Here is a 115,343-nt window from a genome sequence, read left to right as displayed (position 1 = left end):
TCCAGCGTCGGTACGTTCAACTCCGCGAGAACCGACCCCAGCACCTTCTCGCGAATATCCGGCGTCAGCAGATTGTCGAGATCGATGTCGGCGGCATGCTGACTGGAGATCACCACGGTGTCGAGACGGACAGCATCGTCGCCCTCGTACTCGATGGTGACCTGAGTCTTGCCGTCCGGGCGCAGGTACGGCAGTACGCCGTCCTTGCGAACCTCGGTCAGCCGACGAGCGAGCCGATGCGCCAACGCGATCGGCAACGGCATCAGTTCGGGTGTGTCGGTGTTGGCATAGCCGAACATCAACCCCTGGTCGCCCGCGCCCTGGCGGTCGATCTCGTCCTCCGACAGTCCCTCGACGCGCGATTCGTGCGAATTGTCAACGCCCTGAGCAATTTCCGGGGACTGTGCACCGATAGCGACGTTCACTCCGCACGAGTTTCCGTCGAAGCCCTTGGCCGACGAGTCGTAGCCGATCTCGAGTACCTTCTCGCGCACGATTCTCGGGATGTCCGCGTACGCGGTGGTGTTGACCTCACCCGCGACATGCACCTGACCGGTGGTGACCAACGTCTCCACGGCGACCCGGGCTCGCGGATCCTCCGCCAGCAGAGCGTCGAGAATCGAATCGCTGATGGCGTCGCAGATCTTGTCGGGATGACCTTCTGTAACGGACTCACTGGTGAAAAGCCGACTTCCGGACGTGCTCACGGACTTCCTCTCGACGCATGTTCCTGCCTACCCGACGCAGCGCGTCGGCCGAGCACTCAACTGAATTGGACATTCCCTCGGTGTACATCGCCCAGGACCGAACCTGGCAAACCTACCGGCGACATCGCTCGAACACCCGCAACGTCATCGCGGACCCGACGTTGCTCGCGGACTCCGGGCATCAAGCATCTGAGCCACGGAATCGAGCACGCGGCTTGCCAGGAGAGCCTTCGAACCCTCACCCAACGCGGACTCGGAACCGTCGGCCCCGAGCAACCACCCGTCGTTGTGATCGACCTCGAACGCTCGCCCGTCCCCCACCGCGTTGACCACGAGCAGGTCGCAGCCTTTTCGCTCGAGCTTGGCCCGCGCGTACGTCAGTACATCACCGTCCGCATCGCCTGTCTCGGCGGCGAATCCGACGATGACCGTCGAGGGCGAAAGTTCGCCGTCGTGACGAGCAGAAACGAGCCCTGCCAGGATGTCGTCGTTGCGGGTCAACGGAATCGACGACGGTTCGTTCGAACCCTTCTTGATCTTGTTGACCGCGATCGACTCCGGACGGAAGTCCGCGACGGCGGCCGCCATGACCACGGCATCGGCACCGACCGAGTGCTTACGAACGGCGTCCCGCATGTCCGATGCGGTCTTCACCGGCACCACATCGACCGAGGCCGGGGCTTCGAGGTCGCTGGTGTAGCCCGCGACCAGAGTCACGCGGGCCCCGCGCTGGGCGGCTACCCGCGCGAGCGCGTAGCCCTGTTTGCCGGAACTGCGATTGCCGAGAAAACGCACCGGGTCGAGTGGCTCGCGAGTTCCTCCTGCGGATACGAGCACGTGCCGACCTTCGAAATCGCGCGGTAGTGCGTCCGCACGTTCGGTCAGCAGCATCGACAGCGCGAAGATCTCGGCAGGCTCCGGCAACCGTCCCGAACCGGTGTCGCGTCCGGTCAGCCGCCCGGAGGCCGGTTCGAGCACGTGCGTGCCGCGCGCTCGAAGGGTGGCGACATTGGAGACCGTGGCGGGATGCTCCCACATCTCGGTGTGCATCGCCGGTGCGAGGATCACCGGGCACCGCGCGGTCAGCAGAGTTGCCGTGAGCAGGTCGTCAGCGCGACCGCCCGCGATCCGAGCCATCAGATCGGCAGTGGCCGGTGCCACTACCACCAGGTCCGCCTCTTGGCCGAGACGGACATGCGGGACCTCTGGTACATCGGCGAAGACGCCGGTGTGGACCGACTGTCCGGACAGCGCCTCGAACGTGGCACGCCCGACGAATTCGAGGGCCGACGACGTCGGAACAACTCGAACCTGGTGCCCGCTCTCAGTGAAGCTACGGATGAGTGAACAACTCTTGTAGGCGGCGATACCTCCGCCGACTCCGACGACAACGCGCAAGTCAGGTGTCCTCTGTGGGGTTCTTATTCGCCTTCGGTGTGCTCGAGCAGATCAGCGTGGATCTCGCGAAGAGCGATCGACAGCGGCTTCTCCTGAAGACCCGGCTCGACGAGCGGTCCGACGTACTCGAGGATGCCGTCACCGAGCTGGTTGTAGTAGTCGTTGATCTGGCGCGCACGCTTGGCTGCGTAGATCACCAGGGCGTACTTGGACGACGTGCGGGCGAGCAACTCGTCGATGGGCGGATTGGTGATGCCGAGCGGCGTGTCGTAGGCCGGCAGAGCGCTGCGTCCGTCGAAGTCGGAAACGGCCGCTGAAGTGCTGCTCACTGATGATCTCCTGAAATTGCATCGTTGATACTACGAACTAGCTGGTCTAGGCCTCGTGCGCCGTGAGAATGGTCAGCTTGTGCCGACCGACGACCTACCGACCAACAAGGATACCAACTGTTCGCACGAATGGTCGACATCGGTATTGACAACCACCGTGTCGAACTCGTCCTGTGCGGCCAATTCGACACGCGCAGTTTCCAGCCGCCGCTCGGTGGCAGCGCTTTCCTCGGTCGCTCGCCCGACCAGTCGAGAGACGAGATCTTCCCACGTCGGCGGAGCCATGAACACCAGCAGCGCCTCGGGCTTGGACACACGCACCGCACGGGCCCCGGCCAGATCGAGTTCGAGCAACACCGGACTTCCCGCCTCGAGAGCGGCATCGACAGGCGCGGTCGGAGTCCCGGAACGCTGCAGGCCACCGTGAATGCTCGCCCATTCGAGCAGCTCACCGTCGGCGATCATCCGGTCGAACTCCTCCGCAGACACGAAGTGGTAGTCCTGACCGTCGATCTCGCCCGGGCGCGGCGAACGCGTCGTGACCGACACGCTGAAGACGAGATCGGGCAATGCCGCGCGAACGAGTCGAACGACACTGGACTTGCCGACGCCCGAGGGCCCGGACAGCACCACCAAACGACCCCGCGCCGTCGACGGAACAGGTGCGGCCGCGGTGTCACTGCTCACAGTCGTCAGGCCTCGAAATCGAACTTCGCCAACAGCGCTTTGCGCTGCCGATCTCCGAGACCACGAAGGCGACGGGTAGGCGCAATCTCCAATTCCGTCATCAGTTCGGCAGCTTTGACCTTGCCCACCTTCGGCAGCGCCTCCAGCAGGGCGGAGACCTTCATCTTGCCGAGAATCTCGTCCGTCTCGGCATCGGTGAGCACCTGCTTGAGGTCGGTGCCGCCGCGCTTGAGACGCTCTTTGAGCTCGGCACGAGCCTTGCGTGCGATAGCTGCCTTCTCGAGGGCAGCCGCGCGCTGCTCCGGGGTCAACTGGGGAAGGGCCACTGTCGGTTCCTCCGTCTTCTCGTTCGGGCGATCCGGCGTATCGGATCGATCTTCTGCACGCCGATCTGGTGTGTTCCACCGACGCGGCTCCGACCACCGGGTAGGCGGTGAGGGAGTCCACCGTGTTCGTCGGCAGCGTTAGCGACCGTACCGACGACCGGCGTCGACCGCTAACCCACCCCCGCGCTGCCGGACGCAGGCGAGGTCGACTAGGCGAGAGCTGCTTCGACCTCGTCGCGTAGCACTCGCGCCGCGTCGCGTAGTGCCGTCACCGATGGGCCGGCGGCAAGGACTCCACGCGAAGAGTTGGGTAGCAACAGGTCTCGACAATCGCGGAATATCTCCGCGAGATCGGTCACCGTCGCCCCCTGCGCCCCGAGCCCGGGTGCGAGCACAGGACCGGTGAATCCCGACAGATCGAGACCGTGATCTCGAGTGGCCCCGACGACCAGTCCCACGGTGTCCGCGTCGACGCGGTTGCACGCGGCGGCGGAGTCGACGATCGACTGAGCCACCGATACGCCGTGCGGCGTCGTGGCCTGCTGCAACCCTGTCCCCTCCCCGTTCGAGGTCCGGGCGAGAACGAACAGTCCGCGGTCATGGCGTACCGCTCGCTCGACGGTCTCCCCCAGCGAATCGAAGCCGAGGTACGGCGAGACCGTGACCGCGTCGGAGGACAGCGGCGACGACGGCTCCAGCCAGGCCCTGGCATAGGCATCCATCGTGGTGCCGATATCGCCGCGCTTGGCATCGGCGATCACCAACGTGCCCGCGTCCCGCAGCACACTGACCGTGCGCTCGAGCACCCCGTAGCCGGCAGCACCGAAGGCCTCGAAGAACGCCACCTGCGGCTTGACGATCGCAACCTCGCCGACGAACGCCTCGACGCACAATTCGGCGAATACCTCGAGACCGTCTGCCGAGGCGGGTAGCTCCCAGGCTTCGAGCAATGCGGGGTGGGGATCGATGCCGACGCACAGCCGTCCGCGCGCCCGCACCGCCGAACGCAACCGGTTCGACCAACTGTGATCACTCATACCGCTCCCAGCTCCTCGGACTCTCGGTCGACTCGGACAACCCGCCTCAGGCTCCCAACCCCTCCTTCAGGCCCGCGTGCAGGTCCTGCAGCGAACGCACTCCGATTCCGCCTGCGATCGCGGCCTCGATTCCCTGCACGGCAGCCGACGCGCCCTGCACCGTGGTGATGCACGGGATGTTCTGCGCCACCGCGGCACTACGAATCTCGTATCCGTCGACGCGGGGGCCCGAGTTGCCGTACGGAGTGTTGATCACCATGGCGACGTCACCGGCCAGGATGCGCTCGACGATGGTCCGCTCGCCGCTCGGCACGTCCTCGCCGGACTGCTTGTACACCTGTTCACACTTGATTCCGTTGCGCCGCAACACATCTGCAGTACCTTCGGTCGCCAGAACGGTAAAGCCCAGATCGGCGAGTCGTTTGACCGGGAAGATCAGCGACCGCTTGTCCTTGTTCGCGACCGAGACGAAGACCGCGCCGCCGGACGGCAGCGATCCGTACGCTGCGGTCTGGCTCTTGGCGAAAGCAGTACCGAAGTCGAAATCGATGCCCATCACCTCACCGGTGGACTTCATCTCCGGGCTGAGCAGCGTGTCGACCCCGGTTCCGTCCGCACGCCGGAATCGGTTGAACGGCAACACCGCTTCCTTGACGGCGATCGGTGCACCGGCAGGCACCGTGCCGCCGTCACCGGACTCCGGCAGGATGCCTGCGGTCCGCAGCTCGGCGATGCTCTCCCCCAGCATCACCCGTGCACAGGCCTTGGCAAGCTGAACCGCGGTGGCCTTGGAGACGAACGGTACCGTGCGGCTCGCACGCGGATTGGCCTCGAGGACGTACAGAATGTCGTCCTTGAGCGCGTACTGCACGTTCAGCAGACCCTGCACTCCGATTCCCTTCGCGAGGGCTTCGGTGGATCGCCGAACATTCTCGAGGTCGGTCTTGCCGAGGGTGATGGGAGGGAGTGCGCACGCGGAGTCACCGGAGTGGATACCGGCCTCCTCGATGTGTTCCATGATGCCGCCGATGTACACCTCGGTGCCGTCGCACAGTGCGTCGACGTCGATCTCGACCGCATCCTCGAGGAAGCGGTCGACCAACACCGGTCGGTCGTCCGATATCTCGGTCGCGTTGGAGATGTACGTCGCCAGGGACGCCTCGTCGTACACGATCTCCATGCCGCGCCCGCCGAGCACGTAGGACGGACGCACCAGCACCGGGTAGCCGATACCCGCGGCGATCTCACGCGCTCCGTCGAATGTCGTCGCGGTGCCGTACTTCGCTGCCGGTAGTCCGGCCGCGTCGAGCACCTTGCCGAATTCACCGCGATCCTCGGCGAGATCGATTGCTTCGGGCGAAGTTCCGACGATCGGTACGCCTGCCGCCTTCAGTCGCTTCGCCAGGCCGAGCGGGGTCTGCCCACCGAGCTGGACGATGACGCCCCGCACCGTGCCCGATGCCGCCTCGGCCCGGTACACCTCGTACACGTCCTCGAAAGTGAGCGGCTCGAAGTACAGGCGATCGGCGGTGTCGTAGTCGGTGGAGACGGTTTCGGGGTTGCAGTTGACCATCACCGTCTCGTAGCCGGCCTCGGACAGCGTCAGAGCCGCATGCACGCAGCTGTAGTCGAACTCGATGCCCTGTCCGATGCGATTGGGACCGGAGCCCAGGATCAGTACCTTCGGCCGGTCCGGTTGCGGGGCGACCTCGGATTCGGCTTCCGGGTCGAGCTCGTAGGTGCCGTAGTGGTACGGCGTCTTGGCCTCGAACTCGGCGGCGCAGGTGTCGACCGTCTTGTAGACGGGATGCACACCGAGTTCGTCGCGCAGCGCACGTACACCGTCCTCACCACCCAGTTCGGGACGCAGAGCCGCGATCTGGCGGTCGGACAGGCCGTGATACTTCGCCTGACGCAGCAGTTCTTCGTCGAACTCTGCGGCTTCGCGGACCTGCACGCCGAGTTCGTGGATCTGCTGGAACTGATCGAGGAACCACGGGTCGATCTTGGTCGCCTCGAACAGTTGCTCGAGGGTGGCACCGAGTGCGAACGCCTTCTCGATTCCGTACATCCGACCGTCCTGCGGAACCGACAGGTCTTTCAGCAGCGCTTCCAGGCTGTCCGCCTCCACGTCCGAACCCGTCCAGTAACCGGCACGCTTGGTTTCCAGCGAGCGCATCACCTTGCCGAAGGCCTCGGTGAAGTTGCGGCCGATGGACATCGCCTCGCCGACGGACTTCATCGTCGTGGTCAGCGTGCCGTCGGCACCGGGGAACTTCTCGAACGCGAACCGCGGTGCCTTGACGACCACGTAGTCCAGCGTCGGCTCGAAGCACGCCGGGGTCTCCCGGGTGATGTCGTTGACGATTTCGTCGAGGGTGTAGCCGATGGCCAGCTTGGCGGCCATCTTCGCGATGGGGTATCCGGTTGCCTTCGACGCCAGCGCCGACGACCGCGACACGCGCGGGTTCATTTCGATGACGACGAGTCGGCCGTCGGACGGGTCCATCGCGAACTGGATGTTGCAGCCGCCGGTATCGACGCCCACCTCGCGCAGGATGTCGATCGAGAGATCCCGCATCTTCTGGTATTCACGGTCGGTCAGTGTCATGGCCGGAGCGACGGTCACCGAGTCGCCCGTGTGGACGCCGACCGGATCGACGTTCTCGATGGAACACACGATCACCACGTTGTCGCGGCCATCGCGCATGAGCTCGAGTTCGTACTCCTTCCACCCGAGGATCGACTCCTCGATGAGGACGTTCGCCGAGGGCGAGGCGGCGAGTCCGCCGCCTGCGATCCGAGTCAGATCCTCGTCGTCGTAGGCCAGCCCCGACCCGAGACCGCCCATGGTGAACGACGGACGAACCACGACCGGGAACCCGAGCTCGGCGACGGTGCTGCGGACCTCGTCCATCGTGTAGCAGACGGCCGACTTGGCGGATTCTCCACCGACCTTGGCCACGATGTCCTTGAACTTCTGCCGGTCCTCGCCCCGCTGGATCGCGTCGAAATCGGCACCGATCAGCTCTACGCCGAACTTGGTGAGAATGCCCTGATCGTGCAGCGCGACAGCGGCGTTGAGTGCCGTCTGTCCACCCAGCGTGGCGAGCACAGCCTGGATCGGGTGGCCCTGTTCGGCCTCACGGACGAAGATCTTCTCGATGAACTCCGCCGTGATCGGCTCGACGTAGGTGGCGTCGGCGAACTCGGGATCGGTCATGATCGTTGCCGGGTTGGAATTGACGAGGCTGACGCGAAGTCCTTCCTCGCGCAACACTCGGCAGGCCTGGGTGCCGGAGTAGTCGAACTCGCAGGCCTGACCGATGACGATCGGGCCGGATCCGATGACCAGGACGTGGTTCAGGTCTGTACGGCGTGGCATTACTTGCTCTCCTGAAGGACGCTGGTGAAACGGTCGAAAAGGTAGGCGGCGTCGTGTGGGCCTGCCGCGGCCTCGGGGTGGTACTGCACGGAGAAGGCGCGACCGCTGATCAGTTCGACGCCCTCGACGGTGCCGTCGTTGGCGCACGTGTGCGAGATCCGGGCTCGACCGAAATCGGTGTCGAACTCCTCGCCCGCGTCGCCTTCCAGAGCGAACCCGTGGTTCTGTGCGGTGATGGCGATCCGGCCGGTGGTGTGCTCGATCACCGGAATGTTCATGCCTCGGTGGCCGAACTTCATCTTGTAGGTCCCCCGGCCCAGTGCCCGCCCGAATATCTGGTTGCCGAAGCAAATGCCGAAGAGCGGCAGCTCACGGTCGAGGATGTGCCTGGTCAGCGCGACGCTGCTGTCTGCCGTGGCCGGGTCGCCCGGGCCGTTCGACAGGAACACCCCGTCCGGGTTCAGCTCGAGTACCTGATCGATGCTGGTGTTCGCGGGAACCACGTGCACGCGGATGCCGCGCTCGGCGAACATCCGCGGCGTGTTGGTCTTGATCCCGAGGTCGACGGCGACGACGGTGAATCGAGCGTCCCCGGTCGGCTCGATGGTGTATCCGGCACCGGTGGTCACTTCACCGGCGAGATCTGCCCCGAGCATCGACGGCTGGCCGAGTACCTGCTCGAGCATCTCCTCGGAGGTCCCGAGCGCATCGCCCGAGAACACTCCTGCGCGCATCGAGCCGCGGGTACGCAGATGCCGCACCAGGGCGCGAGTGTCTATGCCCGCGATACCCACGACACTCTGTGCCTCGAGCTGGTCCTGGAGCGTTCCGGTCGAACGCCAGCTCGACGTGCGGCGAGCGGGATCGCGAACGACGTATCCGGCGACCCAGATCTTGTTCGGATCCTGGGCGCTGGCCGCCTCACCGTCTTCCTGGTTCCAGCCGGTGTTGCCGATCTGCGGCGCTGTCGCGACCACGATCTGCCGGTGATAGCTCGGGTCGGTGAGCGTTTCCTGGTAGCCGGTCATTCCGGTGCAGAACACGGCCTCACCGAGCGTGCGCCCCTGGGCTCCGAAAGTGGTGCCGCGAAACGTCCGGCCGTCCTCCAGAACAAGAACTGCGCTGCTCACGCGGTTTCCTCCTTGGTTTCTCCGGTGGCACTCGCTGTCCACACCGGGTAGATCTGCTTGTCGTCGGCCCGAAAGCCGCTGTCTATCTCGGTACCCGTCGGCAGCTCCCAGCGAATGACCAGCAGCCCGTCCTTCGTCATGACCTTGCCTGCGAGCCCGCGTTCGGTGCGGATCGCGCGGATCGATTCCGTCGGAATCCAGATGGGCGATTCGCCGTCTCGATCGAGGAGGATTCCCTTCTCGTGTCGGGACAGCTCGCCGGTGGCGCGATGACCGATATCACCGACGGCGATACGGTCCTGCCAGCTGGGCGCGATCGTGCTGCCGACGTAGAGGCCCGTGGCGGGCTCGATGTGGGTAGCACCGAGATCCTCGGGCACAGTCGGGAACTCGCCGATCAGCCCTTCCTGACGCTTCTGCCGTCCCCGCCAACCCCACAAGACGAGCGCGATCATCAGCGCCCAGAACAGAACGAAACCGATGACGATGAGAACTCGGTCCACGGCGCTACTCCCCTGCTCTGCTCGCCACGGCTCCGCCGCGGACGGTGATACGGCCGCGGAGCACGGTGGTGGTCACCTTCGCGGAGAAGCTCATGTCCTCGAACGGCGTGTTGTGCGCGACGCTGGCGAGGTTCTTGCCGGACACGGTCCAACTGGATTCCGGGTCCACCACTGTCAGATTGGCGATTTCACCGATCTCGATGGGCCGGCCCTGGTCCGATAATCCGACGATCTCGGCCGGGCGCTCGCTCATCACTCGCGCCACGCCGCGCCAATCGAGCAATCCAGGTCTCACCATGGTGTCGACCACGATGGACAGTGCAGTTTCGAGTCCCAGCATTCCGGGTCGGGCCACCGAGAATTCACAGCATTTGTCCTGCTCGGCATGTGGAGCATGATCGGTTGCCACACAGTCGATCACGCCGTCGGCCAAGCCCTTGCGCAGGGCCTCGACATCGGATTTCTCGCGCAGCGGAGGGTTCACCTTGTTGATCGCGTCGTAGGTTTCCAGGCGCGAGTCGTCCAGCAGGAGGTGATGCGGAGTGACCTCGGCGGTGATCGAAATGCCTTGCGCACGAGCCCATTTCATCAGCTCGACGGTGCCTGCGGTGGAGGCGTGACAGATGTGCACCCGCGCGCCTGCATCGCGGGCGAGCAACGCATCGCGCGCGACGATCGATTCCTCGGCCGCCCGCGGCCAGCCTGCCAGTCCGAGCCGCGCCGCGTTCGGACCCTCGTGGGCGACGGCACCGACGGTCAACCTCGGTTCCTCGGCATGCTGAGCGACGAGTACGCCGAGCGCACTGGAGTACTCCAATGCTCGGCGCATGATGAGCGGGTCGTCGACGCAGTGTCCGTCGTCGGAGAACATCTTCACTCGGCCGATTCCCGCGGCCATCGTGGCCATCTCGGCGAGTTGCTTGCCTTTCAAGCCGACGGTGATCGCGCCGACGGGGTGGACGTCGACGAGACCGACTTCCTGTCCGCGCCGCCAGACGTGATCGGTCACGACCACCGAATCGGCGACCGGGTCGGTGTTCGCCATCGCGAACACCGCGGTGTAGCCACCGAGAGCTGCTGCTGCCGAGCCTGATTCGATGGTTTCGGTGTCCTCACGCCCGGGCTCGCGCAGATGCGTGTGCATGTCGACGAATCCGGGGAGCAGAATCTGGCCGCGAGCATCGACGATCTCGGCTCCGTCCTCGTCGAGGTCCGAACCGATTCCAGCGATCTCTTCTCCGGTGATCAGGACATCGGTTTCGGGGCCCTCGCCGTACAGCAGCACGCCGCGGAGCAGGACGGAGTTCGTAGGCGCGTTCACGACGTACCCCCGTCCGAACCGACCAGCAATCGGAACAGCACCGCCATCCGCACGTGAACTCCATTCGTAACCTGTTGCAGAACTGCAGTTTTCGGAGAATCGGCCACCGAGGACGCAATCTCCATCCCGCGGAGCATCGGACCCGGGTGCAGTACGACGGCATGCTCGGGCAGCAGTTCGAGTCGGCGCTGCGAGAGCCCGTACGTGATCGAGTACTCACGCGCGGAGGGGAAGAAACCGCCGTTCATGCGCTCGGCCTGCACTCGGAGCATCAGCACCGCGTCGAGACCGGGCAGTTCTGCATCGATGTCGTGCGAGACCCGCACCGGCCAGCCGGCCACGCCGATGGGCAGCAGAGTCGGTGGTGCGATCAGCACGACCTCTGCACCGAGCTTGGCCAGCAGGATCGCGTTGGAGCGCGCCACCCGGCTGTGCAGGATGTCGCCGACGATCGCCACTCGACGGCCTGCGATGTCCCCCAGCCGTTGACGCAGCGTCAAGGCGTCGAGCAAGGCCTGGGTCGGGTGTTCGTGAGTGCCGTCACCGGCGTTGATCACCGCAGGTCCGCCGCCAGGAACGGCTTCCGCGGGACGACCGTCGACGCCGGTGCCCTGATTCGAGGTCCAGTGAGCGATCTGGTGTGCGGCACCGGAGGCGGGGTGCCTGACGATGAGCGCATCGGCACCGGCGGCGCGCAGCGTCATCGCGGTGTCGCGGAGTGACTCGCCCTTCGACACCGACGAGCTGCTGGCGCTGACGTTGATGACGTCGGCGCTCATCCACTTACCTGCGACCTCGAAGGACACTCGGGTTCGAGTCGAGTTCTCGAAGAACACCGTCATGATCGTGCGCCCACGCAGTGTCGGCAGCTTCTTGACCTCTCGGCCCAGCAACGCCTGCTCGAAGCGTTCCGCCTCGTCGAGGAGTTCGGTGGCCGATTCGACGGTGAGATCGGCGACCGAGAGCAGATGCTTCATCGGCCCCGTCCTCCCTCGGACAGGCTGACGCCATCGCGGCCGTCGTGCTCGGAGAGCAGTACCGATACGTCCTCGGTGCGCGCGGTCGGGACGTTCTTACCGACGTAGTCCGCACGTAGGGGCAGCTCACGGTGCCCCCGGTCGATCAACACCGCCAGTTGCACTGCGCGGGGACGACCGAGATCCCGAAGGGCATCGAGCGCGGAGCGGACCGTCCGGCCCGAGAACAACACGTCGTCGACCAGCACTACCAAGGCGTCGTCGACACCGCCGGTCGGCACCGAGGTGCGCTCGAGCGGACGGTGCGGCTTGTTACGCAGATCGTCGCGGTACAAGGTGATGTCCAGCGAACCGAGCGGGGGCCGCACTCCGGAGAACGCCTCGATGCGGTCTGCGAGACGCTCCGCAAGCGTGGTACCGCGGGTGGGAATGCCGAGCAGCACCACCCGCGGTGAGTCGGGACCGTCCAGCGCAGTCTTCTCGATGATCTGATGAGCCATGCGAGAGATGGTTCGTCCCACGTCGGCCGGGGACAGCAATTCGCGAACTGCGGGGTCCACGGAAGGGCGTTCGGGCGCAGGCAAACTACGACCTCCTTCTCCGCCTCTCTGGACGGATCGTTAAAGGATGTCTGACAGAACTGCGTAGAGCCTAGCAACGCTCTGCGAACCATGACCAGCAGGCTCGCAGAGCGTTCGGTCACACGAGCCTCGGCGTTCCGATCACTGCTCGGTATCGACCTGTGTTTCACCGGACGCATCGGACTGCGGACGGCTCGAGACCGCCGCGGCCGCGGCGCGTACCTGCGGCGCGACCAGGACGATCTGACCCAGCACGCCGTTGACGAACCCGGGCGAATCATCGGTGGACAGCTGTTTGGCCAGCTCGACGGCTTCGTCCACTGCGACCACCGGTGGCACATCGGTGGCGTGGAACAACTCCCACACCGCCACGCGAAGGATGGCCCTGTCGACCGCGGGCAGGCGGGTGAGAGTCCAGTCCTTGAGGTGATCGGCGATCACGCCGTCGAGTCGATCGAGATTCTCGGCGACACCCTCGACCAGGGTCGAGGTGTAATCACTGACGGGAGCGATCGTCTCGTCACGGCGTGCGAGTTCGATGCGCTCGGCGGTCAGGTTCACCGGGTCTACGTTGCGCGCCTCCGCCTCGAACAGAAAGTCCACCGCACGCTTGCGGGCCTTGTGGCGCGCGCCCAGCTTCTTCACGCCCGGGGCACCGTTCTGCGCGGCGGAGGAGGTCGACTTCTTCGATGACACGTTAGGAGTTCACACGCCCGAGGTAGTTTCCGTCACGCGAGTCGACCTTGAGCTTGTCACCGGTGTTGATGAACAGCGGCACCGAGATCTCGGCACCGGTCTCGAGGGTCGCCGGCTTGGTTCCTCCGGTGGAACGGTCGCCCTGCAGACCGGGATCGGTGTGCTTGACCTCCAGCTCGACGGTCACCGGCAGTTCGACGTACAGCGGGACGCCCTCGTGCATGGCGACCTGAACCCGCAGGTTCTCGAGCAGGAAGCGCGCGCCGTCACCGACGGTGGCCTCACCGATGGCGAGCTGGTCGTAGGTGTCGGCGTCCATGAACACGTAGTCGCTACCGTCGTGGTACAGGTACGTCATATCGCGGCGGTCGACAGTCGCGGTGTCGACCTTCACACCCGCGTTGAACGTCTTGTCGACGACCTTGCCCGAGAGCACATTCTTGAGCTTGGTCCGCACGAACGCGGGTCCCTTGCCGGGCTTGACGTGCTGAAATTCGATGATCGACCACAGCTGGTTCTCCAGGTTGAGAACCAGTCCGTTCTTGAAATCGCTGGTGGAAGCCACTTGCTTCGCGTCTCCTCAATCGGTTGTGCGCGTGACGCGCCGTCGGCCACGTGCTTGGATTCGCTCCCGCTCGTGCGCTAGACGGACGTGAGTTCCTTGCTTGTCAGGGTGAGCAGTTCCGGACCCTCGTCGCGAACGACGAGTGTGTCCTCGATCCGAACGCCGCCGCGGCCGGAGAAGTAGACACCTGGCTCGACGGTGACCGCTGCACCGCAGAGCAGTGTACCGGTGCTCGTCTTCGCGATTCCCGGCGCTTCGTGGATTTCCAGGCCGACACCGTGACCGAGGCCGTGGAGGAAGTACTCCCCGTAGCCCGCATTCTCGATCACCGAACGTGACGCCGCATCGACCGCAGCGGTACTCACACCAGGAGTCAGCGCCTCTCGTCCGGCAGTCTGCGACTGCTGCACGAGCTCGTAGAGATCACGCTGCCACTGTGCCGGAGTACCGATGACGAACGTCCGAGTCATGTCCGAGTGATATCCACCGACCAGCGCGCCGAAATCGAGCTTGACGAAATCGCCGTCCGCCAACACCGCGTCCGTGGGGCGATGATGCGGAACCGCCGAGTTGGCCCCGGCCGCCACGATGGTCTCGAAGGAGATCGCGTCCGCACCGTGATCGAGCATCGACGATTCCAGATCGCGCGCGACCTCCCGTTCGGTCCGGCCGGCCCGAATTCCGCCCCCTGCGATCAGCTGCGCCAGCGCCTCGTCCGCCGCCCGGCAGGCGTCCCTGAGCAACCCCACCTCGAACTCGTCCTTGACCATCCGCAACGACTCCACGACGCCCGGCGCGCGCACCAACTCGACACCACCATCGAGTTCGGACCATGCTCGATGGGCGTCGACGGTGACCACGTGACTCTCGAATCCCACTCGACCACCGACACCCGAGACGCCCGAACGCAGCAGATGTACCGCCGAGGCCCGGTCGATCTCGGCACGCAGATCCGGTACCTGTTCGGCCACCTGCGTGACGTATCGACCGTCGGTGCAGATCACTGTCGAGTCCTCGGCCCCGGCCGTATCGGCCGACGCGACGAGCAAAGCAGCGTTGGAGCCGGTGAAGCCCGTCAGATATCGGACATTGAGCAGATCGGTGATCAACATCGAATCGAGGCCATCGGCGGCCAACAGTTCTCGTAGGGCACCGCGACGGGCACCGAAATCGGCAGTCATGGCTCCGAGATTACTGCTCACAGTCAGTTGCTCGCGCCCGGCTGCACAGGACCGATGCCGTGTGGTCCCTGACACACAAATCGGCGAGTGCGGATATGCTGTGGCGCATGACAGGGTGGGTAGTGCGTGGCACAGGTATGGGTTTGACGAACTTCGTCGTTCGACTGCTGCTGGGGGCGGCAGTGTCGGCGTGGCCGCTGAGCGGATCTGCACTGCGATGGGTGGGTTACGCCCTCGTGCTGCTCGTGATCATCGTGTGGGCCGGCATCGACGGCGTACGCGATCGTCGCAAGCATCCGGACCCGGACGACGGTGAAGACCTGACGATGCTCTGGCTCAAAGCCGCAGTGGTCGGTGGACTTCTCAGCGGTCTCCTCAGCTGGATCGCCGATTTCGTCGTCGACTTCAGCCTCGGCCAGAACGGCCTGCTCTTCGAGCTCACCTCCGGAGCTGCGTTCACGATCCTCACCATTTTCATCGCCGCAAGCGTGGCCGTGTTCGTGGGTCGATTGATCGTCAACCGCGAAGCCAACAAGAAGCTGGCCGCGTCCGATTCCGAGCGCACACGCGAACGCCAACTGGTCAACGCGGGCAACAGTGGCCACGCCGAGTCCGGCGGCGACACCGGGACGAGCGACGCCGAACCCCAGTGGGCTGCCGAGCACAGCGATGCCGACACCGAAGTGTTCTCGGCCGTGGACGCCGACGGCAAGCCTCGCCTGGACAAGCGCGGCGAGCGTCGAGGCGGCACCGACGGGTCCTGACCGCCACCGCTGAAAGCTACGGGCGGTGACCGACGCGCACTGCGTCGGTCACCGCCCGTTTTCGTATCCGCGCGAGCCGGACAGCGGCAACTACAGCAGGATCGCCGAACCGCCCGCCGCGGGGGCCTCTCGCCCGACCGCGGAGAACGCAGCGACGAGCAGGGCCGGATCGGGACCTTCGAGCCGCCCGGGCTTGGCCAGACCGTCCAGGACCACGAACCGCAGCAGACCGGCACGGTTCTTCTTGTCCTTCTGCATCCCCGCGAGCAGGTCACCGAATGCGTGTTCGTCATAGGTCACCGGCAGGCCGACCGATTCGAGAATGGAGCGGTGCCGATCCGCGGTGGCGTCGTCCAGACGACCCGCCAGGCGTCCGAGCTCGGCCGCGAACACCAGACCGACCGATACCGCCGCGCCGTGACGCCAGCGGTACTGCTCGCGCCGCTCGATGGCGTGCGCGAGGGTGTGACCGTAGTTGAGAATCTCACGCAGGCTCGACTCGCGCAGATCCGCAGCCACGACCTTTGCCTTGACCTCCACCGAACGCCGAATCAGCTCCGGCAGTACGTCACCGGTCGGATCGAGGGCAGCGGCGGGATCGGCCTCGATGATGTCGAGAATTGTCGGATCGGCAATGAATCCGGTCTTGATCACCTCGGCCAGCCCGGAGACGATCTCGTTCTTCGGCACCGTTTCGAGCGTCGCCAGATCGATCATCACGGCAGCAGGCTCGTGGAAGGACCCGACGAGGTTCTTGCCCGCGTCGGTATTGATGCCCGTCTTGCCGCCGACAGCTGCGTCGACCATGGCGAGCAGGGTCGTCGGGACGTGCACGATTCGCACCCCGCGCATCCACGTGGCCGCCACGAATCCCGCCAGATCCGTTGCCGCTCCCCCGCCCAGACTGACGATCGCATCGCTGCGGGTGAGGCCGATTCGCCCCAGAACCTCCCAGCAGAACCCCGCGACGGCAAGGTCCTTGCCGTCCTCGGCATCCGGAATCTCTACGCGGTGAGCGTCGATTCCTTTCTCTGCCAACGTTGCTCGAACGGCTTCGGCAGTCTCGGCCAATGGCGGCTGATAGAAGATCGCCACCGTGGTGGTATCGGCAAGCTCGTCGACGAGGTCCGTCAACAGACCTCGGCCGATGATCACCGGGTACGGATTGGCCGTCTCGACCTGGACACGCACTGGCTCGGTCATCGAATCACCTTCATCTACTGGGGGTTTCGTCGTTCGGATCAGCGAGGGGAACAGGAGCGAGAGCGGCCAACTTCGCGACCAGTTGGCCCACCACACGGGCCGGACTGCGACTGTCCGTCCGCACCCGCACGGTAGCCACCGAGCGGTACAACGGCCGGCGATGCCGCATCAGCTCCTGATACTTCGCGCGGTGATCCGGCCCTGCGAGCAGCGGCCGAGCCGTGTTGGCTCCCGTTCGCCGAAGCCCCTCTGCCACACTGATTTCCAGATATACGACCGTATGCTCGGACAGCAGCGAACGAGTCGAGGCCGACAACACGGCCCCGCCGCCGAGGGACACGATGCCCTGATGCGAGGCCAACGCCTCCGCGACGACCCGCTCCTCGATCTGCCGAAACGCCGGCTCGCCGTCGCGGGAGAAGATGTCCGCTATCGTCCGACCCGTGTCTCGCTCGATGGCGACATCGGTGTCCAACAGTTCGAGATTCAACGCCTGCGCGAGCCTGCGACCGATGGTGGACTTGCCTGCTCCCGGCGGTCCGACGAGGACCGCGTAGGGGCTCATCGTGGAGGTCGGGCGGCGGCGCCCTTCACATAGTGGTCGACATTGCTCACCGTCTCCGCCAGCGAATCCCCACCGAACTTCTCCAACGCCGCCTGAGCGAGCACCAGAGCGACCATCGTTTCGGCCACGACACCGGCTGCAGGAACAGCGCAGACGTCCGAGCGCTGATGAATCGCCACCGCCTCGTCGCCGGTCGTCATATCGACCGTGGCCAGCGCGCGCGGCACAGTGGAGATAGGCTTCATCGCCGCCCGCACCCGCAGCGCTTCACCGTTGGTCATGCCGCCCTCGATGCCGCCTGCACGGTTGGTCGAACGCAGGACACCGTCGGGGCCCGGCTTCATCTCGTCGTGAGCGACACTGCCGCGTCGACGCGCGGTCTCGAAGCCGTCGCCGATCTCCACACCTTTGATCGCCTGAATACCCATCAACGCAGCGGCCAGCCTGGCGTCGAGTTTGCGCTCGCCGGAGACGAACGACCCGAGACCCACGGGCAGGCCGTGCACGACGACCTCGACGACTCCACCGAGAGTGTCGCCGTCCTTCTTCGCGGCCTCGATCTCGGCGATCATCGACTCTTCCGCGGCCGTGTCGAACGCTCTGACCGGCGAAGCATCGATCGCATCGAGATCGGCGCTTGCCGGCGGCGGCCCCACGTAGGGATCGGATGCACCGATGGAAATCACATGGGACACGATGTGGACGCCGAACGCCTGTGCCAGGAACTGACGAGCGACCGTCCCGATGGCGACCCTGGCCGCGGTCTCACGCGCGCTGGCCCGTTCGAGCACCGGCCGCGCATCGTCGAAGCCGTACTTGAGCATCCCGGAGAAGTCCGCGTGCCCGGGGCGTGGCCGGGTCAACGGCGAGTTTCGCGCCAGATCGGCGAGCACGGCCTCGTCGACCGGATCGGCCGACATGACCTGTTCCCACTTGGGCCATTCGGTATTGCCGACCTCGATCGCCACGGGCCCACCCATCGTGCGCCCATGCCGCACACCACCGGTGAGAGTGACCTTGTCCGCCTCGAACTTCATTCGGGCCCCTCGTCCGTAACCGAGGCGACGGCGAGCGAGTTGGGAGGCAATATCGTCCGAGGTCACCTCGACTCCCGCGACCATTCCTTCGAGAATGGCGACGAGAGCGGGACCGTGGGATTCTCCGGCAGTTATCCAGCGCAGCACTCGAACATCTTTTCACGTCAGGCAAGCTGCAGATGCCAGCAGGGTCGCCGCACACATGGAAGGACCGTGCGCGATCCGCGCGCGGCCGTGCCCGCCGACGGCGAGAACCGACCCGACCACGGCAGTCGCCAGCGGTGCCGTCACCGCCGCGATCGACCACCCCACCCCGCCGCCGAGCGCGGCAATCGACCCCACCGACCATGCGAGCTTCACATCACCCGCGCCGAACGCGGCCGGGGCGAGAAGGTGGACGAGGAGATAGATCGCGAACAGCAGCGCTCCCCCGAGCAAGGCGCTCGCAGACCCGATCGACACGAGCGTCACGGTGACCACCATCGCGCCCGGGATGGTCAGACCGTTCGGCAACCGGTGCCATCGCAGATCGACGGCGCTGAGCGCCGCGAACCACCAGACCATCGCACACAACGGAACCGCGTACTCGGAACCCCCGAACCGCCACCAGACCCACCCCGTCCCGATCGCAGACAGCAGCGGCAGATACCGAGGACTCGGCCACATCAGGCCGTACCGCATCGCTACCCCCGCCAGACCGCCGACCACGGCCGCCACCGCCACGCTCACCATGAACGAAGGGTCGCATCCCCCGCACAGGCGAATGCGTCGAAAGCCCAGGTCCGCAATTGCCCTGTGTACAACCGAAATCCCTGTGTAGAACCGAAACCCTGTGTACAACCGAATCCCTGTGTACAACAGAATCCCTGTGCAGAACCGACTGGCCGTCGACTATCGGATGCCGGTACTCACTCGAGCGTGTCCAGCGCCGCCTGCATTGCGGCCCGAGGTGCCGGCCTGCCGGTGAACTGTTCGACTTGCCCGTACGCCTGCTCGATCAGCATCGACAGGCCACCGACAACGGTCCCACCGGCTGCATCGACAGCAACGGCCAACGGCGTCGGCCACGGATCGTAGATGGCATCGAGCACCACCGGAGCTCGGGCGAGGGCAGGCGCGATGTCTGCGGCCCCGACGGCAGGCACGGTGCTGACCAACACGGCCGACGCACCTGCGATCGCGGCAAGACGAGAATCGGTCGTGTGCGCGAACTCCGCGCGTATTCCTGCCGCTTCGGCGCAGGCCAACGTGTCTGCCGCGCGGTCGACCGAACGCGCCACGACAGTCACTGCGGCAGCACCCAATCCGGCCAATGCGACCACCGCGGGACGCGAGGTACCGCCCGCACCGACGACCGTGACGTTGCGTCCGGACAGGTCCGTCACACCAACGCCGCGCAGAGCGCCGACGATTCCGTCGACGTCGGTGCAGTCGGCACGCCAGCCGGACGGGATGCGCACGAGAGTGTTCGCGGATCCGGCCAGCACCGCCCTGTCGGTGCGCTCGGTGGCATGGGCCAGAGCTGCGACTTTGCCCGGCATCGTGACCGACACCCCGACCCATTCGGGCCCGAAACCGTCGAGCATGCCCGGTAGCTGTTCTCCGGTGCACTCGATGCGGTCGTAGGTCCAATCGTCGAGCCCGAGGGCGCGGTACGCAGCGCGGTGCAACAGCGGGGATTTCGAGTGCCCGACGGGACTGCCCAGTACTGCGGCGCGCATATCAGCGTCCGCTGTCCAAGAAGCCCGGCTCGACCTTCGCGATGTTGGCCAGATGTTGTTCGTAGCTGCGGGTGAACAGCGTTTCACCCGCCTGGTTGATGGTCACGAAGTACAGCCAGTCACCCTCGGCCGGTGCCTCGACGGCCTGCACCGCTTCGATGCTCGGCGACGCGATCGGGGTGGCCGGCAGGCCCTCGCTCGCGTAGGTGTTCCACGGGGTCACTCGGGCTCGGTCGGCGTCGGTGGTGGCCACCTCGGTCGTGTCGAGCGAGTAGTTGACGGTCGAGTCGAATTCGAGCTTCTGCGGTACGGCGAGACGGTTGAGGATCACCCGAGCCACCTTGCTGAAATCCTGCGGTAGGGACTCGCGTTCGACGAGCGACGCCGCCACCAGAGTGTCGTACGGAGAGAGCCCCGAATTGGCTCCCGCGGTGAGGATTCCGGTGTCCTCGTAGCGGGTGGCGCTCTCGGACACCAACTGCCGCAGAATGTCACCGGGTGCGGCAGTGGGATCGAAATTCCAGGTTCCTGCGGCGATCAGGCCCTCGAGCTGGCGGTCACGGTCGGGGACTCCTTCGACCCGATCGGTCGCCCAGTCCGGCACGCCCAACGCCGCCGGGTCGTTCACCGCTCCTGCGGCGTTGAGGTCGTCGTAGCTGACACATACGGGTGTGCCGTTCCCACTTCGATCCACGCAGCTGGCCTCGGAAATCAGCGTGTAGATGCCCTTCTTGACAGCGCCGGTGTTCACATCGCGCGCGTCGTGCAGCTGACGTCCCTCGGAAATCACCACATTGCCCACTCTGGACGCGGGATCGACGAGTTCGCTCACTGCCTGCGAGGCAGGAATATTGGTGTTGATCAGATAGAAACCGGGTTGGACCGAGGTGATGGAATCGTTCGCAATGGCGGCTTCGAGGAATGCTCCCGAGCTGGCGACGACACCCTTGTCGGCTGCCTCGGTTCCGATCTGCTGTGCGGTGTCGTTGGGGTGAACCTGAATCACCACGCCGTCACCGGGCGAACCGGCGGCGAAGTCCGCGTTCGGGGTCGTGCGATCGGCGAATTTGTTCACGGCGACATATCCCCCACCTGCCACGGCGACGAGCAACAGCAGCCCGAGCACGGCGGCCACCAGCCGTCCGCGGCGCTTGCGGTTGGACGCAGCCCGATCCTGTCGACTTGCAGCACGGCTGCGGCCGACTTCTCTCGGTGCAACCGGACGTTCGGAATCCGAACCCGACTCACGGCGGGATTCCCGACCCGACGCCGGTACCGATGCCGGGTGCGGCTCTTGCCGCTGTGGTGGGCGCGGATGTGGGTGCATGCGGCGGTGGAAGTCGCTGTCCTCGTCCACGCGGTAGCCGATCGGATCGGTGTGTGCCTCGTCCGAGGGCGTCTGTCGCCGGTCCCGATCGGAGGGTCCATGGTTGCTCACTCGTCGACCTCCGTCGATCCTGGATCGGTCCGACCTCGGTCCGACACTGCACGGCGCTCGTCGAGCCACCCCTGCAGTATCGCAACCGCGGCAGCCTGATCGATCACCGATCGTTGATTCTTGACCCGTATTCCACTGTCTCGTAAGGCACGCGACGCACTCACCGTAGTCAGTCGCTCGTCGGCCATCCGAATCGGCACGCCGCCCACCCGTCTGTGCAGTGACCGGCCGAATTTCTCGGCTGCCTCGACTGCACTGCCGCGCTCGCCACGCAGGGTGCGCGGCAACCCGATCACGATCTCGACGGCCTCGTACTCGGCCACGATGTCCGCTACCCGCACCACGTCCGGTGCGTCCGGCCCCTTGACCTTCGATCGCGGCACGGTCTCGACGGGCGTCGCGAGCACGCCGTCGGGATCGCTCGACGCTATTCCGATGCGAACGCTGCCCACGTCTATGCCGATACGCCGCCCTCGGCCCGGATCGTCGACGCCGGGCCGATCGGGCCCGCGCCCCTGTGAAGTCACGATCGTCAGTGGGTGGTGAGTTCGGCGAGTCGAGCGCGGGCTGCAGCGATCCCGGCGTCGATTCCGGCGATATCGGAACCCGACCCCTGAGCGAGTTCGGGCTTGCCACCGCCCCGGCCTCCGATACTCGGACCGAATGCTGCCACCAGGTCGCCGGCAGCGATGCCCGCATCCTGAGCGGCCTTGTTCGTCGAGACGACGAACGGAACCTTGCCGCCGACCGTGCCGAAGAGCACAACCACGGCCGGATCGGTTCCCAGTCGTCCACGAATATCTGTCACCAAGGTGCGCAGGTCGTTCCCACCGACACCGTCGGGAGCCTGTGCGATGACCGCGCGCACCTCACCGAATCGCTCCGCTTTGCCGACGAACTCACCCGCCGATGCCAGCACCGCGGCCGCCTTGACTGCGTCGAGTTCCTTTTCGGCGACGCGAAGACGCTCGACCAGGTTCTCGATCCGCCCCGGCACCTCCTCGGAGGGCACCTTGAGCGACGATGCGATACCTGCCAGCAGAGCACGTTCCTTGGCCAGGTAGCGGTAGGAGTCGAGACCGACGAAGGCTTCGACGCGCCGCACACCGGAGCCGACCGAGGACTCACCGAGAATGGTGACCGGGCCGATCTGCGACGAGTGCTGCACGTGGGTACCGCCACAGAGTTCCATCGAGAAGGGTCCGCCGATCTCGACCACGCGAACCTCGTCGCCGTAGTTCTCACCGAACAGCGCCATCGCGCCCATCTTCTTGGCGCTGTCGAGGTCGGTGACCATGGTGTTGACCGCGAAGTCCGAGGCCACCGCGTCGTTGGCGACGTTCTCGATGTCATCGCGCTGCGACTCCGTCAGCGCGCCCTGCCACGAGAAGTCGAAGCGCAGGTAGCCGGGCTTGTTGAGCGATCCGGCCTGGGTCGCATTGGGCCCGAGGACCTGCCGCAATGCGGCATGCACCATGTGAGTACCCGAGTGGCCCTGCGTGGCACCCTTGCGCCAGGCATGGTCGACATCGACGTGGACGGTGTCGCCCTCGGTGATCTGCCCCGATTCGACCACCGACTTGTGCGTCCAGACCGTCTTGGCGATCTTCTGCACATCGTTGACCTTCACCTCGAGGCCAGGAGCGGTGATCGTGCCGATATCAGCGATCTGGCCACCCGACTCGGCGTAGAGCGGGCTGCGGTCGAGGATGATCTCGATGTTGTCTCCCGCAACCGCGGTCGGCACCCGAACACCGTTCGAAATCAAGGCCAATACCGTTGCCTCCGAACCGAGTTCGTCGAATCCGGTGAATTCGGTCGGCGAACCGTCGACGAAGTCCCGATAGACCGTCAGATCGGTGTGCGCATGCTTGCGCGCGCGGGCGTCGTCCTTGGCCCGGTTGCGCTGCTCGGCCATCAACGACCGGAAACCGTCCTCGTCGACGGACAGCCCCGCTTCGGCGGCCATTTCGAGCGTCAGATCGATCGGAAACCCATAGGTATCGTGCAGCGCGAACGCCTCGGCACCGCCGATCCGATTCGCGCCCGATGCCTTGACGGCGTCTGCCGCGCCCTCGAACAGTCGCGAACCCGAGGTCAGCGTCTTGAGGAACGCCGTCTCCTCCCCCACTGCGACGGTCAGAATGCGGTCGAAGTCGGTGACCAGGTTCGGGTAGGACTCCGCCATGGTGTCGCGGACGACCGTGACGAACTGCGCCATCGTTTCGTCCGGTGCTCCGAGCAGGCGCGCCGAGCGCACGATGCGGCGAAGCAGACGACGCAGGACGTATCCGCGGCCGTCGTTGCCGGGGTTGACCCCGTCCGAGATGAGCAGCGCCGCGGTACGCGCATGGTCGGCAATGACGCGGAAGCGCACGTCGTCCTCGTGCCGGGCACCGTATGCACGTCCGGAGAGTTCCTCGGCCTTGGCGATCACCGGTCGAACGAGATCTGTCTCGTATACGTTGTCCACGCCCTGCAGCAAGAAGGCGACGCGCTCGACGCCCATGCCGGTATCGATGTTCTGCTTCGGCAGTGGGCCCAGGATCTCGAAATCGTCCTTGCTGATTCCCTTGCCGCGCTCGTTCTGCATGAACACGAGATTCCAGATCTCGATGTACCGATCCTCGTCGGCCTCGGGGCCGCCGTCGACCCCGAACTCGGGTCCGCGGTCGTAGTAGATCTCCGAACACGGCCCGCACGGGCCCGGGATGCCCATGGACCAGTAGTTGTCGGCCATTCCGCGCCGTTGGATGCGCTCGTCCGGCAGCCCGGCGATCTCCTTCCAGAGCTCGATCGCCTCGTCGTCGTCGAGATACGCGGTGGCCCAGATCCGCTCGGGGTCGAAGCCGTATCCTCCGTCCTCGACGCTGCCGGTCAGCAGGGTCCAGGCGTACCGAATCGCGTCACGCTTGAAGTAGTCGCCGAACGAGAAGTTGCCGGCCATTTGAAAGAAAGTGTTGTGCCTGGTGGTGATGCCGACGTTCTCGATGTCGAGGGTGCGGACGCATTTCTGGACGCTGGTCGCGGTCGCGTACGGCGGCGTCTGCTGACCGAGGAAGAACGGCACGAAGGGAACCATGCCCGCATTGACGAACAGCAGGTTGGGGTCGTCGAGAATCAACGACGCACTGGGTACTTCGGTGTGTCCTGCCTTCACGAAATGGTCGAGGAAACGCCTGCGGATCTCATGGGTCTGCACTGGTACAGGTTAGCGTCCGAGACGCTGCACCGACTCGAGGGCCTATCGGCCCCGGACGATCCGACGCAGTTTCCCCACCCTGGTCGCAATTTCCCGCTCGGCACCGTGCTCGGTGGGCTCGTAGTAGTTCACGCCCACCAGTTCGTCCGGCGGATACTGCTGCCCGAGTACGCCACCCGCACTGCTGTGTGGATACCGATACCCGACGGCGTTTCCCAGTCCCTGAGCTCCCTTGTAGTGACCGTCGCGCAGATGCGGCGGCACCGATCCCGATTTGCCGGCCGCGACATCGGCCATGGCCGCTCCGAGGGCCGCGATCACCGCGCCCGATTTCGGCGCTGTCGCCAAGTGAATCGTCGCCTGCGCCAGGGCCAGACGAGCCTCGGGCATGCCGATCATCTGGACGGCGTTCGCCGCGGCGGTCGCGGTCTGCAGGGCCGTGGGATCGGCCATCCCGATGTCCTCGCTGGCGTGCACCACCAGGCGGCGAGCGATGAACCGAGCGTCCTCGCCTGCCGTGATCATGCGGGCCAGATAGTGCAGCGCCGCGTCCACATCGGATCCGCGGATCGACTTGATGAACGCACTGATCACGTCGTAGTGCTGATCGCCGTCACGGTCGTACCGCACTGCGGCCTTGTCGACACTGGCCTCCACGGTCGCCAGATCCAGCACTCCGTCGGTGGCCGCGCCCGCCGCGGCCTCGAGTGCCGTCAACGCTCTTCGCGCATCGCCCGCCGCGAGTCGAACGAGGTGCTCCATCGCGTCCTCGGCGATGGTGACCGCGCCGTCCAGGCCGCGTGGATCATTGGCCGCACGGGTCAGCAACCGTTCGATGTCCTCCGATGCCAGCGGCTGCAGCTGCAGTACCAGCGATCGCGACAGCAACGGCGACACCACCGAGAACGACGGATTTTCGGTGGTCGCCGCCACCAGGAGGACGATGCGGTTCTCGACGGCTGCGAGCAACGCGTCCTGCTGCGTCTTGGAAAATCGGTGCACCTCGTCGATGAACAACACCGTCTGCTCACCCGAGAGCAGGCGCCGTCGGGCGAGTTCGATGACGTTGCGTACTTCCTTGACCCCTGCCGACAACGCGGACAACGCCTCGAACTTTCGTCCGGTCGCCCCGGAGATCAACGAGGCGAGCGTCGTCTTTCCCGTGCCAGGAGGCCCGTAGAGCATCACCGAAGACGCGCCGGATCCCTCCACGAGCCGACGCAGTGGCGCGCCGGGGGCCAGCAGATGAGATTGCCCGACCACCTCGTCGAGGGTCGACGGACGCATACGGACCGCCAGCGGCGCGTCGGGCCTGACGTAGGTCGAGGTCGCCCGCGATTCGGCGATCTCGGTCTCCGGCGTTGCAGGTGGGTCGAAGAGTCCGTCGTCGGACTCGTCCGCACCCGAGAGGTCACTGTCGATTCCGCTGCTCACCGGTCGAACGCTACCGATCGACCGTCCCGGAATGCGAACGACGTCGTCGCTACCGCTGCCACTTCGCTCGCAGCGCAGTCACGACCGCCGCTGCGTACTCGGCGATGCCGCGCTCACCTGCCCGGTCCGCGCTGTCAGCCAGGGCCGACCAGCGCGATGTCAATGCCTGTGATCGTGGAACCGACAGGTGGTGCGCACGTGCCGCCGCGATACGGGTGTGGTCGTCGGGCAGGAACCAATAGGTGCTCAGCCACACCCAGATCAGACGAGCGTCGAGAATCTTGCCTGCCAAGGTGGTGTCATCGGACAGCGCAGGCCAGATGCCCACCACCTCGGCGCGCCAGGCGTCGATCATCTCTTGTTGACGGTCGTGCGAGAGCTCGAAACTGCACAGGCACCCGGGGAACGAGGCCAGGGCGTAGGTGATGTCGAGAGTGGCGTCGCGGAATCCACCCCACTCGTAGTCGAGGAAACGGACGCCCTCGTCGTTGACGATGATGTTGTCGGGGCACAGATCGGATGGGCTGAACGCACGGAAGGCACCGTGCGCGAACAGTCGTCCACTCCGGGACACCCGATCGAGGATGTCGTTCGGCGTCGCGTCGATGCCCAGAAATTCGGTGAGCAATCCGGGGACCTCGGCCAGGGCGTCGGGAATCTGTGCGGAGATCCCGTCGGTGGAATCCGGCTGTCCGACGCGGCGCAGCAGAGCTGCGAAATCGTCCTCACGGCCGACCGTTGCGGCGTGCATTCGACCGAGCGCCTGGGCCATGGCCATCAGCGAGTTGGTCACCGCAGCCTCGTCGGAATTGCGCAGCAGGGTGGTGATCGGACTGGCGTCACCCAGGTCGCTCAGGACCAGTAGCCGCGCGTCGAGATCGTAGGCGTGCAGCTCCGGTCCCGGCCTGCTGTCGGTGGCGAGAGCGTTGGCGAATTGGTAGGACGCGGCCTCGCGCAGGAATGCACTCGACCCGTTGGAATCGGCGAGGTCGCCGTGGCGTTCGGAATCGCCGGGAACGTCGCGAACCTGCTTGAGCACCAGCGTGCGGGGCAGCTGGAATGGGTTCTCGGAGACCCGCACTCGCAGTACGACCGCTTGACCGCTACCACCCAGATCGACGGGGTCGATCAACGTCACCGGAGCCCCGGTGCGTCGGGTGAGGAGTTTTTGAGCTGCGGCTACTACCTCTGATACAGGATCTGCCAGTGTTGCGGTCATCGATATCCAAGCTACCCGTTCGCTACGTTCTGCTGTGCTGAGTCGAGGACTACGAATGGGACACGATCGACCGTTTCACGGCTTCTCGCACGCCACATTCCCAGATTCGACCAGATGGTCTGATTACCCCCGAACCATCGAATTATGCAGGGTTCGCTATTGGGGTGCAACGTCGACCGAGACGGAGATCGTGCTCTCCTCCGCCTCGGTGTAGATGACCCCGCGCAGAGGAGGTACATCGGCATAGTCGCGTCCCCAGGCCACCGTCGCGTATCGCTCGTCGACCAACTGGTCGTTGGTCGGATCGAACGCGAGCCACCGATCGTTCGGCATCCACACCGCGGCCCAGGCGTGGGTGGCATCGACACCGATCATCCGTTCCTTGCCGGGTGGCGGTTCGGTTGCGAGGTACCCCGACACGTATCGCGCGGCGAGACCCTGCGACCGCAGACAGGCAATGGCAAGTCGCGCGAAGTCCTGACACACCCCCGAGCGCGCAGCGAGGACGTCGACCACGGTGGTCGAGACCGTCGTCGAACCGGACAGATACCGGAAGTCCGTGAAAATGCGATGTGTCAGATCGACGATCACATCGGCGAGGGGCCGCCCCGGCCAGAAGCTGGGTGCGGCGTATGCACGGACCTCGTCGGTGATCTCCGGAACGGGCAGATCGAGAGCGAACTCCACCGCGGTCGAGCGGGCCGGATCGGCAGGCACGCTCGCGTCGAACAGGGCCATTCGAGCGGACTCCCACGGTGCCGTCGCCGGCCACGACGCCGTCTCGTCCACGGGACGCGGATACACCTCCACCAGCGAATCCGCCGTGACAACCAGCTTCTCGTGATCGCTGGTCACGTGGAAGTAGACGTCCTCGTTTCCGTAGACATCGACGCCGAACGACTGATCGGTGGGCGCAGGCTCCACGGTGACCGACTTCTCGACGCAGTGCTGCCCGTCCATGTCTCTCGGCGCGAGGAATCCGCGTCCGTACGAGGACGTCACGCGATCGGAGTAGGTGTAGGTGGTGATGTGCTTGATTCGGTACCGACGACTCATCACCGCACCCCGCTTCGGGCGTTCGAGCTGCCCCACAGCGGCTGAGTACCGCCGGGCAGCGACATGTGCGTTGCCAGGACCACCCGAGACAGCTCTTCGAGCGAATCGTGGATACCGTCGACCAGGTCGATCAGCTCCGCCCGACGCCCGTCCGCATCGACCGACTCGAGATCGCCCGGATCGACGCGCCGCAACCGCACTCGCATCTGCTCGACGAGCTGCTCGGGTCGTGAGGTACCCGAGGCGTCCGGCAGTGAACCGAGATCGTCTCGGAGCCGATCGAGCTGATAGACCAACGCCCGTGGATTCCCTTCGTCGAACAGCAACAATTGCGCGACGGCGGCGAGCCGCGCCCTGCCTCTGTTGCGTCTGCGATAGATCACCGAGGACTCGGCAGCCGACAACACCGAGTCGATGACTGCTTGTTCGGTGGACGGCGTCAGTGCATGGCTCAGCGTTGCCGACAGCAGCGCTGTCAGTTGCAACCCGCGTTCGATCCTCTTGCCCGCATCCATCAGGTACCAACCGGAGTCTCGAACCATCGACTCCGATGCCAGACCCGACAGGGAGAGCAGGCCTCGGAGCACACTCGACTGCGAGGACGACAGTTGCGCGCCGTCGTTGACGGCCGCTTCCGCCAGTTCTTCGAGGGCGGTGTCGATTCGGTTGAGCACCACCCAGGTGTCGTTCGAGAGCTGGTCACGCACCGCACGCGCGGCCTGCTGCATTCGATCGACCGACTGCGCCAGCGAACCGAGACGGTCGGGCGAGAGCATCAGCGAACGCATTTCCGCGATCGCGTCGGCTCGGATCTTCGAGTCGAAGAACCCGGGGTGCGTGCCCGAGACCTTGGTGACCGCCTCGAGCAGGATCGGCAGGCTTTCGCTGCCCTCGAGCCACGGCATCGAGCGGTAATCCTGATCACGCTCACGGGCCGCGATGAGCACCCGAGTCATGTCCTCGGCGCGCTCGGTGTAGCGGCCGAACCAGAACAGATCGCCCAGCACACGAGGCGAGCTGACCACCTCGACGTTGGACGCGGCGTACTGCGGCAACTCCTCCACCGTGGCGGGCGGGGTGTGCGGGGCCGAATCGGCCGGAGTGACGCGCTCGACGGACTTGACCCACACGTCCTTCGAGGCCACGGTCATCAGTGGATCGGTGACCGGAGCCGTGATCACCACCTGTCCGAGGCCACCGCGCATCGGCGTGTAGCCGATCCGTTGTGCCACCGTGAACAGCCGCATCCCGACCTGCGCCGGCGCAACCGACCGCTCCGGTGCCGAACCACTCGACGAGGAGCCGACCGGTGCCAACGAGAACTCCGGAACCTCTTGGCCGGTCCACTTCCACGGCTCGGCCTCGATGCGTTCCCACAACTCACCGGCTGCGAGGTCGGTGAGATCCTGTCCGACGATGGTGTGTCGCGAGTTCGTCGACCGTAGAACCAGTGAGCGCAGACGCGTTCTCAGGTGCGAGAGCTCGCTCGCATCACCGCCCCAGTAGGTCTGTACCGACTCGACCATCAGATCCTCACCCAGCAACGCCCTGCTCAGCGCAGGCAGCAACGGAGCGAGCGCAGGGTTCTCGAGGACTCCGCTGCCGAGTGTGTTCACCACGCTCACTGCACCGCGGCGCAGCACCTCGACCAGGCCGACGATGCCCAAGCGCGAATCGGGGCGCAGGTCGAGTGGGTCGACGAACTCGGCGTCGACGCGACGCAACACCACGTCCACCCTGCGCAACTTACCGAGCGATCGCATCCACAGGTATCCGTCCCGCACCACGAGATCGGCATTCTCGACCAGCGGAAACCCGAGAACCGTTGCGAGATAGGCCTGATCGAACGCAGTCTCGGAATGCGAACCCGGGGTCAACACCACGACCACCGGATCCTCGGCCGACGCGGGCGCAACATCGCGAAGAGCCAGCCGAACGGCACGGGCGAAGGTGGACAACGGCCGGGGATTGCTCGCCTGGAACAACTCGGGGATCGCACGCGACATCACGCGCCGGTTCGCCAGCGCGTACCCCACTCCCGACGGTGCCTGGGTCCGGTCCGCTACGACACGGAATTGGCCGTCGGCACCACGCGCGACGTCAGCGGCATGCATGAACAATTGGTGCGGCCCGGGAATCGTGATGGCGTGAGCAGACCGCAGATAGCCCGGATTGCCGAAGATCAGCTCCGGCGGGATCAGTCCTCGCCTGATGGTTTCCTGCGCACCGTAGATGTCGGTCAGAATGGCATCGAGCAATGTCGAACGCTGTACCAGACCGGCTTCCAACCGATCCCACTCGTCGGCCGCGACCACCAACGGAACACTGTCCAGACCCCACCGCACCGCGCTCGGTATCGAGTCGCCCCCATGCGTGGGAATGGGGTTGTAGGTGATCCCGTGATCGTCGACGAGTCGGCTCACCCGAGACTGCAGGCTGCGCATTGCCCCCGGTCCTGCCTCACGCAGTCCCTCGACCAGCTCAGCCCATTGCGGGCGAACAGCGTCGTCGACGCCGAGCATCTCGTCGAAGAGATCTCTGCGTCCCGTCACGGCCTCACGCCGACCGTGATATTCGAGCCATGGTGACACGACATCGGTTCCACCGCCGTCGGCATCGCTTCGGCCGGCCTCATTCTGGGCAGTATCCACGGGCACCATCGAGCCGCTGTTCCTTCCGTCGGTCGATCCCACTCCGTCGCCGGGCGGTGACCTGGGCTCTCGTTGCAGCCCGTCGTCACCGACAACACCCGTTGCGCGTCGGACCGTGATCGATACCGGTCGACTCGTTCGTCTGTGCAGGCACACGTGTCAGGGCGTGTGAACCCCCGTCCGGCGCAGGTCCAGCATGCCGGGAGCGGTCACATCGATTGCCTGTCTAGCGTGCATCTCGAGCAATCTTGCTACGTCGACCTTCCCCGAGGTGAACCCACCCTCCTCGAAGCGGCCGTTGCGGCGCGCCTCGGCTTCGACCGAGTTCACCGGAGGACCGTCGTACGAGCGCCCGCCCGGATGTACGACGTGGTACGAGCAGCCACCCACCGCACGTCCGGTCTGCATCTCCACGAGGTCGAAACGCAGCGGACTCTGCACCTCGATCGTCGGGTGCAGAGCGCTCGGCGGCTGCCAGGCGCGGTAGCGCACTCCGGCGACCTGAACGTCCTGACGATCGGTGCGCAGCAGTGGTACCGGAACCCCGTTGCAGGTCAACAGGTATCGGCCCGCGTCGGCCCCGGCGACCTGAACCTGGATCCGCTCCACCGAGGAGTCGACGTAGCGCGCGGTCCCCGAGGAGGTCGATTCCTCTCCGAGGGTGTTCCACGGCTCGATCGCACCTCGAAGTTCGATCTCGGCGTCGCCGACGACGGTGGTACCGATCCTGGGGAACCGGAACTCGGTGAACGGGTCGAGCCAGCTGGTGTCGAAGTCGATCCCGTGTTGGCGCAGGTCCTCCACTACTCGGCCGATGTCGTTGATGACGAAGTGCGGCAGCATGTACCGGCCGTGCAGATTCGCCCCGTGCCGGATGAGTGGTGCCTCGAGCGGAGTGTCCCAGAACCGCGACACCATCGATCGCACGAGCAACGACTGCACCATTGCCATCTGGTGATGCGGCGGCATCTCGAATCCGCGCAGTTCGAGCAGTCCCAATCGGCCACGAGTCGAGTCGGGACTGTAGAGCTTGTCGATGCAGAACTCGGCGCGGTGGGTGTTGCCGGTGATGTCGGTGAGCAGGTGCCGCAGTGCCCGATCCACGACCCACGGCGACGCCGATCGATCGGCAGCCGTCAATCGCTTGATCTCGCTGAACGCGACCTCGAGCTCGTAGAGAGCTTCCTCCCGTCCCTCGTCTGCGCGGGGGGCCTGCGAGGTGGTTCCGATGAATCGGCCCGAGAACAGGTACGAGAGTGATGGATGACGCTGCCAATGCGTCAACAGAGACACCAGCAGGTCCGGTCGACGAAGCACCGGCGAATCGACCGGTGTGACGCCGCCGAGGGTGATGTGATTGCCACCTCCGGTTCCACGAGTGGTGCCGTCGTTGTCGAAACCCTCGGTGCTCAACCTGGATTTGCGCGCTTCCAGGTAGAGACGCTCCATCAGCTCGTTCTGCTCGGCCCAGGACGAGGTCGGCTGAACGTTGACCTCGATGACGCCGGGATCCGGAGTCACTGTGAGGGTTTGAATCCGCGGATCGGAGGGAGGTCCGTAGCCCTCGATGACGACCGGGGTGTCGATACTCGACGCCGCCTGCTCGACGCGAGAGACGAGATCGACGAAATCGTCCAACCGATCCATCGGCGGCATGAATACGTACAGGACCCCGTCGCGAACCTCCGCGACCATTGCGGTGACAGCGCTGCCACCGACCCGGGAAGTGTCGTTCACCAGTTTCGCGTATCGCGCCTCGGCCGGATCGACCGCACGCGGCGGCTGCTGGGTCAATTGCGGCGTGGGTAGATCCGGGGTGGGCGCAGTGGGATCGGCCGGATTCTCCACCGGCCCGCCCTCCCAGGAGACAGCACTGAGCGGCAGTCGTAGCCCGGCAGGTGAATCGCCCTCCAGCAACACTATTCGGCCGCGTCTGAGCTTCCAGTCCGCGCTCTCCCAACCGGAGCCGTCTTCGGTGCGAGAGATCGGCAACACGAACGCCGCCGGCTCGTCGGTGCTGGCATCGAGACGTTCGAGCAGGTGCCGTCTGGCGTCTGCGGAGTCGGCACCCGGTTCGAGATCGTCTTCATCGGCCGGAGGGTCACCGTACGGCTGGCGCACCAGGTCCAGCAGCCGGACCAGCGGGTCCTCATATGCTGGTCGTGCCTGCGACGCCGGCAGGCCCAAGCCCTCGACCAGTTGCTCGATCAGATACTGGGATGCGGAATTCTCGACCGGCTCCGGGCGGAGGTCTTCCGCCAACCACGGATCGGCGATCAGGTCGGAGTCGTGCCACAGGGCTTGGCCGTCGGTGCGCCAGAACAACCCCACCTGCCACCGCGGCAGTGGCTCGCCGGGGTACCACTTGCCTTGACTGCGCTGTACCAGACCATCAGGGGCGTAGATCGTCCGAAGCCGTTCGGCCAGTACGCTGGCCAGCTTTCGTTTGTGCGGGCCATCGGCCGTGGTGTTCCACTCCGGCGACTCCTGGTTCTCGATGGCCACGAATGTCGGCTCACCGCCCACGGTCAAGCGGATGTCCTGATCGAGCATCCGCTCATCGATCTTGACGGCAGTGGCCTTGATCGATCCCCACTGCTCGGCCGTGTACGGCAGCGTCGTACGCGGATCTTCGTGAACGCGAATCACGGTGTTGGAGAAATCGAGTTCGGCCTTGCACTTGCTCGTCGCACCGGAGATGGCAGCAGCAGTCGACGGGTGTGGCGTCGCCGACAGTGGGATGTGGCCTTCGCCCGCGAACAGCCCGGAGGTGGGGTCCATTCCGACCCAGCCTGCGCCGGGCAGATAGACCTCGGTCCACGCGTGCAGATCGGTGAAGTCCTCCACCGGCCCGGACGGGCCGTCCAAGGACTTGACGTCCGAGGACAACTGGACGAGGTAGCCGGAGACGAAGCGGGCGGCAAGACCCATCTGACGCAGCACCGAGACCAACAACCACGCGGAATCTCGGCAGGACCCGACGGCCGAGGTCAACGTCACGTCGGGTGTCTGCACCCCTGGTTCCATCCGCACGGAGTAGCCGACGTCACCCATGACGGCCTGGTTCGCCATCACGAGGAAGTCGATGGTGCGCAACGACTCTCCTCGTTCGACAACGGCGGCCTGGAGCTTCTCCACCCAGGCCGAGACCACCGGGCCGGGACCCGACCCGGCTTTGCCCTCGTCCACCGGACGCAGGTACGGCTCCAGGTCAGGCAGATCGTGTTCTTCGTAGGCGAATCCGTAGTGCTCCGCCCAGTCCTCGACGAAGAAATCCAGCGGGTTGATCGAGGCCATGTCCGCGACGAGTCCGACGGTGATCGACAGGTGATCGGTGCGCTCGGGAAACACCACTCGGGCCAGGAAGTTGCCGAACACGTCCTGCTGCCAGTTGACGAAGTGCTCTGCTGGTTCGATCTTCAGCGAATACGCCTCGACAGGCGTGCGCGAATGCGGCGCCGGCCGCAGCCGAATCTCGTGCGGAAAGATCTTGACAGTGCGGTCGAACTTGTAGCTGGTGCGGTGTTCGAGTGCAACTTTGATGCCCACGGCGAGCCCCTCGTGATAGTCCCGGTATGGGTAGAAAACCCAACCTTAGTAGGACCACGCCGGGTGCGCTCGGCAAGAAAAATCGATGCGGAAGAGCGCGATCGAACATTCGGGCCGGGCGCGACATCGAAATGTCGAACGCCTTGACACACAGAACTGTCTGCGGTTCGCTCAGCCTGAAAATAAGGACGAATCGTCGACGTACTTCGCCAGAGACCGAAGGGTACAACGTGAGTGAGAACCCGCCCAATGGGCCGCAATACGGTGGCGAACCCAATCCCGAGCAACCGGACCCGAACACGCCGCCCACTCCCGGGAGCGGCTATCCCCCACCGGGCGGCTACCCACCACCCGGCAACGAGGTGGGGGGTAGTTGCCGGGCAGCTATCCACCACCGCCCGGCAACTACCCCCCACCTCCCGGCAACTTCGGTAACTACGGCAACCAGGGCTTCGGGCAGGCACCGCTCGCACCCAATCCCGGTCGACTCGAAGTCGGTACGGCGCTGAGCTACGGCTTCGACAAGTTCAAGGCGAACGCCGGACCGTGGCTCGGCGTCACCGCCATAGTGTGGGCCGTCGGCATCTTCGTCTTCTTCGTGACGTTTGCATCGACGCTGACCGCTGCAATCGCGGCCGCCGATCGCGGCGACTCCGCCGTCGTCGCCACGACCTCCGGTGTGGCGATCGTCATCGGTGCCATCGCCACATTCGTGTCCTACCTCGTCAGTGCCGCGTTCGTGCGTGGTGCATTGGACGAGACGGGCGAGCAGCAAGCACCTGCCTTCGGGCGGTTCTTCCAGTTCACCAATGTTCCCCAGATTGCGATCCTGGCGCTGATCGGCGCGGTGGTGAGCCTTGTGCTCAGCTTCATTCCCTTCGTGGGAACCCTGCTCAGCGTCATCATCGGATTCCTGCTCACCTTTGCGCTGACATTCCTGGTCGACCGAAACCAGACAGCGATCGAGTCCATCAAGTCGAGTGTCGACCTGACCGTCAAGAACATCGGACCACTGATTCTGCTCCTGCTGCTTCTGGCAGTGATCAACATCGTCGGGGCGTTGCTGTGCGGCTTGGGTCTGCTGGTGACACTTCCGGTCTCGGTCATCACGATCAACTACGCCTACCGCGTGCTCACCGGTGCGCCGGTGTCACCCGCGCGCTGACCCGACTGCTTCCGAACGAACTGCCGCGAACAGACGAAGGTCCCCGTAGCACGAGCGAGCGCTACGGGGACCTTCGCTTTCGACTCTTCTCAGGCCTCGGCCGGTTCTTCCTTCTTCTCCGGCTTGAAGTCGACGCCCGATTCCTTACGCTGCTGCAGCGTGATCGGTGCCGGCGCGTCGGTCAACGGGTCGATGCCGCCGCCGGACTTCGGGAACGCAATGACCTCACGGATGGAATCCACACCTGCGAGCAGGGCGGTGATGCGATCCCAGCCGAACGCGATGCCGCCGTGCGGCGGTGCCCCGTAGCTGAAGGCATCGAGCAGAAAGCCGAACTTCTCCTGAGCTTCTTCCTTGCCGATACCCATCATCGCGAACACCCGTTCCTGAATGTCCTTGCGGTGGATACGAATACTGCCGCCGCCGATCTCGTTGCCGTTGCAGACGATGTCGTAGGCATACGCCAGGGCAGAACCGGGGTCGGTGTCGAAGGTGTCCATCGACTCCGGCTTCGGCGAGGTGAACGCATGGTGGACCGCGGTCCAAGCACCGGATCCGACGGCCACGTCACCACTGGCAGTGGCGTCCGACGTGGGCTCGAACAGCGGAGCGTCGACGACCCACACGAACGCCCAGGCCTTGGGGTCGATCAGGTCCAGCTTACGAGCGATCTCGCCGCGCACGGCACCGAGCAATCCGCGCGACGCCTTGACCGGACCCGCGGAGAAGAAGATCGCATCGCCGTTGTTCGCACCGACGTGCGCGGCCAGGCCGTCGCGCTCGGCATCGGTCAGGTTCTTGGCAACCGGGCCACCCAGAGTGCCGTCTTCACCGACGAGAACGTAGGCCAGGCCCTTGTGTCCACGTTGTTTGGCGAATTCCTGCCAGCGATCCAACTGCTTGCGCGGCTGCGACGCGCCGCCGGGCATGACGACCGCACCGACGTACGGAGCCTGGAACACACGGAACGTGGTCTCGGAGAAGAAGTCCGTGCACTCGACCAGTTCGATGTCGAATCGGAGATCGGGCTTGTCCGAACCGTAACGGCGCATGGCCTCGGCGTACGTGATCCGCGGGATCGGCGCGGTGAAGTGGTGCCCGACCAGTTTCCACAGCGCAGCCAGAATTTCCTCGGCCAGCAGCATGACGTCGTCTTGAGTGACGAAGCTCATCTCGACATCGAGCTGGGTGAACTCGGGTTGGCGGTCTGCGCGGAAATCCTCGTCGCGGTAGCAGCGAGCTATCTGGTAGTACCGCTCGATGCCGCCGACCATCAACAACTGCTTGAACAGCTGCGGACTCTGCGGCAGTGCGTAGAAGCTGCCGGGCTGCAACCTCGCCGGAACCAGGAAGTCGCGTGCACCCTCGGGAGTGGATCGAGTCAACGTCGGCGTCTCCACCTCGACGAACTCGTGATGGGCGAGCACCGAACGGGCTGCGGCGTTGACGTGCGAGCGCAGGCGGATCGCACGCCCCGGTCCCTCACGACGCAGATCGAGGTAGCGATACTTCAGACGCGCTTCCTCGCCCGGCTGATCGTCGAGCTGGAACGGCAGCGGCGCAGCCTCGGACAGCACCTCGATCTCGGTTGCTTCGACCTCGATCGCACCGGTGGGAATCTCGTAGTTCGCGTTGCCCTCCGGACGCCCCTCGACCTTGCCGGTCACCTTCACGACGTACTCGGAGCGAAGCCGGTGGGCCTGCTCGAGTGCCGCGCCCTCTCGGAAGACCACCTGGGAGACACCGGACGCGTCCCGTAGGTCGATGAAGATGACTCCGCCGTGATCGCGTCGACGGGCCACCCATCCCGTCAGCGTCACGGTTCGGTCGACGTGCTCGGGGCGTAATGAGCCGGCGAGGTGGGTGCGCAGCACGGGTGTCCTTTCGAGAAAAATCCGTTGATCGTGTTCTTCGCTGACCGATCCTACGGAGGACATGACCGTAGAAGGAAACGAGATCGTGCCCCGCATGCGAAGCTATGGCCGACAGTGGCGATTTCGGTCCCCACCACAGCGGGGCACGGGCGGAGAGGATCTCGGACATGACCTTCAGAGAAGGTTCGCGGATGGAACGGGGCCGAGTGTCCGTCGGCGGCCGCGGGGGCGGCGGACGGGGCGGCAAACTGGCCATCGGCGGCGGTGCGGGAGGCCTGGTCGTCATCGTTCTCGCGTTGCTGTTCGGTGGCGATCCGGGCTCGATTCTCAATCAGATCAGTGGCGGCGACAGCTCCGCCGGTCAGGTGGACACCGGAGCATCGGGGACGTTGGAGGGCTGTGACACTGAGGCAGACGCGAACCGCAAGATCGACTGCCGTATCGGGTTCACGGTATCGAGCCTGGACACCGTGTGGGAATCGCAGCTGCAGTCCCAGACCGGTGTCGCCTACGTCCAACCCCCGGTGCGACTGTTCTCGGGTTCGATCAACACCGGTTGCGGTAACGCCACCAGCGCCGTCGGGCCGTTCTACTGCCCGGCCGATTCGACGGCGTACTTCGACACGAGTTTCTTTCAGGTACTGGTGGACCAATTCGGCTCCAGCGGTGGCCCCCTGGCCCAGGAGTACGTCGTGGCGCACGAGATCGGCCACCACATCCAGAACCAGCTGGGCGATATCGGGCGAGCGCAGACCGATCCACAGGGGCCCGAGTCCGGCGGCGTCCGGGTGGAATTGCAGGCCGATTGCTATGCCGGCATCTGGGCGCACTACGCGTCGAACATCGTCGACCCGGACACCGGAGTGCCCTTTCTCGAGCCGCTGACCCGTACCGATATCGACGACGCCCTCTCGGCCGCGTCCTCGGTGGGCGACGACCGGATTCAGCAGGCGTCGACCGGTCGCGTCAACCCCGAGGGCTGGACGCACGGCTCGTCAGCTCAGCGTCAGGCCTGGTTCGCCACGGGATACCAGACCGGACAGGTGTCGGCATGTGACACGTTCTCGGCGCGCGATCTCGACAACCCCTGAACAGGCACCGATCAGAACAAGGTGAGAGCCGGACCCGAGGTCACCAACTCGCGCGATTCGGCAGGCTCGTTCGCAGGCAACGGGCGGGTCTGTTCGGCGGCGAACCCGTAGGTGTCGAGCAGCGGATCGATTCTCGCTGCGAGCCACCGCTTGTACTCCGGGGTCACGTACGCCCCGTGCCCGTACAGCTGGCGGTATCTGCGTACCAACGCAGGATGTTCTTTCACCAGCCAGTTCATGTACCAGTCCTTGGTGCTCGACCGTAGATGCATCGGAAGCGCCGTCACAGTCGTCGCTCCCGCCTCGGCCAGTGCCCCGATCAGGCCGTCGAGTTGCTTGGCACCGTCGGTCAGGAAGGGGATCACCGGTGCCACCAGAACACCGCACTCGAGACCTGCGTCTCGGACAGCGCGGATCAGGTCCAATCGTGCGCGGGGACTGGGTGTTCCGGGTTCGAGCTGCTTCTGCAGATCGGCGTCGTGGATGGCGAGGCTGATACTGACATGTACGTCCACCTGCTGGGCAGCCAAGGTCAGCAGAGGTAGATCGCGACGCAACAGTGTGCCCTTGGTGAGTATCGAGAACGGTGTCCCCGATTCGGTCAGCGCACGAATGATGCCCGGCATCAAGCGGTAACGCCCCTCCGCCCGCTGGTACGGGTCGGTATTGGTCCCGAGTGCGACCGGCTCGCGCTTCCACGATCTGCGGGAAAGTTCCTTGCGCAGCACCGCAGCCACGTTCGTCTTGACAACGATCTGAGAGTCGAAGTCGTTGCCGGAGTCCAGATCCAGATACTCGTGTGTGGGCCGGGCGAAGCAGTACCGACACGCGTGCGAGCACCCACGCATCGGGTTGACCGTCCACGAGAACGGTAACCTCGATTCGCCCGGGACTTCGTTCAGCGCGCTCTTGCACAGCACCTCGTGAAAGGTGATGCCCTCGAACTCCGGTGTCTGCACGCTACGGACCAGCCCCGATCGCTCGAGACCCGGTAGCGCGCCGTCATCGGCGGCATCGAGACTCTGACCGGCCCATCGCATACACATAGTCGAACATGTGTTCTATCCCGTGTCAAGGTCGGCACCGGGTCGCCTGTACCCGATCGGGCGTGGTCGCCGAAGGGCGATAGCGTAGGCCCTCAGTCGATTCTAGGAGTGCACCACCGTGACCGCCCCGAACACACCGACGCTCGAACCCATTCTGCGACTCGGATTGACCCTCGGCCCCGCACTCGACATCGGCTCGGTGCCCGAAGGCGAGCGACTGGTCACCACCGTGCTCGGCGGTGCCGCCCCCGGCCCGGACATCGAGGGGACCCTTGCTGCCGGGTCGACCGTCGTCAGTGTGACGCGGCCCGACGGGTGCACCGAGTTCAGCAGCGACCTCGTCCTCGAACTCGCTACCGGCGGCTACCTTTCACTGGACTATCGCGGAGTTCAATTCGGCCCGGCCGAGATCATCGAGGCACTCGGTGATCCCGATCGAGAAGTGGACCCCGCAACCTATTACTTCCGCGGCACGCTGCGGGTGGCAACGGCGGTTCCGAAATTCGCCTATCTCAACCGGGCGCTGGTCGTCACCTCCGGATCACGATCGGCCGGGGCCGTCGTGCTCGATGCATTCCTGGTGACCTGACCACAGCTCAGTCGAGCAGCCGAGCGACCTCCCGGTCGGTGAGCGTCGCCTGCGGAGTGCGGCCCTTGCTGCGCACCAGATCGATCGCGCGATAGAGCGGCCGCTCGTCGAGTCCGGCATCTCGTGCCTCGGCTCGCAACTGATCCACCAGTACCGAGGCGATGGCCGCGGCCGGTACCAGCTCGGTGGTCCACAGCGAGTCGGCGAGTGTCCGCAACGCCAGAATCGGCAGTTCGCGGCCGCCACCGTTGGTGTAAAGCGCCAACGGCACGACGATTCGGGTGCGTCCGTCGTAGAGCCGCAACGAGATCTGGTCGATTCGGGCCGTCCGCACGGTCAGCTCGGCCGTCACCACCTCGGGCATCTTCAGCCTGCGGGTTCGTATACCCCGGGAGCACAATCGGGATCCGTCGAGCCACACCCTGCGGCGTAGACCCAGCCAGCCCGACACCACGACCGGACCACCCACCGCAACGCCGACGACAACTGCCACCCACATCGGGAGGAACAGCGCCAAGACGACGGCGAGCACGATCGCTACCGCGAGCGCACCGAGCACGACCTTGCGCAGTTTCGGTGCCAAGAGGTCCGCAGAGACCAGATCCAGAGCTATCGGACCGGGCCCGGGCCGAGGTTCACCGGCCAAGGCGCGTCCCGAGAGCATCGACCACGTCGGCCAACGCAACGGTGTCCTGTTCGCCGTTCGTGAGGTCCTTCACCAGAACCGATTCCGCCGCCAACTCCTGCTCGCCCAACACCAGTGCATAGCGTGCTCCGGAGCGGTCGGCGGCTTTCATGGCACCCTTGATGCCGCGGTTTCCGTAGGCCATGTCGACGGCGATACCTCGCTCGCGCAACTGCGCCGCGATGTCGACGATCGTCAGCTTTGCATCGGCCCCCATCGGAACGCCGAAAACCTGGCACCGCGAGGTCGCTCCTGCGGTCTTGCCCTCCGCGGCGAGGGCGAGAACGGTTCGATCGACGCCGAGACCGAATCCGATACCCGACAGCGCCTGTCCCCCCAGCTGCTCCATCAGGCCGTCGTAGCGCCCGCCGCCGCCGATACCGGATTGCGCGCCCAAACCATCGTGCACGAACTCGAACGTCGTCTTGGTGTAGTAATCCAACCCGCGCACCATGCGCGGATTCACCAGGTACGGAACGTTCATCACGTCCAGGTAGGCCAGCACCTCGTCGAAGTGCTCTTTCGCCGACACCGAGAGGTGATCGAGCATCAGCGGTGCGTCGGCAGTCATCGCGCGCACCTCCGGCCGCTTGTCGTCGAGCACCCGCAGCGGATTGATCTCGGCGCGCCGACGGGTTTCCTCGTCCAAGTCGAGCGCGAAGAGGAACTGCTGCAACAGCTCTCGATACTGTGGTCGACACGTGTCATCGCCGAGGGAAGTGATCTCGAGCCGGAATCCGGTGAGCCCGAGGGCTCGGAAGCCTGCATCGGCCACGGCGATGACCTCGGCGTCCAGAGCCGGATCGTCGATGCCGATCGCCTCGACTCCCACCTGCTGAAGTTGCCGATACCGGCCGGCCTGCGGACGCTCGTAGCGAAAGAACGGCCCGGCGTAGGCCAGCTTGACCGGCAGAGCCCCCCGGTCCAGTCCGTGCTCGATCACCGCACGCATGACTCCGGCGGTCCCCTCGGGACGCAGCGTCACCGATCTGTCGCCACGGTCGGCGAAGGTGTACATCTCCTTGCTCACCACATCGGTCGACTCCCCGACTCCACGGGCGAACAGCCCGGTGTCCTCGAAGATCGGCAGTTCGATGTGGCCGTAGCCGGCGGTACGGGCGGCATCGAGCAGCCCTTCCCGTACCGCGACGAACTCGGCCGAGTGCGGCGGAAAGTAATCAGGGATGCCCTTGGGCGCAGAAAAGGCGGTCGGCTTGCTCACGGTCACACCTTCCCTTGATCGGGGTCGCCGAGTCCAACGAGGAAAGGATTGGACCCGCGCTCCTGACCGATCGAACTCTGGCCTCCATGGCCTGGAAGTACCACGGTGGCGTCGTCGAGCGGCAACAACCGGGACGCGATGGACCGCAAGAGCTGGTCGTGGTCGCCGCCCGGCAGATCGGTTCTTCCGATGGATCCGGCAAAGAGCGTGTCACCGGTCAGCGCCAACGGGACCGAGCCGTCCGGGCCGTCCGCCCGACTGAGGAACACAACCGAACCCTGGGTGTGCCCAGGGGTGTGAATCACCGTGAACTCGATTCCCGCGAGCTCGAGCTGTTGCCTGTCCACGAGCTCGATCACCTCGTCCGGTTCGCGAAACTCGGCATCGCCCAGCACGGCGGCCAACGCCGGACCCGTCCCCTTGACCGGATCCGACAGCATGTACCGATCCTCCGGTGCGATGTACGCCGCAATGCCGAATTTCTGGCAGATCGGTTCCACCGACCACGTGTGGTCGAGATGGCCATGCGTGAGCAATACCGCCGTGGGAGTCAGCGAGGACCGCGTCAGAAAGTCGATCAGCGGATCCGCGGCGTCCTGGCCGGGATCGACGATGACACACTCGGACGCGTCGTCCTGGGCGAGGATGTAACAGTTCGTCTGAAACATCCCTGCGGGGAATCCGGTGACGAGCAAACCAATCGCTCCTAAAGGCTGAGGCCGAAGTACCGACCAAGCTTAGTGGGACCGTTCCGATCGGGTCCCCCCAGCATGCTCTCAGGCAGCAATGGCAAACTCGCGTTGGCCGATTATCGGCCGGTACCACCTGATCGGTCCGTGCAGCGAGCGGGCGAGGTCGATCTTCGGACAAGTGGGAGGAACACGAATTGCCCAGCAACGAGCAACGGCGCGAGGCTGCCAAACGAAAGCTCGAACGCCAACTCGTACGCCGCGCAGAGCGCGCGCGGCGTCGTAAGCAATTGACGATCGCCGGTTCCATCCTCGGTGTCGTCGCGGTCGTGGCAGTGGTCTCGGTCGTGTACGTGGTGACCCGAGGAGACGACGATGCGAGCACCGCTTCGGCGTCGACCACCTCGGCCTCCGCCGACTCCCTCATCGCATCGGGACGCACCGAACCGCTGCCCGAGACGGTGAACTGCTCGTACCCGGCCGCGGCCGGGCCTGCGGCCAAGGAGAACACACCCCCGCGCACCGACAACGTGCCCACCAGTGACGAACCACTGAGCTACAGCATGGAGACCACGGCGGGCAACATCGGGTTGACACTGAACAACCCCGAGTCGCCGTGCACCGTGAACAGCTTCGTCTCGCTCGCCAATCAGGGATACTTCGACGGCACCACCTGCCACCGGCTGACCACTGGCCCCGGTCTGAAGGTTCTGCAGTGCGGCGATCCCACCGGCACCGGACAGGGTGGGCCGGGTTACCAGTTCGCCGACGAATTCCCCACCGATACCTTCGCGGAGGGCGACCCCGCGGCGCAAACTCCGATCACGTACCCGCGAGGGACGTTGGCGATGGCCAATGCGGGTCCCGGAACCAACGGCAGCCAGTTCTTCCTCGTCTACGGCGACTCGGAACTGCCGCCTGCCTACACCGCATTCGGCACCATCGACGAGACCGGACTTGCGACCCTCGACGCCATCGCGGCCAAGGGAGTGCAGGGCGGCGGATCGGACGGACCGCCCGCGGAGCCCGTCGACGTCACGAACATAGTGAGCGATTTGTGAACCGAACCTCCTCGCTCGTGGTCGCAGTTTCGGCCGCGGCGCTGATGTTGGCAGGTTGTTCTTCGTCGTCGGAGCCTTCTGCCGTACCGGCCGCAACGTCCTCATCGACGACGACCCCTCAGGCGACGACGCCTCGACAGTCGCAGGCCCCGGTTCTGGATTTGTCTCGATTCGGCGCACTGCCGGCCGTGCCGCAGCCGACGACCGACGTGGTGTCCTGTGCGTATCCGGAACAGCCGCCTGCCGCGAAGGAGGTCAACCCACCTCCGACGGACAATGTGGACGTGTTCGGAACCGTGGATGTGGCGCTGTCGACCTCTCGAGGTCCGATAGACATCACCATGGACCGGACGCAGGCCCCCTGCACGGTCAACAGCGTCCTGAGCCTGGTTCAGCAGGGGTACTTCGACGGCACGCCCTGTCATCGGTTGACGACGTCACCGGGTCTCGAGGTGCTGCAGTGCGGTGATCCCTCCGGATCCGGTCGGGGCGGTCCGGGATACAGCTTCGCCAACGAATACCCGACGACTGCGTACGCCGACGATCCCGGTCAGGCGCAGAATCCAGTGGTCTACCCGCGCGGGACGCTTGCAATGGCCAACGCCGGACCGGATACCAACGGCAGTCAGTTCTTCCTGGTGTACGCCGATTCGGTGTTGCCACCGCAGTACACCGTGTTCGGGACCATCTCCGAGAGTGGTCTGCAGACCCTCGACGCCATCGCGGCGGCAGGGGTGGCCGGAGGCTCCGAGGACGGTGCGCCTGCGGACCCGGTGATCATCGAATCAGCAACGGCGTAGCTCATATCGGGCGGTGCGAGAGGGTGAGCAGAAACATCGCTCACCCTCTCTCCCGTGTGGTGTGTTCTCAGGCTGCCGATGTGAGCCGATAGACGTCGTACACGCCCTCGACGTTGCGAACGACGTTCAACACGTGACCGAGATGCTTGGGATCTCCCATCTCGAAGGTGAACTTGCTGATCGCAACCCTGTCTCCCGAGGTAGCGACGGACGCCGAGAGGATGTTGACCCTCTCGTCGGCCAACGCTTTGGTGACATCGGAGAGCAGCCGGTGCCGGTCGAGTGCCTCGATCTGAATGGCGACCAGAAACACCGACGAGGCCGACGGCGCCCACTGCACCTCGATGAACCGCTCGGACTGCTCCTCGAGCGAACGGGCGTTGGTGCAGTCGGTACGGTGGACGCTCACCGACCCACCGCGGGTGACGAATCCGAGGATTTCGTCGCCCGGCACCGGGGTGCAGCACTTGGCGAGTTTGGCAACGATGCCCTCCGCCCCGGTGACCAGCACTCCGGCATCGCCGACCTGACGCGGCCGCGTCGGAATGGTGGACGGGGTCGAACGCTCCGCGAGTTCTTCCTCGACGTCGCCGACACCACCGAGATGGGCCACCAGGCGCTGCACCACGTGCTGCGCGGATACATGGTTCTCACCGACGGCGGTGTAGAGCGCAGAGACGTCGACATACCGTAGTTCGTGCGCGATCCCGGACATGGATTCGGCATTCATCAACCGCTGCAACGGAAGTCCGCCTCGGCGCACTTCCTTCGCGATGGCGTCCTTACCTGCCTCCAGCGCTTCCTCGCGGCGTTCCTTCGCGAACCACTGGCGAATCTTGGTCTTCGCCCGCGGCGACACCACGAATCCCTGCCAGTCGCGGCTGGGGCCGGCGGATGCGGCTTTGGAGGTGAAGACCTCGACCACTTCACCGTTGTCCAGAGTGCGCTCGAGCGCGACGAGTCGACCGTTGACCCGGGCACCGATACACCGATGGCCCACCTCGGTATGCACCGCATACGCGAAGTCGACCGGACACGAGCCTGCGGGCAGCGTGACGACGTCTCCCTTGGGTGTGAAGACGAAGATCTCCTTGACCGCGAGGTCGTATCGCAGCGACTCGAGGAACTCGCCGGGATCGGCGGCTTCCCGCTGCCAATCGAGCAACTGGCGCATCCACGCCATGTCGTCGACCTCGGTGTTGTCCTGGGAGTGTTTGCCCTTGGTCTCCTTGTACCGCCAATGCGCGGCGATTCCGAACTCCGCCGTCCGGTGCATGTCCCGGGTGCGGATCTGCACCTCCAGTGGCTTACCCTCCGGGCCGATCACCGTGGTGTGCAGCGACTGATACACCCCGTAGCGTGGCTGAGCGATGTAGTCCTTGAAGCGGCCGGCCATGGGCTGCCACAACGAATGCACGACGCCCACCGCGGCGTAGCAGTCGCGAATCTCGTCGCACAGAATCCGTACGCCCACGAGGTCGTGGATGTCGTCGAAGTCGCGACCTTTGACGATCATCTTCTGATAGATCGACCAGTAGTGCTTCGGCCTGCCCTCGACCACCGCGCTGATTCGCGACGCAGACAGGGTCGCGTTGATCTCGGCTCGTACCTTTTCGAGGTAGGTGTCGCGCGACGGTGCCCGGTCCGCGACGAGGCGCACGATCTCGTCGTACTTCTTGGGGTGCAGAATGGCAAAAGCCAGATCCTCCAGCTCCCATTTGACCGTCGCCATTCCGAGCCGATGAGCAAGCGGCGCAATGACTTCCAGCGTTTCCTTCGCTTTTCGCGCCTGCTTCTCCGGTGGCAGAAAACGCATGGTACGCATGTTGTGCAGTCGGTCCGCGACCTTGATGACCAGCACTCGGGGATCCCGCGCCATCGCGATGATCATCTTGCGGATGGTCTCGCCCTCGGCCGCGGTCCCCAGCACGACCTTGTCCAGTTTGGTCACGCCGTCGACCAGATGGGACACCTCGTCGCCGAATTCTTCGGTCAACGTGGCAAGCGAATAACCCGTGTCCTCGACGGTGTCGTGCAGCAGCGCCGCCACCAGGGTGGTGGTGTCCATTCCCAGCTCCGCCAAAATGTTCGCCACGGCAAGCGGATGGGTGATGTACGGATCGCCGGATTTACGCATCTGCGATGCATGCAGCTCGTCGGCGACGTCGTAAGCGCGCTGCAGCAGCGCGAGATCGGCTTTGGGGTACAGCTCACGATGCAGGCTGACCAGCGGCTCGAGCACCGGCTTGACCGCTGCGCTGCGGCCGGCGGTGATGCGACGCGCCAGACGTGCACGTACCCGTCGCGAGGCCGACGTCGGCACCGGCGGCGAACTACGCGTCCCGGAGGGAGCCTGGGCGTCGTTCGGCACCCGTGGGGCTGCGGCGGACGGGCGCGCATCCGCGGACCCCACTGCCGGCTCGCTGCCAGACGTGGTCACGGCCTCATCGGCTGCCGTTGCCACGTCCTCGGCCCGCTCGACGGTGTCCGGCCGCTCGGGGACGGCAGACCCATCAGGCAAGGGCTGATCGATGTAACGGGTCACTCTCATCACCTCCTGCCACACGTTCCACACTGTCGCCGGACGGATCCGGTGATCGCACTACATACAGACTTTAGTCCTCATACACGAACCAGGCAGTCGAGCGGGTAACCACTGCACCTGTCGCGACCGTTCAGGGCTCCGATCTCGAGCACGACGGACGCGCCGACTATCACCGCGCCTTGATCGGCCAACAGCCGTGCTGTCGCGTCGACGGTACCGCCGGTGGCCAGCACATCGTCCACCACCAGCACCCGGCGTCCGGCGACGTCGATCGCCGTCGGGATCTGCAACTCGGCGGTGCCGTATTCGAGATCGTAGGCCCGAGTGTGCACCGGAGGCGGCAATTTTCCGGCCTTGCGCACCGCGAGCACCCCGCAGCCGAGTTCGAGCGCCACGCCCGCACCCAACAGGAACCCACGTGCATCGATGCCCGCCACCAGATCGACATCGCCGAATCCCCGTGCCAGTTCCGACACCACCGTGCGCAGCGCAGGGCCATCGGCGAACACCGGCGTCAGATCACCGAAACGCACACCGGGAACGGGAAAGTCCTCCACCCACCGCGTCAGCCGAGCTACCGCAGCGGCTGCGCCCGATCCGTCTGCTGTTTCGTTCATCGAAGAAGAACCCACCGATCCATGTTCCATCCGGCACCTGCTGCCGTCGGGTTGGCCACCACGTCCTGCATTCCGTCACTGACGACGGTGGTCCGCGGCTCGTTGTACAGCGGTAGCGACGGCATGTCGTTCCACAGAATGTTCTCGCCCTCGGTGGCGAGGGCCAGTATCCGCTCCGGATCGTCGGTCACGGCCAATTGATCGACGATGGCGTCGATCCTGCCGTTGCTGTAACCACCGAAGTTCAGGCCTATCCCCGTCCGCAGCGAATATCGTGCGAGTACTCCGGAAGCCGAACCCGAGGGTCCCGGTAGCGAACCGGTGTTGCCGAGAACCGCGTCGACCGCGCCGTCGCGGAGGGCGGACGGGGTGAACTCGGTCGAGCTCGCGTCCTGGATCGTGATGCCCGCAGCCGCGCAGTCGGTGGCCATCCGGCTCACCTCCTGGGCGCGGCGCGCGTCCGGGGCCCGGTACCCGACCCGGACGGTCAGGGCACTCTCGCCTGCAGCGGCGAGTTCCTTGCTCGCCTGATCCAGATTCGAGCGCTGATAGCGATCACCGATCACCGTTGCCACCGATGGATACTGCAGCGTGTCGGGCTCGACGAGCCGGGCATCGACAACGCCCGAACCGAGACCGGCACTCGCTGCCTGCGAGCCGGGGTGTCCCAGGGTGTCGAACAGATCAGATCTCGGGATGCACGCGGCCACCGCCCGGCGCGCGCTCGCCTCGGCCAGCGCCCCCGTCGTGGCGAAGGTCAACTGTTCGACGCCTCGTGACGGCTGCGAGGTGGTGGCGAATCCCTCGGTCTCACCGACGGCGTCGAAGGCACCGGTGCCCTGATCGATCACGTCCAGGGACCCGTCCGCCACCTTCGCCGCGGTGTCGGTGCCCCGGGGCCAGACGACGACCTGCTCGGTCTCCGGCGGAATTCCCCACCAGGCATCGTTGGCGACGAGAACGAGACCGCCCTCCTCGGTGTACGACTCGACTCGATACGGCCCGGCCGAGGGCAGCAACGAGGTGTCGATCGAGCCCGGCGTCAGGGTCCACCCGGTGTTCCAGAAGTCGGCGATCCGACTCACGACATCCGTGTCGTCGGCCAGGATCGGATCCACGACGTTCGGCACTCCGGCAGCCCGAGCGGCGACGTGTGCGGGCAGTAGATCGGTGGCACCGAACAGCGCGCGCCAGTTCTGATAGTTGCGCCCCGGAGCGAACACGACCGTGGCTTCCTTGCCACCGGGGACGCAGTCGATCCGGTCGATGTCCGAGTAACCCGCCGTCGACGCCGCGTCGAACATGGGGCGATCGGTGGCGAATCGGCCGCTGTTCGCCGCCCAGGCAAGGACCAGGTCGTCGCAGGCCATCGGGGCACCGTCGGAGTAGGTCGCGGCCGGGGCAATGGAGTACTGCACGGTCAACGTGTCCCCGGGTACAACAGTCTCGGTGCCGATGTCGTTGTCCGAGAGCGCACCTCCCTCGGGACCGAGGTAGTTGAAGCCCACCTGCACTCGGGTGAACGCCTGTCTGGCCCCCGAGGACGCGCCGTCGACGGTTCGCGCGTTGTACGTATCGACGACATTGTCGAACGAATAGCCGATCGAGGGCACTTTGTCCCCGGCCGGCGAACACGCGGTGATGGACACTGCCGCAGCGCTGGCTGCCACCAGTGCTGCGCTCCACCTGCGTTTCACGTGCACGCTCCGTCCCAGTCGAGAATGGCTGTCTACCGTCGCTTCTTGTTTCGCTTTCCGGTAGGTCGGTTTCCCGGCTGCGGGGTCGACCCCTTGGTGGTCGACACTCCGACGGCCACCGGCTCCGGCGCGAGTCCGGCTGCGCGAGCAGCGGCCTCCGCTCGCTTGGAGTGCACCTTCCGAGTGTGCGCGGCGACCGGACCCCACTTCTCCTTGAGTGTCACCAGCAGCGGGGTGGCGAAGAAGATCGACGAATATGCACCGACGATCATGCCGACGAGCTGTACCAGCGCCAGGTCTTTCAGTGTGCCGACCCCGAGGAGCCACACGGCGATGACCATGAGCGCGAGCACCGGAAGCACACCGATCACCGTCGTGTTGATCGAGCGCATCAGAGTCTGGTTGACCGCGAGGTTGGCCTGCTCCGCGAACGTCTTTCGATGCAGATTCAGGATGCCGCGCGTGTTCTCCTCGACCTTGTCGAACACCACCACCGAGTCGTACAGCGAGAAGCCGAGAATCGTCAGCAAGCCGATGACCGTCGCCGGAGTCACCTCGAATCCGACGAGCGAGTAGACGCCCGCGGTGACGACCAAGTCGAAACCGAGAGCAGCCAGGGCAGCGAATGCCATGTCTCGCTCGTATCGGATCGCGATGTAGATGCTGACGATGACCAAGAACACCGCCAGGGCGATCAACGCCTTCTGGGTGATCTGGCTCCCCCAGGTCTCACTGACATCGGACACGCTGATGGCATTGGGCGTTGCGGTGCCGCTGCTGTCCTGTGGCTGAAAAGCCTGGAACAACGCCTGCCGCAAACTGTCCACTTCACTGGGGTCGAGAGCTTCGGAGCGAATCTGCACCGTCGCTGCCGCCCCCGAGCCGACGGTCTGTACCGACACCGGATCCGTCCCGAGCGTGTCGTTGAAGACGGTCTCGACCCGCTCGGTGGAGATGTTGTCGGCGGCGGGCAGCGCGATGCGAGTTCCGCCCTCGAAGTCGATACCGAGGGTGAAGCCGCGCACGAGGAAACTCAGCAGGCACACCAGCACGATGACACCGGTGAGGATGTAGTAGAACCGGCGACGACCGACGATGTCGAAGGCACCGGTACCGGTGTAGAGCCTGGACAACCAACTGTGCTTGGGCTGGGTCGACTGATCGACACCCGAATCGTCGAGGGGCGACGGGGTCGACGTGCTCGTATCCGACATGTCATGCCTCCTTCGACGGCGTGGTGCCGGTCTTGACGGCGAGCGCCTTGTTGGCGGCGCGCTTGCGTTCGAGCGCGATCTGCTGGACGGCACCGAGACCGTTCACCGACGGCTTGGACCAGAACTTCGACTTCGACGCCATGAACACCAGCGGCCACGTCACCAGGACCACGACGACGATGTCGAGGATCGTCGTCAGTCCGAGGGTGAAGGCGAAGCCGCGGACCTGCCCTACGGCCAGCACGTACAGCACGGCTGCGGCGATGAAGCTGACGGCGTTGCCCGACAGGATCGTCTTTCGCGCCCGCGCCCAACCACGGGGTACCGCGGACCGGAAGCTGCGACCCTCACGGATCTCGTCCTTGATGCGTTCGAAGAACACCACGAACGAGTCGGCGGTCATACCGATACCGATGATCAATCCGGCGATGCCGGCGAGGTCGAGGGTGAAACTGATCCATCTGCCCAGCAGGATGATGATCCCGTAGACGACCAGACCTGCCAGCATCAACGACAGAGCGGTCAGCAAGCCGAGGGCGCGGTAGTAGAGCAGGCAGTAGACCAACACGAGCAGCAGTCCGATGGCTCCGGCGATCAGACCCGCTTCGAGCGAGGCCAATCCCAGCGTCGCCGACACGGTCTCGGCTTCGGAGGACACGAACGACAACGGCAGCGAGCCGTATTTCAGTGTGTTGGCCAACTCCGAGGCGGTCTGGGCGTTGAAGTTTCCGGTGATGGAGGTGGCGCTACCGGCGGGGGTCACGCCCTGAATCACCGGCGCGCTGATCACCTTCGAGTCCAGCACGAATGCGGCCTGCTTCTGCAGATTCGCGGCGGTGAACTGTGCCCAGGTGTTCGAAGCTTCCGAGTCGAAGGTCAGGCTGACCTGGAACTGGGCTTGCTGGCTGTCGAAACCTGAGGTCGCATCGGCAATCTGCTGCCCGTCGATGATCGTGGGGCCGAGCAGGTAGACGGCCGTCCCGTCGGTCGAGCAGGCAACGAGAGGAAGCGCCGGATCATCGTTGCCGGCGAGTGGGTCGGCTGCATTGCAGTCGAGGGACTGCATGGCCAGCTGCTGGATCTGCGGGTCCTCGCTCTGTCGCAGTGCCTTAGCGTCGGCGATCTCCTGCGCTGCGCGATCCGCGTCGGACAACGACGCATCGTTGGCCGGATCGCTGGCGGGTGTACCGGTGGCGGGTGCACCGGTTGCGGGTGCCTCGGTGGCCGGTGCATCGGTCGAGGGCGTCGGATCGACCGTCGACGGATCCTGGGCGGGGAACACTCGATTCTGGGGAGCATCCGCGGGAGCTGTGGGTGCCGCCGGATCGGTGGACGCGGCCGGAGCGGGCGGATCGGTGGAAGGGGACGGATCGGTGGACGTCTGGCCCGGGTTCGTCTCTTGGCCTGCCGAGGGAGCGACCGATCCCAGTACCGGTCGGATGAACAGTCGCGCGGTCTGGCCGAGGGTGCGCGCCTGGGAGCTGTCGTCACCGGGCACCGTGATGACGAGGTTGTCACCGTCGATGACCACCTCGGAGCCGGAGACACCGAGACCGTTGACGCGGGTCTCGATGATCTGCTGGGCCTGCCTCAGGCTGTCCTGCGTCGGCGCATTGCCATCGGGGGTTCGCGCGGTGAGGGTCACGCGCGTGCCGCCCTGAAGGTCGATTCCCAACTTCGGCGAGGGTTCTTTGTCTCCGGTGAAGAAGACCAGGGCGTACACCGCTGCGATCAACACCGCGAAAACGGCGAGATAGCGGGCGGGACGCACCGGTCCGCTGGAAGGTGCCACGGTGTGTGATTCTCCTCTGGGCGGTGGAAAGTATCGGTTCCTACAGGGCTCGCGTCGACTCGGATTGTCAGCGGCAAGCGGTGCGATTGTGCACCATCTGTGTCACCGCAGACGAAACCGCTGCCGGATTCTGTCCGACAGCGGTTCGAATCAACGGATGCTCACTCTTTTTCGAGCCGCTTCGACGTCTGTTCGACGGTCTCGTCGGGCCCGCCGACATCAGTCTTGTTCAGCGACGGTCCCGAACTGGCGTTGCTCTCGAGGTTCGCGGTGTCCGTCTCGAAGTCGGTGTCGTCGAACTCCGAGCCGTCGGGCAGTACCTCGCGCACGACTGCCCGCGACCAGGTGGTGATGATGCCGTCGGCGATCTCCAGGTCGATGGTGTCGTCCTCGACCAGGACGATGCGGGCGTAGAGACCGGCCGTGGTGACGATCTCGTCGCCGACCTTCAGCGACTCCTGCATTTCGGTGGTCTTGGCCAGCACCTTTTTCTGTCGACGCGCATTGAGAAACAGCGGTACCAGAAGGGCCACGATCAGCAGCGGAAACAGCAAATCCATCGGAAGGTCAGTCCTCGAAGTTCGGGTCGAAAGTCGTCATTGTCTCGTGCGCGATGTCGCCGGTGCGAGCCTCGCAGCTACCCAGTGTGCCATCACCGGGAACCGGCCCGGTCCGTTCGTGTCCTCTTATGCCCGATTCACTCGAATAATCCCTGCTGAATCTCCGCAGATCGGACAGAAATTCCCCCTACTGCGAGGTCCGCAGGCGGGGTCAATCCCAGGTGTTGCCATGCTGCCGCGGTCGCAACGCGTCCTCGCGGTGTACGCGCGACCATTCCCGCTCGGACCAGGAAGGGCTCGCAGACCTCCTCGACCGTCGATGCTTCCTCACCGACGGCCACGGCCAGCGTCGACACTCCGACCGGTCCCCCGCCGAAGCTGCGGATGAGCGCGCTCAGCACGGCGCGGTCCAGGCGGTCGAGTCCGAGTTTGTCGACGTCGTAGACCACCAGTGCGGCCTTGGCGATGCTCTGGGTGACGCTGCCGTCGCCTCGCACGTCCGCATAGTCACGAACTCGCCGAAGCAATCGGTTTGCGATACGGGGTGTGCCGCGTGAGCGCCCGGCGATCTCCGCGCACCCGTCCCGATCGATCGGCACGCCGAGAATGCCTGCCGATCGCATGAGAATGCGTTCGAGTTCGCTCGGCTCGTAGAAGTCCATGTGCGCCACGAAGCCGAAGCGATCGCGCAGCGGTCCGGTCAGCGCACCCGATCTCGTAGTGGCACCGACGAGCGTGAACGGTGCGACCTCGAGCGGTATCGATGTCGCTCCTGGCCCTTTGCCGACGATGACGTCGACTCGAAAATCCTCCATCGCCAGGTAGAGCATTTCCTCGGCCGGTCGGGCGATGCGATGGATCTCGTCGATGAACAGCACGTCGCCTTCGACGAGGTTGCTCAGCATTGCGGCCAGGTCGCCCGCGCGCTCGAGCGCCGGACCGGACGTGAGCCGCAGCGAGGTTCCGAGTTCGGCTGCGATGATCATCGCCATGCTGGTCTTCCCGAGCCCCGGCGGCCCGGACATCAGGATGTGATCGGGAGTACCGCCGCGCATCTTGGCACCGGACAGTACGAGCTGAAGCTGCTCACGCACTCGGGGTTGCCCGATGAAGTCGGTGAGATTCTTCGGACGCAGACTCGTCTCGACATCCAGATCGTCGGACATCGCGTCCGCACCCACCTGCGAGTCGGCGAACTGGTCGTCCTCGGTCACGTCGACCTACCTGGACTTTCCGAGGTACGCGAGCGCCGATCTCAATGCCGTCGAGGTGGTGGCCTCGGGTTGCTGGGCCAACACCGCATCGGTGGCTTCCTCGGCCTGCTTGGCCGGGAATCCGAGCCCGATCAACGCCTCGACGATCTGATCACGCATGGAGTTACCGGCCCCGGAACCGGGCACGACCGAGCTGCCGGTGCGGCCGACGACTGCGTCGACCTTGTCGCGAAGTTCGACGACCATCCGCTCTGCGCCGCGCTTCCCGATACCGGGCACTCTGGTCAACGCCCCGATATCGCTGTCGGCCAGAGCCGTTCGCAGGGCATCGGGCTCGTGTACGGCGAGAGTGGCCATCGCGATTCGTGGACCGACGCCGGACACGGTCAGGAGCAGCTCGAACAGCTCGCGGGACTCCGTGTCCGGAAAGCCGTAGAGCGTCTGAGAGTCCTCGCGGACGATCATCGTGGTCAGCAGGGTCGATTCACTTCCCCGGTGCAGGGTGGCCAGTGTTGCGGGCGTGGCGCTGATTCGATACCCGACACCTGCAGCCTCGAGCACGGCGTGGTCGAGCGCGATGTCGATCACCGCGCCCCTGATCGATGCGATCATCGCGCGCCCGCCCCTTTCTTCGCCAACTTCTCGACCTTGCGTGTGACGGCCGCGCGGGCCTTGCGCTCCTCGGCCAGACGCGCGTCGTACTTCCGTTTCTGTTCTGCTGCCATCGCTTCCGCCTTCGCCATCCGCGCAATCATCGGAGCTCGCCAGCAATGACAGATTCCGAGGGCGAGAGCGTCGGCTGCATCCGCGGGGGTGGGAGCCGTCTGCAGACCGAGAATGCGCATGACCATGGCCGTGACCTGAGCCTTGTCGGCCGATCCGTTGCCGGTCACCGCAGCTTTGACCTCACTGGGGGTGTGAAAACAGACGTCGATGCCGCGCCGGGCTGCGGCCAACGCGATGACACCACCGGCCTGAGCGGTACCCATCGCCGTACGCACGTTGTGTTGCGCGAACACTCGCTCGATTGCCACCACCGACGGTGTGTGCGTATCGAGCCAGTACTCCGCGGCCTCGGAGATCCGCAGCAGCCGCTGCGCCAAATCCATATCCGCGGGAGTGCGCACCACGTCGACGTCGAGCGCAACCACCGTTCGGCCCACCCCGCCCTCGATCAAACTGAGCCCACACCTGGTGAGACCGGGGTCGACACCCATCACCCGCACGCCACCACACCTTCCGCTTACGAACTGTTGTTCGATAGCGTAGCGGAGCGTACCGACGGATCAGGGCTACGACACCCGTCCGATGGTGCCTCGATGACATCGGGGCCGGTCAGTCCTCTTCGTTCAACTCGGCCATGACCTCATCGGACAAGTCGACGTTGGACCACACGTTCTGCACATCGTCACTGTCCTCGAGCGCGTCGATGAGCTTGAAGACCTTGCGCGCACCCTCCGCGTCCACAGGAACGTTGACCGAGGCCTGGAAGCTCGCCTCGGCAGAGTCGTAGTCGATACCGGCTTCCTGCAACGCGGACCGCACCGCGACGAGGTCGGTCGGCTCACTGACGACCTCGAAGGTGTCACCGTTGTCGTTGACTTCCTCGGCACCGGCCTCGAGAACGGCCATCAGCACGTCGTCCTCGCTCTGACCGTTCTTTTCGAGGGTCACCACGCCCTTGCGCGAGAACAGGTACGACACCGAGCCGGGGTCGGCCATGTTTCCACCGTTGCGAGTCATCGCCACGCGCACCTCGCCTGCGGCACGGTTGCGGTTGTCGGTGAGGCACTCGATGAGGATGGCCACACCGTTGGGGCCGTAGCCCTCGTACATGATGGTCTGCCAGTCGGCACCGCCGGCTTCCTCGCCCGCTCCTCGCTTGCGCGCACGTTCGATGTTGTCGTTGGGAACCGACGTCTTCTTCGCCTTCTGAATGGCGTCGAAGAGAGTCGGGTTGCCCGTGGGGTCACCTCCACCCGTGCGAGCCGCCACCTCGATGTTCTTGATGAGTTTGGCGAAAGACTTGCCGCGCCGGGCGTCGATCACCGCCTTCTTGTGCTTGGTGGTGGCCCATTTTGAGTGGCCGCTCATGCGATAGCGCCCCTTCCTGCTCGAAATCAGTGTTGTCGACTTTACTCGCCCGGTAGGCGCTCGGGACCGACCTGGTCCGTCGGGTCCTAGCGGCGGCGCACCATGTCTACGAAGAGTCGGTGCACTCGATCGTCTCCGGTGACCTCGGGATGGAAGCTGGTGGCCAACACGTGGTTCTGCCGGACGGCCACCACCCGTCCGGCGGCCGGTCCGTGGGGCACGGCGGCCAGCACCTCGACGTGCTCGCCGACCCGCTCGACCCAGGGCGCCCGGATGAAGACTGCTCGCACCGGCCCACCCTCGATGTCGATGACGTCGAGATCGGTCTCGAACGAGTCGACCTGACGTCCGAAAGCATTGCGCCGCACAGTGATATCGAGGGAGTCGAGATGCCGCGCGTCGGGCCTGGTGTCGAGAATCTCGGACGCCAGCAGAATCATGCCCGCGCAGGATCCGTACGCGGGCATGCCCTCGACCAACCGGGCCCGCAACGGGTCGAGCAGGTCGAACACCCCGAGCAAGTTGCTCATGGTCGTGGATTCCCCACCGGGGATGATCAGCCCGTCGACCTGCGTGAGTTCGGCGGGACGCCGCACCGTGACGCCGTGCGCTCCGCTCGACTCGAGCGCCACCAGATGCTCGCGAACGTCGCCTTGCAGTGCCAGAACTCCGATGGTCGGAGCGCTCACTTCAGTCCGAAGGGATCGATGTTGGCGCTCTCGGGATTTCGCTCGAAACGCATGAGCCCCTCCTGCACCACCGCGGCAACCATACGGCCGGAGGTGTCGAAGATCCGCCCCTGTGTCAGGGCCCGCCCGAAATCGGCCGATGGCGACGTCTGGTCGTAGAGCAACCATTCGTCCGCCCGAAACGGCCGAAGGAACCACAGCGCGTGATCGAGCGAGGCGGTCTGTGTCACGGCCTCCGGGTGGGGAACCTTGGCCGATCCCAACAGCGTCATATCGCTCATGTACGCCAATGCACACACGTGGAATACCTGATCGTCGGGCAGCGTGTCTCGATAACGGAACCAAACACGTTGCTGCGCTGCGAAACTGGGATGCTTGACGGTCTGGTCGCCGGGGACGAGCCGGATGTCCCACTCGGACCACTCCTTGTAGTACGAGTGGTCGTACTCGGCGAGGGTGGTGGGATCGGGCAGACTCTCGGGTTGCACGACGTCGGGCATCACGTCCTGATGTGAAATACCGTCGTCGTCCCCGTGGAACGAGGCGGACATCGTGAATATTGCTTTGCCGTCCTGGATTCCGGTCACGCGGCGCGTGCAGAAGGACCGTCCGTCGCGGATCCGATCGACCATGAAGACGGCCGGTTCGTTGGGGTTGCCGGGCCGCAGGAAGTAGCCGTGCAGAGAATGCACGCGAAACTCGGGGGCCACCGTGCGCACCGCTGCAACGAGCGCCTGGCCCGCGACCTGGCCGCCGAACGTCCGGGGTAGACGACTCGGGAAGGTCCGTCCCCGATAGATGTCGTTCTCGATCCGCTCCAATTCGAGAATGTCCTCGATGCTGGCCATGGCTTGTGCCCACCTTTCCTGAGGGGCCCAGGCTAACAATGGACCGACCAGGCAAGATGGTCGGTGTGGGTCAACCGGTGCCGATCTTTCCCGATCTCCTCGTCGAGTCGATCGTCGACTCCTGCCCGGCCGGTGCCCGAACGATCGTCCTGGTCGATGGTGCCGATGCCGCACGGCCGGTCGAGTTCGCCACGCGCACAGCCGAACACGCTCGCTCGAACGGGCGTCCGGCGGCGGTGGTCGACCTGCACGACTACGTCCGGCCTGCGTCGATTCGATTCGAGTACTCACGCACCGACGAATTGAGCTATCGCACACTGTGGTTCGACTACGACGCCGTGGCCAGGGAGGTCATCGCTCCGATGCGACCCGGTGGCCGAGGTCACTTTCTCCCCCGTCTGTGGAACGAGTCGACCGATCGTTCCGCCCGCGCACGCAGCGTGGACGCCGCACCGAATCAGATCGTCCTGATCGCCGGACCGATGCTGCTCGGACGGGGCCTGGACGTCGACGTGTCGGTGCAGCTGCGCCTGTCCGAAGGCGCGTTGCGTCGACGAACAGACCCGGCCGACCAGTGGACCTGCGCCCCACTGGTCGAGTACTACGACAGCCTCGACCCCTCGGCCGGGCGGACGGACTTCGTGATCCGATGGGACCATCCGGACCGCCCGGCACTCGAACGCCGCTAGCGGGTTGGAGTCACCAGCCGCGCTCGGCGAGCCGGTGCCCGACGGGGAGGTCGTCGACGTTGATGCCGACCATTGCCTCGCCGAGGCCACGCGAGACCTTCGCCAGCACATCCGGGTCGTCGAAGAACGTGGTCGCCTTGACGATCGCCTCGGCGCGTTCCTTGGGGTTGCCGGACTTGAAGATTCCCGATCCGACGAAGACTCCCTCGGCACCGAGTTGCATCATCATCGCCGCGTCGGCCGGAGTGGCGATTCCACCGGCGGTGAACAGTGTGACGGGCAGCTTGCCTGCGCGGGCTATCTCGACGACGAGGTCGTACGGGGCCTGCAGTTCTTTCGCAGCCACGTACAGCTCGTCCTCGGGAAGCGAGGTGAGTCGGCGGATCTCGTCGCGAATCTTGCGCATGTGCGTCGTCGCGTTGGAGACGTCACCGGTTCCGGCCTCGCCTTTGGAGCGAATCATGGCTGCGCCCTCGGTGATTCGGCGAAGGGCCTCACCGAGGTTGGTGGCACCGCAGACGAAAGGAACGGTGAAGTTCCACTTGTCGATGTGATTGGCGTAGTCGGCCGGAGTGAGAACCTCGGACTCGTCGATGTAGTCGACGCCCAGGCTCTGCAGGATCTGCGCTTCGACGAAATGTCCGATGCGCGCCTTCGCCATCACCGGGATGCTGACCGAGGAGATGATGCTGTCGATCATGTCGGGATCGCTCATCCGCGACACTCCACCCTGGGCGCGAATGTCGGCGGGAACGCGCTCGAGGGCCATCACTGCCACCGCTCCGGCGTCCTCGGCGATCTTGGCCTGGTCTGCGGTGACCACATCCATGATGACGCCACCCTTGAGCATCTCGGCCATTCCTCGCTTGACCCGCGCGGTGCCGACTCCGTTCTCGCTCGCCCCGCCTTCGGCCGATGCGGCGGGCGTGGTGGATGCGTGTGGGGTACTCAAGCGAAACTCCTGTGTTCTTCGACGCTGTCGCAGCGCTCCGGGCTGATTGGCGCGAGTGCGCACCGCCGTTCCCACGAATGCTCGAGGGCTGCGGCGCGAAGTCGCGCCCAGAACACTAGGCTTCCGCTGCGCCGATTCCCATAACCACTTGACGATTGCTGGCCTGCTCGACGAGGTCCAGATTGTCAGCGGATCGCGCGCACGTCCGGATCTCCGCGGCGGGCGAGCGCCACGTTGACCTCGTCGAGCAACTCGGCGAGATCCTGCGGATAGACATTCTCGCCGACTGCACCGAAACCACGGATGTCCGATTCCATGCACCACCGGTGCCCCGTCACGATCCGACGCTCCAAGTCGGTGAATCCGGCGCTGTGCGGCTCGAACTCCTGAGTTCGGTACGCAAAGAACAATTCCTCCGATCTGATCAGAGTTCCGTTGAAAGGGAAGGTGGCGACCCGGCGCCACAGCGGACCTCGCAGATCGGCCGCAGCAACGTCCAGACCAGTTTCCTCGCGGACCTCTCGGACGGCGGCATCGCGCAGCGACTCGCCCTTCTCCACGGCTCCACCGATCGTGAACCAGAAGAACGTGTCGGGAGCCGTCGGGTCGTGCCCGCGCAACAGCAGCACCCGGCCCCGCTCGTCCAGCAGCACCACCCGCGCCGAGGTCCGCGGCGTTGCCCGATTCTCGGCACCGAAGGTCGCAGCGGCAGAACGCTCGGCAATCTCGAAGTACGACGGCAGGGCGGCCGTGCCGCCGAGATGCAGCCACCGAACCGGAAGTCGTTCACGGAGCGCCAGGGTGTCGCGAACGGCATCGTTGTGGAACCGTCGCGCGATCAGCACCCGAGCCTCGGCATCGGCCAGTTCGGCGACCAACTGCGGAGGCAGATCGTTCGGTTCCACGACGGCCAAGGACATCGACACGGCGTTCTCTGCATCCTCCCGCTGCGACCGATCGGCGCGCTCGGCTCGATCCGCCAATGCGGCGAGTTCCCTGCTCGACGGTGCCGAGTCTCGCGTGGCAGCGGACACGGCCCGGGCGACGACGGCACGGCGGGCGAGCGCAGCGTCCAGCGCCTGCCAGGCAAGATCGGTCCGTACGTGCAAGCGATCGAGCCGGTTGGCGGTTCCGTAGGCCCAGAGACCGACCACGAGTATCAGGACTGCGATCAGTCCGAGTACCAGGATGGTGAGAGCGGAAAGAGTCATCAGGTCGCCGCTCGAACTTTCTGGCCTCCGATGGTGACGGTGTCGTACACCCGGAGAATCTGCTCGGCGACCACCGGCCAGTCGTAGGCGGAGACAGCCGCCGACGCAGCGTCGATCAGTGGACCTCTGACAGCGTCGTCGGACAGAATCGAGCTCACTGCCGCCGCGAGGGCGGCGGCATCGTCGATCGGAACCAGCAGTCCGCAGGTGCCGTCGCGCAGGACTCGACGGAAAGCGTCCAGTTCGCTTGCCACCACCGGCGTTCCGGCGGCCATGGCTTCGACGAGCACGATACCGAAGCTCTCACCACCGAGGTTGGGCGCACAATAGACATCGACGCTGCGCATTGCCGAGGCTTTCGTGGCGTCGTCCACCTGACCGAGGAACCTCAGGTGTGACGCCAGCTCCCCCGCCTCTTTCCGGAGCTTGTCCTCGTCGCCGCGACCGACGATGAGAATCTCGATGTCGGGATGCGATCGGACCAGTGTGGGTAGGGCGGCGAGCAGGACGGCCATTCCCTTCCGCGGTTCATCGAATCGGCCGAGAAAAAGCACTGTACGACCGGGACGCGGGTAGCCTTCGAGCAGCGCGGCGTCGGCGAACGCCGGCACATCGACACCGTTGGGAATCTCGACCGCGTCGGAGCCGAGGGCCTCGACCTGCCAGCGTCGGGCGAGTTCCGAGACGGCGATCCGTCCGCTGATCTTCTCGTGGTAGGGCCTGAGAACGCCTTGAAAGGTGCTGAGCACCAATGACTTCGTGGTGGAGGTGTGGAAGGTCGCCACGATCGGACCGTCCGCCGCTTTGAGCGCAAGCATCGACAGACTCGGCGCGTTCGGTTCGTGAATGTGCAAGACGTCGAAATCGTTGTCCGAGATCCACTTTCGGATTCGGGAGTAGGTCACCGGCCCGAATCGCAGACGAGCGACCGATCCGTTGTACGGGATGGCGAGTGCCTCGCCTGCCGAGACCACGAACTCCGGCAGTTCGACGTCGTCCGATGCCGGTGCGAGGACGCTCACGCGGTGTCCACGTTCGATGAACACCTCGGCCAACTGCTGAACGTGGGCCTGTACGCCGCCGGGCACGTCGAACGAGTAGGGGCAGACCATGCCGATCTTCACGTGCCCTCGATTCGGGCTCGCCGTTCGGCCGACCAGTCGCTCATCCACAGCGGCTGAAGCATGTGCCAGTCCGCCGGGTGTGCCCGGATTCCGGCAGCGAAGTGATCGGCCAACGTCTGGGTGGCGGGCCCCACGCCTGCCGAGACATCCACTGCGGGCGAGATGTCGAAACCCCAGCCGTCGCCGTCGAAGTAGCCGTGCACCGGCAGCAACGTCGCGCCGGTGTCGATCGCAAGCTTCGCGGCACCGGCGGGCATCCGGGTCGGTTCACCGAAGAACGTGACGGGCACCCCGTGCTTGGCGAGGTCTCGCTCGCCGAGCAGGCAGACCACCTTGTTCTGGCGCAGTCTTTCCGACAGTGCGAGAAGGGGCGGTTGTTCACCACCGCTGAGCGGGAAGATCTCGAAGCCCAGGCTCTCCCGATAGGCGACGAATCGCTGGTACAGAGATTCGGGCTTCAGGCGCTCGGCAACGGTCGAGAGCCCACCGTGAGTGCGCACCAGCCACATTCCGGCCATGTCCCAGTTGCCGCTGTGCGGCAGCGCCAGCACCACCCCTTTGCCGGCCGCGAGTGCACTCTCCAGATGTTCCTTGCCGTTCACGCACCGATCGACGACTGCTGCCTGCGCGGCCAGATCCATCGACGGTAGCCGGAACGCCTCGCGCCAGTAGCGGGCGTACGAGCGGACACTGTCTCGAATCAACTCGTCGGGAACCTGACCGGGAGTCGTGGCGAGTACGCGAGCAAGATTGCGCCGCAACTGATCCGGGCCGCCATGTCGACCCGACGCGAAGTCGGCACCTCGGTCGAAGAGTTCGCGAGCCACACTCTCGGGCAGTGACCGCACCAGTCGCCACCCGGCTGCGTATCCGAGGTCGCTGGCCCTCTCGGAGAGGTTCACGACGGTGCCACATCTCCGTCGTCGGAGGCCGTGGCCGACGACGGCGCGATGATGTCGCGTGCGCCCGCGGATCCGCGGACTGCCAGTACCCGTTGGAAGACCGTCACGATGCTCAGCGCAGCGAGCACCCACATCGCGGGGTAGATGAGGCTGTCCAGCCACGGAATGCCGAAGTGTCGGCCCACGCCGGTGAATCCGGCTCCGACGAGCACGATGACGAGGCGGTCCGGGCGTTCGATCCAACCGCCATCGGCCGAGAGACCACTGGCCTCTGCGCGCGCCTTGGCGTAGGAGATCACCTGCGAGGTGACCAGGCAGATCAGGGTGGCGACCAGCAGCAGCTTGTTCTGCTCGGAATACACCGCCCACCAGGCCAGGCCACCGAAGATTGCGCCATCGGCCACGCGATCGCATGTCGCGTCGAGAACGGCACCGTACTTGGTGCCGCCACCCCGCGCCCGTGCCATCGCACCGTCGAGCATGTCGAAGAGCACGAACAGGGTGATGACGATCGAACCCCACCACAGGTAGCCGGCGGGGAACATCGTCACTGCCGCGGTGACGGTGACGACGGTGCCGATGATCGTCACCGAGTCCGGGGTCAGTCCGGTGCTGTTGAGAGCGCGGCCGAGCGGTGCCGTCACCTTCGAAACCGGCGCACGGCCGAAAATGCTCAGCACGGCGAGTGCTCCTCTCGCGGGTGTTTCATTCGTTCCAGGCCGACGCGAGCAGGGCCCGTGTGTCGCGAAGCAACTGTGGCATGACCTTCGCGCCACCGATCACGGTGATGAAGTTCGCGTCGCCGCCCCACCGCGGCACGATGTGCTGGTGTAGGTGCTCGGCCAACGAGCCGCCGGCTGCCGCACCGAGGTTGAGCCCCACGTTGAAGCCGTGCGGGCTGGACACCCGCTTGATGACCCGGATCATCTGCTGCGTGAACGCCATCAACTCGGCGCTCTCGGCAGGGGTGAGGTCTTCGAGTGCCGCTACCCGGCGGTACGGCACGATCATCGCGTGGCCGGGGTTGTACGGGTACAGGTTGAGCACCGCGTAGACCGATTCGCCCCGTGCGACGACCAGACCGTCCTCGTCGCTCATCTTGGGAATGTCGGAGAACGGCTCACTCGACTTCGTCGAGGTCTGCGGGGCCTCGGCGATGTAGGACATCCGGTGCGGTGTCCACAATCGTTGCAGCCGATCGGGCTCACCCGCACCGGTGGCGACGATCGATTCGTCATGATCGGGCATGTCAGCTCACTCCACTGGTCTGCACGAGGTCGGCGGTCGGTGACGCGTTGTTGCGCTGCGAGATCCAGTCGGTGATCGTGGCGACTGCCTGTGCAACCGGAACACCGTTGACCTGTGTGCCGTCCCGGAAGCGGAAGCTCACCGCTCCCGCTTCGACATCACGCTCACCGGCGAGAAGCATGAAGGGGATCTTCTGTGCGGTCTGATTGAAGATCTTCTTCTGCATCCGGTCGTCACTGGCGTCCACCTCTGCGCGCACGCCGCGCTTCTTCAATTCGTTCACCACCGCGAACAGGTGATCCTGGTGCACCTCGGCCACCGGAATACCGACGACCTGCACCGGCGCGAGCCACGCCGGGAACGCACCTGCGTAGTGCTCGGTGAGTACGCCGAAGAAGCGCTCGATGGACCCGAACAGTGCTCGGTGAATCATCACCGGGCGTTCCTTGGTGCCACCCGACGCGGTGTATTCGAGCTCGAACCGTTCGGGGAGGTTGAAATCGAGCTGAATGGTCGACATCTGCCAGGTGCGCCCGAGTGCATCTTTTGCCTGCACCGAGATCTTCGGTCCGTAGAACGCGGCACCGCCCGGATCGGGCACGAGATCGAGCCCCGAGGCAGCCGCAACCTCCGCCAGGGTGTTGGTCGCCTCTTCCCAGACCTCGTCGCTACCGACCGACTTCTCCGGGTTGCGAGTGGAGAGTTCGAGGTAGAAATCGTCCAGGCCGTAGTCCTTGAGCAGGCCGAGAACGAATTGCAGGGTGCTGGTGAGCTCGCCGCGCATCTGCTCGCGGGTGCAGAAGATGTGCGCGTCGTCCTGGGTCATGCCTCGCACCCTGGTCAGACCGTGGATGACACCGGACTTCTCGTAGCGGTAGACCGACCCGAACTCGAACAGTCGCAACGGCAGTTCACGGTACGAGCGGCCGCGGGAACGGAAGATCAGATTGTGCATCGGGCAGTTCATCGGCTTGAGGTAGTAGTCCTGGCCGGGCTTGCGTACCTCGCCGTTCTCGTCGAGTTCGGCGTCCAGGTGCATCGCCGGGAACATGCCGTCCCTGTACCAGTCGAGGTGACCCGATACCTCGTAGAGGTGCCCCTTGGTGATGTGCGGGGTGTTGACGAACTCGTACCCCTCCTCGATGTGCCGCTGGCGTGAGTAGTTCTCCAGCTCGTTGCGAATCACACCGCCCTTGGGGTGGAACACCGGCAGGCCGGATCCCAGTTCATCGGGGAAACTGAACAGGTCGAGCTCGGACCCGAGCTTGCGATGATCGCGACGCTCGGCCTCGGCCAGCAGTTCGAGATAGGCATCGAGTGCCTCGGCGGACTCCCACGCAGTTCCGTAGATGCGCTGCAGGCCCGCGTTGTCCTGATTACCGCGCCAGTACGCGGCCGAACTACGGGTGAGCTTGAACGCGGGCACGTACTTCGTGGTGGGGATGTGCGGACCACGGCACAGATCTCCCCAGATGCGCTCGCCGGTCCGGGGATTGAGGTTGTCGTATGCGGTCAGCTCTCCCCCACCGACCTCCATGATCTCCGGATCGTCGATGCCGGACTTGTCGTCGATCAGTTCGAGCTTGTACGGCTCGTTCGCAAGTTCCTCGCGTGCCTGCTCGACGGATTCGTAGACCCGGCGCGAAAAGCGCTGGCCGGCTTTGACGATCTGCTTCATTTTCTTCTCGAGGGCGGTCAGATCCTCGGGCGTGAACGGCTGCTCGACGTCGAAGTCGTAATAGAAGCCGTCCTTGATGAACGGTCCGATACCCAGCTTGGCGGCGGGAAAGAGCTCTTGGACGGCCTGCGCCAACACGTGTGCGGCCGAATGCCTGATGACGCTGCGCCCGTCCTCCGTGTTCGCCGGAACCGGCTCGACCTCGACGTCGACCTCCGGTGCCCACGAGAGATCACGGAGCCTGCCGTCGGCATCTCGCACGACGACGATGGCCTCCGGTCCCTTGTTGGGCAATCCGGTCTCGCGGAGCGCCGTACCTGCCGTCGTTCCTGCCGGCACCATGATGCGGGCGGGTGGAACGGTGACGACAGCGGGCATGCTCACAGCGATATACTCCTCGATCGGTTCTTCTGGCCAGGAAGGCCTCCGACAGCCTATCGGCAACAGCCCACTGATCGACCTTCAGCGCGGCGCGTCCGTCAGATCGGACTGGCGAGCCAACCCCAGTCGATGCCGAACCAGCCTCCGACCAGTGCGAACGTGCCGAGCAACCACAGCGTCAGGACCACGACCACGGTGGTGAACAGCACACCGATTCCTTTGATCACGAACGACTGCGTGGAGAACCAGTCCATGAACTCGTCGTACCGCTTGCGAACGAATCGCAGGGCGCTCTTGGCCCACGCGAATTCCGAGGCCAGAATTCCGAGGCCGGCGAACACGATCAGCCAGCCCGGCCCCGGGTAGGGAATGGCCACCACACCCAGCGCCAGCACCAGCGTTCCGACCACGCCGACCGTGATTCGGTAGCCGAGATCGAGGGACTTGTTCTCGGCAATGCGCGCTCGAAACCGACGGTGCTTCACCTTCGCCTTGTGCACCGGAGTCTGCTCGACGGTCTCGGGCTTCGATCGTTCGCTGCTCACCGACCAAGGTTACCGACCTCGAACACGAGAAGGCCCGCACCGACGGGCGGTGCGGGCCTTCTTTTCTGTGGTCCCGGCTGGGATCGAACCGAACACCCAACGTCGCCTGAAACGGCTCACTTCGGCGTGGGAGCAGGCGGAACGGGTCATCGCGAGCGAGCAGCCACCGGCACCTGAGCCCGTGCCGGGGGGGTGGTGTCGAACCCAACGAGACGGTCTCGAACACCGACCGCTGACCGATAGCGAAGTGGACGCTATCCGAACCGCCCGAGCCAGCGGTGAGAGCGTCCTGTCGATCGCCAAGCGGTTCAACGTGCACCGAGCGACGGTGAGGGATCGCACCAAAGACTTACTGGCCTGACCCAGCTTGGGCCGCCCACTGCTCAACTCAACGTCGCGACCGATTTTGTTCGGGTGGTGCGTCTCGCTCAGGTGCGTACACCCAGTGACGAGCGACATCGGAAACTCGACACCGCTAAGGTGCGACCCGCCGCTTACCGTCCGAGCCTACCCATAGCGCGCCTCAGACTGGCACCAAGCTCCGCGCGGTAGTCTTAGACAGATGGCGGATGTGCGCTCAGCACCGATCACGTGATGGGAGAAGACGGTGAATCGCGATAAGAATGAACTCTCCGCGCTCACTCGCATATTCTCAGCAACCGTTTTTCGGGAGTTTGGACGACGGGCACGATCCCCGCTCTTCTCGCGACTCATCGAGCAATCCAGCATCGCAACACGGGCCGCTCCGAAAGCGACTGTTGGAAACGTCTTCGATCAAGCGTTTGATGTTTTGAAAGAGTGCGGTGTTCGTGACGAGTACATCTACAGATCCGCTATCACCCAAAAGATCGTCCTCGGGCGCCACTCGCTAAACACTGCCACTATTCTCAGCGAGGCACGGGCTGGTCAGTGTAAGGCAGATGTCGTGGTTTTGAACGGAACGTCGACCGCTTACGAGATCAAGTCAGAGCGCGACTCACTGAACCGGCTGCGCAACCAACTCAACAACTACCGACAGGTATTTGCCGCAGTCAACGTTGTTGTCAGCCCTGTCCACCTCAAGGAAGTTCTATCCAGCACTCCCGCCGATATCGGCGTACTTGTTCTATCGCGACGTTTCACGTTGCAGACAGAGCGAGAAGCGCAGAATCGCCCTGATCAGACATCACCGCTGATGATCTTGGAGACTCTCCGTGCTTCTGAAGCTGTTTCGGTCCTGCGGTCGCTTGGGATTGAGGCACCAGCGGTGCCAAACACTCAACTGCGTGGCGAGCTGCGCAGGCTTTTCGTTGATCTAGATCCGACACTCTTGCATCGTCAGATGGTTACCACGCTGAAGCAAAGTCGCTCGCAATCCACGATGTCCGAGTTCGTCCGCTCGGTCCCCAAGTCTCTCAGGGCTGCCGCACTTTCAACAAACGTAACGGATGCAGATCGGCCTCGAATAAAAGAAGCAGTCGATACGCCTCTGGACGTAGCCCTCGCGTGGAAATGAGTGATGCATGTACTACCCCTACTTTCGTGGCAAGCAGTTTGAGTTAATTGCCATCCGCGAGTCGGCTTCACTTATCGCCTCTGCGAGCTTCGTTCCGATTATTGAACCAGTGCGTGAGTCGCTGGGCGGACTCGAACGGACGCTCCGGTCGCTCACCGACGCAGGAGCACAGGCAATAGTAGTCGTGAATCCGCGACATGGAGATCACAGAGGCAATGGCGACAGCATTTCGACCCTTCTGGAACGAGATTATCGAGGGATCGACGCGGTGTCGGCAGGAATTTTGCTTAGGAACGACACGAGTTCCGATGAGGCCGCCACGCTGCTTTCTGCGCACGCCGAACAGAACACCGCAGTTGTCCATGCCGGGTTCACCGAAGCGCGGACTGTAGCCGGGTCTCTTGACAGCAGGATGAGCAACGTCCGCAATGTATTCATTGAGGATCAAACAAACATGCTGTATCGAAGGCACTTCATTGGCAGCACGCGAATCCTCATCCGCGACGGATTCGAACGCAAGAGAAATGCCGACTACCATGAGGTCGATAACTTTTCTGACCTCCACATCACCTACCGCGACATGGGCATGGACGGCTATGGCGACTTCCTCACCGTCGGAGACAACTACAGCGAAGGTGGAGGACCTGCTTATGCGGTCGCAATCCACCTCACGTACATCGACCCAAATCACGACCAAGCGATGTTCATCTACCACTTCGTCTCAGATACGAACGACACCCCCACAGACCCAGCTGGGAAATTCGCGCAAGCCCTGGCAAAGCTAATCTGGCGGTTGGACAAGGGAGACTCGAAACTAGTTGAAACTAGTGCGATCAGGGAGTTCCGCGACCTACACACCAGGGGCCATTTCCCGGGCCTGGGCTACGTGAAAAAGCTGTCGATAAAGCACCACTTGGAAACACTTGCCAACTATCACAACCTCGAGGCCAATGCCTGAAAAGTACTGCTGCTCCGAGTGCTTTGGCGATCCGGGCCTGAGAAACAGCATCATTCCGAGCCTTTCCACCGGTATCGCGCCGGACGATGCGCGGGCGTGTGACTACTGCCGCACTACATCCGTGAAACTGGTCGAGCCCTCTCAACTACGCCAGTTTTTTGAAATGCTCATCGACGTCTACACGGTCGACAACGAAGGACGTCCACTGGTGGACTGGCTTCGCGACGATTGGCGGCTGTTCGGACACCCCGTGATGGACGACGCGCACGCAAAGGAACTTCTCGCGGACGTTCTTGACAACGGAGAAATTGTCCGCATGGCGTTCAGGCCTTCCGACCACTACGAGAACGAGAGTCTCAGACGCTGGGATGACCTCCGTGACGAGATGATGCATCGGAACCGCTGGTTCCTAGATGAACCCATCGATCTCGAACGCCTCAGGCAGCTACTTGATCTGCTTATCGCCCCGGCAGAAGATCTGCCCGAGACGTGGTTCCGCGCACGACTGCTCTCCGACGAAGAGCCGTACCCCATCGAGAAGATGGGCGCGCCCCCGCACCACCGCGCAGGGCATGGGCGCGCAAATCCAGCCGGAATCCGATATCTCTACCTGGGATCAGAACCCGAAACTGCGGTGGCGGAGATTCGACCCCACACCGGAGAACAGGCCTGCGTGGCAAAATTCGCCGTCCCCGCTATTCGTGCTGTCGACCTTCGCGATCCGCGAGCGCAAGTATCTCCATTCATCCTGTCTGATGCCGAAGAGATCAGCCAGCTTCGCGCTGACCTCCCTCTGCTGGAGCGCTTAGGAGAAGAGCTTACTAAACCAGTCCTTCCAAGCGGAGCAGCTTTTGAGTACATACCAAGCCAATATTTGTGCGAGTTTATCAAGAAGAGTGGGTTCGACGGCGTTCTTTATCGTAGTTCGGTTAGTGATGGGATGAACTTCGCACTTTTTAGACCTGATACCGCGGTCGGAGTAGACGTGTCGATTCTGAATGTAGACCGAGTTAGTGTTCACATCACGCAGTCAGGTGTCTCTAGCGCACCTTAGACATCGTAAAGCGGGCAACAGTGCGGCGAAGGCTATTTGCGCACAACGGCCTCAATCAGGTGAATCATACTCCCCGTGCATTTTTCGACTTAGCTTGATTACCGGCATGAACCCGACGTTCTCGCATTGCCGCGCCCAGGCTTCCACTTTCTGCTTTAGGATGATGGATCCGGAGTCAGCTAGCGAGTCCGGACGTCGCTTAGCACGGTAGCCGAACCACAAGCAATACCGCCTAAAAGGCGGTATCGGGTAGAGATTTGCGCCGTTGTGAATCAACTCAAGGACACTGCTCGCTTGATCAACAACATAATTGAGCTTCTGAGGCGTACCAAACTTGACCGCGTATACCGTCTCGTCCCGTTGCAGATCCCATGCCTCGGAAGGCGCCTTACCGGATGTCTTGAGAATATCGAAGTCTTTATCCGCAACCTCGTAGCCGTGGTGAGAGAGGGAGCCATTGAACTCGCCTTCAGTCAATTTGGTCTCTACCAGATCCGGCTCAGTCTCTTCCACTGCGATTCTGCGTATCGCGGCGTCTAGCGCTTCCAGGTAGTCCTCATTAAACTTGAGCCACTTGCCCCCGCGGAGAACGACTCGATCCTCATCGCAGATAAAATCTACGGCTTCTTTGATCGACTGAGTGAAGTCGGGATCGTTCTCGCGGCGATGAGTAACCTTCAGTGAAAGCACTCGGCTGCGGGGTATGTCTTTCTCCGCGATATACTCCTTGACTTCTTTCATCGTCAGTCGGTCAACGTCCCACGCCTTGAAGTGCCCGCATTTTATTGAGAACGAACCCGAACTGCTGAAAACAAAGTCAACCCCGAAAAGATCGAAGGTGTCCGTCGCAATGTCTGAAGTGCCTACGGGAGACATGAGTTCGTCGATGAGTTTCTCATCGTAACGCGTGATCTCTTCTTCGTCGGACAGAACTAATGTGCGTGGCAACTTGAATCTTGCTTTTACCTTGATTTCAGCTTCGATTGCGGAGAGTAGCGACCCGACTTCTTCCGGCGTAATGTCGGACTCAACTAAAGCAGATGTGCCAAATTTGGCCCTAGGACCAAACGTCTCGCTCTTCTCAGGGATGATCTTTCCTTGCAGAAATTCAACAGAGTTTCCTGGTGGCACGTTGAGGCGGGTTTGCTCAGCAAAGCTGCGGATATCTTTTCGCTGTTTTCCTTGGTACCGCCTTGCCGCGGTCTGACTGATATCCCGTTCATCCGCGATCCGTTTTCCCAGCTCGATACCGAAGTCGTAGTCGCAGTAAGGACGAACAAAGAAGTGACTCTTGCCGAACGTGATTGCATAACACGAATCTTCTTTTTCGAGCAACATTGCGCCGAAGTAGGATCGATTATAGTAGTTGCTGGCTCCGATGAAACTAGAGAAGTCTTGCACCCATGGGATATTTCCGGGCGGAGGGTGCGTGCAGAACAGGAAGTCGCCGCTCCATCCGTCTTGTTCTAATTCACTGGTTGACACAAGTTGCTTTTCGGCCAACTTTTTCTTGAGTGGACCCCATTGGTCGGAGGGAACTCTGAATATGTTGAGCTTCACCGTGTCCCCTTCTCCGACCTAGTCTTCGGTCATCGTAGACTGCGGTGATATCCGGTAGCAACGAGAAGTAGGGCGCTCTTGTTATCTCCCGAGGCCTCACGCGACGGCCCAGGTCGATGAGGTGGCCTCCATGTGAGGCCAGAGTCAGCGTTGGCAAGTTGCGATTGCCCCCGCTCCTGGGCGCGTTCGGCTGCCGCTCGGCGCACTTGAGCTTCTGCATGAAGTTGGCGAACGAAGTCAGCGGCTTCTTCGACCGGGCGTTTCTCGACGCGATTCAGGTCGCGACGCAGGTTGTCTACCCGATGCCGCCAGCGGTCCAGCTCGGCTTCGGCGCGTTCTTGCCCTGGGTAGTTGCCGATGGGGTCGCGAGTGAAGTAGCGACGCGAGACACCAGCGCGTTCAGCCCTCTGCCGATCACCGAGTTCACGCTTGGCGTGCGGGCGGCCTCGGCCTGTTGGTCAGCATCGATCACGAGCGATCGGCATTCGCATGCTGCCGAGCGACGGCACGTGCCCACGCTTCCACGTTCCCAGCGGTCTGCGCGAGACTGCCCCAGCGTTCCCACGTCGCCTGCTAGGCGGCTCGGTGATTCGTGGTCGCCTCGTTCAGGGTGCGGGCGGTGGTGCGCTTCTTGAGCCTGCCCGCTGCACGATGCGCGGTCTCGGCCTCCCGCAGCGTGGAGCGAGCGGTCAGGTAGTCGTCGCCGTCGGCGGTGGCCTGCTCGATCAGCGGCTGCGTGACCCCTGCAAGTGTCTGTTCGGCGTTCGTCTCGGCCGTGACCACGGAAGTCTCGTGCTCTTCTTGTTCAGCGCGGTGTGTTTCTCGATGTTCGGTGAACGCCTCGACTGCTTGCTGCCACTTGTCGACCTCCCTCTCGGCCTTGGTGATCGGCTTGCGCAGGTGCTCGCGTTCGGTGTTGAGAAGCTTGACCGGCCCGTCCTCGGTGAGGCCGGCGACGGCGGCATCGGCGGTTTGGGTGGCGGTGGCGAGGTCGCGGTCGGCGCGCTCGCGTTCCATCGCGGCGATGAACTGGCCGCGCGCCTGATCCGGGCTCTCGGCGACGATGTGGAGCCGGTTCTGACTCTGCCCGCGAATCATGCCGACGTAGACGGCAGCGCCGCTGAGTCCGGCGGAGAGCACGGCGTCTGCCTCTGTGACGGTGCACTCACCCCCCGCTCACGAGCATCCTCGCAAGCCTGCGGGACAACCCATCGGACTGCGATGACGTGATCCGATGCGATCAGGGTTTGCCGCGTGCGATCGAGAACCAGCTCGAAACCTGCTGGAACGCGATCACGAAGCTGGCGGGCGCGTTGTTCGTGGACGGACGTATGGATGATCGGACCGTCCGCGCCGCACTCGGGATGACCGGTGATCCGGCCTACGACCGGATGGTCGGCGCTGCGATTCGGTGCGGTGATGCACCGGGATCGTTTGCTGTGCACCTGCCCTACGCCTGATGCAAGTGTACCTACTGGCCGAGGTACTGCCGGGCTTTGCGCGGGTAGTAGCGCCACCATGGAAGTTCAGCCTCCGCGTTGGTCGCGTACGCAGACCCCTCGCGCTTCGCGATCTTTTTGAACTTCCGAATCGTCTTCCGGCTCGCGTCATCTTCGGGCTGTAGAGGATCATCTAGTCCATGCCGGGCGGTCAGACGGCGAGTCTCGCTCGACAGATAGTCCAGAGCTGAGACCAGCTGCTCGGAGTAGTAGTCGAATGGGTCTCCTGGGACCAGATCCTCGTCCAGCTGGTGGATTCCCTCATTAACGGCAAGCTTCCACGCTGCGCGATTCAGCTGATCGATGCGATGAAGGGCAGTGAGTATCTTGGCGCTCTGTGTGACCAAACGAACTCTCTCAGTGCCTCGGGAAACCTCCAGACGCGCCGCGTTGAACTCGGACAAGATCGGCGCATATGCGAGCTTGAATGCGGAACGACCTTCGGCGGTTCTGTAGTCCGACGCGTTGACCGTGTCAGCCAACCTGCTTGCGATCTGTGGCCACGTCCACCGACTGTTGAGCAGATCGACGACCGCCGCCCGTACGCGATCTTCTTGCCTCTCGTCGTACTCCTCACGGTGATTAGATCGTTGGACGCGCGCGGCGAACCCGGCACCGGACAGTGCCGCCGCTGCGCTCACCATTGCGGCGACTCCAGGCGTTCTCATCAACTCGACAAAAGTTTCGCCAGCGCCCACGGCACCCCCCTCCCTACACGGAAATACCCCCTCGATAGGAGGGGGTATTTGTACGTTATTTGCACGTCATGCGTTGCGTAGTCGGAGAAACTACCGCTGACCTGCGCCTATCTCTGTGGTCCCGGCTGGGATCGAACCAGCGACCTTCCGCGTGTGAAGCGGACGCTCTCCCACTGAGCCACGGGACCGAACGAGGCAAAACATTAACACGAGGTGTTGCGGCGAACCGAATCGCCTGCCCGTGCGCCGAGAACACAGCCGCCGAGCCTCGACAGTGTTCTCACGCCACTGATTTCACATCGTTCACAGGTGCCGATTGGGCTGATTCTGCAGCTGACCACGAGATTTGTGAGTTTCACTCCCGTTGGGTTAATGTTTTCCCCGCACCACGGAGACAGCAACTGCCCAGCAGTGATTGCTTCCGGGGTACGCGGATGTGGCGCAGTGGTAGCGCATCACCTTGCCAAGGTGAGGGTCGCGGGTTCGAATCCCGTCATCCGCTCGAGGGTCTCGACCCATGGTGGAGTGGCCGAGTGGTGAGGCAACGGCCTGCAAAGCCGTGCACACGGGTTCGATTCCCGTCTCCACCTCGCTAGTGCGTCGGTTGCAAGACCGGTGCGAGGACATGCGCGATTAGCTCAGCGGGAGAGCGCTTCCCTGACACGGAAGAGGTCACTGGTTCAATCCCAGTATCGCGCACCATAAGAAAGACCAGGTCAGGCCCCCTTTCGAGGGGGCCTGATTTTTTTGTTGACCCACCCGTGACCCAGAACGAGGCCACCGCGGGTCACAGCCGAAAGCTCCCGGCTCCCCAATCTCAGCCTTGGCGCGCCATGTCTTGACACATGAATGACATCGGTGTAACTCTTAAAGCGCATCACCAGTGAGCGCCCTGTGACCCCGGTGCAACGGGAACAGGGCGAACGGTGACGATAGTCCTGCGGCAACAGGACGTCATCGGAACAGCTCAGGGTGACAGCCCCAATGGCTGTCGAAATCGGAAGGCGCGATGTCGCCGCATGGCTCTCTACTGAGAGCGGCGGCGCACACTTTTCGACCCCTTGGAGCGCCACGATGCCCATCGCATCCGATCGTCGACAACGCCGGCTCACTCGAATCCCTGTTGCGGCCGAGTACCTCGACGTATCCGAACGAACCATCCAGCGATGGATCGCAGACGGGAAGATCACCGGTTACCGCGTAGGCGGCAAGCTCGTCCGTGTCGACTTAGACCAACTCGACCAACTGGTTCGCCCCATCCAGACCGGGCACATCGCATGACCAACGCGAACAAGCTCAAAGGCGACCGCGCCGAACGAGCCGTCCGCGACTACCTACGCGGCAATGGCTTCCCCGGCACCGAACGCACACGCGCCGGATACTTCCGAGACGCCGGCGACCTCCACGCCTGCCCCGGCATCACAGTCCAGGTGAAAGACCGGCACGCCTACGCCTGGCCCGAATGGTTCCGGGAGCTTGACGAGCAGAAAGACGAGGCCCGCGCAGATCACGCCGTACTTGTCGTGAAGCGCCGCGGGCTCGGGGACCCCTCCCAATGGCTGGCAGTGATGCCACTCGACGCGATGACTCAACTACTCCGCGAAGCCGGCTACGGCACCGCACCCGAGGCGGTCCGCGATGACACCTGAACATGACGAAGGGCTCCCCACCCACGGGAAGCCCTCCACAGATAGCAGTCGCCGCCAAGCCACCGAATCCGAACATGAGTCTAAGGCACTCAAGCCCGGACACGTCGCATTGCGCGAGCAGTACGCACGACGACGCTACGCAGCATGGCGACTACCCCCGCTCGAATGCGGCCGACGCGACCCCGCCCACAACAGGGCCGGTGACGGACGTGCCTGACATCGAAGCACTACTCGCAGACCTCAACCGACGGTTCCGATCAGTGACATACGTTGCAACACAACGTGATCGAGCCGACATCGAACTCATCAAAGCTGCCTCACTCCACCGCATCGCCGAAGCACTCGACACCATCGACGCCCGGCAACGACGCACCGAGGGCAGCGAAGGCAGGTGGCTATGAGCGTTGCAATCCCAGGCGCACCAACATTCGACGACGATTGGCAACCACCCGACGAACCCCCACCCCTCGACGACACGACCACGATCCCCCGCGTCCCACTCAAAGACCGACTGCTCTCCGTATCGGACCTCAAACAACTCGGCGACGTCGAACCCCTCATCTCAGGCGTGCTGTACCGCGACACCCTCGCCCAACTCGCCGGCGCACCAGGAACCTACAAATCATTCGCCACCTGCGGAATGGCCTGCGCACTCGCAGTCGGCATGAGCAACTGGGAAGGCCACCGCATCCCCAAACGCGCCAAAGTCGTCTACGTAGCAGCCGAAGGCGCAACCGGCCTACGAGCCCGCTTCATCGCATGGTGCGAACTATCCGGCGTCGACCCCACCGAACTCGACGGATGGCTGTACATCCTCCCCTGCCCCATCCAACTCGGAAGCATCGTCGACATCTCAGACGCAATCGACCTCGTACGAGATGTCGACGCAGACCTCCTCATCCTCGACACCCGCGCCCGATGCACAGTCGGCCTCGAAGAGAACTCAGCAACCGAACAAGGCAGAGCCATCCACGCCGCCGAAACTATCCAGGCCGCCGCCAACTGCACAGTCCTCGGAGTCCACCACAGCGCACGAACCGGTACAGCAGGACGCGGCAGCAACTCATGGGACGGGGCCGTCTGGTCCGACCTACGCCTCGAAGGCTCCGAACTCATCGCCAAGCTCCACGTCGAAAAACACAAAGACGTACCCGCAGGCATGGACTACCACTACCGACTCATCGAACACACCGTGAGCAGCACAAATATGCCTGACGCCACCGAATCACAACGCCACACACTCGTCTTCATCGCCAACGACAGTAATTCCGGAAACGGAGTCCGGAATAACGCCCTCGCAGTCGAGAAAAACGCCGCCCGACTCATGGACATACTCCGGACCAAAATGACCTCAGACGGCCTCTCATCCACAACGATCCGCACCCTCGCAGAAGAAGACGGCATGAAAAAATCCTCCTTCTACGAAGCCCTCAAACTGCTGGTCGAACACGGCTCCCTCCGAAACACAGGCACCGAACGACGCGCCCACTACATCAGGACAGCCGCACTCTGGACCGAAGGGGAAGAGAGCTGATGTCCACTAATTCCGGACTAATTCCGGACTATTTCCGAACCCCCACCGTAAGTCCGTCCGCACTCTCATCTCTAGAGAGTGCGGACGTACGGAATAACCAACCCCAACACACACCGGGGTTGGGGTGGGTCAAACCCCCGCGTGCACTAGGTCATGGTTGGGTCATGTCTGCTCAATAGCGGCTCTGACCTGCACGGGATACTGGTCGACAACCACTGACACAGGAGAATCTGATGACTGAACCTCACCCTGACGCCCTGACTGATGAGGCGTTGACCAGTGCGATGAGCCTGGCGTCGTTGGCGGCTGATGGCCGGTATGCCGACGTGAATGCGCTGATCGTGGCGTTGGACCCGAGTGAGTATGGGCGGCTGATCTTTGCGTTCGCTTCGCTCGCGGCTTCTTTCGCGGACATGTATCACCGCGCGGTTGGCGTTCCTGAATCTGAGACTGGGGCCGCGCTGCAACGTACGCGTATTGCGTACCTCCAAGACGTCGGCGGGCACTCTGACCCGTCTGACACCTAAAGATCGCTCACAGTGGCTCTCACAGGGCCGGAAAGTAGGACTGACATGACATCTTCACATCCCGTTCCGGGTAATCACGTTCCGTCGGCGCGAGAGGGGGCGGACCTGTTGGAGTTGGCGCGCGGTAATTTGGCGCGCCGGTTGCATGGGTTGCAGCGGCGGACGCGGACGTTCACCCCGCGGCAGTTGCATCACATGGATTCGTTGCTCGACGAGTTCGCCCGTAAGTCGAAGCAGTTGCTGACTCTCGAGGATTCCGAGGGTCGGTCATGAGTGCCCCGGTTCCTGGCACTCCCCCGCGTTCCGGTGAGACGGTGGCGTCGTTGCCGGGGTGGGCGCAGAAGTTGATCGGTGATTTGCGGTCTGAGTCGGCGGGTCATCGTCAGTCGGCCGCGGATTTGAAGGCGGAGCGTGATGCGTTGCGGACGGAGGCGAACGAGCGTGCGGCTAGTGCGGCGTTGGCGGGGTTGTCGGATGTGTTGACGGACCCGTCTGACCTGACTCGGTTCGTCGATTCGGCATCGTTGCTCGGTGATGACGGGAAGCCTGATCCGGGTAAGTATCTGGAGGCGGCGCAGACGTTGGTGTCGGAGCGGCCGCATCTGGGTCCGCGGGTGGCGTCGGCGGGTGGCGCTCCGCTTGGTGGAGTGGGTCCGTATCAGCCGGCGCGGTCGGATGGTGTGGAGGCCGATGTGGCGTCGGGTCGGTCGGCGTTCGTGGATTTGTTCCAGTCGTCTGAGTGATGGTGTTCGGCGGGATGCCCTCGGCTGTGTCAGCCGGGGGCATCTCGTGTTTGGGTGTATCGTCACTGTGACGGAACCGGCCTGGCGCTGAGTCTGTTGCTTGGTTTTACCGGGGTCTGGCACCTCATCTGATCCGCTTGAGCTTGATGCTCGCGGGTCGTGAATCCCTTTGGCGCAGTGCGCCTTTCCCGTGCCGGGCTCTGACTACTTCTCTGCCCGGCGACCCTCATTTCAGGAGTTCATCATGGCAGGTTCAACTACTACCGGCGCATCAGTTCTCAGTCCCGAGGACGTGCGCAACATCGTCACGGTGCCGTTGCAGAAGGCATCTGTGATTCTCAATTCGGGCGTGAAGATCATCGACAGTCACGGTCCTGTTCGTATCCCGACGTACACCGGTCACACGAGTCCGGTGTGGCATGGCGAGAACGAGCTGATCACGGAGACGGAGCCGACGTTCGGTGAGGTTCTGCTGTTGGACCCTCGCATCAAATCGGTGAAGAGCTTGCACCGGTTCTCGAACGAGTTGGCGCGGCAGTCGATCGTGGAGACCGTGACGGCCATTCAGGACCGGATGGTGGCCGACACTGCAGGGAAACTGGACGACACGTTTATCGCGGGCAATGGTGCGGTGGTCGGCGGCTTCCGTACGCAGCCGCTCGGCATTCTGTCGATGACCGGGGTGCAGTCGATGGCCGCGGTGGGTGTCCCGTCGATCGACACTCTCCACGACGCAGAGGGCCTGGCGTTGGGTGCCGAGGTCGATCCCACGAAGCTCGCATGGATCATGCATTCGCGTGATTTCGTGAAGATCCGCAAACTCAAAGACACGGGTGGCCGCTACCTGGTGCAGCCGGACGTGACGGAGGCCGGCGCGTACCGGTTGCTGGGGCATCCCGTGATCGTGACGAACCGCGTTCCGGCGAACACCGGCACCGGTAACAACGAGTCTGCGATCGTCCTGTTCGATCCGTCGAAGATCACCGTGGTTCGTGACCTGAATCCGACTGTGACGCTGTTGCGGGAGACGTTCGGTGACTACGACCAGCAGGCGTTGCGTGTGGTTGCTCGGTACGACCAGGCCCCGGTGAACCCGGAGGCCATCGTCGTCATGCGCGGCGTGAAGATCGCCTGATCGTGGCTGGCGCACCGGTTCGGCGCGCCCGCAAGGAAGCGCAGGAGGCCGGGACTTTCACTCCGGCCCCTGTGTCTTCCTGGCAGCGGCCGCCGTTCGAGAAGAACAACGAGATGGCAGTGACGCACGGTGCTCATTCGGAGCGGCGTATTGCCCCGTTGGCGGCTCGGTGGGTGGAGGTCGCGAAGGCTCAGTGCCCGTACTTGTCGGACCCGTCGTTCGAGCCTGCCCTGTTGGCGTGGGCTCGGTTCGAGGCGAAGGTCGATCTGTTGCACACCTGGATCGACGAGCACGGAATGTTCGACGAGACCGGGGCGATAGTGCCGGCCGCGAAGGTGTTGCCGTCGTTCGAGGGTAGGGCGTCGTCTTTGCGGGCGACGTTGGGAATGGACCCGGTGAGTCGGGCGAAGTTGCAGCGCGATTCGGCAGCGACTCAGGTGGACCTGGCGACGCTCATGGCTGAGGTGGACTCATGACATCTGCAATCGCCAAGACTTTAATTCGTAACGCCCGCAACGATATTGACGTGTTCGCCCGGAAGATCGTCGGGCGTCCACTGTGGCCGCATCAGTTGGAGGTGGCGAACTGCCCGGCCCGTATCCGAACGGTGGTGTCGGGTCGGCAGGCGGGCAAGTCGTCGACACTGGCGATGCTCGCGTTGCATCAGGCGTTCAGCGTGCCGGGTTCCAAGACTCTGATTCTGTCGGCGGGCGAAGAGGCCGCGAAGGTGTTGCTGGCGTCGATCGTCGACCTTCTCGATACCGAGCTGTTGCGTGGTGCGACGGTCGAAGAGAACAAGAGCCGCATCGTCTTGACCACCGGTTCGGAGATTGTCTGTGTGCCGGCGTCGACTCGTCAGGTTCGCGGTCGGTCGATCGATTTGCTCATCATCGACGAGGCGAACTTCATGGCGGAAGAATTGTGGACCGCGGCGCAGTTCACTGTCGTCGCGCGGCCCGGTTCGCGGATCGTGATGGCGTCGTCGCCGTGGACGCAGGATCACTTCTTCGCGAGGACGTGGCGTCAGGGCAAGCTGGAACCTGGTGAGATGTACGCGTCGTTCCACTGGCCGTCGACCATTTCGCCTCTGGTGGATGCTGCTCTGTTGGAGACGTTCAAGGCGTCGATGACTTCACGCGACTACGCCCGTGAGGTGCTGGCGGAGTATGTGGACGACACGGGTGCCTACTTCTCAGCGGCCGAACTTGATGGCGCTGTTGCCGGGTACGAGCTGACCCCGCCCGAGAAGGCTTTCGGTCAGCTTGCCGTGGCAGGTGTCGACTGGGGATTCCACGACTCGAACGCACTGGTTCTGCTCGGTGTGCTCGACGACCAGGAGTTGAACCGCGGAAAGCATGGCGACGAGATCGTCTACTTCATTCCGTGGTTGGAGGCACACGCGAGGATGCCTTACTCGACGTTCATCGACAGGATCGCGGCAGTAGCGCGAGGCTATGACCTGTATCGAATCGTTAGCGAGACGAACGGTGTTGGGGCCATGCCAACTTCCGTATTGCAGGAGACCATCTATCGACAATTAGGCCCGTACAGGCGGTCGACAATGGTGACCCCCGTCGTCACCGACAACCGCCGCAAGTCGTCGGGCTACGGGTCGGTGAAGCTGCTGCTACAACAGGGCAGGCTGGTACTCCCCCGGCACCCCGAGCTGTTGAAGCAGTTGCACGCCTTGCAGTACGAGCAGACGCCGAGCGGCGCACTGCGCATCGAAGTCCCCGAGGTGGCCGGTCACGATGACTTGGCGGACGCTCTGATGCAGGTGATGTCGACGGTGCAGGGCAACGTGGCAGCGTGGCGGCCGGATGATCCACGGCCGGCGAAGTCAGATGTGTTGACAACTGGCAACGGCACGAAGATTTTGGAGCGGCCTCGGTGCTGGGATTTGCCGTTGGCGATCGCGCGGGGTCGGGGCCGGGACCACAGCGACGGCTGGTGATATTCGGTCAGACGAATTTCAGGACGCGTTCGGTTACATCGAGCGCCTTCGCGATGTCAGCCGTAGGCACCATCGCGGCCCGGAGCTCGGTCAGCAACTCCGTGTCGATCAACCGGTTCGCCGCGATGGTGTCGACGATCCGTTCTTCCTCCCGCGTGTGCACCGAGTCCCTGGCCTCCAGCACGATGCCCCGCTCAAGGTGAACGATTTCGTGAGCGAGCGCGCATCGCCGTTCGACGCGGTCGAGTGTGCTCGACAGCCATATTCGGTCACCCTGGACCAGTCCGCGGACGCCCTGTTCCAGCTCATAGGCGGTACACAGGATGACGTGCGGGTACGTCTCCCCAAGATGCTTCCAGGGGTTGTACCGGCCCATCAGCTTGCAGTAGTCGACGTGACAACCAGCTGGGATAGTGCAGCTGCGATCGCGGCGTCACGATCCGCAGCCGCGTGTTGGTACCTCATCGCCGCCTGGGGCGTCGAATGTCCGAGACGGGCCATCAACTCAGCCAACGTCGCACCGGTCTGTGCAGCGAGCACAGCGCCTGTGTGGCGAAGATCGTGGAACCGCAGATCAGGACGGCCCGCCTTCTCCCGTGCCGGGTAGAACGCGCGATACAGCGACGACGGCACCAGGTGCTCGGTCGAATCATTCAGAGCGGAGAACAGGAGGGCGTCAGCGCCTGTGTCGGTGTGGGTTGCAAGGTGGTCACGGACCATCGGCACCAGGTGCGGGGGGATCGCCACGTCACGCTTACCTGACTCCGACTTCGGTGTTCCCACGACCTTCTTCCCGTCCGCGCGGGTCATGCCACGACGGATACGAATGACGCCGGTGTGCACAGCCGCGCCGGTCTTGATGTCAGTGGCTTCACGTAGCGTGATGTCCTTGCGGCGCAACTCCGCCAACTCTCCGAACCGCATCGCGCACCAGGCAGCGAGCAACACCATCAGGCGAAGACGATCGGGCATAGCGGCAGCCACTGTCTCAAGCTCCCCCAACGACGCCGGTTGAATCTTCACGGCACGTTTCGCCGAGCCCGCACCCTCGATGCGGCACGGATTCTTCTCCAACACGTCCATCGTCACCGCGGTCTCGCAGATAGTGCGGACCAGGGAATAGGCGTGCGCGCGAGCAGTGGGGCGTCCTATGAGCGTCTTGCCGTGCCAACGCAGGATCGCGGCCGGACTCAGTTCGTCCATCGCAATCTTCCCCAGGACCGGGACGATGTGGTCATCGAGCAACTGCTGGTAGTGCTGGCGGGTCGTCGGCTTCAGCTTGTCGCGCGACTCCATCCACGACTCTGCGTATTCACCGAATGTCAGGACGGTTGCCTTCTGCCTTTCAGGTGCTTTCCACGTCTCCGTGGCTAGTTGGCCCTGCTGGACCGTCAACCAGGTGCGAGCGGCCTTCTCAGCTTCACGACGCGACCGATCGGCGTTGCCCTTGGTGCCGGATCGGTCGACCTTGAACGTCTGCGAGTACCGCTTCCCGTTATTGGCGCGGAACCGTGCCCGAACGCTCCCTGATGCCAGCAGATCGATCGTTCCGAAGTCCCGATCGCGTGTGCGGTTCTCTGCCATGACTGCCTTTCGTGACCCATACATGACCCAACAGGAGTGTTTTTCTGTCGTTATGTGTCACCGTAGGTCATGCGTCAGTGTTTGGCAATTACACTGCTGAACAGGGGCAACGGGTGGTCGCGGCCAGTACCGTGGGTCACGGTGCACAGTGGTTCAATCCCAGTATCGCGCACCACAGTCAGTCAAAAAAGACCCCCTTTCGAGGGGGTCTTTTTTGTGCTTCACGAATCAGTTGTGGTGATTCACGCCATAGAAGTGCACAGTGGAGATGACGCACACACTTCGATGGAAGGACACGCACGTGTCGGACGATGCCCAGAGTGATCCCACGGTCGACGACGCCACCCTCGAGGATGCGAAGAAGTCCGTAGAGGGACTCGACGATCGCTATCGCCCCGGCTCGCGGCCCACTGTGTCGCTACCGGGAACCAACGGAACCGTCGCCGGGACCGCGTTCGCCGACATGGTCGGCGACGACGGTGAACTCGTCGATGGTGAATCGGACAGCACCGATACCAAAACCGCTGACACCGACGAGAAGGTAACGTCCCACAACGATGCCTGAACTCGACGGTTCCGATGCCCCCGCCCAGATCGATCTCGGCGGGGGCGTCGCTTTTCTGCACACACCGTCGATCCCGTCACGGGGTGGGCTCGCGCTGACCCACGGTGCCGGCGGCAACTGCGAGTCGGTGCTGCTCCAGCGCATCGCGGCGGTATGGGCCGGCGCGGGATTCACGGTGTTGCGGTTCGATCTACCGTTTCGAGTGCGTAAGCCCAAGGGGCCGCCCCACCCGTCGCACTCCGCCGAGGACCGACTGGGAATTGCCGCTGCCGTCGACCGTCTCCGCGCCGAGACGTCTGGCTTCATCGCGTTCGGTGGTCATTCCTACGGTGGCAGGCAGGGCTCGATGATGGCGGCCGAACACCCCGGCTGCGTCGACGGGCTCGTCTTGACGTCGTATCCCTTGCACCCGCCGGGCAAGCCGGAAAATGCTCGTATTCAACATCTTCCGGAACTTCGAATCCCGACGGTGGTGCTGCACGGTACGAAGGATCCGTTCGGCACCACCTCGGAACTGCGCTCGGCCCTAGCACTGGTCCCGGCTCCCACGTTGCTCGTGGACTTCGAGGGTGCCGGCCACGATCTCGCCGCTGCCAAGTACGACGCGGCAGCGCGAACACTCACCGCTGCCGTCGAATTGTTCGGTACGGAGCAGTCCGATACGTCAGCGGCCGGTCCAGTCTTCTGCCCGTCCCGCTGAAGTGGTCTACTAAAGCATGCCCACCTGGGGATGGTTCATCGTTGCGCTGGTCCTCATCGACGCTGCGGTGTTGGCGGCCTGGCTGCTGATCCGCAAGAAGCCCGACAGATCATCGGCGTCCTCACGCACGATCGCGGCGGACGGTCTCGACGATGCCGCCCGAGCAGACATCTACCAGCTGTTGGCGGCGAACAAGAAGATGCAGGCCATCAAGGTTTTTCGCGATCGAACAGGTGCCGGATCGGCCGATGCCGAGATCGCCGTCGAATCGATCGAACGCGGAGCACCATTGCCGTCCTCGTCGACCGTCATCGGTTCCTCTCGAGCGGTACCAGTGCCATGGGACGATCTCCTCCCCCGGCTGAAAGCGCTCAAATCGGAAGGCAGGACCATCACTGCGATCGAACTGCTGCGGGACCGCACCGGCCTGTCCGTGCGTGATGCGAAGAACGCGGTGGATCTGCTGTGAGCGTGCGAGTGGCGGAGGTCGCCGATGCCGACCGCATCGCGGAGGTGGCCGCGCAGACCTTTCCGCTCGCCTGCCCTCCGGGGACTCGCCCGCAGGACATCGAGCACTTCATCGCGAATGTCCTGTCGACCAGATGCTTCGAGAGCTACATCGCCGACGCGGCCAGGACCGTTCTGGTCGACGACTCGACCGATTCGGAGGTGGTGGGGTACGCGATGCTCGTGTCGGGGGCTCCTGCGGATCCGGAGATTCGCGCAGCCCTCTCGCACCACCCGACGCTGGAAATCAGCAAACTCTACGTCTCACCTTCCGAGCACGGCAGCGGTTCTGCGGCCCGGCTGATGACGTTCGCACTGAGCTACGCCCGCGAATCCGGTTGCGCCGGAGCGTGGCTCGGGGTCAATCAGCGCAACGTGCGGGCGCAGAAGTTCTACGCCAAGCATGGATTCGAGGTCGTCGGCACCAAGACGTTCGTGGTCGGAGTGCAGACCCACGACGACTACGTCATGCAGGCGCGGCTGTGACGCGGATTCAGCCGACTGCAGCGAATCGGGACAGGGCCAGCAATCGCGACGTGGCGCGAAGGTACTTCTTGCGGTAGCCGCCCGCCAGCATCTCCTCGGTGAATATCTCGTCGAGCTTTCCGCCCGAGGCGGTCACCGGGATACCCGCGTCGTAGAGCCGGTCTGCGAGGACCACCAGTCTCAGTGCGATGGCCTGGTCCGATGCCGGGTGGACGTTCTTCAAGAACACAGCCGGAACACCGTCGAGCAGTTTGCCGTAGCGCGAGGGGTGCAGGGTGCTCAGATGCGCCAGCAGTTCGTCGAAATCGTCCAATGTTGCGCCGTCGACGGTCTCGGCGCGTTCGATCAGCTCCGACTCGGGAGTGGGATCGGGGGCCGGGGGCAGATCGCGGTGGCGGTAGTCGGGGCCGTCGACGCGAATGGACTCGAAGATCGATCCGAGCTTCTTGATCTCGCGCAGGAAGTCCTCGGCGGCGAAGCGTCCCTCGCCGAGCTGGCCGGGCAGAGTGTTCGACGTCGCGACGATGGACACTCCGCGCTGCGACAGCTCCGAGAGCAGCCGCGAGACGAGCATCGTGTCGCCGGGATCGTCGAGCTCGAACTCGTCGATACACAGCACACTGTGGTTCGAGAGTTCTTCGAGCGCTTTGTTGAAGCCCAGGGCTCCGACGACGTGAGTGAGTTCGACGAAGGTGCCGAACGCCTTGGGCTCGGGAACGCTGTGGTAGATCGAGGCCAACAAGTGTGTCTTGCCCACGCCGAAGCCGCCGTCGAGGTACAGGCCGGCACCGGTGGCCTGGGTCTTCTTGCCGAACAGCCCGCGTTTGCCCTTGCCGCGGATCTTCTCGACCTTGTTCGCGAACGCCTCCGCCTTCGCAACCGCCTCGGCCTGCGTCGGCTCGTTGGGATCGGGAATGTACGAGGAGAAACTGACGTCGTCGAACATCGCCGGTGGGACCATCTGCGCGATCAGCTGATCGGAGGGAACCACGGGATTACGGTCGACAAGGCGTGCGGGCATTTGTCGAGCGTAGCGACGTGGTCTGATCTCTCTCATGCAGCTTCTCGATATTGGGACCTACTTCACATCCGAGCAGGCACGCGATACTGCACCGGCACTCGGCTCGGAACTAACCGACGACGCCGTTCGAGCCCTGTATGCCTACCCGACAGTTGTGGACCGCCCGTGGATCCGAACGAACTTCGTTGCCAGCATCGACGGATCGGTCACCGCCGACGGAGCCTCCGCAGGCCTGGGCACCCCCGCGGACGCACGCGTGTTCGGCGTTCTACGAGAGCTCTGTGACGCGGTCCTCGTCGGTGCCGGGACCGCTCGCGCCGAGAACTACGGCGGCGTTTCACTGTCCGAGGAGACAATCGCACGCCGGGTGGCGAACGGACTGGCACCGGTCCCCACGATGGTCGTGGTCACGGCCTCCGGTTCGATCGATCCGGATTCTCGATTGCTCACCGACACCGCGGTCGAGCCCGTCGTGGTGACGTCCTCGACCGCGGACCGATCGACGGTCACTGCGCTCCGGTCGGCGGGAGCAACTGTGATCGAGGTGTCCGGTCGATCGGTATGCACCCGCGACATCCTCGGCACGCTGACCGAGCTCGGCTTTCTCCGCATACTGTGCGAGGGCGGGCCTGGCCTGTTCGGTCAGCTCGTGGCCGACGGCGCGGCAGACGAGGTGTGTCTGACCGTCTCGCCCATGCTCGTTGCCGGGTCGGCCGGCCGCATCGCGCAGTTCACCGACGCAACCGAGACGCCGATGACGCGCGCGCACGTGATCGGCGACTCCGACGGCACACTGCTCACGCGCTGGGTACGACCATCGTGACGGCGCGTCGTGCGCTACCGGATTGCCCCCGTTCGCGACGGGCGCGCGCGGTGCCGAACCGAAAGTAGATAGCCTCGCACCGTGACGCAGAAACGTTCGCTGCTCGCCGCCGTCCTCGTCCTCGCCACGATGTGCGCGGCCTGCGGGGCAGGGCCGTCGATCCGTCCCGATGTCGCGGTGGAGCAGCAATCGCCCGGTCAGCCTGCAGAATCGTCTGCGGACGCGCCACCTGCACCGGCCGCGCTCGCCGTCCCGACGACAGACCTGGCCTGGGGCGACTGCACTGCTCCCACGCTCGGAATTTTCGGGCTCACAGCCAGCACCCCCGGTCTGATACTCGAGTGCGCAGAATACGAGGCCGACGTCGATGTCAGCGGGCAGATGTTCGGTACCTTCGCTGTCGGTGCTCTGCGCGCACGCCTCGATCGAACTCCCACCGATGCCGGCCCGCTGGTGTTCACCTCCGGCTCGGATCGATCCTCGATCGGCACGCTGGCCACCATGGCCGCAGGCCCGCTGTCGACACTTCTCGAAGCTCACCCGATCGTCGCGGTGGATCGGCGAGGCATCGGCCGATCCACTGCGGTCGACTGCATCGACCCCCCTGCCGGAGCGGCCGTCGATGCGCTGGGGCAGTTCACCAGATCCAATGCCGACGCAGTCGATCGTGCCGTCGACGCGGGCCGCGATGCCACCATCGAATGCACCGATACGCTGCAGCCGCAGGAACTCGCCTTCGGAACCACCTACGCCGCGGACGATCTCGACCGGCTCCGCCAGCTCTGGGGCGTGGACCGAATCGGGTTGATCGGCTCGGGCAACGGCGCGCTGACCGCATTGGCCTACGCGGCGAAGTACCCGAATCACATCTCGCGTGTGGTCCTCGATTCCCCGACCGGAGTCGGCACGGATCAGATCACGCTCGCCGAGCAGCGAACCCAGGGCAAGGAAGCTGCCTTCGCAGCCTTCGCGCAACGCTGCGTCGCGCTGAACTGCGCACTGGGCAGCGATCCGACAGGTGCCGTGGCGCAGCTGATCCGACGCGCCGCCGGCGGCGAGTTCGCGCCGCTGTCCACCCACGAAATCCTCGATGGCATCACCTTCGCGCTTGCATCGACAGCAGGCGACGCCTCGTCTCGGGCCACCGAGCTGTCCCAGACATTGTCCGAGGCCGCCCGGTCCGACACCGCAGCATTGTCCACCCTCGCCCAACGCGCTCGAAACGCGTACCGCACCGACGGTCAATTCGTATCTCGCTGCACGGACGGCCAGCAGTGGCCATCGCCGCAGGGGGTGCGTGACCTCTCGGCCCAGTGGACGGACCGGTATCCGATCTACGGCACCGACGCCGCCCTGACGGCATTGCTGTGCTCGTCCTGGCCGACGGCACCGTCCACCCCACTACCCAGCTCGCTGGACGTTCCGGTGCTGGTGCTGTCCAACGCAGGCGACCCCATCGTCGGCAACGGCGGACTGTCCTCGGTCACCGGATTGGTCGGAGCCACCGGGACTGCGGTGGCGTCGGCTGCGTGGCAGGGCAGCGGGCATCCCAGTCTCGGCGGATCCCAGTGTCTGCAGACCATCGCGGTCGACTACGCGCGGGACGCTGCGCTTCCTACGAACGGCACGGTCTGCCCCGCCTGAGTCGAGTACCGTCCGCGGCTCGGCACAGCCGACGAGGGCTGGGTTCGAGGGTGTCCTTCTCTGCTGCGACGACCGCCTCGGGTACCGTTCCCGGGTGTCACTTAGCTTTCTGGAGCCGCGATCAGGGCGGACGACCGCCGAGGTAATCAAGTACGCCCTGTGGCCGATCGCCATCATGACGGTGATCCAACGCGTGGTGATCAAGGCGGTCAACGGTGACATCACCAACGATTTCAACCCGGTGTACAACGCCGCTCTGGCCTTTCTCAACCGCCAGCCCGTGTACACGGCGAACTTCGACTCCGTCGATCCGCACTACCTCTATCAACCGAGCGCGACGATGCTGCTCTCGCCGATCGCCGTCATCGATCCCGAGCGCTCCCGCTGGCTGTTCATCCTCGCCAGCACCATCGCCATCCTCGTCGCGCTGTACATTCTGCTGCGGATCTTCGGATTCCGACTCGATTCGGTCGCCGCTCCCGCGCTGCTGCTTGCGGCGTTCGTCAGCGAAACCGTCACCAACACCCTGGTGTTCACCAATTTCAACGGTTTCGTTCTGCTGGGCGAAGTGGCGTTCATCGGATTTCTGCTTCAGCGCAAAGACCTGTCGGCAGGCGTCGCCATGGGACTGACTCTCGCGGTGAAGCCGATGCTCGCGCCGCTGCTTCTGCTGCCGCTGATGACCCGTCAGTGGAAGGTGTTCATCACCTCGATCGCGATTCCTGTGGTGCTCATGGTGATTGCCTGGCCCCTGTCGGTCGACCCGATGAACTTCGTCGATCGCACGCTGCCCTATCTGCTGCAGACCCGTGACTACTTCAACAGCGCCGTGGTCGGCAACGGCCGCTACTACGGCGTCCCCGAGTTCCTCACCCTGGGAATCCGCGCGGTACTCGGTCTGATGGTTCTGGTGTCGTTGTGGCTGCTCTACCGGTACTGCCGCGAGGATCGACTGTTCTTCTTCTCGACCGCCTCGGGCCTGATCCTCACGGCACACTGGCTACTGGGATCCCTGGGCCAGATGTACTACTCGATGATGCTGTTCCCTCTGCTCATGACCGTGGTGTTGAAGAACTCCGTGCTCCGTAACTGGCCCGCGTGGCTCGCGATCTACGGGTTCATGAACTACGACCGCTGGCTGTCCGGTCGCTGGATCGAGACCGGCCGCGCGCTGGACTATCTGCGTACGACGTTCGGCTGGGCACTGCTGATCGTCGTCATCTTCGGAGTGCTCGTCGGACGCTATTTCGCTGCCCGAAGCGAGGGACGATTGAGCGAGGGAATCGAACCCAGCTACCTGCTGCCGGGCACGCCACCAGCGAAAACGGCATAGTCCGACAAATCGTATTAGCGTGTGAGCATGAGTTCAGCAACCGACAACAATTCCGCTCCGGCCGTCCAGCTCACCGACGCCCAGTGGCGCGAGAAGCTGACCCCCGAAGAATATGCAGTGCTCCGCCAGGCGGGCACCGAGCGGCCCGGCGTCGGCGAATACACCGACACCACCACCGAAGGCATCTACGAGTGCCGCGCCTGCGGTGCCGAACTGTTCCGCAGCACCGAGAAATTCGAATCCCACTGCGGCTGGCCGTCCTTCTTCGATCCGGCCGACAGTGACGCCGTCATCCTGAAGGAAGACACCACGCTCGGAATGCGCCGCGTCGAGGTCATCTGCCGTAGCTGCCACAGCCACCTCGGCCACGTGTTCGAGGGTGAGGGCTACCCCACGCCGACCGACCAGCGCTACTGCATCAACTCGATCTCGTTGACGCTCAAGCCTGCATCCTGATCGGTGGCGTGTGCTCCATACTGTGAGCATGCGCACTTTCACATCAGCAGAGCAGATCAAGGCAGCCGTCGGCGAAGACCTCGGCACCAGCGACTGGCTACAGATCACCCAGGAGCGGGTCAACACCTTCGCCGACGCCACCGGTGATCACCAGTGGATCCACGTCGATGTCGAGCGGGCCGAGAAGGAAAGCCCGTTCGGCGCGCCGATCGCACACGGATTTCTGAGCCTGTCACTGGTGTCGATGCTCAACTGGCAGATCTACACCATCGAGAACACCAAGCTCGGAATCAACTACGGCTCCAACAAGGTACGTTTCATCAACCCGGTGAAGGTCGGAGCGCACGTGCGCCTGCAGAGCACCCTGACCTCGGTCGAGGATGCCTCCGGTGGAGCCTTGCAGATCGTGACGACCGGAACTCTCGAAATCGAGGGCGAGGACAAGCCTGCGCTCGTTGCCGAGATCATCTCTCGCGTGGTGTTCTGACCTTCGTCGACACCGGTGGATCGAACGCCGTGATCGGCGGCAGCGGCTCGTCGTAGCGTTCGATCTCCACCAACACATGCTGGCCCGTGCACCCCCGCGACAACGAGGACGCTCCCGTGTCGGCGGTCAGGACGTTCACGCTGCCATGCACACACATCGAACCGGGATCGGCCGGATCGAGCGGGTCGTACCATGCTCCTGTGGACAGCTGCACCACCGATTCCAGCATTGCGTCGTCGACGATCACGCCGGCCAAGCACGAACCGCGGTCGTTGAACACCCGCACGACGTCCCCGTCCGAGACTCCCCTCGCCGCGGCCGCGGACGGGTGCATGCGTAACGGCTCGCGGCCCTGGATCTTCGAGTTCCGGCTCACCGCGCCGTGGTCGAGCTGACTGTGCAGCCTGGTTCGGGGTTGATTGGCGATCAGATGCAACGGAAACTGCTCGGCGCGTGGCCCGCCGAGCCATTCCTGCGGCTCGAACCACATCGGGTGCCCGCGGCAGTCCTCGTAGTCGAACCCCGCCACGGTCGCCGAATGGATCTCGATCTTCCCGCTCGGCGTACGCAGCGCGTTGCCCGTCGGGTCCGCTCGGAAATCCTGTAAGAACGTCAGATCGTCCTCGGTCTGCATCCGAAACGAACCCGCACGCCGGAAGTCGTCGAACTCCGGGGTCTCGACGCCGGCGACGCGCAAATATCCGCGCCACTGCTGGTACAGATGCTCGAGCCACTGCTGCGAGCTACGCCCCTCGGTGAACTGCTCCCCCACACCCAGTTTCGTCGCCAGCTCGGCGAACGTGTCGTAGTCGTCGCGGGAATCGGCGAACCGCGCGGCGGCCGGGGCCATCGCGACGAGCAAGGGATCGTTGCGGGTGCAGCTCAGATCCGATCGCTCCAACGACGTGGTCGAGGGAACGACGATGTCGGCGTGCTTGGCCATCGGCGTCCAGTACGGGTCGTGCACCACGACGGTATCGGGCTTACCGAGAGCGCGACGTAGCCGTCCCAGATCCTGGTGGTGGTGAAAGGGATTTCCGCCGGCCCAGTAGACGATTCGGATGTCCGGATACGTCAATCGTTTACCGTCGTAGTCGAATTCACCGCCAGGATCGAGAAGCATGTCCGAGACCGCGGCAACCGGAATCAGATCCGGCACGGGATTGATCCCTTGCGGGAGAGTCGGCAACGGATACGGAACCGGGGCCAGCCCTGGCTCGTTCATCGAACCGTAGCCATGTCCGAACCCTGCACCAGGAACACCGATGCCGCCCAACATCGCCGCCAGCGTGATGCCCATCCATGGGGCCTGCTCGCCGTGCTCGGTCCGCTGCAACGACCAGGTGACGGTCACCATCGTGCGCTTCGAGGCCATCTCCTGTGCCAGATCCGCGATCACGGCGGCCTCGATGCCGCAGATCGCCGACGCCCACTGCGGGGTCTTGGGCGTGCCGTCCGTGATACCGAGGAGGTAGCGCTCGAACTCGGGGTATCCCTGGCAGTACTTCTCCAGAAAGGCTGTGTCGTGCAGCTTCTCGTCGACGAGAACGAAAGCCAGAGCCAGCATCATCGCGACATCGGTGCCGGGACGCGGTGCGATCCAGCGGGAGTCACCGGTCAGGTCGCTTCGGAGCGGGCTCACGGTGACGATCTGCCCACCGCGGGCGCGCATCGCGTCGAGCGACCCGAGCGTCGGATGATCCGACGTACCACCATGATTGATACCGGTGTTCTTCACCGGGACTCCGCCGAACGCCACCAACAGCTCGGTGTGCTCGGCGATCACGTTCCATGATGTGGAGCGCGAGAACATCTTCCAATGCGCTCCGAGAACATGCGGCATGATGACCCCGGTCGCACCGAGGGAGTAGCTGTGCACCGATCGGGTGTAACCGCCGATGCAGTTGAGGAATCGGTGCACCTGACTCTGCGCGTGATGGAAGCGTCCGGCACTCGCCCACCCGTACGACCCGCCGTAGATGGCACTGTTGCCGTATTCACCGACGACTCTGCGCAATTCACCCGACAGCAGATCGGTCAGCTCGTCCCACGAGACCTCGACGAACTCGTCGCTGCCACGCTTGTCGGTCGGCCCTGGCCCATGCTCGAGCCAACCTCTGCGCACCGCCGGTGCGGTGATCCGCGACCGGTGAGTCACCGAGCCGACGAGGTTACCCAGCACCGGGGAGGGATTGCGGTCGGACATCTCGGGGTGGACCGCGGTCACATCGCGTCCGTCCGACTCGGCTCGGAACATGCCCCAGTGGCCCATGTGCTGGACGCCTGCCACTGCGGTCGTCACCGAATCCCGAACGCGCTCAACGCTGCCAACAATGCATCGGGACGCTTCGCCGTCGGCACCGGATCCACGAGCGCGAAGCTGCAGCCGATCTCACGCGCCGCGCCGTCGGCCTCGGCACTGTCGCCCACCATCAGGGTCACGGACGGATCGACGCCAAGGGCCGCGACGGCGTGCCGAAAGATCTCGGGATTCGGTTTGACCTGACCGACTTCGAACGAGAGCACGAACTCGTCCACGTACTCGTGCAAGTTGCGATCGGTGAATGCCGGACGGATGTCGAACGCGATATTGCTCAGTATCCCGACGCGAATCGACTCCGCGGCAAGCAACTTCAGCACCGCTTCGGTATCGGGGTAGGGCGTCCAGCAATCGGCATCGATCACTCGCCCGTAGACCGATTCGGCCTGCGCCGGATCGGTGACGCCGGACTGCTCAAGCACGTGCAGGTAGGCCCGTCGATGCAGCGCAGGATCGAGATCGCGATGTCGCCAGGCGTGCCGGGTCTGCTCGTCGAACTCGACGGTCTCGCCCACCGGAGCAGTCATTCTGCGCATCAGCTCCGCTGCTGCGGCACCGTCGACGGGTGTTCCGTCGGCACCGCAGATTCCGTCGAACCACGACGGATGCTCCTCGAGTCGAAACAAGGTGCCGGAGAAATCGAACAGAACCGCCTCGATGTCTCGCGCGCCGGTCGCCGTCACGGCAATGATTCGACGAGCGCGTCCACCTCGACCCGAGGGCCGGTGAAGAACGGGGTTTCCTCGCGCACGTGTCGTCTGGCCTCGGTGGCCCGCAGGTCACGCATCAGGTCCACGATGCGGTCCAGTTCGGGGGCCTCGAACGCCAGGATCCACTCGTAGTCGCCCAGAGCGAAAGCAGGCACGGTGTTCGCGCGGACGTCCTTGTAGTCGCGCGCGGCCTTGCCGTGATCGGCGAGCATCGTCCGACGCTCGTCGTCGGGCAGCAGGTACCAATCGATCGAGCGGACGAAGGGGTACACGCAGATGTACGCTCCCGGATCCTCACCGGCGATGAAGGCCGGGACATGGCTCTTGTTGAACTCGGCCGGGCGGTGCAGCGCGGTGTTGCTCCAGACCGGAGTGCTCGCCTTGCCCAGCGCGGTGGTGCGACGGAAATCGGAGTACGTCGCCTGGAGGTCCTCGATACGTTCGGCGTGGGTCCACACCATGAAGTCCGCGTCGGCGCGCATTCCGGCGATGTCGTAGACCCCGCGCACCGCCACACCCTTGTCTTCACGACCTTCGAAGAACATCTTCGCTTCCTTGGCGGCCGCGGCCCGATCCTCGCCCAGAGCACCGGGCGTGACCTTGTAGACCGAGAACATCAGGTAGCGAAGAGTCGAGTTGAGCGCTGAGTAATCGAGGCGTGCCATGGCCCTATCGTGCCACTTCGATCAGACGCGCGGCAGCGGTGGTGGCGGACGCAATACACGCGGGCACCCCGACGCCTCGTTGCCAGGCCCCGGCGACCTCGAGGCCCGGTAGGTCGGCGACTGCCGCCTCGATGGCGGCGACGCGGTCGAGGTGCCCCGGTGCGTACTGCGGCAGGCCTCCCGGCCAGCGCTGCACGGTCGCGGCGACCGGTCGCGCGTCGATGTTCGCCACCGCAGCGAGGTCTGCGAGCGCCACCTCGATCGACTCCGCGTCGGATCGGTTCGAAGCCGTGCCGTCACCGAAGCGACCGAGCGAGGCCCGCAGCAGTACCGCGTCACGCTCCCCCAGGTGCGGCCACTTGCGGCTCGACAGGGTGAAGGCCTTGACATCCAATCCGGCATCGGTGGCCACCAGAATTCCCGAATTCTGCGGCAAGTGCGCACTCGGGGGAAACGCGAGCGCGACCACGACCGAGGATGCGAGTTCGATATTCTGCGCGGCCTGCGACGCCGCCGGTGCCACCTCGGCGACGAGACGACCGAGAACGGGCGCAGGGACCGCCAGCACCACGCCGTCGACGAGTCCGACGCCGTCCACCGACCAGCCGTGCGACTCTCGGCGGATGCCCTCGACGCCTGTTCCGACGACCGTCCGGGCAGCGGTCGCCGCGACGAGGGCGTCGAGCAACACCGCATAACCGTCGCGCAACCCACCGAACACCGGACCCGGCGACGGCGTGGGGAGCGCTGCCGATACGGCCTCGGTCAGGCTCGTCGCGCCACGATCCAATGCGGCCGCCAGCGTCGGTAGCGCAGCGCGCATGCCGATCGAGCTCGCCGAGCCGGAGTACACGCCGCCGAGCAACGGATCGACCGACCGGCTGACGACCTGGGAGCCGAACCTGGTGCCCACGAGATCGGCCACACTGACATCCGAGCCCGCCGTCCATGCGAACGGTCGCGTGGACTCGGTCTCGATTGTGCGCAGGTCGTCCGCATCCACCAGATCCCGCACCGACTCGGCCGAGGACGGTATCCCCATCAGCGTGCCTGCCGGCAGCGGATGCGTCCGGCCGCCGGAGAACACGAGTGGACGCAGCGGCGACGGATGCACCAGCTGATCCGACAGACCGAGCTCGGCGAGCAGCGCCGGCACCTCCGGACGCCGACCGATGAAGGCCTCGGCTCCGACGTCGAGCGAGTCCGTGCCGACTGCCGCCGTCCGTAGCGTGCCGCCGATGCGAGGCGAGGCCTCGACGAGAGTGATCTCGGCATCCGGCCCACAGGACTGCCGAAGGCGGTACGCCGCGACGAGACCGGAAATCCCGCCGCCGACAACGGCGTATCGCCGCGCCGTCACAACGAATGCACCAGTGCGACCACGCGGGTCAGAATCGCGGGATCGGTATCCGGCAACACTCCATGGCCGAGATTGAACACGTGCCCACGCGCACCGGCGGCCACCGCGCGGTCGGCCTCGGCGGAGATGCGGCGAACCTCGGCCTCGACGGCATCCCAGCCCGCGAACAGCACCGCGGGATCCAGGTTTCCCTGCAGCACCTTTCCGCCGCCGACACGGTGCACGGCGTCGTCGAGCGGAATCCGCCAGTCGACGCCGACCACATCGGCACCGGCCTCGCCCATCGCCCCCAGTAGTTCTCCGGTTCCGACACCGAAGTGGATCTTCGGAACTCCGGCCGAGGACACGGCGTCGAACACACGCAGTGAATGCGGCAGCACGTACTCGCGGTAGTCGGCAAGAGAGAGCGCGCCCGCCCACGAGTCGAACACCTGCACTGCATCGACCCCGGCCGCCAACTGCGCCTGCAGGAACGTGATCGTGGTGGTCGCCAGCGCGTCGAGCAGGGCATGCCAGGTCGTCGGGTCGGAGCGCATCAGCGCTTTGGTCTTCTCGTGATTACGACTCGGGCCGCCCTCGACCAGGTAGGACGCGAGGGTGAACGGGGCCCCGGCGAACCCGATGAGCGGCGTGTTCACGAGCTCCCGGGTGAGGATCCGCACCGCATCGGCCACCGGCTCCACCTGGTCGGCGTTCAGAATCGGCAGTGCGGCCACATCGGCGGCCGAACGCACCGGCTGAGCGACGACCGGTCCGGTGCCCGCGACGATGTCGAGATCGATGCCGGCGGCCTTGAGCGGGACGACGATGTCGGAGAACAGAATCGCCGCGTCGACGTCGTGTCGACGAACGGGTTGCAGCGTGATCTCGGCGACGAGATCGGGGCGGAAACACGAGTCCAACATGCCGATGCCGGCACGGATCTTGCGATACTCGGGCAGCGACCTACCTGCCTGTCTCATGAACCACACCGGCCGGCGCGACGGGGCCCGGCCGGCGATCGCGGCCAGGAACGGCGCGTCCGGGAGTTCGCGGCGGGCGGGGGCGGTGGCGTGCACATGGGCGTTCATCGGCTTCCATGCTGCCACGCGCTGCTGCGGCTTCTGCCACCAAGGGCAGGACACAGGGGCCGCCCACGACACCTGATTCGGGTGGATCCCGAGTCAGCCCGCCTGCGCCTCGGTTCCATCACGGCTCGGCGCGCCTCCGCCTGAGCGCGACGTGACGCGTCTAACGTCCGGTGACGTGACCGAACCCCGATCCACCGCCGAACCTGCGCCGTTTCGCGCCGCCATCGACGCGATGCATCGAGCTCAGGTACACCCGGCGATCGAAATCGGTCCTATCCGGCCGCCGCAGCGCCTCGCCCCCTACAGCTACGCCATCGGGGCCGAGGTCAAGCACGCCGAGTCGGAGCAGATCGACGAACAGAGCGACGGCGACGCATTCGGCCGCCTGATTCTGCTCTACGACCCCGACGGTGCCGAGGCCTGGAACGGAACGCTCCGCCTGGTCGCCTACATCCAGGCGGATGTCGACGAATCACTGGCGGACGATCCCCTGCTTCCCGAGGTGGGGTGGAGTTGGCTGGTCGACGCGCTCGAGGCACGGTCCGAACCACTCAATGCCCTCGGCGGTACCGTCACCTCCACCAGTTCGGTGCGCTACGGCGACATCGCCGGACCCCCGAAGGCCCACCAACTCGAACTGCGCGCCTCGTGGACGGCGACATCGGAGGACCTGTCGACGCACGTCGAAGCGTTCTGTGAGGTGCTCGCCTACGCGGCCGGGCTGCCTCCTGCCGGCATCACCACGCTCGGTCAGCGCAGTTCCAGCCGGACATAAGCGCGGATCGAACCGACCGTAGGGCTTAGAGTCACCTTTCATGTCAGCCGAGAGTTCCCCCGACGCCACGCCGGACAACACCCCGTCGGACGAGCAGGCGAACGAGACGGTCGCCGTTCCTCTGCTCGCCCCAGCTGACGGAGTACCCGCCGTCGTCGACACCGCGGACGGCGTGCGAAACGCCGCGAAACTGCTCGCCTCCGGCCACGGACCACTCGCCGTCGACGCCGAACGCGCCTCGGGCTTCCGGTACTCCCAGCGCGCCTACCTGCTGCAGTTTCGGCGCCGCGGCGCGGGCACCGTCCTCCTCGATCCGATTCCGGTCACCGACGATCTCGAGCCACTGGCCGAGGTGATCAACCCTCTCGAATGGGTGCTGCATTCCGCCGATCAGGACCTACCGGGACTGGCCGAACTCGGACTCGCACCCGCCACGCTCTACGACACCGAACTCGCCGGACGACTCGCCGGATTCGACCGAGTCGGCCTCGGAGCCATCGTCGAACGGACCCTCGGCCTGGCCCTGCAGAAAGGCCACGGCGCCGCCGACTGGTCCACCAGGCCCTTGCCGGATTCCTGGCTCAACTACGCTGCACTGGACGTCGAGGTGCTGCTCGAACTACGCGACGCGATGGCAGAGGAACTCGAACGCCAAGGCAAGACCGACTGGGCGGCGCAGGAATTCGCCCACATCCTCGCTCTCGGACCGCCGAAGCCCAAGACCGACAGGTGGCGTCGGACCTCGGGAATCCATGCGATCAAGTCGCCTCGGACGCTGGCCGCAGTGCGAGAGCTGTGGACCACGCGGGACGAACTGGCCGCGAAACGGGACGTCGCGCCGAGCCGGGTACTACCCGATTCGGCCATCGTGGCGGCGGCCAGTGCCGATCCGAAGTCATCCCGCGAGCTCGAGCAGTTGCCCGTCTTCGGTGGTCCTCGCCAACGCAGATCCTCGCGGTTGTGGGCGTCGGCACTGACCCGCGCCCGAGCGCTGCCCACCGCCGAGTTGCCGTCGATGGCAGCCTCGTTCGACGGCCCACCTCCGGTGAACCGTTGGGCGCGACGCGATCCCGAAGCGGCTGCGCGACTGGTCGACGTGCGCGCTGCCATGACCGAGCTCAGCGAATCGGTGTCGGTTCCGGTGGAGAATCTGTTGATGCCGGATCTGCTGCGCCGATTGGTGTGGGATTGGCGAACACCGACCGATTCCGATGCCGACCCTGCGGCGCTCATCGACGCGCGCCTGGCCGAGGGCGCAGCCCGGCCATGGCAGCGCACGCTGGTGGTGCCGGTCCTGACGAAGGCTCTCGACCCTTCCCAAGTTACCGACCGGTAATACCCGCTACAGTGGGTGACGCGTCCGGGTACCCGGGCGAGTCGTCCGCATCTGCCGGGAGGATCGAAAAGCGTGTCTGTACCCGCGTCCACCAGCTCACAGAGGAATGTCGTCTTCGTCGACGGCATCCGTACCCCGTTCGGCAAAGCAGGCCCCAAAGGCATGTACGCCGACACTCGCGCAGACGACCTCGTCGTCAAGGCGATCCGTGAACTTCTTCGAAAGAACCCCAATCTGCCGCCCGAGCGCATCGACGAGGTCGCCATCGCTGCGACCACGCAGACCGGCGACCAGGGACTGACCATCGGCCGCACGTCGGCCTTGCTCGCCGGGCTCCCCCGCAGCGTCCCCGGATTCGCCATCGACCGCATGTGTGCAGGCGCGATGACCTCGGTGACCACGACCGGATCGGGCATCGGATTCGGTCAGTACGACGTCGTCATCGCCGGCGGTGTCGAGCACATGGGACGCCACCCGATGGGCGAAGGCGTAGATCCCAATCCGAGGTTCCTCGCCGACAAGCTCGTCGACCCCAGCGCCTTGGTGATGGGCAACACCGCCGAGAACCTGCACGACCGGTTCCCGAGCATCACCAAGGACCGCACCGACGCCTACGCCGTCTCGAGCCAGAACAAGTACGACGCCGCCAAGAAGGCCGGATACATCGCCGACACCCTCGTTCCCGTCGCCACCAAGTCCGCCGAAGGGTGGGGCCTGGCCACCGAGGACGAACCCCCTCGTCCCGGCACGACGGTCGAGGACCTCGCCAAGCTCAAGACACCGTTCCGCCCTGCAGGTCGCGTCACCGCCGGCAACGCCGCAGGACTCAACGACGGTGCCACCGCAGCGATCCTCGCCGGTGAGGACACCGCGCACGAGCTCGGCCTGAACATCGGCATGCGGATGGTCGGCTTCAGCTTCGCGGGCGTCGACCCCGCCGTGATGGGCATCGGCCCGGTTCCCGCGACCGAAAAGCTGCTGGGCCGCACCGGATTGAGCATCGATGACATCGGGCTGTTCGAGATCAACGAGGCTTTCGCCATCCAGGTGCTCGCGTTCCTCGAGCACTACGGCATCGCCGACGACGACCCCCGCGTCAACCAGTGGGGCGGGGCCATCGCGTGTGGCCACCCCCTCGCGTCCTCGGGCGTTCGCCTGATGACGCAGCTCAGCCGCCAGTTCGCTCAGCAACCCGACGTCCGCTACGGCCTGACGACCATGTGCATCGGTCTCGGTATGGGCGGCACCGTCATCTGGGAGAACCCCAACCACGCTGACTACTCGGGAGCAGCCAAATGAGTGATATCACCACAGCGTTCACCGACGAGGTAGTCACGAACGCGTACACCAAGATCGTGTCCGTTCCGGGCCTCGAGGGTTCGATCGCATTGGTCACCCTGGACAACGGTTTCGATCACACCAAGCCGTCGACGTTCGGTCCCGGCGGCCTGGCCAAGCTCGACGCCGCTCTCGACGAGGCGTTCGCCGCCAACCCGGTGGCCGTCGCCGTCACCGGTAAGCCGTTCATCTTCGCCGTCGGTGCAGATCTCAACGGTGTGCCGAACATCAAGACCAAGGACGAGGCGCTGCAGATCGGGCAGCTCGGCCACAAGGTCTTCCGCCGTCTGCGTGAGTCCACGATCCCGACGTTCGCATTCATCAACGGTGCAGCGCTCGGCGGCGGCCTCGAAGTGGGACTGCACTCCCACTACCGGACCGTCGCGGAGAACGCTGCCGCACTCGGCCTGCCCGAGGCCTTCCTCGGCCTGGTACCGGGATGGGGCGGAACTCAGTTGCTGCCCAACATCATCGGAGCCTCGAACGCAGTCACCGTCGTCATCGAGAACGCACTGAACCAGAACCGCGTCCTCAAGCCGCAGCAGGCCCTCGAGCTCGGCATCGCCGACGCCCTCTTCGGTGGTGCCGACTTCCTCGAGCAGTCCCTGGCCTGGGCCGCTCAGGTCGTCAAGGGAGAGATCACTCTTGCGCGTCCCGAGATCGACCGCGGACAGGCCTGGGACGACGCCATCGCCCGCGCCAAGGGAATTGTTGCCGGCAAGACCAACAATTTCGCTCCCGGCCCCGTCGCTGCCGTCGAGTTGCTCGAGCTCGCCAAGAGCACCGACATCACCGACTCGGCGTCGCTCGACAAGGCCTTCGCCGCCGAGGACGAGGCCCTGTCCACCCTGCTGGTCAAGGACGAGCTGCGGGCCGGGCTGTACGCATTCGATTTGGTTCAGAAGCGCGCGAAGCGTCCGGCCGGTGCGCCCGACAAGTCGCTCGCCCGCAAGATCTCCGGCGTCGGCATCGTCGGTGCCGGTTTGATGGCCAGCCAGCTGGCGTTGCTGTTCGTGCGTCAGCTGAAGGTGCCGGTCATCCTGACCGACATCGATCAGGAGCGCATCGACAAGGGTGTCGGCTACGTACACGACGAGATCGACAAGCTGCTCGGCAAGAAGCGCCTGTCGCCCGATGCCGCGAATCGGTTGAAGGCGTTGGTCTCCGGCTCGATCGACAAGTCCGCCTTCGCCAAGACCGACTTCGTCATCGAAGCTGTCTTCGAGAACCTGGACGTGAAGAAGAAGGTGTTCGCCGAGGTCGAGGAATTCGTTTCGGCCGAAACGATTCTCGCAACCAACACCTCCTCGCTGTCGATCACGAAGATGGCTGCGGATCTGAAGCACCCCGAGCGCGTCGTGGGCTTCCACTTCTTCAACCCCGTTGCCGTGCTTCCGCTGCTCGAGGTCGTCAAGGGTGAGAAGACCGACGATGCCACTCTCGCAACGGCATTCGCCACGGCCAAGACCCTGAAGAAGTCGGCCGTGTTGTCGGCGGATCTTCCGGGCTTCGTGTTCAACCGTCTGGTCACTCGCGCGTCGAACGAGATCATCAGCGCGATCGACGAGGGCACCCCGTTCGATGTCGCCGATGGCGCGGTGGGTGAACTCGGCATGCCGATGAGCCCGCTGACGTTGCTGGCGCTCGTCGGACCGGCCGTGGCCCTGCACACCGCCGAAACCCTCGGCGAGGCATACCCGGAGCGGTTCAAGGACTCCCCCGGATTCCGTGCGCTCGTCGAGGCCAAGAAGCCGGGTGTGTGGACGTACGGCCCCGAGGGTCAGGTGGTCGACCCCGAGGTCGCCGCACTGTGGCCGCAGGGCGACTCGCCGTCCACCGCCGAGCAGGTGCTCGAGCGCACCCGCAACGCGTTCGCCGACGAGATCAGGATCATGCTCGACGAAGGCGTTGTAGCGGCGGCCGAGGACATCGACCTCTGCCTGCTCCTCGGCGGCGGCTTCGGATTCTGGAACGGCGGTATCACCCCGTACCTGGACCGTAGCGGTGCTTCGGAGGCCGCGACCGGTCAGCGCTTCCTCGCCCCGGGCGTAGCCAGCGTCTAGCACGACCCGCCGAGTTCGACGTTATGGACGGATTTCTCCGGATTTTCGTCCATAACCTCGAACTCGGCTACCGTGTGACTCGATGAACGGCGAACATGATCGGCTCATCGGCATCAGCTATCGAATGCTGGGGTCCTACAGCGACGCCGAAGACGCCGCATCCGAGGCTCTCGTCCGCTGGTACCGACTGACCGACGCCGAACGCGACGCCATCGATGTTCCCTCGGCGTGGCTGACCCGTGTCGTCAGCCGCATCTGTCTCGACCTGCTCGGCTCGGCCCGTGTTCGCCGCGAGCACTACGTCGGTCAGTGGTTGCCCGAACCCGTCCACGGTCTCGGCCTCGGCACTGTGAATTCGAGCGCCCCCGACCCGGCCGATCTGGTTGCACAGCAGGATTCGGTGACTCTCGCGCTACTCGTCCTTCTCGAATCGGTCGGTCCTGCGCAACGAGTCGCGTTCGTGCTCCATGATGCGTTCGCCATGCCGTTCGAGGAGATCGCGACCGTACTCGACCGATCCCCTGCCGCCTGCCGCCAACTCGCCTCTGCCGCCCGAAAACGTGTGCACGGCCGCCGCCCGATCACCGCCGCCGATTCCGTCGAGCACGATCGTGTCGTCCGCGCTTTCGCGATGGCCTCGGGAGGTGGAGACATGTCATTGCTGGTGTCCTTGCTCGCCCCGGATGTCACCCTGGTCAGCGACGGAGGCGGACGAGTTACTGCGGCTCGCAATCCCGTTGTCGGCTCCGAGCGGGTCGCTCGATTCATTCGTGGGATCACCGCCAAGGCGACCGACCTGGACTGGTCGATCGAACCGGTCAACGGCCTGTCCGGCATCGTGATCCGACGCAGCAACCAGGTGGTCGGCGTCATCGGGCTCGGCACCGCGGACGATGTGGTGTCCGATATCTGGATCGTGCTCAACCCGGACAAACTCCGACACTGGCCCTGACCTTCGCCATACATTTGGCTCCGCTACGTCGTCAGAGAGTCGAGACCCCACTACCCGTCGGGTCCGACCCTCTCGAAGAACAGGTGGAAGTCGCCATGAAGACAGCCGTGGCCGGTGGAACCGGAACCGTAGGAGAGCATGTCGTCGAGGTCGCTCGTGCACGCGGGCACGAGGTAGTCGTGTTGTCGCGATCGTCGGGTGTCGATCTGGTCAGCGGCTCCGGACTGTCCGACGCCATGGCCGGCGTCGAGGTGGTGATCGACGTGGCGTCGACGAAGACGGTGTCAGCGCGGAAATCCACGGAGTTCTTCTCCGCTGTCACCCGCAACCTGCTCGCCGCCGAGAGCGCCGCCGGGGTCGGACACCATCTCGCCTTGTCCATCGTGGGTGTAGACAGAGCACCGCATGCCTACTACGCAGGAAAAGTGGAGCAGGAGAACATTATTCGCGCTGGCTCGGTTCCATGGACGATCCTGCGCGCCACCCAGTTCCACGAGTTCGCCGCCCAGATTCGCGCCCAGACCTCGTTCGGTCCGGTCGCGATCATCCCCAAGATGGTCTCGCAGCCGGTCGCCGCGCGTGAGGTCGCCGAACGACTGCTCGAGCTGGCGGAGATGTCCCCGGCCGGACGAGTGCCGGACCTCGGCGGGCCGCGCGAGGAACGTATGGCGGAGATGGTCCGTGAGTACATGCGATCGATCGGTGCCCGGGGCCTGGTGCTCGAACTACCGATTCCCGGCGCGTACGGGAAAGCGATGCGTGACCGAACGCTGGTCACCACAACCGATTCGGATCACGGTCGTCAGACATTCGATCAGTGGTTGGCCACCCAGAAGCACTGAGTCGCATCTCGTCGAACTCGAAGTTGTGGACAACATTCGGTGAAATTTCGTCCGCAACTTCGAGTTCGAGCAGCTGAATTTCGGACAATTCACCCTTCCGAACAATGCCGAAGACAACGTGCCGAAAATCGAGTCCATTTCGCACCCATATCGCAGTACCGAGGACGATGATGGCGAACGACCACCATGGCCGCTGGTTCACCTCGAAAGCTGGGTCACGCGATGACACAACCAACCGATCGGCACACCGCCAAAGTTATCGGAGTCACTATCGCCGCTGCCGTCGGCGGCTTCCTGTTCGGATTCGATTCCTCGGTCGTCAACGGCGCGGTCGATTCCATTCAGGAAAACTTCGCACTCTCGTCGTTCGTCACCGGTTTCGCGGTGGCCATCGCGCTGCTCGGATGCGCAGTCGGCGCCTGGTTCGCCGGCCGCCTCGCCGACAGTTGGGGCCGAAAGAAGGTCATGCTTCTCGGTTCCGCGCTGTTCACCATCTCGTCGGTGGGATCCGGATTTGCCTTCAGCGTCCCGGATCTCATGCTGTGGCGTGTACTGGGCGGGCTGGGCATCGGTATCGCGTCGGTGATCGCGCCCGCGTACATCTCGGAGATCGCACCGGCCCGCTATCGCGGCGGCTTGGCGTCGTTGCAGCAGTTGGCGATCACCATCGGCATCTTCGCAGCGCTGCTCTCCGACGCCGTGCTGCAGAATGCGGCCGGTGGGCCGTCCAACGATCTGTGGTTCGGACTCGAAGCCTGGCGGTGGATGTTCCTCGTCGGTGTCGCACCTGCTCTCGTCTACGGCTTTCTCGCGACTCTCATTCCGGAGTCCCCCAGGTACCTCGTCGGCAAGCACCTCGACGAGGAGGCGGCGCGCATTCTCGCCGACATCAGCGGCGAGGTGAACCCGAACGAGCGGGTCAAGGAAATCCGCCTGACGTTGCGGCGGGAGTCGGCGTCGTCGTTCGGGGATATCCGTGGACCCAAGTTCGGCCTGCAGCCCATCGTCTGGGTCGGCATCACGATGGCGATCCTGCAACAATTCGTCGGAATCAACGCGATCTTCTACTACTCGACGACGCTCTGGAAGTCCGTCGGATTCAGCGAGAACCAGTCGTTCGTGACCTCGGTCATCACGTCCGTCATCAACGTCACGATGACGTTCGTCGCCATCTTGTTCGTCGACCGATTCGGGCGACGAAATCTACTGATGATCGGCTCGATCGGGATGTTCGTCGGATTGGTACTCGCGGCCGTCTCGTTCACGCAGGCCGTGGGCAGCGGTGATCAATTGGAACTGCCATCGCCGTGGGGCCCGGTGGCGCTCGTCGGCGCCAACCTCTTCGTCGTCTTCTTCGCCGCCACCTGGGGCCCGATCATGTGGGTGATGCTCGGAGAAATGTTCCCCAACCGCATGCGTGCCGTCGCTCTCGGCATCAGTACTGCAGCGAACTGGATCGCGAACTTCGCCATCACCCTGGCATTTCCGCCGCTGTCCGACACCATCGGACTGGGATTCATCTACTCGTTCTTCGCGTTCTTCGCGATCCTGTCGTTCTTCTTCGTCAAGTACAAGATCAAGGAAACCAAGGGTATGGAGCTCGAGGACATGGTGATCTGACATGCCGACTTTTGTCGTGGAATACAAGTACTCCGCCGAAACGTCCTCGGGCCGTGATGATCACCGAACCGATCACAGGGCGTGGCTACGGGAACTCGAGCGTCGTAAGATCCTCCGGTCCTCGAGCCCACTGGCGGACCACAGCGGTGCAACCTTGATCGTCGACGGTCCCGACAAGGCGAGTGTGGAACGCATCGTCGCGCACGACCCGTTCGCACTGGCCAACCTCATCGAGCACGTTCGGGTCGAAGAACGAGCCACGTGAGGCGCTGACAGCTCGTTCCAGCGGTATCCGAGGACCGGACAACGGTCGGAGGACTCGGGTCAGAGACTCTTGACCCAGTCCGAGACGCGATGCGCCACGTCCTCGCACGTGAGGCCGAGCTCTTGGTGGAGCTGCTCGCGCGATGCGTGATCCAGGAATGCTTGTGGCACACCGAGATCGCGACACGGTGTGTCGACCCCCGCCCCGCGAAGGGCCGCCGACAGGGCCGATCCGATGCCGCCGTGCAGACCACTGTCCTCGATGGTCACGACCAGCCGGTAGTCCTCGGCCAACTTCAGCAACGACTGCGGGACGGGCAGCACCCACCGCGGATCCACGACCGCCACCGAGATGCCGTCGCGGCGAAGCTTGTTCGCTGCCTCGAGAGCCAATGCACCGAACACACCGACCGCAACGATCAGAACGTCACCCATCGCATCGGACGGTTCGGTCAGCACATCGACGATGCCGTCCAATCGGCGCACTGCCGACACGGTCTCGGTGACCGCGCCTTTCGGGAACCGCAGCGCGGTCGGACCGTCGGAGGTTGCGATCGCCTCCGCCAACTCCTCCCGCAGTGTCTCGGCGTCGCGCGGTGCCGCCACTTTCATGCCGGGCACGATGCCGAGGAGAGACATGTCCCACATGCCGTTGTGGCTGGCACCGTCGGCCCCGGTGATACCCGCGCGGTCCAGAACCACGGTCACCGGTAGCCCGAGCAACGCCACATCCATGAGCAACTGGTCGAACGCTCGGTTCAGGAAGGTCGAGTAGATGGCCACCACCGGGTGCACGCCGCCGAGTGCAAGACCAGCAGCCGACGTCATCGCATGCTGTTCGGCGATACCGACGTCGAACATCCGGTCGGGGAACCGAACTCCGAACTCCGCCAGCCCGGTGGGCCCGGCCATCGCGGCGGTGATCGCAACGACGTCCTCGTTCCGCTCTCCTTGCTCGATGAGCGCTGCCGAGAACACCGAGGTCCAATCCGGAGCCGACTTCGACCGCGCCAGACCGGTCGCTGGATCTATGACACCGGTGGCGTGCATCTGATCGGCGACATCGTTCTCGGCATGGACGTACCCCATACCCTTCCGCGTCACTGCGTGGACGATGACCGGTCCGCCGTAGGCCTTGGCACGACGCAGCGCGGATTCCATCGCGTGCTGATCGTGGCCGTCGACCGGACCCAGATACTTGATGCCGAGATCGGTGAACATCACCTGCGGGCTGATGGCGTCCTTCACCCCCGCCTTCATGCCGTGCAGCATCGTGTAAGCAGTCGGTCCGATGACCGGAATCTTGCGCACGATCCGGCGCCCGTTGTCCAGGATCTTCTCGTACTCGGGCTGGAGCCGCAGAGCCGCCAGATGATCGGCAAGACCACCGATCGTCGGGGCATACGAGCGACCGTTGTCGTTGACGACGATGACCAAGGAGCGGTCGCGGCCCGCTGCGATGTTGTTGAGTGCCTCCCAACACATTCCGCCGGTGAGCGCCCCGTCGCCGACGACGGCGACGACGTGCCGATCGGTCTCGCCCTTGAGCGCGAACGCTTTGGCCAAGCCGTCTGCGTAGGACAGCGAGGCCGAGGCGTGCGAGGACTCGACCCAGTCGTGTTCGCTCTCGGTTCGTGAGGGGTAGCCCGACAGGCCGCCCTGCTTGCGGAGCGTGTCGAACTGACCTGTGCGCCCGGTGAGCATCTTGTGGACATAGGCCTGGTGGCCGGTGTCGAAGATGACGGGATCTCGCGGAGAATCGAAGATGCGGTGGATCGCCAGGGTCAGTTCCACCACGCCGAGGTTCGGCCCCAGGTGGCCGCCGGTGGCAGAGACCTTCTCGACCAGAAAGGCCCGGATCTCGCCAGCCAGTTCTGCCAGCTCTGCACTACCGAGGTCGCGCAAGTCCTCGGGCGTCTGAATTCGCGCTAGGACACCCAACGAGATCGCTCCCTCCGGCCGGTTCACACATCAAGAACTCGAGTCTACGGAGTCGATGCACCTCCGCTGCTCCGCCCAGCATGGTCTGGGTGACACTACCGCTGAACGGCCGGACAGTTTCGGTCAGCCGCCCCTAACCTCGCGCGTGTCGAATCGGACATCCCACCTACAGTGTCGAACATGAGCAACGTCGTCGATGCCATCCTCTGCCGAGTGCACGAACTGTGCCGAGACGACACCAGCGGACACGTGGCGGACTACATTCCCGAACTCGCTGCGGTCACGCCCGACGGCTTCGGGATCGCGCTGACGACCACCGACGGCTATGTCTACGAAGTCGGCGACACCAAGGTGCCCTTCACGATCCAGTCCATCTCCAAACCGTTCACCTATGCACTGGCTCTGGCCGATCGAGGACTCGACGTGGTCGCAAGCAAGATCGACATCGAGCCCTCCGGTGAGCCGTTCAACGAAATCAGCCTCGACCCCGTCACCGAGCGGCCACGCAACCCGATGATCAACGCCGGCGCGATCACGGCGGCCTCACTCGTGGCCGGCCGCGATGCCCGGGATCGATTCGAGCGGATTCGCGCCTCGTACTCGCGATACGCAGGCAGGTCGCTGACCTTCAACGATGCCGTCTACACCTCCGAGGCGCGTACCGGCCACCGCAACCGTGCCATCGGGTACATGCTGCGTTCGTTCGACATCATCGACCACGATCCCGATGCCGCCGTCGATCTGTACTTTCGTCAATGTTCGATAGACGTCACTGCAGCAGACCTGGCCATGATGGCGGCCACCATGGCCAACAACGGGGTCAACCCACGCACCCGAGAACGCGCGCTGGCACCGGCCCTCGTCGAACGGGTGCTCTCGGTGATGACGACGTGCGGAATGTACGACGGCGCAGGCGACTGGGTCGCCCGGGTGGGGATGCCCGCCAAGAGCGGAGTCGGCGGCGGGATTCTTGCGGTACTGCCCGGCCAGATGGGTATCGCCGTGTACTCACCGCGTCTCGATTCCCATGGCAACAGCGTGCGGGGAGTCGCTGCCTGCCGGGAGCTCTCGACTCGCCTCGAACTGCACTTCCTGCACGTCACTCGGGCCGCGAAATCCTCGATTCGTCGCCGCTACGTCGTCACCGAAGCCCCCTCGCGCAAACGGCGTTCGGATGTGGAGCAGGCCACGTTGGCCGCGGTGGGAGACCGCGGCCGCGTCTACGAGCTGCACGGTGACCTGTTGTTCTCGGGCGCAGAGACGGCAGTGCGTGAGATCGGGAACCTGGATCGTGAATTGGACGCCCTCGTCATCGACGTCCGCGGCGTCGACGAGGTCGGTACCATCGCCCGCACCATGTTCGAGGACCTACGTCGCGAGCTCGCCGAACACGGCTGTGTGATGAGTGTGGTGGACCCTCGGGCGATTCTGGGGCTCACCACGTCGAGTCTCGACCCGGCCGATCCGGCGGGCCGGGTCTATTCGAGCCTGGGATCGGCCGTCGAATGGGCCGAGAACCTTCTGCTCGATCGCCATTGCACCGGAGTGCGCCAACCTGCCGCCATCACCGCCGCCGAGCATCCGCTGCTCGCGGGGCTCTCGGCCGCCCAGTATCAGGCCGTCACTGCGTACCTCGAGCCGCGGCACTACGCGCGCGGCGAGGTCATCGTGCACAAAGGCGACGCGGCCGCAGGCCTGTTCCTGGTGCTGCGCGGAGAGGTGACGTCGCGTGCCGTCGCGGCCGACGGCGGTAGGCACCGCATCACGACTCTCTCGCCCGGAATGAGTTTCGGCGAGATGCCGCTACTGATGGCGGTGCCCTTTCTGCTCGACATGGTGGCAGATACCCCGGTCGACCTCGTCGTGGTGTCCGTGCCGCACTTCGAGGCGCTGACCGCGGACGCGCCCGGAGTCAAGCTGGCTCTGTTGGAGAATCTCGCCACCGGCGCGTACGGCCAGATGGCAGCGGTGATAAAAACGCTCGGGCGGTTCGACATCGGACTCTGACCCCGAATGTCGAACCGCCCGCGTGTCGAACCGCCCGAGGCGAGCGTGACCTGCTCAGGCGTTCAGCGTCAGCATCGTGAGCACCTGGGTGGGCTGCGGTGATCCACCGGCGGGCTCGAGTGAGAACGCGAAATTGGTCGCGGCACCGAGGCCATCGACCACTGTGCCGGATTTCGAGGTGATCTCCTCGTCCGTCATCACACCAGCCGATCGCGGCGTACCGTCCACGAACCACATCTGGTACGCGCGTCCCGGCGGCGGTTGCGGTACACCGTCGAGAGTCACCACGACGGCGTCCCGAGACAGTGAGTAGGACACGGTGGCCGTGCCGCCTCCGGGGAAATCTGCCGTGGCCTGGCGTGCGTCGGGAGCGGCCACGATCTGCTCCACCTGAGATGGCTGCGCGTCGTTGCCCATCGTCTGGGTGACGACCACCACGCCGCCGACTGCGACGATCACTGCGGCGGCAGCGGACATCATCGAGTACCGCCAGGTCTTCGAGCGCTCGCGCCGATGCCGGTGCAGCGGAGTGACATTGGACGGAGTTTCCCGAACCGTCGGCTCCCGGACCGTGGGATCTTGGCCGCTGGCCGCGACTCGATCGAGAACCACCCGGCGAAGTCGGTCGGGTGCAGGGGTCGCGTCGATCGCGGCCACCAACGCCAGGGTCTCGTGGATCTCGCTCACGAGGACGTCGAACTGCGCGCGGGCCGTGTCGTCGACCCGTTGCCGCTCGGTCTCGATATCGCGTCGCTCGGAATCGGTAATGGCGTGAAGGGCGTAGACCTCCGCGTCGTCGAACAGGCGTTGCCGTGATGATTCGTTCATTGCGAGGTCACCCCCAGGCATGTCTTCAATTTGATCAGTCCGTCTCGTATGCGCGATTTGATGGTCGGAACCGCGACCCCGAGCCGCTCCGCAACCTCGCGGTAGGTGTAACCGCTGTAGTAAGCCATTCGTACCGACTCGCTCTGCGTATCGGTCAATGTTTCGAGACAGGCCACCACTGCCTCCGATTCGAGCCTCTGGGTGACGGTCTCGAGCACCTCGTCGTGTTCTGACGCATGACTCACGGCACCGTACGCGGCCTCACGGTCGGTACCGGACTGCTCGCTCCGAACGCGATCCACGGCACGACGATGCGCCAGGGTCATGATCCACGCGAGTGGACTGCCCTGGTTCGGATCGTAGTTGGGTGCCGAACGCCACAGTTGGAGAAATACCTCCTGAGCGGTTTCCTCGCTGTATCCGGGGTCACGGAGCACCCTGAGCACCATCCCGTAGACCCGAGCGGACGTGGCGTCGTACAGCTCCGCGAACGCCACCCGATCGCCCTGTGCAACCAGGGCCATCAACCGGCGCAGCCGGTCCGCTTCGTCGGCTCGCAAGTTCTTGAGCTGCGGGCTGGGGACGGCGCACACCGCATCCGCTGCCACCGAGTCTTCTGCGGCGTCGGACGTGTGGTCACGGCCTGTGTCCGAGGATCGGGACGCGTCGGAAAACGGCGCGCTCATCGAAAGGTCGTCCCAACAGACGGGTTCATGATCGAGTTCATCGAACACGACACTAGTGGTCATAGCGCTCTCATATCGAAACCTCCGCGTTTTCCCGCCGCAGTACATATTCGGAACAATCCGGCGAACGGATGGTCGACAGACACGAAATCATTTGCACCGACTCGAACCACGGGTCATTCTTGGCGGAGAATCGGACAAATCGTGGATCAGCGGGCGAACTGCTCGCGGGAGGAATCGGCAGAGATGACGGCGATCGAAACACACGGTCTGATCAAGAGATTCGGAACGAACACAGCAGTCGACGGCGTCGATCTGTCCATTCCCTCGGGCGGGGTGTACGGAGTACTCGGACCGAACGGCGCAGGCAAGACCACCACCATCCGAATGCTGGCCACGCTCCTGCCCATCGACGGCGGTACTGCGCGCGTGCTGGGACACGACGTCGCGACCGAGGCCGAGGCGGTGCGGCAGAAGGTCGCTCTGACAGGCCAGTTCGCCTCACTGGACGAGGATCTGACCGGTACGGAGAATCTGGTCCTGCTCGCTCGTCTGCTCGGGTACTCGCGGCCTGCAGCCCGATCGCGGGCCGAGCAGCTGCTGACCGCGTTCGATATCGCCGATGCCGGATCTCGGCAGGTCAAGACCTACTCGGGCGGAATGCGTCGACGCATCGATATCGCGGCCAGCATCATCGTCACCCCCGAGCTGATCTTTCTGGACGAACCGACCACCGGACTGGATCCGCGCAGCCGCAACCACGTCTGGGAGATAGTCCGGGCATTGGTGGCCGGCGGGACGACGGTGTTGCTGACCACTCAGTATCTCGACGAGGCAGATCAGCTGGCCGGGCGCGTCGCGGTCATCGACCGCGGCAAGGTGATAGCCGAAGGTACGACGGGCGAGCTGAAGGCATCGGTGGGATCCAATTCGCTCCATCTGCGAGTACTCGATGTCACGCAGCGACCTGCCGCCGTCGGGATCCTGCGAGAACTACTCGGCGGCAGCGTGATCGAGGATCAAGACCCCTCGGCCATCACAGCGCGATTGGACAACCCCGCACAGGCGACCCCCGTGCTCCCCGCGCTCGACGCGGCGGGAATCTCCATCGCATCCTTCGCGCTCGGGCAACCGAGCCTGGACGAGGTTTTCCTTGCCCTCACCGGCCACGAGGCTGGATCGGGAGTGGATACCGAACGAACGCCCGATCCATCCGGATCCGATCGAGAGGTTGCATCATGACCGCCGACACCCATCAGCCGATGCCGCAGAAATCGATCATCGTCGACGTGCTCGACGCTGCAGGCCCGCGTCCCGCGCGGCCGTCCTCGCTGTCGACGTCGTTGAGCTTCGGGTGGCGGGCGCTGCTCAAGATCAAGCACGTGCCCGAGCAGCTGTTCGATGTGACGGCTTTCCCGATCATGTTCACACTGCTGTTCACGTACTTGTTCGGCGGCGCGCTCGCCGGGTCCACCAACGCCTACATCCAGTTCTTGCTTCCCGGCATCCTGGTTCAGACCGTGGTGATGATCACGATGTACACCGGCGTGACGATGAACAAGGACATCGAGAAAGGCGTCTTCGACCGATTCAGATCGCTGCCCATCTGGCGCCCGTCACCGTTGGTGGGAGCCTTGCTCGGCGACGTGGTCCGTTACACGCTCGCCTCGGTCATCGTGCTGATCCTGGGCTTGATACTCGGGTTCAGACCGCAGGGCGGGTTCGTCGGAGTCCTGGCCTCGATCGGTCTGCTCCTGGTGTTCTCGTTCTGCCTGTCCTGGGTCTGGACCATGATCGCGATGATCGTGCGCACGGAGGCCGCCGTGATGGGTATGTCGATGTTCATCCTGTTTCCGCTGACGTTCGCGAGCAACATCTTCGTCGATCCGGCCACCATGCCGGGCTGGCTGCGTGCGTTCGTCGATGTCAATCCGGTCAGCTTCTTGGTGACCACGCTGCGCGGCCTGATGGACGGAGACGTCGACACCGGCCAACTGGCCATGACGCTGGTGCTCAGCGCCGTCCTACTCGCGGTGTTCGGACCGATAACGATGCGCCTGTACAACCGAAAGTCCTAGCGCGAAAGCACCAGCCCGAGACCGAGCTCCCGGGCCGATCACGGCATTGCTCGTGCTCGATGCCTGCGTACCGCGTCCCGGTTGGAGCAGACCGTCCCGCAGTACCGCTGTCTGCCCGTCCGGGAGGTGTCTGCAAAGGCGAGATCGCAGTCGGTGGCCGCGCAGCGACCGAGGCGGGACATCCCGCGCCCCGTCAGATGCAAGGCTGTGCCGACGCTCACCAGGGCCCGAATGACGCCGCCGAGCTCGATGTTGGGGTCGCGGTAGTGCATGTGCCATCCGTCACCGGCGTGGTCGGTCAACCTCGGGTATGCCGAGGCCTGGGCGAGGAGAGCGTTGAGCGCCTCGGCTCGCTCGTGATCGGTGTCGGCGTCCACCACGCCGGCCCAGTCACGCAGGAACGCCATGGTGTCCACCAGATCGGCCTCGGTTGCCGTCCAGTCCGGCACGAGACCGGCATCGACGCAGCGGTGTCCCAGTTCGGCCGCTGAGGCGGGTGGACTGTTGAGCAGGTCGATGCCCAGTTTCACCGCATATTCGCCGTAAGGGTTGATGTGCATAAGACCATTACATCACAGTGGGAGAATGCACACAGAGCACACGACACACACCTGGACCACCCACTCCACCCACGACACGAGCGAGGGCCTCGTCGGATACCAAGGGTGCCGATGTGGTGCCCAACGCATCGTCACCGTGCCCACCGAGGCCTTCGCCGCGGTCGCCGAAGTGGCTCACCCCGCATGACCGGGCGACGAAGTTCGCGGCCGCACTACCTCCGGACGAAGCGGCCGATGCACTCGACGTGACTGGTCAGCGGAAAGGCGTCGAACGCGCGGATGTCGGTCAGCTCGTAGCCCGCAGCCCGGTACAGGCTCACATCTCGCGCGAACGACGCCGGATCACAGCCGACGTGCACCACCGAACGGGGGCGCCGGACGGCGAGGGCGTCGATCACGCCCCGTCCGGCGCCCGCGCGAGGAGGATCGAGCACCGCAACCGACACCGGCTGCGCCAACGCCTCCAACGAACGCTCGACGCGTCCCGGCACGAACGAGACCTGCGGCAGATCCACGAGAGCCGAACGACCGTCCTCGGCCGCCCGTCGAGAGAATTCGACGCTGGAGACGTGCCCGTCCGATCCGACCCCGGCGGCGAGCGCCGCCGCGAACACCCCGACGCCGCCGTAGAG

Annotated in this window: 110 protein-coding genes, 4 tRNA genes and 1 pseudogene (1 of these 115 running past the window's edge); 45 read left to right on the top strand and 70 right to left on the bottom strand. The window is 64.5% G+C overall.

Annotated elements, in window-relative coordinates:
* From metK to J1M87_RS05435, 15 genes are all read right to left on the bottom strand, one after another.
* Nucleotides 1-707: the 5' portion of a methionine adenosyltransferase gene (gene metK / locus J1M87_RS05505; RefSeq protein ID WP_206488497.1), read on the bottom strand. The gene continues 508 nt to the left of window position 1, outside the view; 707 of the gene's 1,215 nt are visible here — the first part of the coding sequence; the start codon lies at nucleotides 705-707; its stop codon lies beyond the left edge, outside the window.
* A gap of 144 nt (nucleotides 708-851) precedes the next feature.
* Nucleotides 852-2,105 (bottom strand): bifunctional phosphopantothenoylcysteine decarboxylase/phosphopantothenate--cysteine ligase CoaBC, encoded by a 1,254-nt coding sequence (gene coaBC, locus J1M87_RS05500; RefSeq protein ID WP_206488495.1) that lies wholly within the window; start codon nucleotides 2,103-2,105, stop codon nucleotides 852-854.
* Nucleotides 2,106-2,128: 23 nt separating this feature from the next.
* Nucleotides 2,129-2,434 carry a DNA-directed RNA polymerase subunit omega gene (gene rpoZ, locus J1M87_RS05495; RefSeq protein ID WP_008716576.1) on the bottom strand — a complete coding sequence of 102 codons (306 nt, stop codon included), beginning with the start codon at nucleotides 2,432-2,434 and terminating at the stop codon, nucleotides 2,129-2,131.
* A gap of 72 nt (nucleotides 2,435-2,506) precedes the next feature.
* The gene (gene gmk / locus J1M87_RS05490; RefSeq protein WP_206488493.1) at nucleotides 2,507-3,121 is read right to left on the bottom strand and encodes a guanylate kinase; all 615 of its coding nucleotides are present in this window, start codon (nucleotides 3,119-3,121) and stop codon (nucleotides 2,507-2,509) included.
* Nucleotides 3,122-3,126: 5 nt separating this feature from the next.
* Nucleotides 3,127-3,447, bottom strand: a complete 321-nt coding sequence (gene mihF / locus J1M87_RS05485; protein ID WP_206488490.1) for an integration host factor, actinobacterial type — start codon at nucleotides 3,445-3,447, stop codon at nucleotides 3,127-3,129.
* A gap of 209 nt (nucleotides 3,448-3,656) precedes the next feature.
* Nucleotides 3,657-4,484 carry an orotidine-5'-phosphate decarboxylase gene (gene pyrF, locus J1M87_RS05480; RefSeq protein WP_206488488.1) on the bottom strand — a complete coding sequence of 276 codons (828 nt, stop codon included), beginning with the start codon at nucleotides 4,482-4,484 and terminating at the stop codon, nucleotides 3,657-3,659.
* 46 nt (nucleotides 4,485-4,530) lie between these two features.
* Nucleotides 4,531-7,869 carry a carbamoyl-phosphate synthase large subunit gene (gene carB / locus J1M87_RS05475; RefSeq protein WP_206488486.1) on the bottom strand — a complete coding sequence of 1,113 codons (3,339 nt, stop codon included), beginning with the start codon at nucleotides 7,867-7,869 and terminating at the stop codon, nucleotides 4,531-4,533.
* Entirely contained in the window at nucleotides 7,869-8,999 is a 1,131-nt protein-coding gene (carA, locus tag J1M87_RS05470; RefSeq protein ID WP_206488484.1) for a glutamine-hydrolyzing carbamoyl-phosphate synthase small subunit, read from the bottom strand. Before carA ends, carB begins: the two co-directional genes overlap by 1 nt.
* Entirely contained in the window at nucleotides 8,996-9,502 is a 507-nt protein-coding gene (locus J1M87_RS05465) for a transporter (RefSeq protein ID WP_206488482.1), read from the bottom strand. The genes carA and J1M87_RS05465 overlap by 4 nt, the downstream gene beginning before the upstream one ends.
* A gap of 4 nt (nucleotides 9,503-9,506) precedes the next feature.
* On the bottom strand, nucleotides 9,507-10,823 hold the full coding sequence (locus J1M87_RS05460; RefSeq protein WP_206488481.1) for a dihydroorotase: 1,317 nt from the start codon (nucleotides 10,821-10,823) through the stop codon (nucleotides 9,507-9,509).
* The gene (locus tag J1M87_RS05455; RefSeq protein ID WP_206488479.1) at nucleotides 10,820-11,800 is read right to left on the bottom strand and encodes an aspartate carbamoyltransferase catalytic subunit; all 981 of its coding nucleotides are present in this window, start codon (nucleotides 11,798-11,800) and stop codon (nucleotides 10,820-10,822) included. Before J1M87_RS05455 ends, J1M87_RS05460 begins: the two co-directional genes overlap by 4 nt.
* Nucleotides 11,797-12,384, bottom strand: a complete 588-nt coding sequence (pyrR, locus tag J1M87_RS05450; RefSeq protein WP_274610848.1) for a bifunctional pyr operon transcriptional regulator/uracil phosphoribosyltransferase PyrR — start codon at nucleotides 12,382-12,384, stop codon at nucleotides 11,797-11,799. Before pyrR ends, J1M87_RS05455 begins: the two co-directional genes overlap by 4 nt.
* A gap of 138 nt (nucleotides 12,385-12,522) precedes the next feature.
* On the bottom strand, nucleotides 12,523-13,077 hold the full coding sequence (gene nusB / locus J1M87_RS05445; protein ID WP_206488477.1) for a transcription antitermination factor NusB: 555 nt from the start codon (nucleotides 13,075-13,077) through the stop codon (nucleotides 12,523-12,525).
* Nucleotide 13,078: 1 nt separating this feature from the next.
* Nucleotides 13,079-13,642, bottom strand: coding sequence for an elongation factor P (gene efp, locus J1M87_RS05440; RefSeq protein ID WP_206488475.1), 564 nt, complete (start codon nucleotides 13,640-13,642; stop codon nucleotides 13,079-13,081).
* A 77-nt stretch (nucleotides 13,643-13,719) separates the two neighbouring features.
* Nucleotides 13,720-14,823: a Xaa-Pro peptidase family protein gene (locus J1M87_RS05435; protein ID WP_206488473.1), complete on the bottom strand. Its 1,104-nt coding sequence runs from the start codon at nucleotides 14,821-14,823 to the stop codon at nucleotides 13,720-13,722.
* 107 nt (nucleotides 14,824-14,930) lie between these two features.
* Between J1M87_RS05435 and J1M87_RS05430 the strand changes: the two genes are divergently transcribed.
* Complete coding sequence (locus J1M87_RS05430) at nucleotides 14,931-15,587, top strand: B-4DMT family transporter (RefSeq protein WP_206488471.1); 657 nt, start codon at nucleotides 14,931-14,933, stop codon at nucleotides 15,585-15,587.
* A gap of 90 nt (nucleotides 15,588-15,677) precedes the next feature.
* On the opposite strand, the gene aroB is transcribed toward J1M87_RS05430, so the two are convergent.
* The 13 genes from aroB to J1M87_RS05365 form a co-directional block, all read right to left on the bottom strand.
* Nucleotides 15,678-16,790, bottom strand: a complete 1,113-nt coding sequence (gene aroB, locus J1M87_RS05425) for a 3-dehydroquinate synthase (protein WP_206488470.1) — start codon at nucleotides 16,788-16,790, stop codon at nucleotides 15,678-15,680.
* 10 nt (nucleotides 16,791-16,800) lie between these two features.
* Nucleotides 16,801-17,355, bottom strand: coding sequence for a shikimate kinase (locus tag J1M87_RS05420; protein WP_206488468.1), 555 nt, complete (start codon nucleotides 17,353-17,355; stop codon nucleotides 16,801-16,803).
* On the bottom strand, nucleotides 17,352-18,539 hold the full coding sequence (gene aroC / locus J1M87_RS05415; RefSeq protein WP_206488466.1) for a chorismate synthase: 1,188 nt from the start codon (nucleotides 18,537-18,539) through the stop codon (nucleotides 17,352-17,354). Before aroC ends, J1M87_RS05420 begins: the two co-directional genes overlap by 4 nt.
* Nucleotides 18,540-18,551: 12 nt before the next feature.
* Complete coding sequence (locus J1M87_RS05410) at nucleotides 18,552-19,124, bottom strand: A24 family peptidase (RefSeq protein WP_241256325.1); 573 nt, start codon at nucleotides 19,122-19,124, stop codon at nucleotides 18,552-18,554.
* A gap of 176 nt (nucleotides 19,125-19,300) precedes the next feature.
* On the bottom strand, nucleotides 19,301-20,113 hold the full coding sequence (locus J1M87_RS05405) for a shikimate dehydrogenase (protein ID WP_206488464.1): 813 nt from the start codon (nucleotides 20,111-20,113) through the stop codon (nucleotides 19,301-19,303).
* A 1-nt stretch (nucleotide 20,114) separates the two neighbouring features.
* Nucleotides 20,115-21,551 (bottom strand): endolytic transglycosylase MltG, encoded by a 1,437-nt coding sequence (mltG, locus tag J1M87_RS05400; RefSeq protein ID WP_206488463.1) that lies wholly within the window; start codon nucleotides 21,549-21,551, stop codon nucleotides 20,115-20,117.
* On the bottom strand, nucleotides 21,548-22,078 hold the full coding sequence (gene ruvX / locus J1M87_RS05395) for a Holliday junction resolvase RuvX (protein ID WP_374222352.1): 531 nt from the start codon (nucleotides 22,076-22,078) through the stop codon (nucleotides 21,548-21,550). The genes mltG and ruvX overlap by 4 nt, the downstream gene beginning before the upstream one ends.
* A 5-nt stretch (nucleotides 22,079-22,083) precedes the next feature.
* Complete coding sequence (gene alaS / locus J1M87_RS05390; protein WP_206488461.1) at nucleotides 22,084-24,753, bottom strand: alanine--tRNA ligase; 2,670 nt, start codon at nucleotides 24,751-24,753, stop codon at nucleotides 22,084-22,086.
* 42 nt (nucleotides 24,754-24,795) lie between these two features.
* Nucleotides 24,796-26,187, bottom strand: coding sequence for a replication-associated recombination protein A (locus J1M87_RS05385; RefSeq protein ID WP_374222351.1), 1,392 nt, complete (start codon nucleotides 26,185-26,187; stop codon nucleotides 24,796-24,798).
* 49 nt (nucleotides 26,188-26,236) lie between these two features.
* Entirely contained in the window at nucleotides 26,237-27,406 is a 1,170-nt protein-coding gene (locus J1M87_RS05380) for a kinase (protein ID WP_206488459.1), read from the bottom strand.
* Nucleotides 27,407-27,562: 156 nt separating this feature from the next.
* Nucleotides 27,563-28,462, bottom strand: a complete 900-nt coding sequence (locus J1M87_RS05375; protein ID WP_206488457.1) for a transglutaminase family protein — start codon at nucleotides 28,460-28,462, stop codon at nucleotides 27,563-27,565.
* Nucleotides 28,462-31,122 (bottom strand): circularly permuted type 2 ATP-grasp protein, encoded by a 2,661-nt coding sequence (locus J1M87_RS05370; protein ID WP_206488455.1) that lies wholly within the window; start codon nucleotides 31,120-31,122, stop codon nucleotides 28,462-28,464. The genes J1M87_RS05375 and J1M87_RS05370 overlap by 1 nt, the downstream gene beginning before the upstream one ends.
* 150 nt (nucleotides 31,123-31,272) lie before the next feature.
* Nucleotides 31,273-34,662: a DUF2126 domain-containing protein gene (locus tag J1M87_RS05365; RefSeq protein WP_206488453.1), complete on the bottom strand. Its 3,390-nt coding sequence runs from the start codon at nucleotides 34,660-34,662 to the stop codon at nucleotides 31,273-31,275.
* Between the two features lie 373 nt (nucleotides 34,663-35,035).
* On the opposite strand from J1M87_RS05365, the gene J1M87_RS05360 reads away from it, so the two are divergent.
* Nucleotides 35,036-35,827, top strand: a complete 792-nt coding sequence (locus J1M87_RS05360) for a hypothetical protein (protein WP_241256324.1) — start codon at nucleotides 35,036-35,038, stop codon at nucleotides 35,825-35,827.
* 89 nt (nucleotides 35,828-35,916) lie between these two features.
* Here the strand turns inward: J1M87_RS05360 and aspS are convergent, their stop codons facing one another.
* The gene (aspS, locus tag J1M87_RS05355; RefSeq protein ID WP_206488451.1) at nucleotides 35,917-37,701 is read right to left on the bottom strand and encodes an aspartate--tRNA ligase; all 1,785 of its coding nucleotides are present in this window, start codon (nucleotides 37,699-37,701) and stop codon (nucleotides 35,917-35,919) included.
* 167 nt (nucleotides 37,702-37,868) lie between these two features.
* On the opposite strand from aspS, the gene J1M87_RS05350 reads away from it, so the two are divergent.
* The gene (locus tag J1M87_RS05350; RefSeq protein WP_206488450.1) at nucleotides 37,869-38,792 is read left to right on the top strand and encodes a neutral zinc metallopeptidase; all 924 of its coding nucleotides are present in this window, start codon (nucleotides 37,869-37,871) and stop codon (nucleotides 38,790-38,792) included.
* Between the two features lie 11 nt (nucleotides 38,793-38,803).
* Here the strand turns inward: J1M87_RS05350 and J1M87_RS05345 are convergent, their stop codons facing one another.
* Nucleotides 38,804-39,832 carry an Rv2578c family radical SAM protein gene (locus J1M87_RS05345; RefSeq protein ID WP_206488448.1) on the bottom strand — a complete coding sequence of 343 codons (1,029 nt, stop codon included), beginning with the start codon at nucleotides 39,830-39,832 and terminating at the stop codon, nucleotides 38,804-38,806.
* Between the two features lie 124 nt (nucleotides 39,833-39,956).
* Here J1M87_RS05345 and J1M87_RS05340 point away from each other — a divergent pair, with 124 nt between their 5' ends.
* Complete coding sequence (locus J1M87_RS05340) at nucleotides 39,957-40,427, top strand: DUF3237 domain-containing protein (RefSeq protein WP_206488446.1); 471 nt, start codon at nucleotides 39,957-39,959, stop codon at nucleotides 40,425-40,427.
* A 7-nt stretch (nucleotides 40,428-40,434) separates the two neighbouring features.
* Here J1M87_RS05340 and J1M87_RS05335 read toward each other — a convergent pair whose 3' ends face one another.
* From J1M87_RS05335 to J1M87_RS05325, 3 genes are read right to left on the bottom strand one after another with little or no spacing between them, the layout of a single operon-like run.
* Nucleotides 40,435-41,091: a hypothetical protein gene (locus tag J1M87_RS05335; protein ID WP_206488444.1), complete on the bottom strand. Its 657-nt coding sequence runs from the start codon at nucleotides 41,089-41,091 to the stop codon at nucleotides 40,435-40,437.
* Nucleotides 41,063-42,334, bottom strand: a complete 1,272-nt coding sequence (hisS, locus tag J1M87_RS05330; RefSeq protein ID WP_206488443.1) for a histidine--tRNA ligase — start codon at nucleotides 42,332-42,334, stop codon at nucleotides 41,063-41,065. The genes J1M87_RS05335 and hisS overlap by 29 nt, the downstream gene beginning before the upstream one ends.
* A gap of 2 nt (nucleotides 42,335-42,336) precedes the next feature.
* Entirely contained in the window at nucleotides 42,337-43,029 is a 693-nt protein-coding gene (locus tag J1M87_RS05325) for an MBL fold metallo-hydrolase (RefSeq protein ID WP_206488441.1), read from the bottom strand.
* A gap of 191 nt (nucleotides 43,030-43,220) precedes the next feature.
* On the opposite strand from J1M87_RS05325, the gene J1M87_RS05320 reads away from it, so the two are divergent.
* Nucleotides 43,221-44,084 (top strand): peptidylprolyl isomerase, encoded by an 864-nt coding sequence (locus J1M87_RS05320; RefSeq protein WP_206488438.1) that lies wholly within the window; start codon nucleotides 43,221-43,223, stop codon nucleotides 44,082-44,084.
* Nucleotides 44,081-44,884, top strand: coding sequence for a peptidylprolyl isomerase (locus tag J1M87_RS05315; RefSeq protein ID WP_206488436.1), 804 nt, complete (start codon nucleotides 44,081-44,083; stop codon nucleotides 44,882-44,884). Before J1M87_RS05320 ends, J1M87_RS05315 begins: the two co-directional genes overlap by 4 nt.
* A 67-nt stretch (nucleotides 44,885-44,951) precedes the next feature.
* Here the strand turns inward: J1M87_RS05315 and J1M87_RS05310 are convergent, their stop codons facing one another.
* From J1M87_RS05310 to J1M87_RS05255, 12 genes are all read right to left on the bottom strand, one after another.
* Nucleotides 44,952-47,255, bottom strand: coding sequence for a RelA/SpoT family protein (locus tag J1M87_RS05310; RefSeq protein WP_307830746.1), 2,304 nt, complete (start codon nucleotides 47,253-47,255; stop codon nucleotides 44,952-44,954).
* Nucleotides 47,256-47,506: 251 nt separating this feature from the next.
* Complete coding sequence (locus tag J1M87_RS05305) at nucleotides 47,507-48,046, bottom strand: adenine phosphoribosyltransferase (RefSeq protein ID WP_206488432.1); 540 nt, start codon at nucleotides 48,044-48,046, stop codon at nucleotides 47,507-47,509.
* Entirely contained in the window at nucleotides 48,043-49,749 is a 1,707-nt protein-coding gene (locus J1M87_RS05300) for an ABC transporter substrate-binding protein (protein WP_206488430.1), read from the bottom strand. Before J1M87_RS05300 ends, J1M87_RS05305 begins: the two co-directional genes overlap by 4 nt.
* Before the next feature lie 26 nt (nucleotides 49,750-49,775).
* Complete coding sequence (gene secF, locus J1M87_RS05295) at nucleotides 49,776-50,957, bottom strand: protein translocase subunit SecF (protein ID WP_206488428.1); 1,182 nt, start codon at nucleotides 50,955-50,957, stop codon at nucleotides 49,776-49,778.
* A 1-nt stretch (nucleotide 50,958) separates the two neighbouring features.
* Complete coding sequence (secD, locus tag J1M87_RS05290; protein ID WP_206488426.1) at nucleotides 50,959-52,749, bottom strand: protein translocase subunit SecD; 1,791 nt, start codon at nucleotides 52,747-52,749, stop codon at nucleotides 50,959-50,961.
* A 161-nt stretch (nucleotides 52,750-52,910) separates the two neighbouring features.
* On the bottom strand, nucleotides 52,911-53,309 hold the full coding sequence (gene yajC / locus J1M87_RS05285; protein ID WP_206488424.1) for a preprotein translocase subunit YajC: 399 nt from the start codon (nucleotides 53,307-53,309) through the stop codon (nucleotides 52,911-52,913).
* A gap of 137 nt (nucleotides 53,310-53,446) precedes the next feature.
* Nucleotides 53,447-54,475 carry a Holliday junction branch migration DNA helicase RuvB gene (gene ruvB / locus J1M87_RS05280; protein WP_206488782.1) on the bottom strand — a complete coding sequence of 343 codons (1,029 nt, stop codon included), beginning with the start codon at nucleotides 54,473-54,475 and terminating at the stop codon, nucleotides 53,447-53,449.
* A 54-nt stretch (nucleotides 54,476-54,529) separates the two neighbouring features.
* Complete coding sequence (gene ruvA / locus J1M87_RS05275) at nucleotides 54,530-55,135, bottom strand: Holliday junction branch migration protein RuvA (RefSeq protein WP_206488422.1); 606 nt, start codon at nucleotides 55,133-55,135, stop codon at nucleotides 54,530-54,532.
* Nucleotides 55,132-55,749: a crossover junction endodeoxyribonuclease RuvC gene (ruvC, locus tag J1M87_RS05270; RefSeq protein ID WP_206488419.1), complete on the bottom strand. Its 618-nt coding sequence runs from the start codon at nucleotides 55,747-55,749 to the stop codon at nucleotides 55,132-55,134. The genes ruvA and ruvC overlap by 4 nt, the downstream gene beginning before the upstream one ends.
* Nucleotides 55,750-55,858: 109 nt before the next feature.
* On the bottom strand, nucleotides 55,859-56,617 hold the full coding sequence (locus J1M87_RS05265) for a YebC/PmpR family DNA-binding transcriptional regulator (protein WP_206488417.1): 759 nt from the start codon (nucleotides 56,615-56,617) through the stop codon (nucleotides 55,859-55,861).
* Nucleotides 56,618-56,703: 86 nt separating this feature from the next.
* Entirely contained in the window at nucleotides 56,704-57,306 is a 603-nt protein-coding gene (pdxT, locus tag J1M87_RS05260; RefSeq protein ID WP_206488415.1) for a pyridoxal 5'-phosphate synthase glutaminase subunit PdxT, read from the bottom strand.
* Nucleotides 57,303-58,154, bottom strand: coding sequence for an acyl-CoA thioesterase II (locus J1M87_RS05255; RefSeq protein ID WP_206488413.1), 852 nt, complete (start codon nucleotides 58,152-58,154; stop codon nucleotides 57,303-57,305). Before J1M87_RS05255 ends, pdxT begins: the two co-directional genes overlap by 4 nt.
* Nucleotides 58,155-58,219: 65 nt before the next feature.
* Between J1M87_RS05255 and J1M87_RS05250 the strand changes: the two genes are divergently transcribed.
* Nucleotides 58,220-58,843 carry a hypothetical protein gene (locus J1M87_RS05250; protein ID WP_307830734.1) on the top strand — a complete coding sequence of 208 codons (624 nt, stop codon included), beginning with the start codon at nucleotides 58,220-58,222 and terminating at the stop codon, nucleotides 58,841-58,843.
* A gap of 10 nt (nucleotides 58,844-58,853) precedes the next feature.
* Here the strand turns inward: J1M87_RS05250 and pdxS are convergent, their stop codons facing one another.
* The 8 genes from pdxS to J1M87_RS05210 all read right to left on the bottom strand — a co-directional run bounded on the left by pdxS (nucleotide 58,854) and on the right by J1M87_RS05210 (nucleotide 66,839).
* Nucleotides 58,854-59,795 (bottom strand): pyridoxal 5'-phosphate synthase lyase subunit PdxS, encoded by a 942-nt coding sequence (gene pdxS / locus J1M87_RS05245; RefSeq protein ID WP_206488411.1) that lies wholly within the window; start codon nucleotides 59,793-59,795, stop codon nucleotides 58,854-58,856.
* Nucleotides 59,796-59,980: 185 nt separating this feature from the next.
* Nucleotides 59,981-61,006, bottom strand: a complete 1,026-nt coding sequence (locus J1M87_RS05240; protein WP_206488408.1) for an NUDIX domain-containing protein — start codon at nucleotides 61,004-61,006, stop codon at nucleotides 59,981-59,983.
* Entirely contained in the window at nucleotides 61,006-62,130 is a 1,125-nt protein-coding gene (locus J1M87_RS05235; RefSeq protein ID WP_206488406.1) for a glycosyltransferase family 4 protein, read from the bottom strand. The genes J1M87_RS05240 and J1M87_RS05235 overlap by 1 nt, the downstream gene beginning before the upstream one ends.
* Nucleotides 62,127-63,032, bottom strand: coding sequence for a phosphatidylinositol mannoside acyltransferase (locus tag J1M87_RS05230; RefSeq protein ID WP_206488404.1), 906 nt, complete (start codon nucleotides 63,030-63,032; stop codon nucleotides 62,127-62,129). The genes J1M87_RS05235 and J1M87_RS05230 overlap by 4 nt, the downstream gene beginning before the upstream one ends.
* Nucleotides 63,029-63,712 carry a phosphatidylinositol phosphate synthase gene (pgsA, locus tag J1M87_RS05225; RefSeq protein WP_206488402.1) on the bottom strand — a complete coding sequence of 228 codons (684 nt, stop codon included), beginning with the start codon at nucleotides 63,710-63,712 and terminating at the stop codon, nucleotides 63,029-63,031. The genes J1M87_RS05230 and pgsA overlap by 4 nt, the downstream gene beginning before the upstream one ends.
* A gap of 25 nt (nucleotides 63,713-63,737) precedes the next feature.
* The gene (locus J1M87_RS05220; RefSeq protein ID WP_206488400.1) at nucleotides 63,738-64,280 is read right to left on the bottom strand and encodes an HIT domain-containing protein; all 543 of its coding nucleotides are present in this window, start codon (nucleotides 64,278-64,280) and stop codon (nucleotides 63,738-63,740) included.
* Between the two features lies 1 nt (nucleotide 64,281).
* A complete protein-coding gene (gene thrS / locus J1M87_RS05215) occupies nucleotides 64,282-66,336 on the bottom strand; it encodes a threonine--tRNA ligase (RefSeq protein WP_206488780.1) in 2,055 nt (684 codons plus the stop codon).
* A gap of 101 nt (nucleotides 66,337-66,437) precedes the next feature.
* Nucleotides 66,438-66,839, bottom strand: coding sequence for a TIGR02611 family protein (locus J1M87_RS05210; RefSeq protein ID WP_374222360.1), 402 nt, complete (start codon nucleotides 66,837-66,839; stop codon nucleotides 66,438-66,440).
* Between the two features lie 652 nt (nucleotides 66,840-67,491).
* Between J1M87_RS05210 and J1M87_RS05205 the strand changes: the two genes are divergently transcribed.
* From J1M87_RS05205 to J1M87_RS05195, 3 genes are read left to right on the top strand one after another with little or no spacing between them, the layout of a single operon-like run.
* A complete protein-coding gene (locus J1M87_RS05205; protein ID WP_206488396.1) occupies nucleotides 67,492-68,379 on the top strand; it encodes a sce7726 family protein in 888 nt (295 codons plus the stop codon).
* 7 nt (nucleotides 68,380-68,386) lie between these two features.
* Nucleotides 68,387-69,337 carry a sce7725 family protein gene (locus tag J1M87_RS05200; protein ID WP_206488394.1) on the top strand — a complete coding sequence of 317 codons (951 nt, stop codon included), beginning with the start codon at nucleotides 68,387-68,389 and terminating at the stop codon, nucleotides 69,335-69,337.
* Nucleotides 69,330-70,391, top strand: coding sequence for an RES family NAD+ phosphorylase (locus tag J1M87_RS05195; RefSeq protein ID WP_206488393.1), 1,062 nt, complete (start codon nucleotides 69,330-69,332; stop codon nucleotides 70,389-70,391). Before J1M87_RS05200 ends, J1M87_RS05195 begins: the two co-directional genes overlap by 8 nt.
* Before the next feature lie 51 nt (nucleotides 70,392-70,442).
* Here the strand turns inward: J1M87_RS05195 and J1M87_RS05190 are convergent, their stop codons facing one another.
* Both J1M87_RS05190 and J1M87_RS05185 read right to left on the bottom strand, forming a co-directional pair.
* Nucleotides 70,443-71,951 carry a DUF6119 family protein gene (locus J1M87_RS05190; protein WP_206488392.1) on the bottom strand — a complete coding sequence of 503 codons (1,509 nt, stop codon included), beginning with the start codon at nucleotides 71,949-71,951 and terminating at the stop codon, nucleotides 70,443-70,445.
* Between the two features lie 573 nt (nucleotides 71,952-72,524).
* The gene (locus J1M87_RS05185) at nucleotides 72,525-73,091 is read right to left on the bottom strand and encodes a hypothetical protein (RefSeq protein ID WP_206488391.1); all 567 of its coding nucleotides are present in this window, start codon (nucleotides 73,089-73,091) and stop codon (nucleotides 72,525-72,527) included.
* A 107-nt stretch (nucleotides 73,092-73,198) separates the two neighbouring features.
* Between J1M87_RS05185 and J1M87_RS05180 the strand changes: the two genes are divergently transcribed.
* Nucleotides 73,199-73,411 (top strand): hypothetical protein, encoded by a 213-nt coding sequence (locus J1M87_RS05180; protein WP_206488390.1) that lies wholly within the window; start codon nucleotides 73,199-73,201, stop codon nucleotides 73,409-73,411.
* 11 nt (nucleotides 73,412-73,422) lie between these two features.
* On the opposite strand, the gene J1M87_RS05175 is transcribed toward J1M87_RS05180, so the two are convergent.
* Together J1M87_RS05175 and J1M87_RS05170 are read right to left on the bottom strand one after the other, a co-directional pair.
* Nucleotides 73,423-74,118, bottom strand: a complete 696-nt coding sequence (locus tag J1M87_RS05175; protein WP_206488389.1) for a hypothetical protein — start codon at nucleotides 74,116-74,118, stop codon at nucleotides 73,423-73,425.
* A 146-nt stretch (nucleotides 74,119-74,264) separates the two neighbouring features.
* Nucleotides 74,265-74,336, bottom strand: a tRNA-Val gene (locus J1M87_RS05170).
* 242 nt (nucleotides 74,337-74,578) lie between these two features.
* Here J1M87_RS05170 and J1M87_RS05165 point away from each other — a divergent pair.
* The 13 genes from J1M87_RS05165 (at nucleotide 74,579) to J1M87_RS05105 (ending at nucleotide 81,690) form a co-directional block, all read left to right on the top strand.
* Nucleotides 74,579-74,650 (top strand) — tRNA-Gly (locus J1M87_RS05165).
* A gap of 17 nt (nucleotides 74,651-74,667) precedes the next feature.
* A tRNA-Cys gene (locus J1M87_RS05160) sits at nucleotides 74,668-74,738 on the top strand.
* Nucleotides 74,739-74,775: 37 nt separating this feature from the next.
* Nucleotides 74,776-74,850 (top strand) — tRNA-Val (locus tag J1M87_RS05155).
* 372 nt (nucleotides 74,851-75,222) lie between these two features.
* Nucleotides 75,223-75,429 carry an excisionase family DNA-binding protein gene (locus J1M87_RS05150; RefSeq protein WP_206488388.1) on the top strand — a complete coding sequence of 69 codons (207 nt, stop codon included), beginning with the start codon at nucleotides 75,223-75,225 and terminating at the stop codon, nucleotides 75,427-75,429.
* Nucleotides 75,426-75,797, top strand: a complete 372-nt coding sequence (locus J1M87_RS05145; protein ID WP_206488387.1) for a hypothetical protein — start codon at nucleotides 75,426-75,428, stop codon at nucleotides 75,795-75,797. Before J1M87_RS05150 ends, J1M87_RS05145 begins: the two co-directional genes overlap by 4 nt.
* Before the next feature lie 260 nt (nucleotides 75,798-76,057).
* Nucleotides 76,058-76,198 carry a hypothetical protein gene (locus J1M87_RS05140; RefSeq protein ID WP_206488386.1) on the top strand — a complete coding sequence of 47 codons (141 nt, stop codon included), beginning with the start codon at nucleotides 76,058-76,060 and terminating at the stop codon, nucleotides 76,196-76,198.
* On the top strand, nucleotides 76,195-77,331 hold the full coding sequence (locus J1M87_RS05135; RefSeq protein ID WP_206488385.1) for an AAA family ATPase: 1,137 nt from the start codon (nucleotides 76,195-76,197) through the stop codon (nucleotides 77,329-77,331). The genes J1M87_RS05140 and J1M87_RS05135 overlap by 4 nt, the downstream gene beginning before the upstream one ends.
* A 233-nt stretch (nucleotides 77,332-77,564) precedes the next feature.
* Nucleotides 77,565-77,858: a hypothetical protein gene (locus J1M87_RS05130; RefSeq protein WP_206488384.1), complete on the top strand. Its 294-nt coding sequence runs from the start codon at nucleotides 77,565-77,567 to the stop codon at nucleotides 77,856-77,858.
* 45 nt (nucleotides 77,859-77,903) lie between these two features.
* Nucleotides 77,904-78,131 (top strand): hypothetical protein, encoded by a 228-nt coding sequence (locus J1M87_RS05125; RefSeq protein ID WP_206488383.1) that lies wholly within the window; start codon nucleotides 77,904-77,906, stop codon nucleotides 78,129-78,131.
* Nucleotides 78,128-78,601, top strand: coding sequence for a hypothetical protein (locus tag J1M87_RS05120; RefSeq protein WP_206488382.1), 474 nt, complete (start codon nucleotides 78,128-78,130; stop codon nucleotides 78,599-78,601). The genes J1M87_RS05125 and J1M87_RS05120 overlap by 4 nt, the downstream gene beginning before the upstream one ends.
* Nucleotides 78,602-78,845: 244 nt before the next feature.
* A complete protein-coding gene (locus J1M87_RS05115; RefSeq protein WP_206488381.1) occupies nucleotides 78,846-79,736 on the top strand; it encodes a phage major capsid protein in 891 nt (296 codons plus the stop codon).
* Nucleotides 79,737-79,738: 2 nt separating this feature from the next.
* Nucleotides 79,739-80,212: a hypothetical protein gene (locus tag J1M87_RS05110; RefSeq protein ID WP_241256323.1), complete on the top strand. Its 474-nt coding sequence runs from the start codon at nucleotides 79,739-79,741 to the stop codon at nucleotides 80,210-80,212.
* Nucleotides 80,209-81,690, top strand: coding sequence for a terminase large subunit domain-containing protein (locus J1M87_RS05105; RefSeq protein WP_206488380.1), 1,482 nt, complete (start codon nucleotides 80,209-80,211; stop codon nucleotides 81,688-81,690). Before J1M87_RS05110 ends, J1M87_RS05105 begins: the two co-directional genes overlap by 4 nt.
* Before the next feature lie 7 nt (nucleotides 81,691-81,697).
* On the opposite strand, the gene J1M87_RS05100 is transcribed toward J1M87_RS05105, so the two are convergent.
* Both J1M87_RS05100 and J1M87_RS05095 read right to left on the bottom strand, forming a co-directional pair.
* Nucleotides 81,698-82,066: an ImmA/IrrE family metallo-endopeptidase gene (locus tag J1M87_RS05100; protein ID WP_206488379.1), complete on the bottom strand. Its 369-nt coding sequence runs from the start codon at nucleotides 82,064-82,066 to the stop codon at nucleotides 81,698-81,700.
* The gene (locus J1M87_RS05095) at nucleotides 82,066-83,274 is read right to left on the bottom strand and encodes a site-specific integrase (protein WP_206488377.1); all 1,209 of its coding nucleotides are present in this window, start codon (nucleotides 83,272-83,274) and stop codon (nucleotides 82,066-82,068) included. Before J1M87_RS05095 ends, J1M87_RS05100 begins: the two co-directional genes overlap by 1 nt.
* 301 nt (nucleotides 83,275-83,575) lie before the next feature.
* Between J1M87_RS05095 and J1M87_RS05090 the strand changes: the two genes are divergently transcribed.
* From J1M87_RS05090 to J1M87_RS05075, 4 genes are read left to right on the top strand one after another with little or no spacing between them, the layout of a single operon-like run.
* Nucleotides 83,576-83,839: a hypothetical protein gene (locus J1M87_RS05090; protein ID WP_206488816.1), complete on the top strand. Its 264-nt coding sequence runs from the start codon at nucleotides 83,576-83,578 to the stop codon at nucleotides 83,837-83,839.
* A complete protein-coding gene (locus J1M87_RS05085) occupies nucleotides 83,832-84,539 on the top strand; it encodes an alpha/beta family hydrolase (RefSeq protein ID WP_206488375.1) in 708 nt (235 codons plus the stop codon). Before J1M87_RS05090 ends, J1M87_RS05085 begins: the two co-directional genes overlap by 8 nt.
* Nucleotides 84,540-84,555: 16 nt before the next feature.
* Nucleotides 84,556-85,008, top strand: coding sequence for a hypothetical protein (locus J1M87_RS05080; protein ID WP_206488374.1), 453 nt, complete (start codon nucleotides 84,556-84,558; stop codon nucleotides 85,006-85,008).
* Nucleotides 85,005-85,532 carry a GNAT family N-acetyltransferase gene (locus J1M87_RS05075; protein ID WP_206488372.1) on the top strand — a complete coding sequence of 176 codons (528 nt, stop codon included), beginning with the start codon at nucleotides 85,005-85,007 and terminating at the stop codon, nucleotides 85,530-85,532. Before J1M87_RS05080 ends, J1M87_RS05075 begins: the two co-directional genes overlap by 4 nt.
* A 7-nt stretch (nucleotides 85,533-85,539) precedes the next feature.
* Here the strand turns inward: J1M87_RS05075 and zapE are convergent, their stop codons facing one another.
* The gene (zapE, locus tag J1M87_RS05070) at nucleotides 85,540-86,553 is read right to left on the bottom strand and encodes a cell division protein ZapE (RefSeq protein WP_206488370.1); all 1,014 of its coding nucleotides are present in this window, start codon (nucleotides 86,551-86,553) and stop codon (nucleotides 85,540-85,542) included.
* A gap of 34 nt (nucleotides 86,554-86,587) precedes the next feature.
* Here zapE and J1M87_RS05065 point away from each other — a divergent pair, with 34 nt between their 5' ends.
* The 5 genes from J1M87_RS05065 (at nucleotide 86,588) to J1M87_RS05045 (ending at nucleotide 91,296) form a co-directional block, all read left to right on the top strand.
* Nucleotides 86,588-87,376 carry a pyrimidine reductase family protein gene (locus tag J1M87_RS05065; protein WP_206488367.1) on the top strand — a complete coding sequence of 263 codons (789 nt, stop codon included), beginning with the start codon at nucleotides 86,588-86,590 and terminating at the stop codon, nucleotides 87,374-87,376.
* 81 nt (nucleotides 87,377-87,457) lie between these two features.
* Nucleotides 87,458-89,020, top strand: a complete 1,563-nt coding sequence (locus tag J1M87_RS05060; protein WP_206488365.1) for an alpha/beta fold hydrolase — start codon at nucleotides 87,458-87,460, stop codon at nucleotides 89,018-89,020.
* A gap of 94 nt (nucleotides 89,021-89,114) precedes the next feature.
* Nucleotides 89,115-90,353: a glycosyltransferase family 87 protein gene (locus J1M87_RS05055; RefSeq protein WP_206488364.1), complete on the top strand. Its 1,239-nt coding sequence runs from the start codon at nucleotides 89,115-89,117 to the stop codon at nucleotides 90,351-90,353.
* A gap of 27 nt (nucleotides 90,354-90,380) precedes the next feature.
* Entirely contained in the window at nucleotides 90,381-90,809 is a 429-nt protein-coding gene (gene msrB, locus J1M87_RS05050) for a peptide-methionine (R)-S-oxide reductase MsrB (RefSeq protein ID WP_206488362.1), read from the top strand.
* A 28-nt stretch (nucleotides 90,810-90,837) separates the two neighbouring features.
* Entirely contained in the window at nucleotides 90,838-91,296 is a 459-nt protein-coding gene (locus J1M87_RS05045) for a MaoC family dehydratase (protein ID WP_206488360.1), read from the top strand.
* On the opposite strand, the gene J1M87_RS05040 is transcribed toward J1M87_RS05045, so the two are convergent.
* Genes J1M87_RS05040 through hemE form a run of 5 tightly spaced genes read right to left on the bottom strand, consistent with a single transcriptional unit; the run spans nucleotide 91,274 to nucleotide 97,421 of the window.
* Entirely contained in the window at nucleotides 91,274-93,568 is a 2,295-nt protein-coding gene (locus J1M87_RS05040; protein WP_206488778.1) for a molybdopterin-dependent oxidoreductase, read from the bottom strand. The two genes, J1M87_RS05045 and J1M87_RS05040, sit on opposite strands and share 23 nt — an antisense overlap.
* Nucleotides 93,569-93,594: 26 nt before the next feature.
* On the bottom strand, nucleotides 93,595-94,299 hold the full coding sequence (locus J1M87_RS05035; protein ID WP_374222350.1) for an HAD family hydrolase: 705 nt from the start codon (nucleotides 94,297-94,299) through the stop codon (nucleotides 93,595-93,597).
* On the bottom strand, nucleotides 94,296-94,991 hold the full coding sequence (gene hemQ, locus J1M87_RS05030; protein WP_206488358.1) for a hydrogen peroxide-dependent heme synthase: 696 nt from the start codon (nucleotides 94,989-94,991) through the stop codon (nucleotides 94,296-94,298). The genes J1M87_RS05035 and hemQ overlap by 4 nt, the downstream gene beginning before the upstream one ends.
* Before the next feature lie 4 nt (nucleotides 94,992-94,995).
* Nucleotides 94,996-96,351, bottom strand: a complete 1,356-nt coding sequence (locus tag J1M87_RS05025) for a protoporphyrinogen oxidase (RefSeq protein ID WP_206488356.1) — start codon at nucleotides 96,349-96,351, stop codon at nucleotides 94,996-94,998.
* Nucleotides 96,348-97,421: a uroporphyrinogen decarboxylase gene (gene hemE, locus J1M87_RS05020; RefSeq protein ID WP_206488354.1), complete on the bottom strand. Its 1,074-nt coding sequence runs from the start codon at nucleotides 97,419-97,421 to the stop codon at nucleotides 96,348-96,350. The genes J1M87_RS05025 and hemE overlap by 4 nt, the downstream gene beginning before the upstream one ends.
* A gap of 175 nt (nucleotides 97,422-97,596) precedes the next feature.
* Between hemE and J1M87_RS05015 the strand changes: the two genes are divergently transcribed.
* The 8 genes from J1M87_RS05015 to J1M87_RS04980 all read left to right on the top strand — a co-directional run bounded on the left by J1M87_RS05015 (nucleotide 97,597) and on the right by J1M87_RS04980 (nucleotide 106,612).
* Nucleotides 97,597-98,196, top strand: coding sequence for a DUF3000 domain-containing protein (locus tag J1M87_RS05015; RefSeq protein WP_206488352.1), 600 nt, complete (start codon nucleotides 97,597-97,599; stop codon nucleotides 98,194-98,196).
* 40 nt (nucleotides 98,197-98,236) lie between these two features.
* Nucleotides 98,237-99,532 (top strand): ribonuclease D, encoded by a 1,296-nt coding sequence (locus tag J1M87_RS05010; RefSeq protein ID WP_206488350.1) that lies wholly within the window; start codon nucleotides 98,237-98,239, stop codon nucleotides 99,530-99,532.
* Nucleotides 99,533-99,604: 72 nt separating this feature from the next.
* Nucleotides 99,605-100,831, top strand: a complete 1,227-nt coding sequence (locus J1M87_RS05005; protein ID WP_206488349.1) for an acetyl-CoA C-acyltransferase — start codon at nucleotides 99,605-99,607, stop codon at nucleotides 100,829-100,831.
* Entirely contained in the window at nucleotides 100,828-102,933 is a 2,106-nt protein-coding gene (locus J1M87_RS05000; RefSeq protein ID WP_206488347.1) for a 3-hydroxyacyl-CoA dehydrogenase NAD-binding domain-containing protein, read from the top strand. The genes J1M87_RS05005 and J1M87_RS05000 overlap by 4 nt, the downstream gene beginning before the upstream one ends.
* 82 nt (nucleotides 102,934-103,015) lie before the next feature.
* The gene (sigJ, locus tag J1M87_RS04995) at nucleotides 103,016-103,885 is read left to right on the top strand and encodes an RNA polymerase sigma factor SigJ (protein ID WP_206488345.1); all 870 of its coding nucleotides are present in this window, start codon (nucleotides 103,016-103,018) and stop codon (nucleotides 103,883-103,885) included.
* A gap of 95 nt (nucleotides 103,886-103,980) precedes the next feature.
* The gene (locus tag J1M87_RS04990) at nucleotides 103,981-104,727 is read left to right on the top strand and encodes an SDR family oxidoreductase (RefSeq protein ID WP_206488343.1); all 747 of its coding nucleotides are present in this window, start codon (nucleotides 103,981-103,983) and stop codon (nucleotides 104,725-104,727) included.
* A gap of 222 nt (nucleotides 104,728-104,949) precedes the next feature.
* Entirely contained in the window at nucleotides 104,950-106,347 is a 1,398-nt protein-coding gene (locus J1M87_RS04985; RefSeq protein ID WP_206488341.1) for a sugar porter family MFS transporter, read from the top strand.
* Between the two features lies 1 nt (nucleotide 106,348).
* A complete protein-coding gene (locus J1M87_RS04980; protein ID WP_206488339.1) occupies nucleotides 106,349-106,612 on the top strand; it encodes a YciI family protein in 264 nt (87 codons plus the stop codon).
* Between the two features lie 59 nt (nucleotides 106,613-106,671).
* Here the strand turns inward: J1M87_RS04980 and dxs are convergent, their stop codons facing one another.
* Nucleotides 106,672-108,552, bottom strand: coding sequence for a 1-deoxy-D-xylulose-5-phosphate synthase (gene dxs / locus J1M87_RS04975; protein ID WP_206488337.1), 1,881 nt, complete (start codon nucleotides 108,550-108,552; stop codon nucleotides 106,672-106,674).
* 180 nt (nucleotides 108,553-108,732) lie between these two features.
* Between dxs and glsA the strand changes: the two genes are divergently transcribed.
* Complete coding sequence (gene glsA / locus J1M87_RS04970; protein WP_206488335.1) at nucleotides 108,733-110,559, top strand: glutaminase A; 1,827 nt, start codon at nucleotides 108,733-108,735, stop codon at nucleotides 110,557-110,559.
* Between the two features lie 54 nt (nucleotides 110,560-110,613).
* Here glsA and J1M87_RS04965 read toward each other — a convergent pair whose 3' ends face one another.
* Together J1M87_RS04965 and J1M87_RS04960 are read right to left on the bottom strand one after the other, a co-directional pair.
* The gene (locus J1M87_RS04965; protein WP_206488333.1) at nucleotides 110,614-111,387 is read right to left on the bottom strand and encodes an anti-sigma factor domain-containing protein; all 774 of its coding nucleotides are present in this window, start codon (nucleotides 111,385-111,387) and stop codon (nucleotides 110,614-110,616) included.
* The gene (locus tag J1M87_RS04960) at nucleotides 111,384-112,136 is read right to left on the bottom strand and encodes a sigma-70 family RNA polymerase sigma factor (RefSeq protein WP_206488331.1); all 753 of its coding nucleotides are present in this window, start codon (nucleotides 112,134-112,136) and stop codon (nucleotides 111,384-111,386) included. The genes J1M87_RS04965 and J1M87_RS04960 overlap by 4 nt, the downstream gene beginning before the upstream one ends.
* 183 nt (nucleotides 112,137-112,319) lie before the next feature.
* Between J1M87_RS04960 and J1M87_RS04955 the strand changes: the two genes are divergently transcribed.
* Together J1M87_RS04955 and J1M87_RS04950 are read left to right on the top strand one after the other, a co-directional pair.
* On the top strand, nucleotides 112,320-113,315 hold the full coding sequence (locus J1M87_RS04955; protein WP_206488329.1) for an ATP-binding cassette domain-containing protein: 996 nt from the start codon (nucleotides 112,320-112,322) through the stop codon (nucleotides 113,313-113,315).
* Nucleotides 113,312-114,151: an ABC transporter permease gene (locus J1M87_RS04950; RefSeq protein ID WP_206488328.1), complete on the top strand. Its 840-nt coding sequence runs from the start codon at nucleotides 113,312-113,314 to the stop codon at nucleotides 114,149-114,151. Before J1M87_RS04955 ends, J1M87_RS04950 begins: the two co-directional genes overlap by 4 nt.
* Before the next feature lie 38 nt (nucleotides 114,152-114,189).
* Here J1M87_RS04950 and J1M87_RS04945 read toward each other — a convergent pair whose 3' ends face one another.
* Entirely contained in the window at nucleotides 114,190-114,711 is a 522-nt protein-coding gene (locus J1M87_RS04945; RefSeq protein ID WP_206488326.1) for a CGNR zinc finger domain-containing protein, read from the bottom strand.
* 25 nt (nucleotides 114,712-114,736) lie between these two features.
* Here J1M87_RS04945 and J1M87_RS04940 point away from each other — a divergent pair, with 25 nt between their 5' ends.
* Nucleotides 114,737-114,898, top strand: a complete 162-nt coding sequence (locus J1M87_RS04940) for a hypothetical protein (RefSeq protein WP_206488324.1) — start codon at nucleotides 114,737-114,739, stop codon at nucleotides 114,896-114,898.
* 25 nt (nucleotides 114,899-114,923) lie between these two features.
* Here J1M87_RS04940 and J1M87_RS28505 read toward each other — a convergent pair.
* Nucleotides 114,924-115,343 (bottom strand): annotated as a pseudogene (locus J1M87_RS28505) (class I SAM-dependent RNA methyltransferase); the annotation flags it as partial.

This window comes from Rhodococcus sp. KRD162 (assembly GCF_017168335.1).
In the GTDB taxonomy this organism is placed as follows: Bacteria; Actinomycetota; Actinomycetes; order Mycobacteriales; family Mycobacteriaceae; genus Rhodococcoides.
Note: the sequence above shows the minus strand (reverse complement) of the source record. Positions and strands in the feature narration are given on the sequence as shown.

Excerpts from the sequence above, each read along its gene's own strand:
- pyrF (WP_206488488.1), bottom strand. The coding sequence starts at position 4,484 with ATGAGTGATCACAGTTGGTCGAACCGGTTGCGTTCGGCGGTGCGGGCG.
- carB (WP_206488486.1), bottom strand. The coding sequence starts at position 7,869 with ATGCCACGCCGTACAGACCTGAACCACGTCCTGGTCATCGGATCCGGC.
- J1M87_RS05455 (WP_206488479.1), bottom strand. The coding sequence starts at position 11,800 with ATGAAGCATCTGCTCTCGGTCGCCGATCTCACCGTCGAATCGGCCACC.
- J1M87_RS05435 (WP_206488473.1), bottom strand. The coding sequence starts at position 14,823 with ATGACTGCCGATTTCGGTGCCCGTCGCGGTGCCCTACGAGAACTGTTG.
- J1M87_RS05430 (WP_206488471.1), top strand. The coding sequence starts at position 14,931 with ATGACAGGGTGGGTAGTGCGTGGCACAGGTATGGGTTTGACGAACTTC.
- aroB (WP_206488470.1), bottom strand. The coding sequence starts at position 16,790 with ATGACCGAGCCAGTGCGTGTCCAGGTCGAGACGGCCAATCCGTACCCG.
- J1M87_RS05420 (WP_206488468.1), bottom strand. The coding sequence starts at position 17,355 with ATGAGCCCCTACGCGGTCCTCGTCGGACCGCCGGGAGCAGGCAAGTCC.
- J1M87_RS05410 (WP_241256325.1), bottom strand. The coding sequence starts at position 19,124 with ATGGTGAGCGTGGCGGTGGCGGCCGTGGTCGGCGGTCTGGCGGGGGTA.
- J1M87_RS05405 (WP_206488464.1), bottom strand. The coding sequence starts at position 20,113 with ATGCGCGCCGCAGTACTGGGCAGTCCCGTCGGGCACTCGAAATCCCCG.
- J1M87_RS05380 (WP_206488459.1), bottom strand. The coding sequence starts at position 27,406 with ATGACCGCAACACTGGCAGATCCTGTATCAGAGGTAGTAGCCGCAGCT.
- J1M87_RS05375 (WP_206488457.1), bottom strand. The coding sequence starts at position 28,462 with ATGAGTCGTCGGTACCGAATCAAGCACATCACCACCTACACCTACTCC.
- J1M87_RS05370 (WP_206488455.1), bottom strand. The coding sequence starts at position 31,122 with ATGGTGCCCGTGGATACTGCCCAGAATGAGGCCGGCCGAAGCGATGCC.
- J1M87_RS05350 (WP_206488450.1), top strand. The coding sequence starts at position 37,869 with ATGACCTTCAGAGAAGGTTCGCGGATGGAACGGGGCCGAGTGTCCGTC.
- J1M87_RS05345 (WP_206488448.1), bottom strand. The coding sequence starts at position 39,832 with ATGCGATGGGCCGGTCAGAGTCTCGATGCCGCCGATGACGGCGCGCTA.
- J1M87_RS05335 (WP_206488444.1), bottom strand. The coding sequence starts at position 41,091 with ATGCTCTCGGGACGCGCCTTGGCCGGTGAACCTCGGCCCGGGCCCGGT.
- J1M87_RS05305 (WP_206488432.1), bottom strand. The coding sequence starts at position 48,046 with ATGAACGAAACAGCAGACGGATCGGGCGCAGCCGCTGCGGTAGCTCGG.
- secF (WP_206488428.1), bottom strand. The coding sequence starts at position 50,957 with ATGTCGGATACGAGCACGTCGACCCCGTCGCCCCTCGACGATTCGGGT.
- yajC (WP_206488424.1), bottom strand. The coding sequence starts at position 53,309 with ATGGATTTGCTGTTTCCGCTGCTGATCGTGGCCCTTCTGGTACCGCTG.
- ruvB (WP_206488782.1), bottom strand. The coding sequence starts at position 54,475 with ATGTCCGACGATCTGGATGTCGAGACGAGTCTGCGTCCGAAGAATCTC.
- ruvA (WP_206488422.1), bottom strand. The coding sequence starts at position 55,135 with ATGATCGCATCGATCAGGGGCGCGGTGATCGACATCGCGCTCGACCAC.
- J1M87_RS05265 (WP_206488417.1), bottom strand. The coding sequence starts at position 56,617 with ATGAGCGGCCACTCAAAATGGGCCACCACCAAGCACAAGAAGGCGGTG.
- J1M87_RS05255 (WP_206488413.1), bottom strand. The coding sequence starts at position 58,154 with ATGGCCAGCATCGAGGACATTCTCGAATTGGAGCGGATCGAGAACGAC.
- J1M87_RS05240 (WP_206488408.1), bottom strand. The coding sequence starts at position 61,006 with ATGACTCTTTCCGCTCTCACCATCCTGGTACTCGGACTGATCGCAGTC.
- J1M87_RS05220 (WP_206488400.1), bottom strand. The coding sequence starts at position 64,280 with ATGCCCGATCATGACGAATCGATCGTCGCCACCGGTGCGGGTGAGCCC.
- thrS (WP_206488780.1), bottom strand. The coding sequence starts at position 66,336 with ATGCCCGCTGTCGTCACCGTTCCACCCGCCCGCATCATGGTGCCGGCA.
- J1M87_RS05200 (WP_206488394.1), top strand. The coding sequence starts at position 68,387 with ATGTACTACCCCTACTTTCGTGGCAAGCAGTTTGAGTTAATTGCCATC.
- J1M87_RS05195 (WP_206488393.1), top strand. The coding sequence starts at position 69,330 with ATGCCTGAAAAGTACTGCTGCTCCGAGTGCTTTGGCGATCCGGGCCTG.
- J1M87_RS05175 (WP_206488389.1), bottom strand. The coding sequence starts at position 74,118 with ATGAGAACGCCTGGAGTCGCCGCAATGGTGAGCGCAGCGGCGGCACTG.
- J1M87_RS05150 (WP_206488388.1), top strand. The coding sequence starts at position 75,223 with ATGCCCATCGCATCCGATCGTCGACAACGCCGGCTCACTCGAATCCCT.
- J1M87_RS05145 (WP_206488387.1), top strand. The coding sequence starts at position 75,426 with ATGACCAACGCGAACAAGCTCAAAGGCGACCGCGCCGAACGAGCCGTC.
- J1M87_RS05135 (WP_206488385.1), top strand. The coding sequence starts at position 76,195 with ATGAGCGTTGCAATCCCAGGCGCACCAACATTCGACGACGATTGGCAA.
- J1M87_RS05130 (WP_206488384.1), top strand. The coding sequence starts at position 77,565 with ATGACTGAACCTCACCCTGACGCCCTGACTGATGAGGCGTTGACCAGT.
- J1M87_RS05125 (WP_206488383.1), top strand. The coding sequence starts at position 77,904 with ATGACATCTTCACATCCCGTTCCGGGTAATCACGTTCCGTCGGCGCGA.
- J1M87_RS05120 (WP_206488382.1), top strand. The coding sequence starts at position 78,128 with ATGAGTGCCCCGGTTCCTGGCACTCCCCCGCGTTCCGGTGAGACGGTG.
- J1M87_RS05115 (WP_206488381.1), top strand. The coding sequence starts at position 78,846 with ATGGCAGGTTCAACTACTACCGGCGCATCAGTTCTCAGTCCCGAGGAC.
- J1M87_RS05105 (WP_206488380.1), top strand. The coding sequence starts at position 80,209 with ATGACATCTGCAATCGCCAAGACTTTAATTCGTAACGCCCGCAACGAT.
- J1M87_RS05100 (WP_206488379.1), bottom strand. The coding sequence starts at position 82,066 with ATGGGCCGGTACAACCCCTGGAAGCATCTTGGGGAGACGTACCCGCAC.
- J1M87_RS05095 (WP_206488377.1), bottom strand. The coding sequence starts at position 83,274 with ATGGCAGAGAACCGCACACGCGATCGGGACTTCGGAACGATCGATCTG.
- J1M87_RS05085 (WP_206488375.1), top strand. The coding sequence starts at position 83,832 with ATGCCTGAACTCGACGGTTCCGATGCCCCCGCCCAGATCGATCTCGGC.
- J1M87_RS05080 (WP_206488374.1), top strand. The coding sequence starts at position 84,556 with ATGCCCACCTGGGGATGGTTCATCGTTGCGCTGGTCCTCATCGACGCT.
- zapE (WP_206488370.1), bottom strand. The coding sequence starts at position 86,553 with ATGCCCGCACGCCTTGTCGACCGTAATCCCGTGGTTCCCTCCGATCAG.
- J1M87_RS05065 (WP_206488367.1), top strand. The coding sequence starts at position 86,588 with ATGCAGCTTCTCGATATTGGGACCTACTTCACATCCGAGCAGGCACGC.
- msrB (WP_206488362.1), top strand. The coding sequence starts at position 90,381 with ATGAGTTCAGCAACCGACAACAATTCCGCTCCGGCCGTCCAGCTCACC.
- J1M87_RS05045 (WP_206488360.1), top strand. The coding sequence starts at position 90,838 with ATGCGCACTTTCACATCAGCAGAGCAGATCAAGGCAGCCGTCGGCGAA.
- J1M87_RS05040 (WP_206488778.1), bottom strand. The coding sequence starts at position 93,568 with ATGGGCCACTGGGGCATGTTCCGAGCCGAGTCGGACGGACGCGATGTG.
- hemQ (WP_206488358.1), bottom strand. The coding sequence starts at position 94,991 with ATGGCACGCCTCGATTACTCAGCGCTCAACTCGACTCTTCGCTACCTG.
- hemE (WP_206488354.1), bottom strand. The coding sequence starts at position 97,421 with ATGAACGCCCATGTGCACGCCACCGCCCCCGCCCGCCGCGAACTCCCG.
- J1M87_RS05010 (WP_206488350.1), top strand. The coding sequence starts at position 98,237 with ATGTCAGCCGAGAGTTCCCCCGACGCCACGCCGGACAACACCCCGTCG.
- J1M87_RS05000 (WP_206488347.1), top strand. The coding sequence starts at position 100,828 with ATGAGTGATATCACCACAGCGTTCACCGACGAGGTAGTCACGAACGCG.
- sigJ (WP_206488345.1), top strand. The coding sequence starts at position 103,016 with ATGAACGGCGAACATGATCGGCTCATCGGCATCAGCTATCGAATGCTG.
- J1M87_RS04990 (WP_206488343.1), top strand. The coding sequence starts at position 103,981 with ATGAAGACAGCCGTGGCCGGTGGAACCGGAACCGTAGGAGAGCATGTC.
- J1M87_RS04985 (WP_206488341.1), top strand. The coding sequence starts at position 104,950 with ATGACACAACCAACCGATCGGCACACCGCCAAAGTTATCGGAGTCACT.
- J1M87_RS04980 (WP_206488339.1), top strand. The coding sequence starts at position 106,349 with ATGCCGACTTTTGTCGTGGAATACAAGTACTCCGCCGAAACGTCCTCG.
- glsA (WP_206488335.1), top strand. The coding sequence starts at position 108,733 with ATGAGCAACGTCGTCGATGCCATCCTCTGCCGAGTGCACGAACTGTGC.
- J1M87_RS04965 (WP_206488333.1), bottom strand. The coding sequence starts at position 111,387 with ATGAACGAATCATCACGGCAACGCCTGTTCGACGACGCGGAGGTCTAC.
- J1M87_RS04960 (WP_206488331.1), bottom strand. The coding sequence starts at position 112,136 with ATGACCACTAGTGTCGTGTTCGATGAACTCGATCATGAACCCGTCTGT.
- J1M87_RS04955 (WP_206488329.1), top strand. The coding sequence starts at position 112,320 with ATGACGGCGATCGAAACACACGGTCTGATCAAGAGATTCGGAACGAAC.
- J1M87_RS04950 (WP_206488328.1), top strand. The coding sequence starts at position 113,312 with ATGACCGCCGACACCCATCAGCCGATGCCGCAGAAATCGATCATCGTC.
- J1M87_RS04945 (WP_206488326.1), bottom strand. The coding sequence starts at position 114,711 with ATGCACATCAACCCTTACGGCGAATATGCGGTGAAACTGGGCATCGAC.
- J1M87_RS04940 (WP_206488324.1), top strand. The coding sequence starts at position 114,737 with ATGCACACAGAGCACACGACACACACCTGGACCACCCACTCCACCCAC.